We start from the raw sequence: 101,644 nt of genomic DNA, 5'->3' as shown, positions 1-101,644 counted from the left end.
CTTCGTGATTGACGTGTTCGCCCGGCGCATCGTGGGCTGGCGGGTGAGCAGTTCGATGCGAACGGACTTCGTGCTCGGTGCCCTGGAGCAGGCCCTGTACGCCAGGCAGCCTGGCGTGAGGATGCCCTCGTGTGCCATTCGGACCGCGGCTCGCAGTACGTCAGCATTCGCTACACTGAACGCTTGGCCGAGGCCGGCATCGAGCCCTCGGTGGGCAGCAAGGGCGACTTCTACGACAATGCCCTGGCCGAGACGATCAACGGGCTATACAAGGCTGAGTTGATCCATCGCCGCGTACCTTGGAAGACCAAGGAGTCCGTGGAACTGGCAACGCTCGAATGGGTGTCCTGGTTCAACCATCATCGATTGATGGCACCGCTGGGATACGTGCCGCCGGCCGAGCACGAGGCCAACTACTATTGCCAACTTGAGCAGCAGGCCATGTCGGCCTGACTCAAGCCAAGGGGCCTCCACGAAAACCGGGGCGGTTCACCAACACTCACACCCGTCGCCCTAGCGATCTGCCGGTGCGAAAGGCCACACGCCCACTTCAGGCGAAGCACTTCCTTGATCTTGCGCATGGTCATCCGGTTGGCCGGCATCAGCTTGCTTCCTTGCAAAAAGGAAGCAGCGTATCGCCGGCGTTCTAGTCCATGCGCAGTCCCACCCCCAGCCCTTGCCCGGCCTCATTACGGTGCTTGATCACCCGTTTCGGCTGCTTGATCGTCCGTTTCGGCAACGTGATCACTCGTTTCGGGATCATGATCACCGATTTCGGCAGCGTCGCCGAAGTGATCACGTTCCGCCGAAACCAGCGATCAGCTTCCCGCCGAAACAGGTGATCACGTTCCCCCGAAATCGCTGATCACGCGCCCCGAAATACGCAGTGGCGCTATGCCGGACCAGCCGAACACCGAGCGGTAAGGGAGCGGTGCCAGTTCCTGCGAGAGCATCGAGGCGCCGCCAATGCGGTCGCCCAAAGCCGGTGGCTGAAGCGTGCGCGGTTCCCCGGTGTCACACACCATCGGTGTACGGGTCGCGAGCGGTAGTCACGGCATAATGGTTCGAGAAAGTCCGCGCTTGCGCCGCACGGGTACCCTGCTGGTTGCCGGCCGCCTGAAGAATCAGATTTGCGACTTGCTTGGGGCGGGAGATCAGCGAGACATGGCTGGAAGGGATTTCAATCGTTTCGGCACCCATGCGCTTAGCCATGAATCGCTGAAGATCGGGATTGATAGTGCGGTCTTCGGTCGAAACGGCATACCACGTGGGCTTGCTACGCCATGCCGCAACCGTAGTCTTGGCCATCGTGATCGCCTTGCCCATCGGCTGTTGCACCGCGTAGTAGGTCGCGGCCTCCTTCCGTGGAAGGTCACCGGCGAAATCGTTCAAGAAGGCTTGCATGGACAGCTTGCCAAAGCCATCGGCCGACCATAGCAGTCCAGCGGAGGCCGGCGCCGCCGGAAACTTGCGCGTCAGCGCCGGATAATCCTCGCCCGCGTCCGGCGCGCGTGCGGCGATATAGACAAGGCCCGCCACCTTTGGATCGTCACCGGCCTGCGAGATCACCATTCCGCCGTAGGAGTGGGCCACTAGCAGCGTCGGGCCGTCCTCCTGCGCCAAGGCGCGCTTGACCGCATCGACATCGGCATCTAGCGATGTTGTCGGGTTCTGCACGGATGTCACGTGCAACCCCTGCGCCTGCAACAGCGGAATGACTTTCTCCCAGCTAGAGCCATCGGCATAGAGACCGTGAACCAATACGATGTTCTTGATCGGGCCAGCTCGGGTGACAGCGCTTTCCTGCGCCATGGCGGCCTGTGCAAACGTCAGTGCGGCGAAGGAGGCCATGGCGGCCAGCAGCGAGTGGTTCAGTTTCATGTTCGATCCTTTCAGTTTGAGATCACATGCATGGAGCAGTCATGCGTTGTGTTCCAGTCAGACGAACATGCCAGGGTCGTTATTCCGTCGCCATCAACATTTTTCAGATCCTGCCCGGCTCGAGGGCGCGCTGTACCGGCAATGTCGTCGGTGTATCGGTGGCGCTAACCACCGCATAGAAATAGCGGCCGTTACGCCAGTACTGGGCGAGCAGGTTCCCCTCCTTGCGCGCGCCGTTGCTGAAATGCAGCAGATTGCCGGGCGGCCGTACGTAGTAGACGATCGACTCCATCTTCTGGTTCTGGTAGAGGATCATTGCCGCCGTGCCCTGTTCCGATGACATCAGGCGACCACTGACCGGCCGAAATCCGTATGATGAGAAATCGGGCAACGGTGCCGGCTGCACGAAATGCTGGTCCAGCCAGGTCTGCAACTGACGTGGATCACTGGTCTTCACGTCCACCATCTGCGGTGTGTCGCTGACAGCGAACAGCCGGTAGGCCGACATCGCGTCGGCCATTGGCAGATAGTTCTGCTGGAAGGCGATCTCACGCGTTTGCCAGCCACCCATACCACCCACGGTCAAGGCCAGCACCAGGGACGCCGCTACGGCCACCCGGTGCCGCATGCGATCGCGCAACTCGCGACGAATACGGAATGGATCGAGCCGTACTGGCGTATCGGCCGGCGGAGGCTCCATGCTTGCGCGCAATCGCTGTGACTCCTGCCGGATCTGCTCAGCTTGCCGCGCCAATTCGGGCTGGCTGGCTATCAGGCTCTCGATCTGCCGTCTCCGCGTTTCATCCAGCTCGCCATCGACATAGGCATGGAGTTCGGGTTCGGTGGGAATGAGCATCTTCATTTGAGGACCTGCATGGAGGGAGGGACGACCCTGCCTTCGGAAAATTCGCGCAGCGTCTTCCGGGCCCGCGATATGCGCGACATGATGGTGCCGATCGGCACGTCCAGCGCATCGGCGGCCTCCCGGTAACTCAGGCCTTCCACCGTCACCAGGATCAACAGCGCGCGTTGCTCGGCAGACAATTTGTTGAAACTCTCGAGGGCCGATCGTGCCACAACCATGTCTTCGGCCGATGGTGCGCTGTCTTCGTCACTGCCAACGCCAAACAGCGACAACACCAGTGCATACCGCTTGGCGCGACGCTGGCCGTCAAGAAAGAGACGGTAGAGGATTGAAAACAGCCAGGCGCGTAAGTCGCCGGCATCCTGTCGAGAAGTCCGACGCACCAGCGCGCGCTCCAAGCACGCCTGAACCAGATCGTCGGCAGTGGCGTCGTTGCGCGTTAGCGATATCGCAAAGCGGCGCATTCTCGGGATCATTTCGCGCAGCGCATCATCTGTAAAGTCTTTGTCCATGGGGCGGAACAGCCAAGGCAGGGTTCACGGTTACAAGGTAAACGAACGGCGACGCGGCTTATTCCCAAGATTGCAAAACTGCGGTTCCAGTTGATGCGACTTGCCGACCCATGATCCGAAAGCGAAGGGGATCGTCCTTTCTCTGCAGATTGATACGGTTGTAACCGAGTCCCTTGTTGCGGTCGCGTTTCAAGCCATTAGCTTGACCTTTGCGGCCATCCGAGCATTTATCGTACAGTTTTGCCCCTAACGACACTCCGAAAGTGTAGATGTCGGCATTTGCGTATCCCGACGTTGGCAGGGAAGAGTTGTCTGCCCGCCCAACGAAGTCCGACGTTGTACGAGCATCAACAATGGGTCAAGGAGCCCCTTGGCATCAAGCCGTTCGATGTCGCCAGCCAGACCGCTTTGCTGGACACCACCGCTCAGCGATGGCTCTACGATCGCTGCTGCCTCATTCCCGGCCAGCGCCAGCTTACCGACATGGCGCAGCATGCCTTTTCCGCCTACCAGGCGCAAATGCTCGCAGCGGTCAAACACGCCGTGCCGGCGGCCACGCTGCACCACTGTATGGGATCGTCCGCAGTCCACGGGCCGACGGCTCTGCCCCGATGGTCGGCCAAATTCCCCCACCTGTGGTCACCTCAAACTCCCCACCTGAAGGGGCGCTTCAAGTGATGTGAGCGCCAGGCAGGACGTTACCTTGTTCCCCTCGAATAAAGCAGAGGGGTTACCGGAGTGAACGTCTTGAAGCCGCATCTACAGACCACCATCGCTACGCTAATCGCCGCTGGCAAGGGTCAGCGGGAGATCGCCCGGATCACTGGCGTCGACCGCAAGACGATTCGGGGGTATCAAGCGCAATTTGCCGCCGCGCAGCAGGCAAAGTCCCCCACGGTGACCACCGGCTCTGAGCCGCAAATTCCCCCACCCCGACCACCGGCAACTGGCGCACATCAATTGTCGGCGTGCGCGCCATACCAGGAGTTTGTGCGAGCCCAGGTGCAACTACATCGGAACGCCACGGCGATCTACCAAGATCTCGTCGATCAGTACGGACTACTGGCCATGGCGGCCTACTGCGAAGTGAGCCTTCTGAGCGTCTTTCGAGGTGAGCCGCTGCCGTCAAGCACTAGGATGCAGTCTTTTGCCTTGCCCGATCGCGTAGAGCCCTCTTGGAAGCGCGACGACATGCTGGAGGCAAAAATTGAACGCCTTGCAGAAAAATATCGCTCTATCAACATATGCGCCGACTCGGGCGCTACGGTTTGTCGGCAGCTGGGCGTGAACCGACGCTTCCTGGCAACGCATTATCCGCCACTGTGGCCACAAATCGTCACCGCACAAGTATATAGCTGTGTCGCTTGACCAAGCTCTCGAAGCAAAAACAAACCGGCTCCTCAGCGCGATTGAGACCGTGCTCGGAAGCGGGGAAGAATTTACTTACGCCGCGATTATGCGTGCAGCGAAGATCGAAGGCTGGGAGCGCTTGGGGATGACTCGGGTGCTTCAAAGCATACTTTGTATGATGCCGGAAGGTCGGCAAGCGTAATGTGGCTGTTCTTCCCTGCAAGCATAACGTGGCACTTAAGCCATGAATTGGCTAATTTCCCACTCATGGTTGCTCTTCCACATACGTACTTTCACCTAATGCTGCATTGCCACAATTCCTCTGCTACAATCAGGGAAAACCCCATAAGGGTAATCCCGAAAGGAAGGACGCCATGAACACCCAATCCGATATCAAGCTGACTGACCAACTCGAACGCGAACTGATCGACCGTGAACTCGGTACGCAAAGCCTGGGCTTCGCCCACGACGTGAAGCGCGCCATCGCCTTCGTCCAGAGCGCGATCGAGCGCCTGCAGACCCAGGCCCGCAAGGCCCACGTGGTCTACGCCAACGGCTAAAGAGTTGTTTGCAGCAGAGTAGTTGTGGCCCGTTGCGGGCTGCGTTGTAGAACCGGCCATACGTGCGCCCGCCCGGGCAGGCGCGGCCGGTTTTGTTTTGCCCGCGGTTCTTGCGTGCTTTGTGAATAACTTTCGCAAGGCTTGCCAGACCTTTTCGTTTGGCCGGGACGTGGCAGGGGGCTATCGTGGATGCCTTCGCAATACGCCTTCCCGACCATGCCCCCGCTTGTCCTGCTGTGCCTGCTGATCACCTATGTGGTCTGGGGCACGACCTACCTGGCAATCCGCTTCACGCTGGAGAGCTTTCCGCCGCTGTTCATGATGGGCACGCGCTTCCTGTGCGCGGGCCTGCTGCTGGCCGCGTGGCTGGCGTGGCGGGGCACGCCGATGCCGTCGTGGCGGCTGTTGCGCAACTGCGCGGTGCCGGCGCTGTTCCTGCTGGTGGGCGGCATGGGTTTGACCGCGATTGCCGAGCAGACGATTTCTTCCGGTGCCACCACGGTGATGATCGGGTCGATGCCGATCTTCGCGCTGATCTGGAGTGCCTGCTTCGGCAACCGGCCGAAATGGTATGAGTACGTGGCGATCGCAATCGGCAGCCTGGGCATCCTGGTGCTGACCGCGGGCGCGGAATTCCGCGTCAGTACCGGGGGCGTGGTGGCGCTGATGCTGGCTGTGGCGAGCTGGTCGTTCGGCTCGCAGCTGGCGCGCCGGATGGAGCTACCCCAGGGTGCCGCGGCATTTGCCGCGGAGATGCTGATCGGCGGCGTGGTGCTGATGGTGCTGTCGGCGCTGCGGCAGGAGCCGTGGCCGGCATCGGTCAGCGCGCAGGCCGGCTGGGCCTGGGTCTACCTGGTGGTGGCGGGGTCGCTGGTGGCGTTCTCTGCCTACATGTACCTGGTGTCCACTGTCAGCCAGACGTTGTCGGCCAGCTATGTCTATGTAAACCCGCCGGTGGCGCTGGCGATGGGCGCATGGCTGGGCGGCGAGCAGATCGCGCCGCAGACGCTGGGTGCCGTGATGCTGATCCTGGTGGCGCTGGCCGTGCTTAGCCTGGGCACGCTGCGCACGGCGCGGGCCCAGGCGGCCTGATACGGCCGACTGCTGCCGGGCAGATCAACTGCCCGACTGTTCCTGGATCCAGAGCGACAGCCGCACCTTGTAGGCCTGCTGGATATGCCGGCGCGCGATCTGTTCGGCCAGTGCCGGGTCGCGCTTTTCCAGCGCCTCGACCAGCGAGATGTGTTCTTCGTAGGAGCTGCGCGCGCGCCCTGGTACCGCCAGCGTGGTGCGTCCCAGCAGTGCCATCGACTCATGCAGCGAGCGCAGCGTCTTCAGCAGGTAGCGGTTGTGGGCGCAGCGGTGCAGGGTTTCGTGGAACAGCCGGTTGTTCAGCGCGAGCCGGTCGGGGTCGTCGGCGATGGCCAGGTCGCGCTCGACGATATCGCGCAGAAGCGAGATCTCCACGTCGGTGGCATGGCGCGCGGCCAGCGCGGCGGCGGTGCCTTCCAGCACTTCGCGCATGACGTACAGCTCGCTGACCATGCTGGCGTCGAGCTGGGTGACCATCATGCCGCGGTTGGGCTCGTTGACGACCAGCCCTTCGGACTCCAGCCGCGACAGCGCTTCACGCACCGGCGTGCGCGACAGGCCCAGGGATTCGGCCAGTTCCACCTCGCGCAGCCGCGTGCCGGGGGGCAGCTGGCCGGCCTGGATGGCGGCGCGCAGTTGCTGGTAGGCGCGCTCCGAGCGCGGGAGCGATGCGGCCTGGCCACTCTCGGCGGCGCCGGCGAACTCTTGAGAAATCATGTGAGGCTGGCTGATGCAGTTGGACTGTCGTAGCCAGTCATCATACCCGCTCGTGCGCGCCTGACATCACGGCGACGCAATATGGTGTAAAGGGCCAGGCGCGCGGCCGTGGGCACCTCAGCCCGCCGGCGACTGGAACGGATGGTATTGATAGAGCCAGGTCTCCGACAGCGGCTTGCCGTTGAGCCTCAGGAACAGGCGGATATCGACCGGCTGGTTGCCGTCGGCGGTCAGGTCAAATTGTGCACGCCAGTGGCCCGGCACATTGTTGGGCACGGCTTCTGTGAAGACGTAGGAGAAGCTGCCGCGAGATGCGGTCAGTACGGCTTCAGGTTTGACGCCGAAGGGCAGTTTCTCCAGCGGCGCGCCCTTGAACTCGACCATGAACTTGCGCACGCCCTTGGGCCGCGGCTGGCCCGGCTGACCGCCATTGCCCAGGCGCGTGGCCACGCAGCGCGCCAGCGGCGAGGGGAAGGGCTCGTCGGCCTGCCAGTGCAGCCGGTAGCGCAGGCGGTAGGTGCTGCCGGCCTTGGCCGGGGCCTTGGGCACCCACATGGCGACAATGTTGTCGTGGATCTCGTCATCGGTGCGCAGCTCAACCAGCTGCACCGAACCGGCGCCCCAGCCGTCGCGCGGCTCGACCCACAGGCTCGGGCGGCGTTCATAGTTGACGCCGTCCTGGTAGTGGTCGAACAGGCGGTCGCGCTGCAGCAGCCCGAAGCCCTTGGGGTTATCGTCGGAAAACGCCGAGGCCGTGGTCTGCGGCGGGTTGTTCAGCGGGCGCCAGATATGCTCGCCGGCGCCGTTCCACAGCGCCAGGCCGTCGGAGTCATGCACCTCCGGGCGCCAGTCGACGGCGGTGCCTTTGATGCCCTCAGAGAACCAGAACATCGAGGTCAGCGGCGCCAGCCCCAGCCGGCCCACATCCTTGCGCAGGAACAGCGCGCACTCCACATCCATGATCACGGCCTTGCCACGCTGCATGACGAAGCGGTAGGCGCCGGCGATGCTGGGGCCATCCAGCAGCGCATAGACCGTGACGGTATCGCCGTTGCCCTCGGGCGTCTCGAACCAGAAATGGGTGAAGGCCGGGAATTCCTCGGACTTGCCGGCTTCGGCCACGTCGATGGCGATGCCGCGCGCGGACAGCCCGTACTGGTACAGGTCGCCGATGGCGCGGAAATACGACGCGCCGAGGAAGGCAACCCAGTCGTTCTTGCGCCAGTCGCGTGTCTTCTGGTCGCCGAGGCGGCTTTCCTGGAAGCGGAAGCCGGCAAAGCCGCTGCCCGGCGGCAGCTTGTGCGCGGGGCTGTCGGCCGGCATGTCGAAGTAGGCGTCGTCGTAGACGATCTCGCGGGCCTTGCCGGGGCCGCCCTTGGCGCGTTCGATCACGTGCATGCGCACCGGCGTGCGGAAGTACGTGCCGAGGTGGAAGAAGGTGACCGGGAACTGGCCTGGGCCACTGGCAAAGAGCGCGTCGTCGGTGCGGAAGCGGATCTTGCCGTGGGCGTCGTAGTCGATGCGGGACAGCACGTCCGCGGGCGGTGACGGCGGCGGCGCGTAGGGCTTGCCGGCCAGTGCGCGGGCGCGTTCGATCAGGGCGTCGAAACCGAATGGCTGGGCGTCGCCGAGTTTGATCCGGCTGGCTGCCAGCACCGACGGGGTAATGCCCAGTGCGGCGAGCGCGGCGGAGGCAGTGGCGGAGACCAGCAGGGTTCGGCGGTTCATCATGTGGCGAAAGCGTCCTTTTATTGTCCGGGGGGTGTGCAGAACTGTAAGAGACGCCGCCGTCCGCGAAAAGTTCGGACACCCTCTGTTACAGGCGGCCGCCCGCAGCCCGGCTGCAAGCGGCCGCCGCCGCACATCAGGCCTGCCCGCTGGCCCGGCGCCGCTGGCGCCGTTGCCGCGCCAGCATGTTCAGCCCCTCGACCGCGGCCGAGAACGCCATCGCCGTATAGATATAGCCCTTGGGCACATGGGTGCCGAGGCCCTCCGCGATCAGCGTCATGCCGATCATCATCAGGAAGGCCAGCGCCAGCATCACGATGGTCGGGTTGCGGTTGATGAAGTTGGCCAGCGGCGTGGCCGCGAACAGCATCGCCATCACCGCGGCGATCACCGCCACGAACATGATCTGCACATGCTCGGTCATGCCGACCGCGGTGATGATGCTGTCGATCGAGAACACCAGGTCGAGCACCAGGATCTGGCCGATGGCCGCGGCAAAGCTCTGCACCGCCTTGGCCGTGCCGCCTTCCTCGCCTTCTTCGGCGGCGGTGACGTGGTGGTGGATTTCGCGCGTGGCCTTCCAGACCAGGAAGGCGCCGCCCGCGATCAGGATGATGTCGCGCCACGACAGCCCCTGGCCCAGGATGGTGAACACCGGCTCGGTGAGCTTGACGATGAAGGCGATGGTGGCCAGCAGGCCCAGGCGCATCACCAGCGCCAGGCTGATGCCGACCTTGCGCGCCTTCTCGCGCATGGCTTCAGGCAGCTTGTTGGTCAGGATCGAGATGAAGATCAGGTTGTCGATCCCCAGCACGATTTCCATGGCCACCAGGGTGGCCAGTGCCGCCCACGCGGCGGGGTCCTGCAGCAATGCCAACGACGCTTCCATGGGGGGCTCCGGGTGTCAGGTTGCAACTCGGCGCCGGACGGTGGTCCGCCCGGGGCACATGCAGGCGTCATGTTAGCGCAGCGCCGCTTGCCCGCGCCGTGTGATCCGGAAAGATAAAGGTTGTTCTACGCGGTTGCCATGCGCCTCGATGGAATATAGTATGTGATATATCAAAAGATCCAAATCGAGCCATCAAGGAGACAGCAATGAAAGTGTGTATCTACGGCGCAGGCGCGATCGGCGGCTATGTCGGGGCGCAGCTGGCGCGCGCGGGGGCGGAGGTCAGCTTCGTCGCGCGCGGCCCCCATCTCGCGGCAATGCAGGAACATGGTGTCAGGCTGCTGATCGACGGCGAGGAGCGCGTGGCCAAGGTGCGCTGCACCAGCGATCCGCGCGCGCTCGGACACCAGGACTATGTGTTCATCACCCTCAAGGCGCATTCCGTGCCGGGCGTGGTGGACCAGATGCAGCCGCTGCTGGGGCCGGAAACCGCGGTCGTCACCGGCGTCAACGGCATTCCGTACTGGTATTTCTACAAGCATGGCGGCGACTTGGCCGGCAGCACGCTGGAAAGCGTCGATCCCGGCGGGCGCCAGTGGCAGGGCCTGGGGCCGGAGCGGGCGATCGGCTGCGTGGTCTATCCCGCGGCTGAGATCGTTGCGCCGGGCGTGATCAAGCACGTCTACGGCAAGAAGTTTCCGCTGGGCGAGCCGGATGGCAGCCGCTCGGCGCGCGTGACCCGGCTCAGCGAAATGATGATGGCCGCCGACCTGGACGCCCCGGTGCGCGACAATATCCGCGACGAGATCTGGCTCAAGCTGTGGGGCAACCTGTGCTTCAACCCGATCAGCGCGCTCACGCATGCCACGCTCGACGTCATCACCGCCGACCCGGCCACGCGGGCGCTGTCGCGCCAGATGATGGTTGAGGCGCAGGGCATCGCCGAGCGCTTCGGGGTGAAATTCCGCGTCGACGTGGAGCGGCGCATCGACGGCGCCGGTGCCGTGGGCGCGCACAAGACCTCGATGCTGCAGGACCTGGAGGCCGGGCGGGCCATGGAAATCGACCCGCTGCTGACCGTGGTGCAGGAAATGGGACGTCTGGTCGCGCAGCCCACGCCGATGTGCGATGCCGTGCTGGGTCTGATCAAGCAGCGCGACACGATGGCCAAGCTGGCCGCCTGAGCGCGGCTGGGAACAGGGGATACCGCCGGGTCAGGTATCCCCTGGCGCACGCCAGGCGCGCCAAGGTAGCGTTAGCCGGGCTTGCGAAGCGAGAAAGGCAGGCGATAGTGATATACCATATACGACAGACCGCGCACCGCTACTGTGCCGATGCATGACAACAACGCATTGTTTGATGCGTTTTCGTAATGGGTCCGGCGTTTTTGCTAAGCTGTGCGGCAATGCGGGGGGCAGCCATTCCGGCCACCCTGCCGCTGGTCTCACACGAGCTCATTCATGTCTGCGCAAAGCCAATCCATCGTCCAGCCCAACGGGCTGGCCTTGTCCGTGCAACCGATCAATGCCGGCGCGAGCCTGCGCGACCAGGCCTACGCCATGTTGCGCCAGGCCATCGCCGACGCTGACATCTACCAGTCGCGCGACGAGATCCGCCTCGATGAGCGGGTACTGAGCGAGGCCATGGGTGTCAGCCGCACGCCCATCCGCGAAGCCATGACGCTGCTGGAGCAGGAGGGCTTCCTGCGCACCGTGCCCCGGCGCGGCATCTACATCATGCGCAAGACCAAGCGCGAGATCGTGGAGATGATCCAGATGTGGGCCGCGCTGGAAAGCATGGCCGCGCGGCTGGCCACCGAGAACGCCACCGATGCCGAGATCGCGCAGCTGCGCAGCATGTTCGACAGCTTCCGCGATTCCACCCCGGCCGAGCATATCGAAGAGTATTCCGACGCCAATATCGCCTTCCACCAGGCGATCGTGCAGCTGTCCAAGTCGCACATCATCATGGACACGATCCGCAATATCTTTATCCACGTGCGCGCGATCCGGAAGATGACGATCTCGCAGAGCGACCGGGCGGCACGTTCGATCGTGGACCACCTGCGCATCATCGAGGCGCTGGAGAAACGCGATACCGAGCTGGCCGAGCGGCTGGTGCGGCAGCATTCGCTGGATCTGGCTGACTACGTGGAACGGCACTGCGACTTCCTCGACTGAAGGCGGGCGGGGTAGGGCGGCAAAACGGCGGACCTTGGTCCGCCGTTTTGCTTTTGTACGTTCCCGGATGACGCGCGAGCTTTTCGCGTTATGGTATGTAATATATCAATGCGAAAAAGATGCTGGCTGACTGATTCGGGATTTCACTGGGTTTCCCACTTCGGGCAAGCAAAGCAGGCCGATTGCTGCATTGCATCGTCGAAATTTGTGTTGCATCGGGCAAACTCCTCTTGCTCTCTTCTGATATATCACATACCGTATGTCATCAAGAGGGCCGGAACGGACGCGAGCGAGTACGCGCCGAGCACCAGGAACAGACCATATACAAGTGAAACTATCGTCCGAGGAGACATCCGAAATGGAAACCAAGGCACTGCAAGGCGTTCGCATCCTGGACATGACCCACGTCCAGGCGGGCCCCTCGGCCACGCAGCTGATGGCGTGGCTGGGCGCGGACGTGATCAAGGTGGAAATGCCCGGCCGCGGGGACATCACCCGCAGCCAGCTGCGCGACGTGCCCAATGCCGACAGCCTGTACTTCACCATGCTCAACAGCAACAAGCGCAGCCTGACGCTGAACATGAAGACGCCCGAAGGCAAGGCGCTGCTCGAAGACCTGGTCCAGCGCAGCGACGTGCTGATCGAGAACTTCGGGCCGGGCGTGCTCGAGCGCGCGGGCTTTGACTGGGACCACCTGCAGGACCTGAACCCGCGGCTGGTCTATGCCTCGATCAAGGGCTTCGGCCCGGGGCCGTACGCGGACTGCAAGGCGTATGAGAACGTGGCCCAGTGCATGGGCGGTTCGGCCTCCACCACGGGCGATGCCGAGGGCGTGCCCACTGTCACCGGCGCGCAGATCGGTGATTCGGGCACGGGCGTGCATTGCGTGGTCGGCATCCTGGCCGCGCTGCTGCAGCGCGAGCACACCGGCCGCGGCCAGCGCGTGGAAGTGGCGATGCAGGACGCGGTGCTGAACCTGTGCCGCGTCAAGCTGCGCGACCAGCAGCGCCTGGCCAACGGCCCGCTGCGCGAGTACCCGAACGAAGAGTTCGGCGACCACGTGCCGCGCGCCGGCAATGCCTCGGGCGGCGGCCAGCCGGGCGCGGCGCTGCGCTGCGCGCCGGGCGGCCCCAACGACTATGTCTACGTCATCATCCAGCCGCAAGGCTGGGAGCCGCTGATGCGCCTGTGCGGGCGCGAGGACCTGATCACCAATCCGGACTACGCCACGCCAGAAGCACGCCTCAAGCACCTGGCCGACTGCTTCGCCGTGATCGAGAAATGGACCGGTGGCCGCAGCAAGTTCGACGTGATGGCGGCGCTCAACGAGGTCGATGTTCCGTGCGGCCCGATCCTGTCGATGAAGGACCTGATCGAGGACGAGTCGCTGTACCAGCGCGGCTACCTGAAGGAGCTGGAGCACCCGCAGCGCGGCAGCTACGTGCAGCTGGGCTGCCCGATCACGCTCTCGGCATCGCCGGTGGAGATCGAGCGTTCGCCGCTGCTGGGCGAGCATACCGAAGAGATTCTCGAGTGGCTGGGGCGCTCGCCCGCGCAGATCGCCGCGATGAAGCTGGCCGGCGCGGTATGACGCAAGCCTGACGTCATTCCCGCCTGTGCGGGAATGACGAATCCGGGCGCGAGCCGCCCACGATCCCATTTCTTCCAAGATCCTGCAACCGACATCGGAGCAGGCAGGGCCCCGCTTTGCCTGCGCAAGGAGCATGCTGTGCAAACCTGGATACGCTTTCGCCGCGCTGACGGCAGCATCGGCCATGGCCGCATCGACGAAGCCGATGGCAACCGTGTCGTCGAATATGACGGCGACGGTTTCAACGACCCCGCCCCCACCGGCGCCGTGCATGAGCGCGCGTCGCTGACGCTGCTCGCGCCCTGTGCGCCGGGCAAGGTGGTGGCACTGTGGAACAACTTCCACGCACTCGCGCGCAAGCTGGAAAAGCCCGTGCCCACGCACCCGCTGTTCCTGCTCAAGCCGGCCTCGTCGCTGGCCGGGCCGGGCGATGCGGTGCAGCGCCCCAAGAGCTACGACGGCAAGATCGTCTATGAGGGCGAGCTGGGCATCGTGATCGGCAGCAAGGCGCGCAATGTGTCGGTGGCCGAGGCCGGCGCGCATATCTTCGGTTATACCGTCGTCAACGACGTGACCGCGGCCGAGCTGATCACGGTCGACCCCAACTTCCCGCAGTGGACGCGCGCCAAGGGCTTCGACACCTTCGGCTGCATCGGCCCGGCCATTGTCTGCGGCTTCAACTGGAAGGCCGCCAGCGTCATCACGCGGCTCGATGGCGTGGAGCGGCAGAACTACCCGCTGTCGGACATGATCTTCTCGCCCGAGGAACAGGTCAGCCGGATCTCGCAGGACCTGACGCTGATGCCCGGCGACGTGATTGCGTGCGGCACCTCGATCGGCGTGGGATCGATGAAGGACGGTGCGGTGGTCGAGGTGGCGATCGCGGGCATCGGCTCGCTGGTCAACCACGTGCGCGGCTGAGCCGGCGCCCGATTCCTTCCAAAAAACGGTGAATGCCATGCCAATGACGATCGGTGTGCCACGCGAAGTCCACCCGGGCGAGCGGCGCGTTGCCGCCACGCCCGACTCGGTCAGGGAACTGCTCAAGCTCGGCTACCAGGTGGTGGTGGAGAGCGGCGCCGGCCAGGAAGCGTCGTTCTCCGACGCTGACTACAGCGCCGCCGGTGCGGCCATTGTCGACACGGCCAGCCTGTGGGCCTCGGTCGACGTGGTGATCAAGGTGCGCCCGCCGCAGGTCCATCCCAGCCTGGGCGTGGAAGAGGCGGCGCTGCTGAAGAAGCATGCCACGCTGATCGGCTTTGTCTGGCCGGCGCAGCAGATGGCGATGCTGGAGCGGCTGACGCAGCGCGGCGCAACCGTGCTGGCGATGGACTGCGTGCCGCGCATCTCGCGCGCGCAGAAGCTCGATGCGCTCAGCTCGATGGCCAATATGGCGGGCTACCGCGCGGTGATCGAAGCCGCGCATGCGTTCGGGCGGCCCTTTGCCGGACAGATCACGGCCGCGGGCAAGATCCCGCCGGCGCGCGTGCTGGTGATCGGCGCGGGCGTGGCGGGGCTGGCGGCCATCGGCGCGGCGCGCAGCCTGGGTGCGGTGGTGCGCGCCTTCGATACGCGGCCGGTGGTGCGCCAGCAGATCGAAAGCCTGGGCGCCGAGTTCCTGACCGTCGAGATCGAAGAGGACGGCAGCGGCAGCGGCGGCTATGCCAAGGAGATGAGCCCGGCCTTTATCGAAGCCGAGATGCGTCTCTTTGCCGAACAGGCGCGCGAGGTCGACATCATCATCACCACCGCGCTGATCCCGGGCAGGCCCGCTCCCAAGCTGCTCGAGGCCGGCACGGTGGGCCTGATGCGCGCCGGCAGCGTGGTGGTCGACCTGGCTGCTGAGCAGGGCGGCAACTGCGTGCTGACCGTTCCGGGCGAGGCGGTGCGGCAGCACGGCGTCACCATCATCGGCTACACCGACCTGCCCAGCCGCATGGCGGCGCAGGCCAGCCAGCTCTATGGCACCAATATCCGCCACCTGCTGACGGAGCTGACGCCGGGCAAGGACGGCCAGCTCGTGGTCGACATGGACGACGAGATGATCCGCGGTGCCACGGTGCTGCACCAGGGCACGGTGACCTGGCCACCGCCGCCGCTGACGGTGGCGATCCCGCAGCAGCAGGCGCCGGCCGCGCCGCCGCCGGTGCAGGCCGAGGCCGAGCCGCCGCGCAGCCGCACCGGCGCGACGCTGATCGCGCTGGCCATCGCGGCGGCGGCGCTGCTGGGCCTGGGCGCGGTCGCGCCGCCGGCCTTCATGGCGCATTTCACGGTGTTCGTGCTGGCGATCTTTGTCGGCTACCAGGTGGTGTGGAACGTCACCGCCGCGCTGCATACGCCACTGATGAGCGTGACCAATGCCATCAGCGGGATCATCGTGGTGGGCGCGCTGGTGCAGCTGGGCAAGCCGTCGCTGCTGACGGCGGTGATTGCCGGCAGCGCGGTGCTGCTGGCCACCATCAATATCGCCGGCGGCTTCCTGGTGACGCAGCGCATGCTCAAGATGTTCCAGCGGGACTAGAGACGGGGAGACAGGGATGCCATCCGGAATCAGCAATATCGCTTACCTGGGCGCCAGCGCGCTCTTCATCCTCAGCCTGAGCGGGCTGAGCCACCCCGGCACCGCGCGCCGCGGCAACCTGCTGGGCATTGCCGGCATGGTGATCGCGGTGCTGACCACCGTGCTGGCGGGCAGCCCGGACGGCATCGCCATCATCATCGGCGCGATGCTGGTGGGCGGCATCGCCGGTGCCATGCTGGCCAGGCGCGTGGAAATGACGCAGATGCCGCAGTTGGTGGCGGTGCTGCACAGCTTCGTCGGCCTGGCCGCGGTGCTGGTGGGTTATGCCAACTACCTGGATAGCCATGCGCTGACCGGCGCGGAGAAGGCCATCCATGAAGTGGAAACCTACCTTGGCATCCTGATCGGCGCGGTCACGTTCACGGGCTCGATCATCGCCTTCCTGAAGCTGCAGGGCACCATGGGCGGCAAGCCGATGCTGCTGCCCGGGCGGCATGCCTTGAATGCCATCGCGCTGCTGGTTTGCGTGTGGCTGGGCTATGCCTTCCTGAGCGCGCCCGACGCGCAGCAGGGGCTGGTGCCGCTGGCGGCGATGACGGTGATTGCGCTGCTGGTCGGCGCGCACCTGGTGCTGGCCATCGGCGGCGCCGACATGCCGGTGGTGGTGTCGATGCTCAACAGCTACTCCGGCTGGGCCGCGGCGGCCACCGGCTTCATGCTGGGCAACGACCTGCTGATCATCACCGGGGCGCTGGTGGGATCGAGCGGCGCCATCCTCAGCTACATCATGTGCAAGGCGATGAACCGCAAGTTCCTGTCGGTGATCCTGGGCGGCTTCGGCGCGGTGCAGGCACAGGGCGCGGCGACCGAGCAGGGCGAGGTGCTGCCGGTGTCCAGCGAGGAAGTCGGCAACCTGCTCAAGGACGCCAGCGACGTGATCATCGTGCCGGGCTACGGCATGGCGGTGGCGCAGGCGCAGGGCACCATCAGCGAGATCGCGCGGCGGCTGCGGGCGCAGGGCGTCACCGTGCGCTTCGGCATCCACCCGGTCGCAGGCCGCCTGCCCGGGCACATGAACGTGCTGCTGGCCGAGGCGCGCGTGCCGTACGACATCGTGCTGGAGATGGAAGAGATCAACGACGACTTCGAGAAGGCCGACGTGGTGCTGGTGGTGGGCGCCAACGACATCGTCAACCCCGGTGCGCTGGAAGACCCGGGCAGCCCCATTGCCGGCATGCCGGTGCTGGAAGTCTGGAAGGCCCGCACCGTGGTGGTGTCCAAGCGCAGCATGGCGGCGGGCTATGCGGGCGTGGACAACCCGTTGTTCTACAAGGACAACACGCGGATGTGGTTCGGCGACGCCAAGGGCAGTGTCGATGCCCTGCTGAGGCAGCTGGAGGAAGCGCCGGCCTGAGTTGGTCGAGTCGAGGTCTCCAAGCTGAGCAGTTCAGGCGGCCGCGAAGCCACCGCCGCCCCGCGTTTGTCGGGGCGGCGGTGGCTTTTGTTGTCTGGATGGGCCCATAGACAACCTGTTATGGAAGCCCGGCGGGGGATTCATGCCAGCTCCGCGATATATAAACGATCGCAAATAGAAACGATAAAAAACTTTAAGACTAGTCAAATTAAGCTTCAGGTAGCATCAATCCACGACTTCATGTGCCGCAATGCCAGGCGCCGGTCTAGTTGTGAGAAGGGCAACCCACAAAGCCCTGTTGTGCCAGTCGAGGCACAAACAAACAGTACCAGGAGACAAGACAGATGGCGCAATTTGAAGTATCGGCCCCGGCCGGTCACGGCAACGTGAACGGGCGCGGCCTGCAGAACCGTTGGATCCAGCTTGCAATTGGCGTGGTGTGCATGGGGCTGGTGGCGAATTTGCAATACGGCTGGACCCTCTTCGTGTCACCGATGGACGCCAAGCATCACTGGGGCGCGTCCGCCATCCAGGTGGCATTCTCCATTTTCATCGTGACGGAAACCTGGCTGGTGCCGCTGGAGGGCTGGCTGGTGGACAAGTTTGGCCCGCGCCCGGTAGTGGCGGGCGGGGCGATCTGCGCGGGCCTGGCATGGGTGATGAATGCCTATGCGACCACGCTGCCGGAACTGTATGCGGCCGCGGTGATTGCCGGCATCGGCGCGGGCGGTGTCTATGGGACCTGCGTCGGCAACGCGCTGAAGTGGTTCCCGGACAAGCGCGGCCTCGCGGCCGGACTGACGGCGGCGGGTTTCGGCGCGGGCGCGGCCATTACGGTGATCCCCATCGCCAACATGATCCAGAGCTCGGGCTATGAAAAGGCCTTCCTGACCTTCGGCATCCTGCAGGGCGTGTGCATCTTCGTGCTGGCACTGCTGCTGGTGAAGCCCAGGCCGCCCAAGGGCGCGGTGGCGGCCAAGGCGGTACTGACCAACCCGGTCGAGTTCTCGCCGGGGCAGATGGTGAAGACGCCGGTGTTCTGGCTGATCTACGTGAGCTTTGTCGCGGTGGCGGCGGGGGGGATCATGGCGACGGCGCAGCTCGGGCCCATCGCCAAGGACTATGGCTTCGCCTCGATGCCGGTGACGATGCTGGGCATGACGCTGCCGCTGCTGACCATGACCTTGTCGATCGACAACCTGTGCAATGGCTTTACGCGGCCCTTGTGCGGTTTCCTGTCGGACAAGTTCGGGCGCGAGAACACCATGTTCGTGATCTTCGTCGGCGAGGGGCTGGCGCTGCTCGGGCTGATGCAGATGGGGCACAACCCGTACTGGTTCATGTTCTTCGCGGCGCTGACCTTCCTGTTCTGGGGCGAGATCTTCTCGATTTTCCCGGCCTTGTGCGCCGATACCTTCGGCAGCAAATTCGCCGCGGCCAATGCCGGCACCCTGTACACGGCGAAGGGCACGGCGGCGATGGTGGTGCCGCTGGCATCGATCCTGTCGGCGCATGGCGGCTGGGGAGCCGTGTTCTCGGTGGCGGCGGTGGTGACGATTGCGGCAGGGATCTCGGCCAAGGTGTTGCTGGCGCCCGTGCGCAAGCGCTTTATCACCGGGCATGCCGAGGCAGTGCGCGTGTCCGACACCGCGTTCCTGGCTGGCATTTCGCCGCGTCAGGGGGAGTAATCCCGGGCTGAACGGTAGAGGGGGAGCCTGGCGTAGGCTGCCGGGCTTCCGGAGCGGGGGCAGGACATTCCCATTAGTGGGCGCGCTGGTGTTCGCGGAGGACGCCAGTGCGCGGCAATGTGTTCCAGAGAGCCATAAAGCCGCTGGAATTTTTGGTATGTAGTATATCTTCATGCGTAATCCCGGCGAGATTTCCAGGCTTCGACATGGCCCGGAAATCTGTGCCGATTGCGCATGAATCGCGTGCTTTCAGAAATTACGCTGATTTAGCCGTAATTGCCTGCAAAATTGCTGCGCCGCATCGACGAAACTTGAAGGGCTAGGGGAAATTCTTCTTGCTTCGTTCTGATATATCACATACCGTATGTCATCAAGATCGAGTGAAACGATCGGGCGCCGCAAGGCATACGGGTAGCAACAGCGAAGGGCGAGAAGGCGAGAGTGCCCCGCCCCGTAAAGAGTTCAACGAGGAGACCAAGACATGTCCGAAGTCGTCGAAGCCAAGCGGGTCGGGAGCACCACGCGGAAGACACCCTGAATTAGAAGAATTCCAACCCCAGTCAATTTGTATAGAAGGAATCAACCATGGCAGAAGTCGGAAACGAACTGCAGCGTCACGCCACGGAAGAACATCAGGCACAAACCGATGGTTTTCATCTGGTCATCGACGCGCTGAAGCTGAACGGCATCGAGAACATCTACGGTCTGCCCGGCATTCCGGTCACCGATCTGGCCCGTCTGGCACAGGCCAACGGCATGCGCGTCATCAGCTTCCGTCACGAGCAGAACGCAGGCAACGCAGCAGCGATTGCCGGCTTTCTCACCCAAAAGCCGGGCGTTTGCCTGACCGTTTCTGCGCCGGGCTTCCTGAACGGGCTGACGGCGCTGGCGCATGCGACCACCAACTGCTTCCCGATGATCCTGATCAGCGGCTCGAGCGAGCGCGAGATCGTCGATTTGCAGCAGGGTGACTACGAAGAGATGGACCAGCTGGCCATCGCCCGTCCGCACGCCAAGGCTGCCTTCCGCGTGCTGCACGCTGAAGACATTGGTGTCGGGATTGCGCGTGCCATTCGTGCCGCCGTGTCGGGCCGTCCGGGCGGTGTGTACCTGGACCTGCCGGCCAAGCTGCTGGGCCAGTCGATGGAAGCCGAGAAGGGCCGCAAGTCGCTGATCAAGGTGGTGGATCCGGCCCCGCGCCAACTGCCTGCACCGGACTCGATCGACCGTGCCGTCGCGCTGCTGAAGAGCGCCAAGCGCCCGCTGATCCTGCTGGGCAAGGGTGCCGCGTACGCACGCGCCGAAGCGGATATCCGCACACTGGTCGAGAAGACGGGCATTCCGTACCTGCCGATGTCGATGGCCAAGGGCCTGCTGCCCGATACGCATCCGCAATCGGCCTCGGCCGCACGCTCGTATGTGCTGGCTGAAGCTGACGTGGTGTTGCTGGTCGGCGCCCGCCTGAACTGGCTGCTGTCGCATGGCAAGGGCAAGACCTGGGGCAAGCCGAAGCAATTCATCCAGATCGACATCGCGGCGACCGAGATGGACAGCAACGTCGCCATCGCCGCGCCGGTAGTGGGTGACATTGGTTCGTGCGTGTCGGCGATCCTCGACAAGGTCGGCAATGACTTTGCCAAGCCGGGCGCCGAGTGGCTGAACGCGGTGGCCGACCGCAGGGACACGAACCTGGCGAAGATGGCCGAGACCCTGGCCAGGTCCAAGGATGTCTCGCCGATGAACTTCCACGGCGCGCTGAACGTGCTGAAGGATGTGGTCAAGGCCAACCCGGGCATCTCGTTCGTCAACGAAGGCGCCAACACGCTGGACTACGCCCGTGCCGTGATCGACATGTACGAGCCGCGCAAGCGCCTGGACGTAGGCACCTGGGGCGTGATGGGCGTGGGCATGGGCTACGCGGTCGCCGCGGCGGTCGAGACCAGCAAGCCGGTGCTGGCGCTGTGCGGTGACAGTGCGTTCGGTTTCTCGGGCATGGAAGTCGAGACGATCTGCCGTTACAACCTGCCGGTCTGCATCGTCATTTTCAACAACAACGGCGTCTACAAGGGCATCGACGTGAATCCGACCGGCGGCAAGGATCCGGCGGTCACGACGTTCGTCCCGGGCGCGCGCTACGACAAGATGATGGAAGCGTTCGGTGGCGTCGGCCGCAACGTCACCACGCCGGCGGAACTCGAGGCTGCGGTGAACGAAGCCCTGCGCTCGGGCAAGCCCACGCTGGTCAACGCTGTCATCGATCCGGCTGCTGGCACGGAAAGCGGTCGTCTGACCAATCTGAATCCGCAAAGCTCGGCCAAGAAGTAATTCACCCGAATTTCACCCCTCTGATCCAATAGGAGAACGAAAGTGAACCTCCCACTCAACGGCATCAAGATCATCGACTTCACGCACGTCCAGGCCGGTCCCGCCTGCACGCAGCTTCTCGCGTGGTTCGGTGCGGACGTGATCAAGGTCGAGCGCCCCGGTTCCGGCGACGTGACGCGCACCCAGCTGCGCGACATCCCGGATGTCGATGCGCTGTACTTCACCATGCTCAACAGCAACAAGCGCAGCCTGACGCTGGATACCAAGAAGCCGGAAGGCAAGAAGATCCTGGAGCAGCTGATCCGCGAGTCGGACGTGCTGGTCGAGAACTTCGGCCCGGGCGCGCTGGACCGCATGGGGTTCTCGTGGGAACGCATCAACGAACTGAACCCGAAGATGATCGTGGCTTCGGTCAAGGGCTTCAGCGACGGCCACCACTATGAAGACCTGAAGGTCTACGAGAACGTGGCCCAGTGCGCCGGCGGCGCGGCCTCGACCACCGGCTTCTGGGATGGCCCGCCGACGGTGTCCGCCGCGGCGCTGGGCGATTCCAACACCGGCATGCACCTGGCCATCGGCATCCTCACCGCGCTGATCGGCCGCGACAAGACCGGCAAGGGCCAGAAGGTGGCTGTGTCGATGCAGGATGCGGTGCTGAACCTGTGCCGGGTCAAGCTGCGCGACCAGCAGCGCCTGGACCGCCTGGGCTACCTGGAGGAGTACCCGCAGTATCCGCACGGCAGCTTCAGCGACGTGGTGCCGCGCGGCGGCAACGCGGGCGGCGGCGGCCAGCCGGGCTGGGTGCTGAAGTGCAAGGGCTGGGAAACCGACCCCAACGCCTATATCTACTTCACCATCCAGGGCCATGCCTGGGAGCCGATCTGCAAGGCGCTGGGCAAGCCGGAATGGATTTCCGATCCCAACTACGCCACCGCCAAGGCTCGCCAGCCGCATATCTTCGATATCTTCAACACCATCGAGGAATGGCTGGCCGACAAGACCAAGTACGAGGCCGTGGACATCCTGCGCAAGTTCGACATCCCGTGCTCGCCGGTGCTGTCGATGAAGGAAATCGCCGCCGATCCGTCGCTGCGCGCCAGCGGCAGCATCACCGAGGTGCCGCACAAGGAGCGCGGTACCTACCTGACGGTGGGCAGCCCGATCAAGTTCTCCGACCTCAAGCCGGAGATCACCGGGTCGCCACTGCTGGGCGAGCATAGCGAAGAGGTGCTGGCCGGCCTGGGCTACGGCGCGGACGACATCAAGCGCCTGCGCGAGTCCCAGGTGATCTGACGCTGCCCGCCGGCACTTGTGGCCGGAGTGTACGCCGGGGTCTCGCGCATAGCGGGCCCCGGCGTTTTTTCTTGCAGCGTGGCCATGTGGCACGCTACCTTGATGGCCATGACAGGCTGGCGCCGACCGGCCCTGGTAATAACGAGGGAATCCCCATGACAGACCAGATCGATTACGCGCAACTGGTGTCCGCCATCGGCGACGCCATCATCATCTCCGACGCCAAGGGCGCCATCACGCTATGGAATCCCGCCGCCGAGCGCATGTTCGGCTTTACCCAGGCCGAGGCCATGGGCAAGTCGCTCGACCTGATCATCCCTGAGCGCCTGCGCGGGCGGCACTGGGAGGGCTACGGCAAGACCATGGCGACCGGCATCACGCGCTACGGCCACGACCTGCTCAAGGTGCCCGCGGTCGACAAGGACGGCAAGGCCATGTCGATCGCCTTCACCGTGGCGCTGCTCAAGGATGATGCGGGCGCCATCACCGGCATCGTCGCCGTGATCCGCGACGAGACCGTGCGCTTCCAGGAGGAGCGGGCGCTGAAGAAGCGGCTGGTGGAGCTGGAAAACCAGGTCAAGGAACAGGCCTGAGGCGCGTGCCATTTCCGTGATCCCGGACCAGCCGCGCAGGTCTCGATTGTCCCCCGAGTTTTCCCGAATAGGTGGCCGGCATGCACTTCCAGCGCCGCTTTGGCGTAGCCGATCGTGGTCTTTTCGGTACCAAAAGCGTTGACTGAGTACCTAATGCCTCCTACATTGGGAGCCCTGACAAAGACAGATCCGAGGAGACAACATGAGCCGTCAAGCTTCGGCCGCTGCGGTAGTCCATGGCGGCGCTACGGTGGGCCAGCTCTATGCGGCCGCGCTGCGTGCCAGGCCCGGCGTGCCCGCCATCGTCGGCGACGACACCACGCTGAGCTATGAGGCGCTCGCGCGGCAGTGCGCGCGCGTCGCGCGGCTGTTTGCCGCCCGCGGCCTGGCGCGCCAGGATGCCGTGGCCTTCCTGGTGGGCAACCGCGCCGAAGCGGTCGCCGCCATCATCGCCGCGCAGCTGGCCGGGCTGAAGAATGTGTCGCTGCATCCGATGGCATCGGAAGCGGATCACGCCTTCGTGCTGCAGGATGCCGGGGTGCGGGCGCTGGTGGTGGACAACGCCCGCTTCACCGAGCGCGCGCGCGTGCTGGCAGCTGGCGCCGGCCTGCAGGTCCTGCCGCTGGACGATGGCGAGTTCGGGCCTGGCCTGGCCAATGCGGCGGCTGCGTTCGATGACACGCCCGTGGTTCCCGGCGACGACCCCACGGAAATCAGCCGGCTGGCCTATACCGGCGGCACCACTGGCCGTTCCAAGGGCATCCTGCATACGCACCGGACCACGGTGACGGTGCTGCAGTACATGCTGGCCAGCTACGAATGGCCGGCGCAGATCCGCTATCTGGTGACCACGCCGATCTCGCATGCGTCCGGCAGCCTGTTCCTGCCGACGCTGCTGCGCGGCGGCACCATCTACGTGTGCGACAAGTTCAGTCCCGCCGATTTCCTGCGACGCGTGGCCGAACAACGGATCAACCTGACCTTTTTGGTGCCCACGCAGATCTATGGCCTGCTCGATTGCGACGGGCTGGACGCGGCCGACCTGTCCAGCCTGGAGCTGGTGCTCTACGGCGCGGCGCCGATCGCGCCGGTGCGTCTCGCTGACGCGCTGCGCCGCATCGGCCCGGTGTTCGGACAGGTCTATGGCCAGGCTGAAGTGCCGATGTGCATCAGCTACCTGAGCCAGCGCGACCACGATCCGGACAACCCCGAGCGCCTGCGCTCGTGCGGCAAGGTGATCCCGGGCAACCAGGTCAAGCTGCTGGACCCCGACCTGCGTGAAGTCGCGCCGGGCGAGGTGGGCGAGCTGTGCGTGCGCGGTCCGCTGGTGATGGAAGGCTACCTGAACCGGCCCGAGGAAGACGCCAAGGTCTTTGCCGGCGACTGGCTGCATACCGGCGACATGGCCCGTTGCGACAGCGAGGGCTTCCTGTACATCGTCGACCGCGCCAAGGACATGATCATCAGCGGCGGCTTCAACGTGTACCCGAGCGAGGTGGAGCATTGCCTGGCGCTGCACCCGGCCATCGCCATGTCCGCGGTGATCGGCATCCCCGACCCCAAGTGGGGCGAGGCGGTCACCGCCGTGGTCGTGGCACGGCCCGGTGCCGCGCTTACCGAGGCCGACGTGATCGGCCACGTGACGCAGCACAAGGGCGTGGTCAATGCGCCCAAGCAGGTGGTGTTCGTGGATGAGCTGCCGCTGACCGCGCTGGGCAAGATCGACCGCAAGGCCATCCGCGGCCGCTACTGGGGCGGCCAGGAGAGGCAGGTGGCCTGAGCGCGGTTACCTTCCGGCGTGCGGCTGGGACGAGCGCGCGCCGGTGTCCGCGCGGCACAGCAGGCCGTTCAGGATGATCTCGTAGAACTCGCTGAAGGCATCGCCGATCTTCAGGCCGGTTTCCTTCAGGAACTGCTGGTTGCGCAGCCGGTGCGCGGCGCCCAGGATCGCTTCGGAAACCAGCCGCGGATTGTGCGGCGCCATCAGCCCTTGCCGCATGCCTGCCTCGAGCAGGCTCTCAAGCCCGCGCACGCGCGCCAGCTGGTAGTCGTCGAATGCCGCCCGGCCGCTGTCGATCGCATCCAGGTCCGCCAGCGCGGCCTTGCTCAGTCCCGATGTGTTGAGCGCGGCATGCAGGTAGGCGGACACTGCCCGCGCCGCATCGCTTTCGCGGCGCGCCGCGGCAAAGCCCCTTTCCAGGTTGTCAGCGAGCACGTCGCGGCAGATGCCGACGAATAGCGCTTCCTTGGTCGGCGCGATCTCGTACAGGCGCCGCCGTGAGCAGCGCATGCGTCGGGCAATCTCGCCGATGGTCAGCGACGACACGCCTTCGGTGCTCAGCAGCCGGGTCAGTTCGTGGGCAAATTCTTCGTCGGTGCGTCGAGTCGGCATGAAACGGGTGGCAAGCCGGGCAAGTGGCGGGCGCGTGAGTGTTGATGCCGAATCTTACGACGACTGCGCCCGGGCCGGCATGGCAATGGATCCATGCCGGCCGGCACATCGCCAGCTCCCCCAGGCGCGGAATGAGTAATGGCTCAAAAGCAGCCGCCGACTGGTTTCCCAGTGCGCTTCAGGTGATAGAGTCCGTCCCCGGCAACGCAAGCAAGCTTCTAACGCTTGTATAGTGTATCTATACGCTATACATTCTTTGCTACCTGGAAATCGATGATCAAGAGTTTCGCCCATGCGGGCCTCAGGCGTTTCTTCGAGACTGGCTCCAAGGCGGGAATCCAGCCGCATCACGCGCAGAGATTGCGCAATCAGCTCGGTGCGCTGGATCACGCCACGAGACCCCGGGACATGGGGGTGCCAGGTTGGAAGCTGCATCAACTGGGCGGCGACATGTCCGGCCCTGGTCTGTCAGCGTCAATGGCAACTGGCGGCTGACATTCATGTTCGACGGCATCGACGTCATCGTCGTCGATTACCAGGACTACCACTGAAGGACTTCATCATGACGCGCATGCACAACCCGCCGCACCCCGGCGCGGTGCTGGCCGATTGGCTCGCTGGCATGGACGATATGACCATTACGGCGTTCGCCGCGCACATCAGCGTGACGCGCGCAACGCTCTCGCGCATCCTGAATGGTCATGCATCGATCACGCCGGATATTGCCATTCGCCTGGAAGAAGCCCTGGGCGCGAGCCGCGAGATGTGGAGCGGCATGCAGATGGCATACGACCTCTGGGTCGCGGCGCAAAGGCCGCGCAAGCGCATCAAACGGCTGCCCCGCCCCGCAGGCAAGGCTGCGGAGGCCGATCTCGCCTGAGGGACATGCGGGCCACGCAAAAAGGCGAGGCCGCTCGCGCGCCTCGCCGTGAACCGAGCGGCCCTTCAGTTGAGATGACCGACCGCGCGCAGGTATTCGTTCTTCTTCTCGAAGATCAGCGCGCTCAGAAAGGCGGCGTCATAGGCGGCCAGCAAGTGCGCGTGGTGTTCTTCGATATAGCGGGCCACGCGCGCCTTCTCGCATTCGATGCCGCACAGCCATTCATACATCTCGGCGTCCCAGCGGAAGCGCAGGCCCAGCTCGATAAACGCGGCGTTGTAGGCGGCGAGCTGGGTGTCGCGCGGAATGGGTTGGTTATCGGTGCCGACCGTGATGGCAGCCTGGCTGCTTTCCTGCTGGACCTGGTTCATGCTCGTCTCCTCAGATGCGCTGTAGCGGTTGGGTTGAGACAAGCATAGGGACCGCGGATGATTTACGATAATTAAAGTTTCATAGCGAAACCATAATCAATTGTTTATGCATTCTGACTGATCAAACCTTCCACCCCGGTAATCCGCTCGATCAGTCCCGCGCCTTCCTCCATCAGGAACTGCTTGAACGCCAGCGCCACCGGTGGCAGCCGCTTGTTCTTGCGGTGCACCACATACCAGTTGAGCATCACCGGGAAGCCCTCGATGTCCAGCACCGCGAGCTTGCCGGCCTGCAATTCCAGGCCGACCGTGTGCGCCGACAGGAAGGCGATGCCCATATTGGCGATCACGGCCTGCTTGATGGTCTCGGTGCTCTTGATCTCCATCGCGATGCGCATGTTCGACAGACGCCCGGCAAAGCCCTCCTGCATTGAATTCCAGGTATCCGAGCCTTTCTCGCGTGAAACGAAGGCTTCATCAGCCAGCTCGGCCAGCGGGATATTGCGCTGTCCGACCAGCGGGTGGGTGGGCGCAGCCACGATGACATAGGGATGGGGGGCGAAGGCCTCGTTGATGGTGTCCATGCCTTCGGGCGGACGCACCATCACCGCCAGGTCGGTCAGGTTGCCGGCCAGCTGGTGCAGCAATTCCTCGCGGTTATGCACGGCAAGGTTCAGCGTCACGCCTTCATGGCGGTTCATGAACTCGGCCAGCAGGCGCGGAAAGAAATAGTCGCCGGCGCTGATCACCGCCACGTTGAGCCGGCCGCCGGAGATGCCCTTGAGCTGGGACATGGCGTCTTCGGCCTCGCGGAACTGCTGGATGATGCTGCGGCTGTAATGCAGCATCTCGTGGCCCGCCGGGGTCAGGTAGATCTTCTTGCCCAACTGCTCGAACAGGGGCAGCCCCACGTGGTGCTCCAGCTGCCGCACCTGGGTCGATACCGCGGGCTGCGTCAGGTGCAGTTCCTCGGCAGCGCGTGAAAAGCTCATATGGCGGGCAACGGTCTCAAAGACCTTCAACTGCCGCAGTGTGGCGTTCCTCATCCTCGTCCCGTGCAATATATAAACGATTGGCTATATAAACGATAAAAAACTTTATGCAGTGCTGATCTTAGATTCAAGTAGCATCAATCGTCGGATTTGCCTGCCCCGCCCCGAATCCGGCTCTCCGGCTTGCGCCAGGAGCCCGCCAATGGCCACAAGCATGGCCGATAACAACGATGGCTGCCTACAGCCACGACAAAAAATACACAAGGAGACTACCGTGACCGGACTGAATGCAACGGTGCGTGCAACGCGGCACCCCGCCATGCCTGAAGAGACCCGTCGCAGCCACGCCGGTGCGGGGCAGGGGGGCAGGTCGTGAATATCTCGCTCCCCCAACTGAAGGCCTTCGCCGCAGTGGCGCGGCACAAGAGCTTTACGCGTGCCTCGGTTGAGCTGGGCCTGACGCAATCCGCGGTCAGCCGCAGCGTGCGTGAACTGGAAGATGAGATCGACCAGCGCCTGTTCGACCGTACCACGCGCCAGGTGGAACTGACCGATGCCGGCCAGCACCTGTCGCAGCGCATCTGCCACCTGATCGAAGAGGTCGAGCAGACCCTGCGCGACAGCCAGAGCGCCAGCCGTCCGTGCCAGGGCCTGGTGCAGATCGCTTCGGATCCGGTGCTCAGCTCGATGTCGGTGCCGACGTGGCTGGCCGGCTGCCGGCAAGCATGGCCGGCGATTGCCATCCACCTGAAGGACCGCTCGCAGGAGTCGGTGCTGCAAAGCGTGCGCAGCGGCGAGGTGGACTTCGGCATTGCCACCGATCCGAAGCCAACCGACGACCTCTATTGTGAACCGCTGTGCGTCGATGCCTACCACGCCGTCCTGCCCGCCCAGCACCCGCTGGCGATGCGCGACGCGGTAGGGTGGGGCGACCTGAGCGATGCCCGCGTGCTGGCCCTGGACCAGCAGTGCGGCATGCAGCCCGCGGTGGAGAAGGCGCTCAGCAGCTATCACGTGCGCGCGGGCTCGCTGCAGTTGCTCGGCCACTTTGCAGCGGTGTTCGGCATGGTGGCGCTGGGCCTTGGCATCGGCGTGGTGCCGTCGCGTGCCCAGGTGGGCGGCATGAATCCGGCGGCGGTGATGCGGCCGCTGCGTCCGCAAGTGACTTCCACGGTGATGCTGGTTCGGCGCAAGAGCCGCTCGCTCAAGCCCAATGCCGCGGCAATCTGGGATGCCTTGCGTGGCCAGGAATATCAGGAGTCGCCGGTGGTGCATCGAAAAACCACCATGGTGTGAGGCAATCGGCTCATCAGGGGGCATGGGGCGGGCATTCGTTGTATTAGTGCAAAACTTCTATTGATATATTACATACAGGATATTTACACATAGTGCGGTGCAGCATATAATGAAAACTCCTGATCACAACGCTATTGGAGTTTTCAAATGGAAGTCGCTCTTCTCTTCGCTCTTGGCCTGGGCCTGATTGCTGCCGGTGCCGGCGTGACCACGCTGCTGGCCACGCGCCTGCCGATGGACGTGCTGGTGACCGCGCAGGAGCACGGTCGCTTTGCCGGCCTGGGCTCGAACCAGGAAGGCGATGGCGTGGGCCGTGCCAGCCCGTCGCGCATCGTGCCCGCTGCCGGTGAGCTGGCCTACGCGTAATGCGCGCCGGCGCCATGCGCCATCGCGCTGAACCGCGCAACCAGCAAGGGTTGTAGCGGCCGGCACCCCTTGTGGCAGTACCTCGGTTGATACCTGATCTGCGGCATTCGCCGCGAGCCAGGGCAGGGTTCTGCACGAACCTGCGGCCGCCACCATCTTCCTCCCCGATCGCTGCCAGCGATCGCCCTGCACGACCCCTCTTCCTGCGCCCCGGTTCCAGGCCGGCAGGCTCCCTGCTGTGTCTTTAACGCCGCTTCCGGCGTCGTTCCCAAGCCATACGCGCGTCATCAGACATTAATGTATGCATCTAGGGACTTTCCCCAATTCATCGTTTTCCCGATTTTTCCGGGGCGCGATCCCCGGCATTCTTGCGGATGCCATCAGTCGGCCGATTAATGTGCCGATGCATGGCAACTGCTTGATTTCCAACGACTCCGGATGCTGTCGGACCGGCCATTGATGCAGTGTGCGCACCAGTCGCACTGCAGCAACGGCCACCCAGGCGTCACTCACCGCGGTCCCATGCTGCAGAGCCGCGACGAATACGCTTGACTTACCTGATATATCACATACCGTATAGCACTAGAACGGCTCAGCTGTTCTTTGACTGAGAGTCACGCAGAGGCGTCTACAGGCGCCCATCTTCCACCTTGGCGGCACGCCGCTATAAGGAGACATCATGGAATTGCAGCAGAGGGAGTCCACGTCGCGCTTTGCGTCGCCGTGGGTGCAACTGGTATTCGGCGTGATCTGCATGGCGATGATCGCCAACATGCAATACGGCTGGACGCTGTTCGTCAACCCGATCGACGACAAGTACCACTGGGGCCGCACCGCGATCCAGGTGGCCTTCACCATCTTCGTCGTGACGGAAACCTGGCTGGTCCCGATTGAAGGCTATCTGGTCGACAAGTACGGCCCGCGTCCGGTAGTGGTGGGCGGCGGCCTGCTGTGCGCCATTGCCTGGGCCCTGAACTCGGTGGCGTCCTCGCTGCCCATGCTTTACTTCGCGGCGGCGATCGGCGGCCTGGGCGCGGGCGCTGTGTATGGCACCTGCGTGGGCAACGCGCTGAAATGGTTTCCCAATCGCCGGGGCCTGGCAGCGGGGATTACCGCAGCCGGTTTCGGCGCGGGCTCGGCGCTGACCGTGGTGCCCATTGCCAACATGATCAAGACTTCGGGCTATGAGGCTGCGTTCCTGTGGTTCGGTCTTGGCCAGGGCCTGATCGTGTTCATCCTGGGCATGGCCCTGTACCCGCCGTCGGCCAAGATCCTGAGCGAGGTCAAGTCCACGCTGAAGGCTGCCGCAACCTACAACGCTTCGCCGCGCGAGGTGCTGAAGTCGCCGATCTTCTGGGTCATGTACGCGATGTTCGTGATGATGGCCGCCGGCGGCCTGATGGCCACCGCCCAGCTCGGCCCGATCGCCAAGGACTTCGGCCTGCACGACGCCCCGATCTCGATCCTCGGCCTGACCTTGCCGGCGCTGACCTTCGCACTGACCATCGACCGCGTGCTCAATGGCCTGACGCGCCCGTTCTTCGGCTGGATCTCCGATCATATCGGCCGTGAACGCACCATGTTCTTTGCCTTCGGGGTCGAGGCCATCGGCATCCTGCTGCTGTCCAAGTACGGCCACCATCCGGTTGCCTTCGTGGTGCTGACAGGCGTGGTGTTCTTTGCCTGGGGTGAGATCTACAGCCTGTTCCCTGCCACCTGCGGCGACACCTTCGGGCCGAAGTTTGCCGCCACCAACGCGGGCCTGCTGTACACCGCCAAGGGCACGGCCGCGCTGCTGGTGCCGTTCTCCAGCGTGATCACCACTGCCACCGGCAGCTGGCATGCGGTCTTCATGGTGGCCTCCGGCATGGCGGCATTGACCGCGGTGATGGCGCTGTTCGTGCTCAAGCCGATGCGCGAGGCCCATGCCCGCAAGTATGTGCATGCCAATGCCTCGGCACCGATGGGCTACCGTACCGTGCCGGAAGACCTGACCTGATGAAGAAAGCAGTACGGCGCCTCCGGCGCCGGCAGGATCCGGACGTGGCGGCTGCGATGCGTGCACAGGCGCCGCGCCCGGTAGCACAATACGAAAAATAGAAAGAGCGACAGGGAGGCGGCCCGCCGGGCGCCTTCCTGATCGCACATCGGATACCCACAAACAGAATCCAGGCACGCCATGAACCAGGTTGTCATTCCTCTCGAGGCGACGGGGCTCGGCCGGCAGCGCAAGCGCCGCCAGCCCAAGGGCCGGCAGGTAGACGCGGCCGCGCTGGCCGAAGTGCGCGTGGCGCTGGGCGACATGCCCCGCCGGCGCGACTTGCTGATCGAACACCTGCACTGCATCAACGACCGCTACGGCCAGCTGGCGATGCCGCACCTGGTGGCGCTGGCCAGCGAACTGCGGCTGTCGATGACCGAGGTCTATGAAGTCGCCACCTTCTACCACCACTTCGACGTGGTACGCGAGGACGCCGACGGCCAGATCGCACCGCCGCCGGCGTTGACCGTGCGCGTATGCGAAGGCATTGCCTGCGAGCTGGCGGGCGCACAGGCGCTGATCGACAAGCTGCCCGCGCTGCTCGGCACTGAAGTGCGCGTGGTGGCCGCGCCCTGCATCGGCCGCTGCGAGAAGGCGCCCGCGGCGCTGGTCGGGCAGAATCCGGTCGACACCGCCACGGCCGAGGCCATCGACGCCGCCGTGCAGGCAAAGGCCGTGCGCCATGCGCCCGAGCCCTATATCGGCTACGACGCTTACCGGAAGGACGGCGGCTATGCCTTGCTGAAGTCCCTCGCCAGCGGCGACCTGGATCCGGCCGCCGTGCTGTGCACGATGGAGGACTCCGGCCTGCGCGGCCTGGGCGGCGCAGGCTTCCCGACCGGGCGCAAATGGCGCATCGTGCAGAACGAGCCCGCGCCCCGGCTGATGGCCATCAACATCGACGAGGGCGAGCCCGGCACCTTCAAGGACCGCGTCTACCTGGAACGCGGTCCGCACCGTTTCCTGGAAGGCATGCTGATCGCGGCGACGGTGGTCAACGTGTCAGCGATCTATATCTACCTGCGCGACGAATACGCCGGCTGCCGCGAGCTGCTGGCGGAAGAACTGCAGCGGCTGCAGCAAGACCCGCCAATCCCCGGCCTGCCGACGATCGAACTGCGGCGCGGCGCGGGCGCCTATATCTGCGGCGAAGAGTCGGCCATGATCGAGTCGATCGAAGGCAAGCGCGGCATGCCGCGGCTGCGCCCGCCCTATGTGGCGCAGGTGGGCCTGTTCGGACGGCCCACGCTGGAACACAACTTCGAGACCCTGTACTGGGTGCGCGACATCATCGAGAAGGGCGCCGAGTGGTTTGCCTCGCAGGGGCGCAACGGGCGCAAGGGCCTGCGCTCGTTCTCGGTCTCGGGCCGCGTGAAACGCCCCGGCGTGCACCTGGCACCGGCCGGCATTACCGTGCGCGAGCTGATCGATGAATACTGCGGCGGCATGCTCGACGGCCATGCGTTCTACGGCTACCTGCCGGGTGGCGCCTCGGGCGGCATCCTGCCGGCGTCGATGGGCAATATCCCGCTGGACTTCGACACGCTGCAGCCCTACGGCTGCTTTATCGGCTCGGCCGCGGTGGTGATCCTGTCCGACCAGGACAGCGCCACGCAGGCAGCGCGCAACCTGATGCACTTCTTCAAGCACGAGTCCTGCGGGCAATGCACACCGTGCCGCACCGGCACCGCCAAGACGCTCGACCTGATCCGCCAGCCGAAGTGGGACCTGTCGGCGCTGGATGACCTGTCCGCGGTGATGCGCGATGCATCGATCTGCGGGCTGGGGCAGGCCGCGCCCAATCCCGTCGACTGCGTCATCAAGTACTTCCCGCACGAACTGGCCTGAGAGACTGACATGAATGCACTGACCCGCGCCGAACGCGCGCTTGTCGAATCCGCCGAGCCAGCCGTCACCTTCACGCTCAATGGCCGCGAGGTGAGCGCCCAGCCCGGCGAAAGCCTGCTCAAGGTGGCCCAGCGCGAAGGCTTCGACGTGCCGCACCTGTGCTACAAGGACGGCCTGGAGCCCGCCGGCAACTGCCGCGCCTGCATGGTCGAGATCCAGGGCGAGCGCGTGCTGGCCCCGTCCTGCTGCCGCTATCCCGCCGAGGGCATGCAGGTGCAGACCGAATCCGAGCGCGCCCGCCGCGCTCAGCGCACGGTGCTGGAACTGCTGCAGTCGGACATGCCCGAGACCGACTACACCCGCCACAACGAGCTGGACCAGTGGGCCGCGAAGCTGGAGGTCGGCAAGCCGCGCTTTGCCCCGCGCGAACGCGTGGCGGCGGATTTGTCGCATCCGGCCATCGCCGTCAACCTGGATGCCTGCATCCAGTGCACGCGCTGCCTGCGTGCCTGCCGCGACGAGCAGGTCAACGACGTGATCGGCCTGGCCCTGCGCGGCGACGAAGCCCGCATCGTGTTCGACATGGACGACCCCATGGGCGCGTCGACCTGCGTGGCCTGCGGCGAATGCGTGCAGGCCTGCCCGACCGGTGCGCTGATGCCCGCGCGCGACGCCGCGCTGGCGGTGCCGGACAAGCAGGTGGACTCGGTCTGCCCATACTGCGGCGTGGGCTGCCAGCTGACCTACAACATCAAGGACAACCGCATCCTGTTCGTGGAAGGGCGCGATGGCCCGGCCAACCACGAGCGGCTGTGCGTGAAGGGCCGCTACGGTTTTGACTACGTGCAGCATCCGCAGCGCCTGACGGTGCCGCTGGTGCGCCGCGAAGGCGTGCCCAAGCAGGGCGATTTCGTCATGGATCCGGACCACGTCATGGACGTGTTCCGCGAGGCCACCTGGGAAGAGGCGCTGGCGCTGGCTGGCGGCAAGCTCGCGCAGATCCGCGACACCCACGGCAAGCGCGCGCTGGCAGGGTTTGGCTCGGCCAAGGGCAGCAATGAAGAGGCCTACCTGTTCCAGAAGCTGGTGCGCACCGGGTTTGGCAGCAACAACGTCGACCACTGCACGCGGCTGTGCCATGCCTCGTCGGTGGCGGCGCTGCTGGAGGGGATCGGCTCGGGCGCGGTATCGAACCCGGTGATGGATGTCGACAAGGCCGAGGTGGTGATCGTGATCGGCGCCAACCCGACCGTGAACCACCCGGTCGCGGCCAGCTGGATCAAGAATGCGGTGAAGAACGGCACCAAGCTGATCGTGGCAGATCCGCGCCGCTCGGACCTGGCGCGCTTTGCCCATCGCTTCATGCAGTTCAAGCCCGATGCCGACGTGGCGCTGCTCAACGCGATGATGCATGTCATCGTCACCGAGGGACTGGTGGACCAGGACTTCATCGACAGCCGCACCATCGGCTTTGACGAGCTGCAGCGCAATGTCGCGGCGTACAGCCCGGAACTGATGGCGCCGGTGTGCGGCATCGAGGCCGAAGTCATCCGCGAGGTGGCGCGGCTGTATGCCACGTCCAAGGCCTCGATGATCCTGTGGGGCATGGGCGTGTCGCAGCACGTGCACGGCACTGACAACGCGCGCTGCCTGATCGCGCTGGCGCTGATGACCGGCCAGATCGGCCGCCCCGGCACCGGCCTGCATCCGCTGCGCGGCCAGAACAACGTGCAGGGCGCGTCCGATGCCGGCCTGATCCCGATGATGTACCCGGACTACCGCCGCGTGGACGATCCCGTGGCGATCGCCAGCTTCGAGGCGCTGTGGGGCATGCCGCTGGACCGCCAGCCCGGCCTGACCGTGGTCGAGGTGATGCAGGCGATCGAGCGCGGCGAGGTGCGCGGCATGTACATCATGGGTGAGAACCCGGCGATGTCAGACCCCGACGCCGAGCATGCGCGCGAGGCGCTGGCCTCGCTCGACCACCTGGTGGTGCAGGACATCTTCCTGACCGAGACCGCCTACCTGGCCGACGTGGTGCTGCCGGCTTCGGCCTTCCCGGAGAAGACCGGCACCTTCACCAACACCGACCGCACCGTCCAGCTCGGCCGCCAGGCATTGAACCCGCCGGGGCAGGCGCGCCAGGACCTGTGGATCATCCAGCAGATGGCGGCGCAGCTGGGGCTGGACTGGCACTACGACGGCGTGGCCGAGGTCTTCGACGAGATGCGCCAGGCCATGCCCAGCATCGGCGGCGTGACCTGGGAGCGGCTGGAGCGCGAACACGCCGTGACTTATCCGTGCAAGGAAGAGGGCGACCCGGGCGAACCGGTGATCTTTATCGACAGCTTCCCGACCGCCAGCGGCCGGGGGCGCTTCGTGCCGGCCGACATCATCCCGGCAGCCGAGCGGCCCGATATCGACTACCCGATGGTGCTGATCACCGGCCGCCAGCTCGAGCACTGGCACACCGGCAGCATGACGCGGCGCGCCGGCGTGCTGGATGCGATTGAGCCCGATCCGGTGGCGCTGGTGCACCCGCTGGACCTGGACGCGCTGGGCGGCAAGCCGGGCGACGTGGTCACGCTGGCATCGCGCCGCGGCGAAGTCACGCTGTACGCGCGGGCCGACGCCGGCACGCCGCGCGGGGCGGTGTTCGTGCCGTTCTGCTATTACGAGGCGGCGATCAACAAGCTGACCAATGCGGCACTGGACCCCTTCGGCAAGATCCCGGAGTTCAAGTACTGCGCGGTGAAGATGGCACTGGGCGGCGCGCCGCCGGAGCAGTCGAGCTACGGCGGCGGGCAGATCCTGGCGGCGGTGTAGGGCCGACGGCAAGCCCTGTCGGGGCCGTCTGCGCGGGTAGCGCAGGCGGCCCTTTTTGTTGGGTGATTATCCGGAGTTTCGGGAAATTGATTGCTGTAGCTTCCGGCTAATCAAATCAATCGTGACAGGCTACGCTTCGGTTCATTCCCTACACAACCCGGAGCCCGCCATGAAAGCCATCGGCCTGACCCAGTACCTGCCCATCTCCGACCCGCGTTCGCTGCAAGACGTGGAGATCGACATGCCCAGCCCCGGCGGCCGCGACCTGCTGGTGAAGGTTGAGGCCGTCTCGGTCAACCCGGTCGACACCAAGGTGCGCGCGCCCAAGGCGCAGGTAGAGCCCGCGCCGCGCGTGCTGGGCTGGGACGCGGCCGGCACGGTGGCCGCCGTGGGGCCGGAGGTGACCCTGTTCAAGGTCGGCGACCCGGTCTACTACGCGGGCAGCATCACTCGGTCCGGCTCCAACGCCGAGTTCCACCTGGTCGATGAGCGCATCGTCGGCCACAAGCCTGCCTCGCTGGATTTCGCCAACGCGGCGGCGCTGCCGCTGACGGCGATCACCGCCTGGGAGGCTCTGTTCGACCGGCTGGGCATTTCGCCCAATGGGGATCACGCCGGGCGCCCGGTGCTGATCATCGGCGGCGCGGGCGGCGTGGGCTCGATCGGCATCCAGCTGGCCAAGGTGCTGGCCGGGCTGACCGTGATCGCCACCGCGTCGCGGCCCGAGTCGCAGGAATGGTGCCGCCGCCTTGGCGCCGACCATATGGTTGACCATCGTGGCGATCTGCCGGCGCAGCTGAAGGCGCTGGGATTTGCCGAGGTCGACTACATCCTCTGCTTCAACGACATCGACGGGCATTTCCCGGCGATGGCTGAAGTGGTCGCCCCGCAGGGCAAGATCTGCACGATCGTCGCAAATACGCGGCCGTTGCCGGTGGAATTACTCAAGAACAAGAGCGCCACCTTCGTCTGGGAATTCATGTTCACGCGCGCCATGTACAGCACGCCCGACATGGTCGCGCAGCATCGTCTGCTTAACGAGGTCACGCGGCTGGTCGATGCCGGGCGCCTGCAGACCACGCTGGGCGAGAACCTGGGGCGCATCAATGCGGAGAACCTGCGGCGCGCGCACGCCATGCTGGAAGGCGGGCGCACTATCGGCAAGCTGGTGCTGGAAGGGTTCTGAGCCGGCGTGCCGCGCCCGGCAAACGACAACGCCCGCCGGGATGTCCCGGCGGGCGTTGTCGTTCCCGGGGCAGGGGTCAGCCCATCTTGCCGAGGATGCTCTGCATCTCGTCGCTATTGAAGGCGCGCAGGGTTTGGGTGCGCACGTTGCCGGCTGCGCCGATGGTCAGCCCGAAGCTGGTCATGGTCTCGTCGTCGGGCGCTTCGACGGTGAGCACGATGTCGTATTCGCCCAGCGTCCAGTAGATGTCTTTCATCTGCACGCCCAGGCGTGCCCCCATCTCGCGCACGGCGGCCGCGCGCTTGGTGGTGTCCTTGACGGTGCGGATGCCCTGGTCGGTGAAGCTGGCTAGCACGATGTAGCGGGTCATGGCGGGACCTCCGGTTATGGTTGGATCGGTCGCCGTCCCGGCGGCGTGCATGGGGCAAGCGGCCGGGGCAGTGGTTCAGGGCTTCGGGGCGTGGCGAGGCGCGAATGGCATGGCGCCTCGCCGTTGATGCTCGCGATGTCTGAGCAACTTCATGCCAACGCATATTGCGCGCCAGTCGGCGCGGCAGGCCAGGATGCGGATCGCGGACGCGCGCTCGGCTGTTCCAGCCGGCAGGTGTGTGCCGGTGTGTTTCAGTTGCGATACTGCGTGCGACTCAGTCCCCTGGGCTGCCACCGTCTGCGCTGTCGGGCGTGTCGAGCGCACGCATGTTGTCCAGCAACTTGAGCAGGTAATGCAGCGTGTGCGTCAGGTCATTGGTAGAAAACCCCGTCAGCGCCTGCTCGTAATAGGCCCGGATCTTCGGCTGCGCCTGGTGCAGCCAGACCTCCCGGCCCGGTTCGCTCATCCGTATCAGCCGTGAGCGGCGGTCGCGGCCGTCCGGGGCCAGCGTGACGTGGCCGTCGCGTTCCATCCGGCTGACCAGTCCTGACAGGTTTTGCCGGCTCACCATCAGGTAGCGGGCCAGGTCGCCCACGCTCATGCCATCGGCGGCTTCCGGACGCGACAACGCGCCGAGCACGGCCCACTGCTGCGTCGTCAGGCCCTCTGCCTCGACGGCTCGTGATCCCGTTTTATGCAACATATTTGCGCATTGGTATAGCCGGAAGAAAAGCCGGTTGGCCAGTTCCATGCGCGCGTTTGTGGGGAGTTCTACTTCTACGTCCGGGTTAACCATAGTCTTTTTCACAGTGTTGGCGTCTTGCGCAGGCAATGGCTGCCTCCTATTATAGGTAAATATATTTACCTAATTGGCGGTGCGATGTGACGGCGTCATGGCCGGCAAGATAGCACCGGAATCCTGAAAGGAGAACGCTGTGCAAGGACTTGAAGGCAAGACGGTCATCGTGACCGGTGGTGGCGGTGGTATCGGCGGTGCAACGTGTTTGCGCTTTGCGCGCGCCGGGGCGGCGGTGGGCGTACTCGACCTGAACCCGGAAGCGGCCGAGCGCGTCGCCGGCCAGATCTGCGAGGCTGGCGGGCGGGCGCTGGCGATCCGCTGCGACATCACCGAGCGCGCCAGCGTGGATGCCGCGGTGGCGGCAGTGGAGCAGGGCCTGGGCCCGGTGGACGTGCTGGTCAACAACGCCGGTTGGGATGTGTTCAAGCCGTTCATCAAGACCGAGCCCGCGCAATGGGACCGGCTGATCGCCATCAACCTGATCGGCGCGCTGCACATGCACCACGCGGTGCTGCCGGGCATGGTCGCGCGCCGGCGCGGACGCATCGTCAACATTGCCTCGGACGCGGCGCGCGTGGGTTCGTCCGGCGAGGCGGTCTATGCCGCATGCAAGGGTGGGTTGGTGTCGTTCTCCAAGACGATTGCCCGCGAACATGCGCGCCACGGCATCACCGTCAACGTGGTGTGCCCCGGACCGACCGAGACCGCGCTGTTCGAAGACTACAAGCAGGGTGCGGGCAACCCCGAGAAGCTGGTGGAAGCCTTTACCCGCTCGATCCCGCTGGGCCGCATCGGCCAGCCCGACGACCTGCCCGGCGCGGTGCTGTTCTTTGCCAGCGACGACGCCGGCTTTATCACCGGCCAGGTGCTGAGCGTGTCGGGCGGCCTGACCATGAACGGCTGAGCAAGCAAACACCAGAAAACGGAGACCACCATGCAATACGAAGACATCCTGTACGAAGTGCGCAACGGCGCCGCCTGGATCCTCATCAACCGCCCGGAAAAGATGAACGCCTTCCGCGGGCGCACCTGCGACGAACTGATCCACGCCATCAACCGCGCCGGCTATGACCGCGAGATCGGCGCCATCGTGCTGGCCGGTGCCGGCGAAAAGGCCTTCTGCACCGGCGGCGACCAGTCCGCGCACGAGGGCCAGTACGACGGCCGCGGCACCATCGGCCTGCCGATGGAAGAACTGCACAACGCCATCCGCGACGTGCCCAAGCCGGTGATCGCGCGCGTGCAGGGCTATGCCGTGGGCGGCGGCAACGTGCTGTGCACGATCTGCGATTTCACCATCGCGTCGGACAAGGCCGTATTCGGGCAGGTCGGGCCCAAGGTCGGTTCGGTCGACCCGGGCTACGGCACCGCCTTCCTGGCGCGCGTGGTGGGCGAGAAGAAGGCGCGCGAGATCTGGTACCTGTGCCGCCGCTATCCGGCCGCGGAAGCGCTGGCGATGGGGCTGGTCAATGCGGTGGTGCCGCACGAGCAGCTCGATGCCGAGGTACAGAAGTGGTGCGACGAGATCATGGAGACGAGTCCCACCGCGATCGCCATTGCCAAGCGCTCCTTCAATCTCGATACCGCGCACCAGAGCGGCATCGCCGGCATGGGCATGTACGCGCTCAAGCTCTATTACGACACCGAGGAATCGCGCGAAGGCGTGCGCGCTTTCCAGGAAAAGCGCAAGCCCGAGTTCCGCAAGTACGCGAAGTAAGCCGTGCCGTCCGAACCAGCGGAGACCACCATGAATCCCTATCTTGACGAAGACCTGACGGCGCTGGCCGAGCAAGCGCGCCGCTTTGCCGATGCGCGCGTGGCGCCCGGCTACCTGGAGCGCGACCGCACCCGCGTGCTGGACCGCGCGCTGATGCGCGAAATGGGCGAGATGGGCTTTATCGCGCCCGAACTGCCGGAGCAGTATGGCGGGCAGGGCATGGGCTCATTGGCCGCCGGCGTGATCCATGAAGCCGTGGCGCGTGCCGACCTGAGCCTGTCGTACATCAACTTGCTCGCGTCGCTCAATGGCCAGATCCTGGCGCACCATGCGCAGCCGGAAATCGCCGGACCGTGGCTGCAGCGCCTGACGCGCGGCGAGGCGCTGCTGGCAATCGCGCTGACCGAGCCGCGCGGCGGCTCCGACGCGGCCAGCCTGCGCCTGCGCATGGAGCGCGATGGCGACGTCTACGTGCTCAACGGCGAGAAGACCTCGATTTCCGCCGCCGACCAGGCCGATGCCGCGGTGGTCTTTGCCCGCAGCGGCACCGTCGAGTCCGGCGCGCGCGGCGTGTCTGCGCTGCTGGTGCCGATGGACCTGCCGGGCATCACGCGCAACCGCTTCGACTGCCACGGCCAGCGCGCCATCGGGCGCGGCTCGATCTTCTTCGAGAACGTGCGCGTGCCGGCCAGCCACCTGCTCGGCAAGGAGGGGGAGGGGTTCGTGCAGGTGATGCAGGGCTTCGACTTCTCGCGCGCGCTGATCGGCCTGCAGGTGCTGGCGGTGGCGCAGGCCGCGCTGGACGAGACCTGGGCCTACGTGGCCGAGCGCCAGGCCTTCGGCAAGCCGCTGTCGGCCTTCCAGGGCGTGTCGCATCCGCTGGCCGATTTCGAGACCCAGGTGCAGGGTGCGCGCCTGCTGTGCCTGCAGACGCTGTGGCTCAAGGACCGTGGCCTGCCGCATACCGCCGAGGCGGCGATGTGCAAGTGGTGGGCGCCCAGGCTGGCGTACGACGTGGTGCACCAGTGCCTGCTGTCGTTCGGCCACGGTGGTTATGACCGCGGCGTGATGGAGCAGCGCCTGCGCGATGTGCTGGGCTTCCAGATCGGCGACGGCACGGCACAGATCATGAAGACCATCATTGCCCGCACGCGCGCGGGGCGCGAAGCCGTACCGGCCTGAAGCGGCGCCACGACCGCCGAGCCGTCCGATAAAGAGGAGACACCCATGGATTTCGACGCCGTACTGATCGCGCCGCGCCGTGCCGCCAGCATTGCCGCCAGGCATTGGCATGACCGCACCGTCAACGACTACCTGGCCGCCTGCGTGCGCGACCGGCCCGACGCCCCAGCGCTGACGGCGCTGAGCCTCGACAGCGGCAGCATGACACGCTTCACCTGGCGCGAACTGGCCCGGATGGCGGACCGGGTAGCGATGGGTCTCAGCCGCCTCGGCATCGGCGCGCAGGATGTGGTGTCATGCCAGCTCCCGAACGGCTGGCACCTGACTGTGCTGTATCTCGCCTGCTCGCGGCTGGGCGCGGTGCTCAACCCGCTGATGCCGATCTTCCGCGAGCGCGAGCTGTCGTTCATGCTGGCGCATGCGCAATGCAAGGTGGCGGTGGTGCCGCAGCTGTTCCGCGGCTTCGGCCATGCCCAGATGCTGCAGGGTTTGCGCGAGGCATTGCCGGCGCTGCGCCACATCGTTGTTGCCGGCGGTGATGGCGCGGACAGCTTTGAAGCACTGCTTAGCGGTCCCGCCTGGGAATATGAGCCCGATGCCGCCAACATCCTGCTGCGCAGCTGTCCCGGCCCGGACGACGTCACGCAGCTGATCTACACCTCCGGCACCACCGGCGAGCCCAAGGGCGTGATGCATAGCGCCAACACGCTGTTCTCCAACATCGTCGCCTACGCCGAACGGCTGCGCCTGACCAGCGACGATGTGGTGCTGATGGCGTCGCCGATGGCGCACCAGACCGGCTTCATGTATGGACTGCTGATGCCGGTGTTGCTGGGGGCGCATGCTGTGCTGCAAGACATCTGGGACCCGGCGCGCGCGGCCGCGCTGATCCGCGAGGAGGGCGTGACCTTCACCATGGGTTCGACGCCGTTCCTGACCGATCTGGCGCGTGTGGTGGCGGAGTCCGGCACGCCGGTTCCCAGCCTGCGCATCTTCCTGTGCGCCGGTGCGCCGATTCCCGGCGCGCTGGTCGAGCGCGCCCGCGAGGCGCTCGGCGCGAAGATCGTATCGGCCTGGGGCATGACGGAGAACGGTGCGGTTACCACCACGCTGCCGGATGACAGCGACGAGCGCGCCTCGACCACCGACGGCTGCCCGCTGCCAGGCGTCGAAATACGCATCGTGGACGGCACCGACGCCGACGTGCCGCCCGGCGAAACCGGCCGCCTGCTGGTGCGCGCCTGTTCCAACTTCGGTGGCTACCTGAAGCGCCCGCAGCTCAACGGCACCGATGCCGACGGCTGGTTCGACACCGGCGACCTCGCACGGCTGGATGCCAGCGGCTACCTGCGCATCGCCGGGCGCAGCAAGGACGTGATCATCCGCGGCGGCGAGAACATCCCCGTGCTGGAGGTCGAGACCCTGCTGTACCGCCATCCCGCGGTCTCCCAGGTGGCCATCGTCGCCTATCCCGACGAGCGCCTGGGCGAGCGCGCCTGCGCCTTCGTGGTACCGCGCGCCGGCCAGCCGTTCGACCAGGCGGCGATGGTGGACTGGCTCAAGGCGCAGAAAATGGCGCTGCAGTACATCCCCGAGAAGCTCGTGGTGCGGGACGCCTTGCCGGCCACGCCCGCCGGGAAGATCCAGAAATTCCGGCTGCGCGAGATGCTGCGCGGTGACGCGTCCTGAAGCTGGTTCCGCGGTGGCCCCGGCCACCGCGGAACGGCGCGCAAGCGCTCAGCGGCATTGCTTGTGCGCCGCGCTGACTGCGTCGCCAAACAACTCGGCCACCAGGTCGATCTCGGTCTCGCCGATGACCAGCGGTGGCAGGAAGCGCACCGTGGCGCCGTGGCGTCCGCCCAGTTCGACGATCAGCCCGCGCTGCAGGCATTCGCGTTGCACCGTGCGCGCGAAGGTGCCGTCGGCCGGGTAGGCGCCCACCGCATCGGCCTCGGCACGTTCGTCGATCAGTTCCACCCCGATCATCAGGCCGCGCCCGCGCACTTCGCCGATCGCGGGGCACGCGGTATGCAACTGCCGCAGCCGCGTGGCGAGGCGCTGGCCCATGGTCTCGGCATGGGCGACGATGCCTTGCGCGACCAGGGTGCGGATGGTGGCGGAGCCCGCCGCCATCGCCAGCTGGTTGCCGCGGAAGGTGCCGGCGTGCGCGCCCGGTTGCCACGCGTCGAGAGCGCTGTCGTAGATCACCACCGACATCGGCAAGCTGCCGCCGATCGCCTTGGACAGGACCAGCACGTCCGGCACGATGCCGGCATGCTCGAACGCGAACATGCGCCCGGTGCGGCCGAGCCCGGTCTGCACTTCGTCGAGCACCAGCGCGATGCCGTGCTCGCGCGTGATGCGGCGCAGTTCGCGCAGCCAGCGCGCGGGCGCGGGGATCACGCCGCCTTCGCCCTGTACCGCTTCCACCACCACCGCCGCCGGCGGCAGCACGCCGGACTCCGGGTCGGCCAGCATCTGCTCGATATAGCGCAGGCCCGCGTCGATGCCGGCGTCGCCGCGCAGGCCGAACGGGCAGCGGTAGTCATACGGGTAGGGCAGGAACTGCACGCTGCCGCCGAGCGCACCCAGCGGCGCCTTGGGGCCGAGGTTGCCCATCAGCGCCAGCGTGCCGTGCGTCATGCCGTGGTAGCCGCCGGCAAAGCTCAGTACCGTATGGCGTCCGGTGGCGGTCTTGGCCAGCTTGAGCGCTGCCTCGATGCCGTCGGCGCCGGTCGGGCCGCAGAACTGGATACGGGCGCGCGCTGCGAACTCGGGCGGCAGCAGGCCGAACAGGTCGTCGATAAAGCGGTCCTTGACCGGCGTGGCCAGGTCCAGCGTATGCAGCGGCAGGCCGCTGTCGAGCGTGTCGCGCAGCGCGCGCACTACTGCCGGGTGGTTGTGGCCGAGCGCCAGCGTGCCGGCGCCGGCCAGGCAGTCGATGAAGAGCTGGCCGCTGGTATCGCGCAAATACACGCCATAGCCCTGTTCCAGCGCCAGCGGGATGCGGCGCGGATAGGAGCGGGCGTTGGACTCGCGCGCGGACTGGCGCTGCAGGTAGGGGTTGTCGTCGAGCCGGATGGGCGCTTGCCGGACGAAGGCGCCAGCCGAGAACGGCGCGGGTTGGCCGTGGGCATGCGTGGCGAGCGAGGGAGGCGTCATGGTGTCGTTCCTAACGGGGGCGTTGAACAGGGACGTTGACTGCGGGGCCCGGCATCGAGGCTGCCGGACAAGTTGGGTTGGCCGCGCGCGCAGGCAGCTCGCGCGGCGGATACTGCCGGTGCACGACGCGCGCGGCGGCCAGTGGCGTGGCCAGGCTGGCAACGTAGCGGGTATCGTGATCGGGCTGGCCACACGCATCGTGGATATGCCAGACGCGCAGGTCGGCCCCGGCGCGCGCCAGCGGCGGCACGCAGGCAGCGCACGCCGGCAGCGCCACGCGTACCGATTGCGGCGCAGCCGACAGCCCGGTGCCGACGGCCTTGCTGCACGCTTCCTTGGCGGTCCACAGGCGCAGGAAGGCGAGCATGGCGTCCTGCGGCTGGCGCTGCGCCAGCGCGCTCAGCCAGCGAATTTCGTCGGGGGCGCAGGCCACGGCCGCGCTGTCGTGCCAGGCGGGCCACGACATGTCGGCGCGCCAGGCTTCGATGTCGATCCCGACCGGCTCGCATGACAAGGCAATCACGGCGCGCGTGCCGCTGTGGCTGACGTTGAACTGCAGGGCCGTTGTGTCCTTGCCGCCGAGTTCGGGCTTGCCGAAAGCGTTGGCGACCAGCGACACGGCGTCGGGCGCCATGCGCAGGCAGTGCCCCAGGATCGCGCGCAGGGCCGAGCGCGCCGCGGTGAAGCGGGCGCGGTCGGCGGGCTGCCGGAACGCGGCGGCGCGCACGCGTTCATCTGCTGATAACGTGGACAGGTCTGCCGCGGCGTCGACTGCCACGTGCCAGACGTGGATCTCGCCGTGCGCTGGCGCGGCCATGTCAGGCGAGAGCATGGCCGTGGTCTCCGGCGGTGCGGATCGCGCAACCGAGTGCGGCTTCTGTGACCGCGTCCAGCACGTCCTGCGCCGCTTCATGCAGGAAGAAATGCCCGCCCGCGAATAGCCGGTGGCTGCAGTCGTGCAGGGTCTCGTCGCGCCACGCCGCCAGCATCGCGGGCGGGGCGTGGACGTCGTCCCTGCCGCCGAGCACGGTGACCGGACAGCCCAGCCGCGGGCCGGGACGGTAGCGCCAGGCCTCGCACAACGCGATATCCGCGCGCAGCACGGGCAGGAAGAAGGCGAGCGCTTCCGGCGTTTCGCGGATCTCGGCCGGCATGCCGCCCATGGCGGCGATGACGTCGGCAAAGGCGCCGTCCGGCAGGCTGCTGAACGGCGGCCGTGCCGACGGCAGCGCGGGCGCGCCGCGCCCGGACACCACCAGCGCGGCAGGGGAGAGGCCATGCACGGTCTCGAGCACGCGCGCGGTCTCGAACCCCAGCAGCGCACCCATGCTGTGGCCGAACAGCGCAAAGCGCGGCGCTTCGGCTCGGGCCGCGCGCGCGATCGAGGCGGCCAGCGCGCTGGCCAGCGCATGGATCGATGCGCCATGCGGTTCGGCAGTGCGCGTGCCGCGTCCGGGCAGGCATACCGGCGCCAGCTCGATCGCGGCAGGCAGCGCGGCGCGCCAGCCGTGGTACGCGGTATGGCCGGCGCCGGCATAGGGCAGGCAGTACAGGCGCACGCGATCGCCGGCAGCCGGCCCGCTGCGGCCCGGCATCACGGCGTACCAGGGATCGCGCATCGGCTGCGCGGGGCTCATGCGCCGGCCAGCGCGCGCTGCAGGCTCAGCGGACGCATATCGGTCCAGACCGTCTCGATATGCGCCAGGCACTCGTCGCGGCTGCCCTGGAAGCCCACGCTGGCCCATCCTGCCGGTACGGGCTTGTAGTCGGGCCAGATCGAATACTGGCCTTCATCGTTGCGGACGACGTGGAAACGCGTGTCGGGATGATCCCAGCTCATGGCTGTGCTCCTTCAGGTGGTTTGAGTTGCCGTCGCAGTCGGTGCCGCGCCGGCAAGGAAAACGTTGAAGACAACAAAAACGTCGAAGGCTACATCGTAAATGATAATGATTTGTATTTCCATTCGTAAATATTTCCGGTAGACTCGCCTTCCATCCAATGTGCAGACATTGTTCGCGTGGCCGCGCCCCTCCCGCCTCAGGCCCCGCTGCAACGCCTCTTCCGGCGCCGTGCGGCAAGCGCGAACGAACCCAGCGAGGGAACAGGGATATGGATTTGGACACGACCGCTACCATCGCCGACCTCCATGCGGACCATCGCGCCGGCTCCGGCGCGGCTGCCACCGCAGCGACAACCGGGGCGGGCGCGCTGCGCACCGCGCCGATGTTTGCGCACAGCGCGCTGCCGCTGGTGGTCACGCCCGACGGCGATACCGACTGGCGCCGCCAGTTCGGCGCCATGGCCGCGATCGCCACGGAGCAGTTGCCGCGCGTCGGCGGCGTGCTGTTCCGCGGCTTCCGCTTTGACGACGATTCGGATTTCCGCGCCTTCGCCAGCGCCTTCGGCCATCCGCTGCTGAGCTATGAGTTCGGCTCGACGCCGCGCTCGCAGGTGAAGGAGGGCGTCTATACCTCCACCGAATACCCGGCGCACCAGGTCATCCCGCTGCATAACGAGCAGTCGTACACGCTGCAATGGCCGATGAAGATCTGGTTCCATTGCGTGCAGCCGAGCGAGACGGGAGGCGAGACGCCCATCGCCGACAGCCGGCTGGTCTACCAGCGCCTGGACCCGGTCATCCGCGAGCGCTTTGCCGCGCGCCGCCTGATGTACGTGCGCAACTACGGCAACGGCCTCGACCTGAGCTGGCAACGCGCCTTCAACACCGATGACCGCGCGCAGGTGGAGCGCTTCTGCCGCGCCCAGCAGATCGATTTCGCATGGAAGGCCGACGGCGAGCTGCGCACGCGCCAGCTATGCCAGGCCGTCGCGCGGCATCCGGTGACCGGCGAGATGGTGTGGTTCAACCAGGCCCACCTGTTCCATGTCTCGGGGCTCGCGCCCCACGTGCGCGAGGCCCTGCTCGCCGTGGTCGGCAGCGTCGACGAACTGCCGCGCAATGTCGTCTACGGCGACGGCGCGCCGCTGGAGGACGACGCCCTTGCCACCATCCGCGCCACGCTCGACGCCTGCACCGTGCGCTTCCCCTGGCAGCAGGGCGATGTGCTGATGCTCGACAACATGCTGGCCGCCCACGGGCGCGGCACCTTCAGCGGCCCGCGCCGCGTGATCGTCGCCATGGCCGAGCCCGCGCCGCCCGGCCTGGGCTGATCCCGCCGCCGTCCCGATGCCCACTGGCCGCCCTGCGGGCCAGGGCCTTGTCATCTCCAACGTTTTCGCCATGTCGTCTTCCGTAGCTTCCCTGCCGGCAGAAACCGGCGCCCTGATGCGAACTCTGCGCGCCGATGGCGTGCGCCAGCGCCTGCTGGACGGGCGCTGGCGCGTGGCCGATGACTGCGCCGCCAGCGCTGAGGCGCTGGACGCCGCGGCCGCGCTGCTCGCCACGCGCGCCGCCGAGGCCGATGCCTGGCTGGCCGCGCATCCCGGCTATTTCGACCGCTATCCCGCCGGCCCCGGGCAACTGGCGCTGCTGGCCTTCCATCGCCGCCATCCGCACAGCGCCGCGTACAACATGGTGTTCACGATCGAGCTGGCGCCGGGGCTGCGCTTCGACCTGCTGGAGCAGGCCGCGCGCCATGTGGTGGATTGCCACGAGGCGCTGCACAGCGCCTACCTGGACGAGGACGGCGAGATCGTGATGGCACGGCCGGCCGGCTTTGCAGCCGAGGTTTCGCTGACGCGCGTCGACGGCCTTGCCGAGGCCGATCTGATGGCCTGGTTCGAGCGCGAAGCGGACGAGCCGTTCGACCCCGACGCGGGCCAGGTCTGCCGCTTCCGCTTCCTGGTCTCGCGCCAGGCCGACGGCACCGAGCGCATGTGGATGTGTGCCGGCATGCACCATATCGCCGGCGACTATCTCGGCTTCGAGACGGTTTGCGACCAGATCCTTGCGACCTACGAAGCGCTGCGTGCCAAGGACCCGGCCAGTCCGCCGATGGCGTCGCAGGTGGGCCGCTACCGCGACTGGCTGGTGCGCCAGCGCCAGTTGCTGGCGGGGCCGCGTGGTGCATCGCTGCGCGCCTACTGGGACAGCGTACTCGAGGACGCGCCCGCGGCGCCGGCCCTGGCCGGCGAGCGCGCTGTCGAGCCCCGCCTGCGCGGCGCCGAGATTGAATTCCACCTGACGGCGCAACAGACGCAGGGCCTGCGCGACCTGGCCGCGCGGCTCGAGGTCAGCGTCTTCGTGGTGATGCTGGCGCTGTTCAAGACCGTGCTGCACCGGGCCAGCGGCGAGGACGACTTCCTCGTCGGCACGCCCACGGCCGGACGCTCCGGCGCGCAGCATGCCGACCTGATCGGCTATACGCTCAACGCCGTGCCGCTGCGCGCGGATTTCTCCGCCAACCCGGCCTTTGCCACGGTGGTGCGCGACTGCGCCCGCCAGATGCGCGGCGCCTTGCGCCACCAGCAATATCCGCTGGCGCGCATGGGCGGCGCGGATCGCAGCCTGGGGCCCTTGTTCCGGCATATGACGACCTTCGTGCCAGTGGGTCCGCGCAAGGTGCTGGGCCGCTACCTGGTGCGCGAATACCTGGCCACGCAGCGCGGCGCGGCCAACGACATGAACCTGCGCTGGCAGGACGAAGGCGAACGCCTGCGCGGCCAGTGGCGCTACGACGCTGACCGCTTTGCCCCGGAGGCCGTGCTGCGGCTGATCGCGGCGCTGCGGGTTGCGGTGGACGTGGTGCTCGACAACGCCGAAGTGCGTGTCGGTGATCTGTCCTTGTTCGATGCGGCGGTGCTTTCGCATGCGCAGGCCAGTGGTGCCGCAACGCAGGTCCACGCCACCGCGCTGGCGGCCTTCGAGGCCGGCGTGCGCGCGCATCCGGAGCGCCTCGCGGTAGACGCTGCCGATGCGCAGTTGTCCTACGGTGCGCTCGACGCCGGCGCTGACGCGCTTGCCTCGCGATTGCAGCAAGGTGGCGTGCGCCCCGGCGACGTGGTCGGCCTGCTGCTGCCGCGAGGCGCCGGCATGGCCGTGGCCATGCTCGCCTCGTGGAAAGCGGGCGCCGCGTTCCTGTGCCTCGACGCAGCCATGCCCGCCGCGCGGCTGGCACAACTGGCGGCAGATGCGGACCTGAAAGCGGTAGTGGGCGAGGGGGGCCAGCCGCAGTGGCTGGCGGACGTGTTGCCCGATGCCGGCTGGCATGCCGCATCCCTGCAAGTCGATGCCGCAACCCTCCCGGCGACATGGCCCGCTGCCGTGCCCGCCCAGCCGGCCTACCTGATTTACACCTCCGGCTCGACCGGCACGCCCAAGGCAGTGGTGGTGACGCAAGGCAACCTTGCGCACTACGCCGCTGGCGTGCTGCACGCGCTGGCCCTGCCGGCGGGATCGTCGATGGCGTCGCTGTCCTCCGTGACAGCGGACCTGGGCCACACCGCCTGGTTCGGCGCGCTGCTGGGCGGCCACACGCTGCGCGTGCTGGACGATGGGCTGGGCGAAGACCCCGAGGCCCTCGCCAGCGCGCTGGCGGCGCGGCCGGTCGATTGCCTGAAGATCGTGCCCTCGCACCTGCGCGCACTGCTGGCCGTCGCCGATCCGGCGCGGCTGGTGCCGCGGCAATGCCTGGTGTTCGGCGGCGAGGCGCTGGATGCGGCGCTGGTGGCGCGCGTGCAGGCGCTGCATCCGGCCTGCCGCGTGGTCAACCACTACGGGCCCACCGAAACCACGGTTGGCTGCCTGACGCACGCGGTGCCATCGGGCGGAGCGCAGGGTGCGATTCCGGTCGGCCGCCCGCTGCCCGGCGTCAGCGCCTACGTGCTGGATCGGCACCTGAATCCCGTGCCGCGCGGCGCGGCAGGCGAGCTCTACGTCGGCGGGGCCGGCGTCGCGAGCGGCTACCTGCGGCGCCCGGCGCTGAGCGCCGAACGCTTCGTGCCGGATCCCTTCCAGCCCGGCGGCCGCCTGTACCGCACCGGCGACCGCGTGCGCATGACTGATGACGGCGCCATCGTCTTCCTCGGCCGTGCCGATGCCCAGGTCAAGATCCGTGGCTTCCGCGTCGAACCCGGCGAAGTCGAAGCCTGGCTGCGCCAGGCGCCGCACGTGCGTGATGCGGTGGTGCTGGCGCAGCCCTCGCCCGCAGGCGAAGGCCTGCGGCTGGTCGCCTATCTCGTGCCCGCCGACGGATTCGACCTGGCCGCGTTGCGCACCGCCATGGCTGCCGCACTGCCGGCGCCGATGCTGCCGGCGGCCTTCGTGCAGTGCGACGCCTTCGCGCGACTGCGCAACGGCAAGGTCGATCGCAAGGCCTTGCCGCCGGTGCCCGATGAGGTCGCCGCGCCCGTCCGCGCTACACCGCAGGATGACACCGAGGCTACGCTGGCGCGCCTGTGGGCGAGCGTGCTCGGGCGCGATGCCGTCAGCGCCGACGACAACTTCTTCGCCTTCGGCGGCGACTCCATCCTCGGGCTGCAGCTGGTCGCGCAAGCGCGCCAGGCCGGTCTGGCGCTGACCCCCAAGCTGCTGTTCGCCCATCCCACGCCCTCGGCATTGGCCGCCGCACTGCGCGCGGGCGCCGCACCGGCCGACGCAACCGCTGCCATCGAGCAGACGCTGCGCACCCTCTGGCGCGAGATCCTGCAGCGCGACGAGATCGACCGCGACGCCGACTTCTTTGCGCTCGGCGGCGATTCCATCCTGGCGCTGCAGATCGTGGCCAAGGCCCGCGCGCAGCAGCTGATGCTGGCGCCCAGGGACCTGTTCGCGCACCCGACGCTGGCGCGCCTGTCGGCGCATCTCGCCGCGCGCGCACAACCTGCCGCCGCTCCCGCTGCGACGCCGGCCGTGGCACAGCCATTTGCGCTGAGCGGTCGCGACGCGGCAGCACTGGAGCGCCTGCGCGCCGCGCAGGGCGGCATCGAGGATGCCTATCCGCTGTCGCCGCTGCAGGAAGGGCTGCTGTTCCACCACCTGCGCGACGGCGGCAACGGCGCCTATGTCAACCAACTGGTGCTGGAAATCGACGGGCCGCTCGACCCGGCGCGGATGGCCGCCGCGTGGCAGGCGCTGCTCGACGCCCACCCGATCCTGCGCACCACCTTTATCGCGCCGGGCGAAGCCGGTTGCGGCGACCGCGCGCTGCAATGCGTGCATGCCCGCGCCACGCTGCCCGTGGCCGTCGAGGACTGGCGCGGCGAAGACGGCCCGGCGCTGGCCGAGCGTCTGGCAGCCTGGTGCCGCGCCGACCGCGCGCGTGGTTTCGACCCGGCTGCGCTGCCGCTGATGCGGCTGGCACTGCTGCGCACCGGCGAGCAGGGATGGTGGCTGGTCTGGAGCCGGCACCACCTGATCGTCGACGGCTGGGGCTCGGTGCAACTGCTCGACGAGGCGCTGGCCCGCTACGCCGATCCGGCCCACGCGCCGGCGCCGCGCCGGCCGTATCGCGACTATATCGCCTGGCTCGCCGCGCAACCCGCGACGGCGCGGCAGGCCTTCTGGCGCGAGGCCTTCGCCGGCCTGCCCGGTCCCACCGTGCTGCCGGGCATCGCGCCGGCGGCCGCGAACCACAGCGCGGCGCCGCTGTGCCGCGACCTGGTGCTGCCGGCCGGACTCGATTCCAGCCTGCGCGCGCTGGCCGCCGCGCATCGCGTCACCCTCAACACTGTGATGCAGGCGGCGTGGGGCATCGTACTGGCGCGCCATTGCGGCAGCGACGATATCGTCTTCGGCGTGACCTCGGCCGGCCGGCCCCCGGGCCTCGACGGCGCCGAGCGCATGCTGGGCGTGTTTATCAACACACTGCCGCTGCGTCTGCGTCCGCGCGGCCCGCTGGCGGTGACGGACTATCTGCAGGCTACCCAGCAAGCCGGCGTCGCCATGCGCGAGTTCGAACATGCCGCGCTGGCCGAGATCCAGGCGCAGGCCGGTGCCGGTGGCGCGCTGTTCGACACGCTGATGGTGTTCCAGAACCTGCCCGACCTGAACGACCGGGCGCGCGAGGTGGCGTGCCTGCGCCTGCGCCAGCACGACAACATCGAGCAGACCCACTACGGCCTGACGCTGGAAGTGATGCCCGATCGTCGCTTCACCGTCCGCTTCACCTGCGATGCCGGCCGAGTTGAGGCGGGACGCCTCGCGCAATGGATGGACGCGTACGCGGCCGCGCTGGCATCGCTGGCCGAGGGCGCGGCGCATGTCGGTGCCGTCGATCTGCTTGACCCCGCCACGCACACGCGGCTGCAGGCTTGGGGCGCCAGCGATGACACCAGCGTCTCGCAGGCAGCCCTGCACGACGACTACGTACAGCGCGTGGCGTGCCGCGTCGCCGCGCATCCGGAGCGCGTGCTGGCGCGCTGCGGCGATGCCGCACTGACCTATGGCGACTGGTGGCAACGTGCCGGCCGGCTCGCCGGGGGCCTGCGTTCCGCGGGCGTGGCGCAGGATGACGTCGTCGCAGTGCTGCTGCCGCGCGGGCTCGACTGGCTGGTCGCGCTGGCCGGAATACTGCGCGCAGGCGCGGCCTGGGTGCCGCTTGACGTCAGCCATCCCCCGGCACGCTGGCAACAGGTGCTGGCACAGGCGCGCCCCGCGCAGGTGCTGACCGATGCTGCAGGCGCCGCCGCGCTCGCCGAGGCAGGGATCGCAGGCGCCCGGACGCTGGCAGCCGTAGAGGCCTCCGCCGCGGGAACGACGGCACTGCACACATCCTCGCACCCCGCCCAGCTCGCCTACGTGCTGTTCACCTCCGGCTCGACCGGCGTACCCAAGGGCGCGATGGTCACGCGCGCCGGCATGCTCAACAACATGCTGGCCAAGGTGGTGCCGCTCGGGCTGGGCGAGGGCGACGTGATCGCCCAGACCGCGCCGCCGTGCTTCGACATCTCGGTATGGCAGGCGCTCGCCGCGCCGCTGTTCGGCGCCCGCGTGGAGGTCGTCGCCGACGACGTGGTGCGCGATCCGTCCGCGCTGACGGCGCTGCTCGCGCAGCGCGGCGTCACGCTGTTCGAACCGGTGCCGTCGCTGCTGCAAGCTGTGCTGGACTGCCAGGCCGCGGAGGGCCGCGACGCGCCGCTGCCGGCGCTGCGCTGGGTGCTGCCCACCGGCGAGGCGCTGCCGCCCGCGACCGCGCGCGCGTGGTTCGGGCGCTATCCGGCGGTGCCGCTGATGAATGCCTACGGGCCCGCGGAATGCTCGGACGACGTGGCCTTCCACCCCTTGTCTGCCGATAGCCTGGGGCAGGGCAGCGACACCGTGCCGATCGGCCGTCCCACCGCCAATGCCGTGCTGCAGGTGCTCGATGCCGACGGCAACCTGGCCGCACCCGGCGTGATCGGCGAGGTCGCGGTGGCCGGCGCTGGCGTGGGCCGGGGCTACCTGGCCGACCCGCGCCGCACCGCGGCCGCCTTCGTGCCCGATCCGACCGGCGCCCCGGGCAGCCGCCGCTACCTGACCGGCGACCTCGGCCGCTGGCAGGCCGGCGGCGTGCTGGAATACGTGGGCCGCAAGGACTTCCAGGTCAAGCTGCGCGGCTACCGCATCGAGCTGGGCGAGATCGAGGCCGTGCTGGCCGCGCATCCCGCCGTGCGCCAGGCGCTGGTGACGGTGTACCAGGCCGCCGGCAGCGAATGGCTGACGGCCTACTGGCAGCCAGGAGCCGGCCAGGCCGTGCTGGAAGCCGAGCTCGCCGCCAGCGTCGCGGCGCGGCTGCCGGCCTACATGGTGCCGGCCGCGTGGGTGCGCATGCCGGCCTGGCCGCTCAACGCCAACGGCAAGATCGACCGCAAGGCGCTGCCCGCGCCGCAGGTGGCAGCCGCCGGCGAGGAGGGCGATCCCCCGGCCAACCCGGTCGAGCAAGCCGTGGCGGAAATCTGGGAGGCACTGCTGCCCGGCGTGCGCGTTGGCCGCGACAGCCATTTCTTCCGCCTCGGCGGCCATTCGCTGATCGCCACCCGCGTGGTCGCGCGCTTGCGTGCCGCCGGCCACGCACAGGCCGCGCTGCGCGATGTGTTCGAAGCCCCGGTGCTGCGCGACTTTGCCGCGCGCCTGGCCACGGCGGCGCCCGCGGCGGCGATCCCGGCGCTGGTGCCCGTGCCTCGCGTTGCACGCATGCCGGTATCACTGGCGCAGCAACGGCTGTGGCTGGTCGAGCGCCTGCAGGGCAATGCCGGTGCCGCCTACAACATGGCCGGCGCGCTGCGCCTGCGCGGGCCGCTGGATGTCGCTGCGCTGCGCCAGGCCCTGGCCGCCGTGGCCGCTCGCCACGAGGTCCTGCGCACCGCCTATCCCGACGACGACGGCGAACCGTTCGCCAGCATCGGTGCTGCCGCAGGCATCGACCTGCCGGTGGCCGACCTCCAGGCACTCGCGCCCGAGACCCGCGACGCGGCGCTGCGCGAAGCCATGCGTGAACACGCGTCACGGCCCTTCGCGCTCGACCAGGCGCCGCTGTGGCGCGCCACGCTGCTGCGCTGCGCCCCGCAGGAACACGTGCTGCTGGTCGCGATGCACCACCTGGTGTCCGACGGCTGGTCGGTCGGGCTGCTGGTCGACGAGATCACCCATGGCTACCGCCGCGCACTGGCGCCGGACCAGGTCACACCGCTGCCGCCGCTGGCCCTGCAATACGCCGACTACGCCGCCTGGCAACGCGACTGGCTGCGCGGCGCCGCGCTCGACCGGCTGACCGCCTACTGGCGCGGCGCGCTCGCCGGCGCGCCGGCGGCGCTGGCCTTGCCGGCCGACCGCGCCCGCCCGCCGGTGGCGCGCATGGAAGGCGATGCCGTGCCGCTGCATATCGATGCCGCGCGCATGGCACAAGTGCATGCGCTGGCCCGCGCCGAGCAGGTCACGCCCTTCGTCGTGCTGTTGGCCAGCTTCCAGTGCTGGCTGCACCGTGTCACCGGCATGGACGACCTGGTGCTCGGCACCGATGTTGCCGGCCGCCACGAGGCGGCGCTGGAGCCCCTGATCGGCTTCTTCGTCAACGTGCTGCCGCTGCGCTCCCGGCGCGTCGCCGGCGCCAGCTTCCGCGACACGCTGGCCGCCTGCCGGCGCGGCGTGCTGGCCGCGTTCGAGCATGACGGCCTGCCGTTCGACCGCATCGTCGAAGCCGCCGGCGTACCGCGCGACCGCAGCCGCAACCCGCTGGTGCAGGCGCTGTTCGTGCTGCAGAACACGCCGGCCGGGCAGCTCGCCATGCCCGGCGTGCAGGCCGACATGCTGCCGCCAGTGGAGCGCAATTCCAAGTTCGACATGGCGCTGTTCCTCGAGCCCGAGGGCGGGCAGGGAGCCGCAGCGCTGCGCGGCGACTGGGTGTTCGCCACAGCGTTGTTCGAGCGGACCACGGTGGCGCGCTTTGCCAGCGAGTGGCTGGCCACGCTGGACGCGCTGCTGCACGCGCCGGACCAGCCCGTCGACCACGTCACCGAACTTGTCCCGGGCGCCGCGCGCCCGACCCAACCGAAACCCGAGGAGTCCCGAAACATGGAAACCAGCCAACGCATGGCGGCCAAGCTCGACCAGCTCAAATCGCTGGCGCGGCCGCGCCCGGCCACCCTCGCTCCCGCCACTCCGGTTCCGTCCGCCGCCGACCCGGCCAGCCAGGTGCGGCTGCGCCCGCTGCGGGCCGGTGAGGTCTTTCCCATCGTGATCGAGCCGGCGGCGCCCGGCCTGGATCCCGTCGCCTGGGCCGCCCGGGCGCGCGGGCTGATCGCCGACACCCTGCATAAACACGCGGGCATCGTCTTCCGCGGCTTCGACCTCCCCACGCCGCAGGCCTTCGAGGCCTTTGCCGAAGCGATGCATCCCGGCCTGTACGGCAGCTACGGCGACCTGCCCAAGAAGGAGGGCGGCCGCAACACCTACCGCTCCACGCCGTACCCCGAACGCCAGATGATCCTGTACCACAACGAAAGCGCGCACCTGGAGCGCTGGCCGCGCAAGCAGTGGTTCTATTGCGAGCTGCCTTCCGCCATCGGCGGCGCCACCCCCATCGTCGACTGCCGCGAACTGCTGCGCCGCCTGCCGCCCGCGCTGGCCGCCGAGTTCGCCAGCCGGCAGCTCATGTATGTGCGCACCTTCACGCCACGGCTGGACGTGGACTGGCGCGACTTCTACAAGACCGAGGACCGCGCTGAAGTGGAAGCGCGCTGCCGCGCCGCCGGCATCGACTGCCGCTGGCTGGACGGCGACATCCTGCAGACCCGCACGGTGTGCCCGGCCATCGTCAGCCACCCGGTCACCGGCGAGCGCAGCTTCTTCAACCAGGTGCAGCTGCACCACGTGTCGTGCCTGGAGGAAGACGTGCGTGAAGACCTGCTCGAGATGGTGGGGCTGGAACGCATGCCGCGCCATGTGATGTTCGGCGACGGCACGCCGATTCCCGACGAGGCGATGAAGCTGATAGGCGAACTGTACGAGGCCTGCGCCGTGCGCTTCGACTGGCAGCGCGGCGACGTGGTGATGCTCGACAACATGCTGGCCGCGCACGCCCGCGACCCCTATGAAGGCCCGCGCAAGATCGTCGTCGCGATGGGCGATATGTTTGACCGCACCCAGCCCGACGGCAATGCCGCCGCGGTGCCGCAGGAGAACGCCGATGCCTGAGCTGCAGTCCGCCTGGACCCCGACACCCGAACAACAGGCCGCATGGCAGCAATGGTGCGACACGCCGGGGCCGCGCGCGCATGTGGCGCGGATCGCTCTGCACGGGCAGTCCGACCCTGCCGCAGTGGATGCCGCGCTGGGGGCGCTGCGTGTGCGGCACGAATCGCTGCGTACCGCATATATTGACAATGGCAACGAGCTGGTGGCCTGCGTGCCGCAGGCGGGCACCAACGGTGCCGCCACGGCCATCGCCGCGCCCGGCGATGCGCCGTCGCTGCCTGCGCTCGACCCGGCCACCGGCGACGTACTGCGCGCCTGCATCAGCCCTCTGCCCGCGGGCGGCGCCACCCTGTGGCTGCTGGTTAGTCCGCTGGCGGCTGACCGCGGCACCGTGCTGAAGCTTGCCGAAAACATGCGCGATGCATTGGATGCGCCGGCACGGATCGATGGCGATGAGGAATTGCCGCTGCAATACGCGCAATACGCCGACTGGCAGCAAGGCGCGCGCCTGGGCGAAGACGGCACCGGCAGCGCCGGCCGCGCGTACTGGCAGGCGCAGGCCGCCGGCCTGCCGGCCCCGCTGCGCATCCCCGATGCGCTGGCAGGAAGCGCCGCCGCGCAAGGTAGCGACACCTGGCGCCACACGCTGCATGGCGCGCACCGGCAGGCGCTGGCCGCATCGGCACGACAGTTCGGCACCACGCCCGAGCGCGTGGTGCAGGCGGCCTGGTGGACCGTGCTGGCGCGCCTGTGCGCGCAGCCGGTGTTCAGCGGTGCCTGGCTGCATGATTGCCGCCGCGACTACGACGTGATGGCCGATGCCGCCGGCGTATTCGTCAAGGCGCTGCCGGTCAGCGTGGCTTGGGACGCGCAGCGCAGCGTGGCCGAGCACTGGCGCGCCTGGCTGCCCGCGCTCGACAGCCACGCCGCGTGGCAGGAAGCCTGGCAGCCCGGGGAGGCCGCGCCCCGTATCGGGTTTGCGGTAGCACCGCTGCCGCCCGCCGGCGTGGCGATGGCCAGCCCGGCATGGGCCGGCTTCGACCTGGTGTGCGAGGCACTCGATGACGGGCAGGGCATGGCGGCGCTCGCGCTGCATGCGCGCGCAGGCGTCCTGCATCCGCGCGTCGCGCAGTGGGTGCTGGCGCATCTGGCGGCACTGATCGGCACTTTGCCTGCGGCGCTCGACACGCCGCTGGAATCGCTGTCATGGCCTGCCGACGATACCTTGCGCGTGCCGCAGTGCTGGACGGGCGAAACGCCCGTGGATGCGGGGCAGACCCTGCTCGCACGCATCGCGCAGCATGCCCGGCAGACACCGGATGCACCCGCGCTCGATGCCGCGGACCTGGTGCTCGACTACGCCGGCCTGCAGTGCACCGTGCAAGGCGCCGCGCAACGGCTGCGCGCGCTTGGCGTCGGCCCTGGCACGCGCGTGGCGCTGGCGCTGCCGCGCAGCGGCGCGCTGGTGGCGAGCCTGCTGGCGGTATGGGCCGCGGGCGGGGCCTATGTGCCGCTCGACCCGGCGTGGCCGCAGGCGCGCCGCCGCAGCGTGCTGGCGCAGTCGGCGCCGGTGCTGACCATCGCGCAGCAGGCTGCCCACGATAACGCCACGGTGATCCGTGCCGATGCGCTGCTGGCCAAGGCCGCACAGGTTGATGGCGAATTTGCCAGCGCACAGGAAGACGCCGCCTACGTGCTCTTCACCTCCGGCTCCACCGGCGAGCCCAAGGGCGTGGTGGTCGGCCACCGGCAGATCAGCCATTACACCGCGGCGGTGTGCGAGGCGCTGTCGCTGGCGTCGTGCCGGCGGCTCGGCCTGACGTCGTCGGTCGCGGCCGACCTTGGCAACACCACGCTGTTCGCAGCACTGTGGCAGGGCGCGTGCCTGACGGTGGCCAGCGATGACGACATGGCGCATCCCGCCGCCTTCGCTCGTTACCTGCGTGGACGCGAGGTCGACGCTATCAAGATCGTGCCGTCGCATCTGGCGGCGCTGCTGGAAACGGATGCACCGGCCGTGCCCGCCACCGTGATCCTGGGCGGCGAGCCCTTGCCCGCCAGCCTGGTGCAGGGGCTGCGCCGCCACGCGCCGGACTGCCGGATCTTTAACCACTACGGCCCGACCGAAACCACCATCGGCGTCATGGTCCACGCGGTCGGCGCGGAGGATCCGGCGTGGCCCGCCGGCACGGCGCCGCTCAGCCGGGCCCTGGGCGCGACGCGCGTGCGGCTGCTGGACGATGCCTTGCGCCCGGTCCCGGCCGGCGTGGCCGGGCAGCTCTACGTCGGCGGTCCGCAACTGGCGCATGGCTACCTCGGCCGGCCGGACCTGGACGCCGCCGCGTTTGTCGACGACCCGTTCGCGGCAGGGCAGCGCCTCTACCGCACCGGCGACCTGGCGCGCGCCACCCCCGCCGGCCTGCAACTGCTGGGCCGCGCCGACCAGCAGGTCAAGATCCGCGGCATCCGCGTCGAGCCGGCGGAAGTCGAGGCCGCGTTGCTGGCCCAACCGGCGGTGGCGCAGGCTGCGGTCTGTGCCGCGCCCGGCCCCGGCGCCGCAGCCGTGCTGTGCGCGTTCATCGTGCCGGCATCGGCCGGCTCCGCCGACACGGATGCGCTGCGGCGCGCGCTTGCCGCCATGCTGCCCGACGCCATGGTCCCGTCGCGCTTGATCGCGCTGCCTGCGCTGCCGCGGCTGCCGAACGGCAAGACCGACCGCACGGCGCTGCGCACGCTGGCCGCATCGCCGGACGACATTGCCGCAGCGGCGCCGCAAGCTGCCACGGCATCCGCGGATGCCGTGGAGACCCTGGTCTGCGCGCTGATGGCCGAACTGCTGGAGCAGGAGCGGGTCGACCCGCACGCCGACTTCTTCGCGCTCGGCGGCCATTCGCTGCTGGTGATCAAGCTGGTGGCGCGGCTGCGCCGGCGCCTGCAGGTGGAGATCGCGCCGGGCGTGGTGTTCGACCGCCCGACTGCCCACGCGCTGGCCGCGGCCGTGCGTGAACACGGCGAGACGGCGGGCGAACTCGACGCGCGCGCGCTCACCGCGCTGAATGCGGCGCCGCAGGCTGCCGTGGCCGCCTGAGCGCTCCCCGATATCCATTGACCGTGATACCGCTCCCATGTCAGATGCACTGAATACCGCGCACGCGCAGGTCGCCGCGCGCTTTGCCCGGCTGGCGCCAGCGCAGCGCACGGCGTTCCTGGCCGCGCTGCACGACAAAGGCGTGGCCTTCTCCACGCTGCCGATCGTGCCCGCGCCGCGCAGCGAAGCGCTGCCGCTGTCGTACGCGCAGCAACGCCTGTGGTTCCTGCAGCAGCTCGATCCGGCCGGCACCGCCTATCACATGCCGGGCGCATACCGGCTCGAAGGGGCGCTCGACGCCGCAGCACTGCGCCGTGCGTTCGATCGCATCGGTGCGCGCCATGAGGTGCTGCGCACCACCTATCCAACCGACGCTGCCGGCGTGGCGCGCCAGCAGGTGCACGACAGCCTGCCGCCGCCATTCGTCGAGATGGAAGCCGATCCCGCCGGCCTGGACACCACCATCGACGGCATTGCCCACGCGCCGTTCGATCTCGCCGCAGGACCGCTGTGGCGCGTCGCGCTGATCCGCGAGAGCGTCCAGTCCCATGTGCTGGTAGTGGTGCTGCACCATATCGTCGCCGATGGCGCCTCGATCGTGCGCCTGGTCGCCGAGCTGGCCGCCTGCTACGCGGCCGAAGCCGCCGGCACGCAGGCCGAACTGCCGCAGCTGCCGGTGCAGTACGCCGACTTTGCCGCGTGGCAGCGCAACTGGATGGACGCCGGCGAAGCCGAGCGCCAGCTCGGCTACTGGCGCGAACGCCTGGGCGATGCGCCCGGCGCCGCACTCGATCTGCCGGCCGACCGGCCACGCCGCGCGGCGCGTACCGGCGCGGGCGCCGAGCACACCTTCGTCATTCCGGCCGACGTGGCCGCGGCGCTGCGCACGCTTGCCGGCGCGCATCAGGCCACGCTCAACATGGCGCTGCTGGCCACCTATGCGGTCTTGCTGAAGCGCTACACCGGACAGGCCGATATCTGCATCGGCGTGCCGGTGGCCAACCGGCAACGCAGCGAGACCGAGGCGCTGGTCGGCTGCTTCGTCAACATGCAGGTGATGCGCGCCGAGGTGGCGCCAGACGAGCCGTTTGCCGAACTGCTGCCGCGGTTGGCGCGGCAGGCGGCGGCGGACCAGGAGCACCAGGCGCTGCCGTTCGACCTGCTGGTGGAGGCGCTTCAGCCCGGCCGCAGCCTGGCGCAGCCGGCGCTGTTCAACGTCACCTTCGACCATCGCGCCGCTGGCGCTGCGGCGGTGCCGCAGCTGAAGGGGCTGCGCGTTACGTCGCTGGAACTGCCGGTGACGACCGCGCGTTTCGAACTCAGCCTGGCCACCACCGAGCTGCCCGATGGCAGCCTTTTCGGCCGGATCGCCTATGCCGCCGAGCTGTTCGATGCCGCCACCGTGGCGCGCATGGCGGGGCACTATGGGCGCCTGCTGCAGGCGTTCGCTACCGATCCCGCCACGACGTCCGCCGCAGCGGTGCTGCTGGGGGATGCCGAACGCGACGCGCTGGCCCGCTGGAGCGAACCCGGCTGCGCGGCACCGCCGTTTGTGCCGGTGCATGTGCAGGTGGCGGGCCAGGCCCGCCGCGCGCCCGAGGCCCCGGCCGTGCTGTTCGGCGATGCCACGCTCAGCTACGGCGAGTTGAATCGCCAGGCCAACCGGCTCGCGCACTGGCTGGTCGCGCAGGGTATTGGCGCCGAGAGCCGTGTCGGCGTGGCGCTGGGCCGTTCGCCGCGCATGATCGTGGCGCTGCTGGCGGTGCTGAAGGCTGGCGGCTGCTTCGTGCCCTTCGATACAAGCAATCCGGCGCGGCGCCTGCTGGACATGCAGGAGGACGCCGCCCCGCAACTGCTGCTGACCGAGCGCGCGCTGCGCGAGTCCTTCCCGGTGGCAGAAGGCCTGCCGGTGCTGCTGGTCGATGACGACGCCGACGCATCCTCGCCCGAACACGATGCCGAAATTGCCGTGCACCCGGCGCAGCTTGCCTACGTCATCTACACCTCGGGCTCGACCGGCAAGCCCAAGGGCGTCGCGGTGGCGCACGGCCCGCTGGCAATGCATGTGGTCACCACCGCCGAGTGCTACGACATCACGGCCACCAGCCGCGAACTGCATTTCCTGTCGTTCAGCTTCGACGGCGCGCATGAGCGCTGGATGGTGCCGCTGGCCAGCGGCGCCAGCATCGTGCTGCGTGACGACACGCTGTGGAGCGTGGAGCAGACCTACGCCGCGCTGCGCCGCCATGCGGTCACGCACGCGGGCTTTCCGCCGCGCTACCTGCACCAGCTCGCGGCCTGGGCCGAGTCGCAGGGCGATCCGCCGCCGCTGTGGCTGTATTCCTTCGGTGGCGAAGCCATGCCCCGGGCGGGCGTGGCCCGCCTGACGCAGGCACTGCGGCCGCAGCACATCATCAACGGCTATGGCCCGACCGAGACGGTGGTGACGCCGCTGGTGTGGAAGGCAAGGGCCGCTGACGCGGAAGCCCAGGTCACCGGCGCCTATGCGCCGATCGGCCGGCCGGTGGGGGCGCGCAGCGCGTACGTGCTGGACAGCCGGCTGGAACCGGTGCCAGTGGGCGTGCCGGGCGAACTCTATCTAGGCGGCGAAGGGCTGGCGCGTGGCTACCTGGGCCGCGCCGGCATGACGGCAGACCGCTTTATTCCCGATCCGTTTGGCGCGCCCGGTGGACGGCTCTACCGCACCGGCGACCTGGTGCGCTGGCAGCCCGACGGCTGCATCGAATACCTCGGCCGGCAGGACCACCAGGTGAAGATCCGCGGCTTCCGCATCGAACTGGGCGAGATCGAGGCGCGCCTGTTGGCGCAGCCCGGCGTTCGGCAAGTGGTGGTGCTGCCGCACGAGACGTCCGCCGGCACGCGGCTGGTCGGCTACGTCGTGGCGCAGCAGGGCGCGGTATCGTGCGAGGCCCTGCGCGCGGCGCTCGCGGCGGCTTTGCCCGACTACATGGTGCCGGCCGCGATCCTGCAGCTCGACAGCCTCCCGGTCACGCCCAACGGCAAACTGGACCGGCGCGCGCTGCCGGAACCGCAGTGGCAGGCCGAGACCGCCTACACCGCGCCGGTGTCCGCGGCGGAGCGGATGCTGGCGGCCGTGTGGGCAGACGTGCTCGGCATCGCGCAGGTGGGCCTGCATGACAACTTCTTCTCGCTCGGCGGCGATTCCATCCTGAGCCTGCAGATCGTCGCGCGCGCCCGTTTGCAGGGCTGGCGGCTGACGCCGCGCCAGGTATTCGAGCACCAGACGGTGGCCGCGCTGGCGCGGGTGGCGGAGCGCGTGGGTGGCACGGCGCAGGATGCGGCCAACGATGACGCTGGCGCGGCGCCGCTGACGCCGGTGCAGGCGGCCTTTCTCGGGCAGCCGCTGGCCGAGGCCAGCCGCAACCGCTTCAACCAGTCGGTGCTGCTGCGCCCGCAGTCGGCCATCGACGCACCGGCATTGCAGGCCGCGCTGCAGGACGTCACCGGCCACCATGCCGCGTTGCGCTACCGCTTCACTCGCACGGACCAAGGCTGGCGTCAGCAGGCCGTCGCCGAGGCCGGGGCCGCGGTCGCACTGACGACCATCGACGTGCCGGACGCCACGGCAATCACCGCTGCCTGCGATGCGGAGCAGGACCGGCTGGACATCGCCCGCAGCCCGCTGCTGCGCGCGCTGCACCTGCGCGTCGCCGATGGCAGCGAGCGGCTGTTCCTGGTCTGCCATCACCTGGTGGTGGATGGCGTGTCATGGCGCATCGTGCTGGAAGACCTGCAGGCCGCCTACGCCGCCCGGCTGGCGGGACAGGTGCCAGCGCTGGCGCCGGTGGGCGCCAGCTATGCCGCATGGAGCCGCACGCTGGCAGGGCCGGCGCGCGACATGTTCGCGCCCGAGGCCGAATACTGGCGCACCGTCACGCGCGACCAGATGTCATTGCCATGCGATGGTCCGGGCGGTGAACCGGCGCGCCCCCGCACGGCAAGCTTTGCTTTGGACGCGGCCACGACTGACGCCTTGCTGCGGCGTGCCCATGCCGCCTACCGCACCGGCGTCAACGACCTGTTGCTGACGGGCTTCGCGCGCGCGCTGTGCGCCTTTGCTGGCCGCGACGACATCCGCATCCACATGGAAGGCCACGGCCGCGAAGCCGAGGCGGCCGGCAGCGCGCTCGATCTCAGCCGCACGGTGGGCTGGTTCACCAGCGTCTGGCCGGTCCGGCTGGCGAGCGTTGCGGACGTTGGCGACACCGTCGCCGGCGTCAAGGAAGCGCTGCGCGCGGTGCCGCGCCAAGGGCTGGGGTACGGCGTGCTCAGCGCTCTCGCGCCTGCGGCGCTGCCGCCGTGCGTGCCGCAGGTGTTGTTCAACTACCTCGGCCAGTTCGACGGCAGCCTTGGCGAAGGCAGCTGGCAGGCCGCCGCGGAGGATACCGGTCGTGGCGTCTCCGACGATATCCCCTTGCCGGCGCCGCTGGCGTTCGACGGCCGGATCCAGGGCGGCCGCCTGCAGTTCCGCTGCACCTACAGCGGCGCGCAGTTCCGCGAGGTCACCATCGAAGCGCTGATGGCGCGCATCGCGCAGTCGCTGCGCGAGGTGGTCGGGCATTGCGTGGCGCAGGCCGTGACGCGGCTGACGCCCTCCGATGTGCCGGCCAGCGCGCTGTCGCAGCTGCAACTGGATGCGCTCGCGCTGCGTGCCGACGAGATCGAGGACATCTGGCGGCCCACGCCGATGCAGCGCGGCATGATCCGGCACGGCGCGCGGCATCCCGGCTCGCCGGCCTATACCGTGCAGGTGCAGGCCACCATGGACGGGCTCGACGTGGAACGCATGGTCGCGGCGTGGCAGGACGCGGTGCGGCGGCATCCGGTGCTGCGGGCCCGGGTGGCGTGGCTGCAAGCGGGCGCGGGCATGGAGGCCGAGCCGCTGCTGGTGGTGCCCACGCAGGCCACGCTGCCGGTCAGGCACCACGACTGGCGCGAGCGCAGCCATCGCCCGGCCGCAGCCGCCGACGATGCCCAATGGCAGGCGCTGTGCGAGGCCGAGTTCCGCGAGGGCTTCGACCTGGGCCAGGCGCCGCTGATGCGGCTGACGCTGGTGCGCATCGGCGACCACAGCTGGCGCTTCCTCTGGACCTGGCATCACCTGCTGCTGGACGGCTGGAGCATGTCGCGCCTGCTGGGCGAGGTGCTGCGCGGCTACGACGGCGAGCGGCCGGCCCAGCCCGCGGTGTCGCTGCGCCGCTACGTGGCGTGGCAGCAGGCGCAGTTGGGCGCCGATCCTGAACAACGCTGGCGCGAGCGCCTGGCGCCGCTGGCACGCCAACCGGTGCGCATCACGTGCGAGGTCGCGCCGGCACGGCGCGGGCAGCAGATCCGGGCGGTGGAGCACGTGGTGCAGGCCGATGCGCTGCGCACGCTGGCCGCTTTCGCCAGCCGCCAGCACGTCACCGTCAACACGCTGGTGCAGGCAGCATGGATGCTGGCGCTGCGCCAGGCCACCGGTGCGCGCACGGTGGGGATGGCCGTGGTGGGCTCGGGCCGTTCGGCGGAGTTGCCCGGCATCGAAGACATCATGGGCTTGCTCGCGAGTACCTTGCCGCTGGTGCAGGCGCTGCCCGACTCGCTGCGCGTGGCCGACTGGCTGCCGGCGCTGCAGGCCGACAACCTGGCACTGCGCGAGATCGAGCATGCGCCGCCGGCGTGGCTGCAGAGCTGGGCGGCCGGCAGCGACGATGCCGCGCGCACGCCGTTCGACACCATGCTGATCTACGAGAACTACCCAGTCGACAGCACGTTGCGGGAAACCCAGCGCGGCGTGCTGCGCTTCAGCGATGTCGATAACCGCGGACAGATGAGCTATCCGGTAACGGCCATCGTGATTCCGCGTGAAACGCTGACGCTGCGCGTGGAGTACGACACGGCGGCGCTCGACGACAGCGCGGCGGAGGAACTGACCCGGCAGTGCGTGGCGATCCTGCTGGCGCTGCCGGCGCTGGCCGGCGCCACGCTGGGCGAAGTGCCGGTGCGCGTGGAGCACGGCAGCGCCAGCGCGCTGGCGGCCTAGGTGCCGACGGCTTTACCGCAGCAGGCGGCGCGGGCAGTCGCCGCACAGCGTGAAGGCCGGCAAGCGGTAGCGCAGGCAACACAGCCGGCGCAGCCACAGCGTGGTGGTGGTGCCGTCCTGCGTCACGCGGTGCGCGCGCATCGGCGCATGCAGCGGGTTGTCGCGGCCGTCGGGGCGGGTGCGGGTGTCCATCAGCCAGGCCGCGTCGGCCGCCAGCGTGGCGTCCGTGGCCGGCATATCCGGCTGCAGCAGGGCGGGCGCGTGGCGCAATACCTCGGCGACGACAGCGCCGGCATTGGCCCACAGCAGGCGCGGCGACGCGCCGCTGGCCGCTGCCAGCGCTTCGATCAGCGGTGACAGCAGGTCGTCCAGCAGGGCGCCGTAACGCTGCTGCGGCGGCGCGCCGGCAAACCTCTGGCCAGCGTGTGGCAGCAGCAACGTCACGGCGCGGCCGTGCCGATCGGGCCGGATGGCCGTGTCGCGCAAGGGCAGCACGTGGTGCGCCAGCGCCGCGGCGGCCACCGTGCCAGGCAGCAGCGCGGAGAAGCAATGCCGCGCCCAGACCGAGCCGGCCACGCGCGCATCGTCGCCACCGTAGTGGACGGCCATGGCGTGAAGCGCCTGCCGTAGTGGGGCGCGGCCCGCCGGCGCGGACATGAGCGCGGCGGGCATGACGTCATCGGACGTCGTGGGGCCGATGCGTACGGCCTCGGCGTAGTGACGCAGCGGCTCGGGAAACAGTGCAAGCAGGATCGGTAACGGAAACAAGAGGCAGCCCCGTACGGCGTTGCGGATATGCAGTCAACGCCTTTTCTTTGTTGAAAATGAGAATGATTATCAGGTATATTCGCAATTCGCTTTGTAAAGACAATCTCGCACCTGGGCGCCCCCTTGCCAGTCAGTCGCAGCATGGCCGCGGCTGCGGGGCGGTCCTGGCCTTGCCGTTCGCGCGGCAAGGCCATGCGCGCGGTGGCAGCCAGGCCAGCAATGGCTGCCTCGCGGCTCCCGAGGAGACCCAATGACGCAGCCTATGCCCGACCTGACGATCCGTGCGCGCGCCTCGCAAGACCCCGCGCCGCTGTCGTTCGCGCAGCAGCGCCTGTGGTTCCTGCAGCGCTACGCGCCGGACAGCACCGCGTACAACCTGGTGCGCGCCTGGCGCCTGCAGGGCCCGCTGTCGGCTCCGGCGCTGGAGCAGGCGCTGGCGCAGGTGACGGCGCGCCATGCGGTACTGCGTACCCGTTTCTCGACCGGTGACGGCGAGCCCCGGCAGATCGTCGACAACGCGCCGCCGGCCGTGCAATGGATCGACCTGCCCGCAGGCGAGCTCGATGCGCAGCTGCGCCGCGAGTCGGCGCGCGTATTCGACCTGCACGCCGCCGCGCCTTTCCACGTCACCGTCGCCCGGCTGGAGGATGACGCCCACGTGCTGGTGCTGGCCATGCACCACATCGTCTCGGACGGCTGGTCCAACCCGATCCTGGCGCGCGACCTCGCGCGGGCCTATGCCGCGGCCGTCAATGGCAGCGAGCCGGGCTGGACGCCGCTGCCGGTGCAGTACGCCGACTACGCTGCCTGGCAGCGCGAGCGTCTCGATGGCCCTGCGCTCGATGCCGCGGTGGCACGCTGCGCGGACCGCCTGGGCATTGGCATTCCCGCGCTGGAACTGCCGCTCGATGCCCCGCGCCCGGCGCGGCCGGCAGGCAAGGGCGGGCGCGTCCGCTGGACGCTGTCGGACGACGTGGTGGCAGCGCTGCGCAGCTACTGCGCTGGTGGCACGGGTCGGGGTGGCCGGCTCACGCCGTTCGCCGTGTTGCTGGCCGCATGGCAGGCGCTGCTGGCGCGCCACAGCGGCCAGTCCGACTTTGCCGTGGGCGTGCCCAACGCAGCCCGCACGCATGAAGAGCTGGACGAACTGGTCGGCTGCTTCATCAATACCCAGGTCTATCGCGCCCGGCTGACGCCCGGCCTGAGCGGCCACGCGCTGTGTCAGCAGGTCCGCGACGATGCGCGCGCCGCGCTGGACCACGCCGACCTGCCGTTCGAACTGCTGGTCGACAGGCTGGCGCCGTCGCGCGACCCCAGCCGCACGCCGGTGTTCCAGGCGATGTTCAACCTGCAGATGGGCGAGCCCGCCGCCTTCACGCTGCCCGGCCTGCAGGCGAGCGCACTGCCGGTGCCCGACGACAGCGCCAAGTTCGACGTCACGCTCGACCTGCACGCCAGCGCCACGCGCGTGTCGGCCACGCTGGAATACGACGCCACGCTGTTCACCGCGGCCACGGCCCAGCGGATGGCGCGGCACTATGAACACCTGCTCGGCGCGATGCTGGCCGCGCCCGAGACGCCGCTCGAAGCACTGCCGCTGATGGATGAAGGCGAGCAGGCCCGGACGCTGGCCGACGGCAACGACACCGGCCTTGCACTCGACCCGGCCGACGACGTGGTCGCACGGATCGCGCGCGCCGCCGCGGCCACGCCCGATGCCATTGCGGTGACGGACGGCGCCTCGAGCCTGACCTATGCCGGGCTGGAAGCGACCGCCAACCGCATCGCGAACTGGCTGGCCGCGCAGGAACTCGGCGCCGAGGCGCTGGTCGGCGTGTGCCTGCCGCGCACGCCCGCGCTGGTGGCAGTGCTGCTCGGCATCCTGAAGGCGGGCGCCGCCTACCTGCCGGTCGACGCTCACCATCCGGCCGCGCGCAATGCCCACATCCTCGGCCATGCCCGTGCGCGCCTGATCCTGGCGAGCGCCGCTACACGCGCCGCGCTCGGCGACAGCGGCGCGGTGGTGCTGGTCGACGGCGACACGCCGCCCTGGAGCACGGCCCCCGATACGCCGCCGGCTGCGCCATGCCATCCGGCACAACTGGCCTACACGCTCTACACCTCCGGCTCGACCGGCACGCCCAAGGGCGTGCAGATTTCGCGCGGCGCGTTTGCCAACTTCTTGCGGGCGATGACGCCGGTGGTGCCGATGGACGGCAGCGACCGGCTGCTGGCGGTGACCACGCTCGGCTTTGATATCGCGGGGCTGGAGCTGTTCCTGCCGCTGGCCAGCGGCGCCCGCGTGGTGATCGCCACGCGCGACGATGCGCGCGACCCGGCGCGGCTGGCGGCGCTGATGTCCGCGCACGGCATCACCGTGATGCAGGCCACGCCCGCGACCTGGCAGATGCTGGTGACGCAAGCCTCGCCGCCATGGGAGGGGCTGCGCGTGCTGTGCGGCGGCGAGGCGCTGGGGCGCGAGCTGGCCACGGCACTGCTGGCCAGGGGCGCGCAGGTCTGCAACGTCTATGGCCCCACCGAGACCACGGTCTGGTCCGCGGCGCATGCGCTGGCGGCCGAGGGCGCTCCCGCGTGGGCGGTCGCGCCGGTCGGCCGGCCCATCGCCAACAACCAGCTCTACGTGCTGGACGCGCGGCTCGAACCGGTGCCCCCGGGCGTGGCCGGCGAGCTCTACATCGGCGGCGCCGGGCTGGCGCGCGGCTATGCCGAGGATCCGGCCCGAACCGCCGCGGCCTTCGTGCCCAACCCGTTCGCGCCCGGCACGCCGGGCGCCATGGCGGGCGACCGGCTGTACCGGACCGGCGACCTGGCGCGCAAGCGTGTCGACGGCATTGTCGAGTTCCTCGGCCGGCGCGACCACCAGGTCAAGGTGCGCGGCTTCCGCGTCGAACCGGGCGAGGTCGAGGCGGCGCTGAGCGCGTGCCCGCAGGTGAGCCAGGCAGTCTGTGTGGCCCGGCAGGGTCCCGACGGGATGGCGCGGCTGTGCGCGTACTACGTGGCCGCCACGGCTGGCGATGACTCGGACGACGCCATCCTCGCGCGCCTGCGCGAGCAGTTGCCCGGCTACATGGTGCCGTCCAGCCTGACGCGGCTCGATGCGCTGCCGCTCAACGCCAACGGCAAGGTCGACCGCCAGGCGCTGCCCGAGCCGGCCGCGCCGCGCGCGGCGGCGGCACCATCGACGCCGACCGAGCATGAACTGGCGGCGCTGTGGTGCGCGGTGCTGGACGTGGCCCAGGCCGGAGCCGACGACGATTTCTTCCTGCTGGGTGGCCATTCGCTGCTGCTGGTGCGGCTGCAGACCCGCATCCGCGAGCAGATGGCCTGCGAACTGGCGCTGCCGGCGCTGTTCGCTGCGCCCGTGCTGCGCGACATGGCCGCGGCGATCGACCAGGCCGGCCGGCGCGATGCCGACGCCGACCTGGCCTTCATGAACGACCTGCTGGAGGCCCTGTGAATCTGTTCCTCTCATTGCGCCGCCGCTTCGGCGGCCTCCTGCTGTTGGCGCTGGCCGCGGGCACCTGCAGCGCGCTCGCCGGCATCGCGCTGATTGCCGAGATCAACCGCATGATCGCCGCGCCGGCGGCGCTGGAAGCGGGGCGCATCGGCGTGCTGCTGGGCCTGCTGGCGGTGCTGTTCGGCTGCGGCTTCGGCTCGCAGGCGCTGCTGACCGCGCTGGGCCACCGCGTGGTGTACGACATGCGGCTGCGCATGCTCAAGCGCGTGCTCGATACCGACGTGGAGCGCCTGGAAGCGATCGGCGGCCCGACCGTCTATGCCACGCTGACCAAGGACATCGCCTCGATCGGCATGGCCTTCAACCGCGTGCCGTTCGTGTTCTACAACGGCGTGCTGGTGCTGGGCGGGCTGCTGTACCTGGGCTGGCTGTCGTGGCAGCTGTTCGTGCTCGGTGCCGCGGTGCTGGGCGCAGGCGTGCTGCTGGCGCAGCGCTGGGTGCTGCGCATGCGCACCCTGATGAAGGCGGTGCGCGATACCGACGACCGGCTCTACGCCGGCTACCAGGGCGCGATTGATGGCCGCTACGAACTGGCGCTCAATGCCTGGCGCAAGCAGAGCTTCTACCAGCGCGACTTCGAGCCCGCCGCGGAGTTTGCGCGCGCACATGAGGTGCGCGCCGACCGCTACTGGGTGCTGAGCCTGTCGTTCACCGCGACGCTGATCCTGGGGGTGGCGTGCGCGATCTTTATCGCCGGCGATGCGCTGGGTATTGGGCGCGAGCGCATCACCGCCTTCGTGCTGGTGCTGATGTTCCTGCGCATGCCGCTGAACGACCTGGTCGGCACGCTGCCGATCCTGATGACCGGCAACGTCGCGCTGCGCAAGATCGAGACGCTGCGGCTGGCGCCGTACACGGAGGATTTCGCGCTGCATTCGACCAATACCGCCGCTGCACCGCCCGCGCCGGGCACGCCGCTGATCACGCTGCAGGACGTGCGCTACGACTATCCCGGCCAGGGCGACGAGCGCGGCTTCCGCCTCGGCCCCGTGTCGCTGACGCTGTCCGCCGGCGAGACGGTCTTTATCGTCGGCGGCAACGGCAGCGGCAAGTCCACGCTGATGAAGCTGCTGGCGGGCCTGTACCAGCCGAGCGCCGGCAGCATAGCGCTCGGCGACCGGCCGGTGGGCACCGCCGAGCTGCCCTGGTATCGCAGCCATTTCGCCACGGTGTTCTCCAACGCCCATCTGTTCGCGCGGCTGGTCGGCCCGGACGGGCGCTTCGACGCCGCGGTGGCCAATGCTTTCCTGAAGCGGCTGCACATGGACCACAAGGTCGCCATCCGCGATGACCTGCTGTCGACCACGCAGCTGTCGCAGGGGCAACGCAAGCGGCTGGCGCTGCTGGCGGCTTATGTCGAGGCGCGCCCGGTGCTGCTGCTCGACGAATGGGCAGCCGACCAGGATCCCGTGTTCCGCGCCTATTTCTATGAATCGCTGCTGCCGGAGCTCAAGCGCAGCGGCAAGACCATTGTCGCGGTCAGCCATGACGACCGCTATTTCCACGTGGCCGACCGCGTGATCGGCGCCGACAGCGGCGTGATCCGCGCCGACAGCGCCACCGACAGCGCCGCCGCCCCCGCCGCGGCCGGCCAGACCGACCATCAGGCCGCCGCATGACGCGCGCCAACACAGACAGGGAGTCAGTTCACATGCAAAGCAATGCCGCGCCTTTGATGACCCACGCGATCGCGAGCCAGCCCTGGTTGTCCGCGACGAGCCTCACCCTGCAGAGCCGCTGGGATGGCTGCGCGCTGCAGCTAAGCCTCGACGGCACGCCGCTGCAGGCCTGGCAGTTTACGCCCGGCACCCAGCCGCGGCTGGCACTTGCCGATACCGACCCGGTCCATCCGCTGGCGCGCGCGGCGACCTTTGCCGCCTGCGAGGCGGTGCTGGCGCGCACCCCCGCGACGCAGGCAATCGCGCTGGACCTGCCCGATGCCATCGCCAACGCAATGCTGCGCGAGGGCAGCGCCACGCGCGCGGCCGGCGGCGAGCTGGTGACGCGCGTCGAGCAGCTCTGGCAACTGCCGGCGCTGTGGCACACCGGCACCTCGGGCCGCGACTATCCGCTGCAATACGCGATGACCCAGGGCCGGCGCCATCCGCTGCGCGCGCCCAAGCCGTCGGGCCAGGTCTATGCACGCCATATCCCGTGGCTCGGCCAGGTGTTCTCGATGCGGGTGGCCGATCTCGATGCCGACCTGGCGTGCTTCCACGGCTGGATGAACGATCCGCGCGTGGCGGCGTTCTGGGAGGAAGAAGGCGATCTGGAAAAGCATCGCGATTACCTGTCGGCGCAGCTGGCCGACCCGCACACCATCCCGCTGATCGGCTGCCTGGACGGCAAGCCGTTCGCGTACTTCGAGGTGTACTGGGCCAAGGAGAACCGCATCGGCCCCTACTACGACGTCGACGACTTCGACCGCGGCTGGCACGTGCTGATCGGCGACGGCGAGATCCGTGGCAAGGCGTATATCAGCGCCTGGCTGCCGTCGCTGATGCACTACATGTTCCTGGACGACCCGCGCACGCAGCGCATCGTCGGCGAGCCCCGCATCGATCATGTGCAGCAGATCCGCAACCTGGACCGTTCCGGGTTTGCCAAGGTCAAGGCCTTCGACTTCCCGCACAAGCGCGCCATGCTGGTGATGCTGCTGCGCGAACGCTTCTTCGGCGAGCGCCTGTGGGTGCCGCAGGACGACGGGCAGGCGCAGCTGTCCGGTGCAGAACCGACCGCGCTGGCGGCCTGAGCCAGCCGCGCAAGGAGAGACCATGCTCTATTCCGCTTCCACCTTCGCCGCCCACGGCACCGATGCCGGTGCAGGGCCCGTGCTCGACCTGCTGGGCATCGGCTTCGGGCCTTCCAACCTCGCGCTGGCAGTGGCCCTGCGCGAAATGCTGCCGCAGCAGGCACCGTTCCGCTTCGGCTTTGTCGAGAAGAAACCGGGCTTCGTCTGGCACGGCAATATGCTGCTCGACAACAGCCGCATGCAGATCTCGTTCCTGAAGGACCTGGTCACGATGCGCAATCCGGCCAGCCGCTATACCTTCATCAACTACCTGCACGAGCGCGAGCGGCTGCTGGACTTCATCAACACCCGCACCTTCTATCCCAGCCGCTACGAGTTCAACGACTACCTGTCCTGGGTGGCGGGTGATTTTGCCGACGCCTGTCACTACGGCGAGGAAGTGGTTTCGGTCGCGCCCGAGCCCGCCGGCGGCAATGGCGATCTGGCCTGCCTGCGCGTGACCTCGCGCACGGCGGAAGGGGCGCTGACCGAGCGCCGCGCGCGCAACGTGGTGGTCAGCGTCGGCGGCGCGCCCAGCATTCCGGGCGCCTTCGTGCCGCTGCGGGGCCACCCGCGGGTGTTCCATTCGTCGTCGTACCTCGAGTCGCTGGAGCGGCTGGAGCGCACAGCGCCCGTGCGGCGCGTGGCAGTAATTGGTTCGGGCCAGAGCGCCGCCGAGATTTTCCTGGACCTGCATGGCCGCGAAGGCGGCATTGCGGTCGACCTGGTCAGCCGTGCGCCGGCGCTCAAGCCGGCCGACGACAGCCCCTTCGTCAACGAGATCTTCAACCCGCGCTATATCGACTACCTGTTCTCGCGCGAGGCGACTGAGCGCGAGCAACTGCTGCGCGAGTTCGGTAATACCAACTACGCGGTGGTCGATACCGACCTGATCGAAGCCATTTACGAGGTGCTGTACCAGCAGAAGGTCACCGGCAAGGTGCGCCACCGCCTGCTGGCCGGCAGCGAGGCCCGCCATGCCGAGGCCGATGCCGACGGCGTGCGGCTGGACATTGCGCGGCGTGACGATGGCGCGCATCAGTTGCAGCGCTATGACGCGGTCATCCTCGCCACGGGCTACCGGCGCGAGCTGCACCAGTCGCTGCTGGCGCCGCTGGCGTCCTACCTGGACGACGCCAAGGGCTTCCAGGCCGACCGCGACTACCGGCTGCAGATGGCGCCGGGCTGCCAGGCGGGCGTATTCCTGCAGGGCTGCTGCGAAGCGACGCACGGCTTGTCGGACACGCTGCTGTCGGTGCTGGCGGTGCGCGCGCAGGAGATTGCGGCCGCCGTGCTGGGCAACCGGGCGGGTGCGGCATGCGCCATGGAGGCCGAGCCGCCTCGCAGCCGCCCCGCGCGCGTCGCGCACGCCGGCACGCACTGAGGTATCGCCCATACAAAGCAATATGAGGACCGGCGGCCGCGACCAGGCGGCCAGCCGGGTCCCACGGCCTGGATTTTCACAACCGAGCAGGGGAGTAAGAAGGAAATGAAACACAGCAACAGACGCGCGACCGAACGCGCGCGGGCGACACGGCATGGGTCCGTGCAGTGCCGCGCCGCCATGCGCTGGATCCCGGCCGCCGTTGGCCTGATGGTCAGCGCGTCGGCTTTCGGACAGGAAAACGTGACAGGTTCGGCATCGTCGGCAACGCAGGCGGAGCAGCCGGCCCCCGCGGGCAGACCCGCCCGGCAACCGGAGCCATCGCTGCCGGCGGTGACAGTCAACGGCGCCCGCGAAAACCCCGTCAACCCGCCTACTACCGCTGGCAGCAAGGTGCCGCTGACCGCGCGCGAGGTGCCGCAATCGGTCACCGTGGTCAACGCCGAGCGCATCCGCGAGCAGAACCTGACCACGCTGGAAGACGCGATGATGCAGGCTACCGGCGTGTTCGTCGAAAAGCGTGACCAGGAGCGTTCGATCTATTATTCGCGCGGGCTGGAGATCGACACCTTCATGCTGGACGGCGTGCCGACCAAGTATGACTGGCGCAACACCGTGCAGCCGGACCTGTCGATGATCGAGCGGGTGGAAGTGCTCAAGGGGCCGTCGGGCCTGCTCGCCGGGGCGGGCAAGACCGGCGGCGCGATCAACCTGGTGCGCAAGCGCCCGACGCGAGATACCCAGATCGGCGGCGCGCTGTCGGTGGGATCGTGGAACAACTACCGCGCCGAGGTGGATGCCGGCGGCGCGCTCAATGCCGACGGCACGCTGCGCGCGCGCATCACCGGCGCGTTCCAGGACAAGGACTCGTTCATCGACAAGACCAATATGCGCACCAATGCGCTCTATGGCGTGATCGAGTACGACATCACGCCCAGCACGCTGGTGACGGTCGGCGCGAGCTACCAGGATTCGGAAGGCCGCCAGCCGTGGACGCTGCCGGCCTACTTCAACCCGGTCACGCGCCAGGCCAGCCTGCTCGACGTGCCGCGCTCGACTTACCTGGGCGCGGACTGGAACCGCGACCACTTCTATACCACCTCGGCCTTCGCCGAGCTGGAGCACAAGTTCGACAGCGGCTGGCAGGTCAAGGGTGCGCTGCGCTACCTGAACAACCGCCTGAACCGCGAGCAGGCCTATGCCTATACGCCGGTGATCCCGGGCGTGAACACGACCACGCTGTTCGCGGCCAAGCAGACCTACACGCAGGAGCAGACCAGCTTCGACCTCTACGCCAACGGGCCGTTCTCGCTGTTCGGGCGCCGGCACAAGGCGCTGGTCGGCTTCAATTTTTCCGATTCGGAACGGCGCGACCCCCGGTATGCCATTTCGCCGTTCTCGCAGGTCGTGAACATCTTCAACCCGCGCAGCGACTTCGCCAAGCCAACCTTCACCCCCAATGGCACAGGCATCACCACCACGACCAGGCAGTACGGCGTCTACGGCGACGCGCGCTTCTCGCTGGCGGATCCGGTGACGCTGGTGCTGGGCGGGCGGCTGAGCTGGTGGGACATCAGCGCGCGCCAGTACACGTCGACCACCAGCGTGACCCGGGGCGACGACATCAACGCCAAGTTCACGCCGTTCGCCGGGCTGATCTACGACTTCACCGAACACTGGTCGGCCTATGCCAGCTATGCCGAGATCTTCCAGCCGCAGGATGAGTACCTGACCGCCAGCGGCAACCTGGTCGATCCAATCAAGGGCAAGCAGTACGAGGTCGGCGTCAAGAGCGAATTTTTCGAGGGCGCGCTGAACACCTCGCTGGCACTGTTCGAGGTACGCGAGACCGGTCGCGCCACGCTCGACAATATCAACACGACCAATCCGAGCAATCCGTTCTTCGTGTCGCAGGGCGAGACCAAGAGCCAGGGCTTCGAGCTGGAAGCCAGCGGCCGCATCACGCCGAGCTGGACCATCTACGCCGGCTATACGTTCAACGTCACGCAGGACCTGCAGAACCGCACCGGCCAGGTCAACACGCCGTTCTCGGCGATTGCCCCCAAGCACCTGTTCAAGCTGTGGACGATGTACCGCCTGCCCGGCGATTTCAACCGCTGGCGCATCGGTGGCGGCATGACCGCGGTCAGCCATGTGCAGAACACCGCGCTGTTCCCCGCGCCGATTGGTGCGGTCACGCTGCGCCGCGGCGGCTATGCGACGTTCGATGCCGCGATCGGCTACGACTTCAACAAGCACGTGTCGGCGGACCTGAACCTGACCAACCTGTTCGACCGCAGCTACTACTCACGGATCAACAACCCGCGCGAAGGCAACATCTGGGGCCAGCCGCGCGCGGCCATGTTCACCGTGCGCATGAAGATGTAAACGCAGCGGCCTTCGTGGTGGTGCGATGCCATTGCACCACCACGAAGGCCGCGCGTTGCGAAGAATTCCAATGAACGACAGTCCCTCATCCCTGCCATCGCGCCGCGCCTTCCCGCGCGCGCTGGCCATGACCGCCCGCGCGCTGGCCGCGCTGGCGGGCAGCTATGCCTTTGTCTGGGGCATCACCGCCGGCGGCGCCGCGCTCGGTTGGCGCCTGGGCCTGGCCCGCAGCGAGGCCGTGCTCTGGTTTTCGATGCTGGCCTTCCTCCTGTTTCCGATGATGTCACTGTGGGCACTGGTGACGCGGCACTTGCTGCGCGTGTGGCTGGTGCTGGCGGCCGGCGCGGCCATCGGCGCCGGCGTGGCGTGGTGGCTGGGGGAGAAGCTGGCGTGACGCGACCCGCACGAAATAACAAGGCCCGCGCACAGAAGGCCGATGCACATGCCGGCGGCCTGCGCCAGGCCATGACCTGGGCGCACACCTGGATTGGCGTACTGCTCGGCGGTGTGCTGATGGTGGCGTTCTTCATGGGCTCGGTGGCGGTGTTCGACCGCGAGGTCGACCGCTGGATGATGCCGGCCACGCGCCTGGACGCAGCGCCGCCCACGATCGACATCGACACCGTGGTGCCGCGCGCCGTGGCGGCGCTGGCGAGCGGCAAGCCGCTGCGCGAATGGGCGGTCACGCTGCCCGAGCAGCGCACCCCGGTGATGATCGCGCGCGTGCGCTATGCCGCCGCGGGCGGGCAGATCCGCCTGGCCGATCCGCGCAGCGGCGAGCTGCTGCCTGACGTGGGCACCTTGGGCGCGTCGTCGTTCTTCTATCCGCTGCACTACAACCTGCACCTGCGCGCCTGGAACATCGGCTACTGGCTGGTGGGCCTGGCGGCGATGGCGATGCTGGCGGCGATCGTGTCGGGGGTGATCATCCACGTCCGCATCTTCCGCGACTTCTTTACGTTCCGGCCGCGCAAGCAGCTGCAGCGCAGCCTGCTGGACCTGCACAACCTGACCGGCGTGCTGGCGCTGCCGTTCCATGCGGTGATTACGTTCTCCGGGGTCTGCATTGTCTACATGATCCTGATGCCGGCCGGCATCAGCGCGTTGTACCAGCAGCCGAACACCTTCTACGACCAGGCCTTGTCCGGCTACTCGCGCCCGCCCGCCGGGGTGGCGGCACCGATGGCCGCGCTGGGGCCGATGGTCGAGACCGCGCGCGCGCGCTGGGGCGGGGCGGCGCCGGCCGCGATCCGGGTGTGGAACCCCGGCGATGCCAACGCCGTGGTCAAGGTGAGCCGCTCGGTGGGCGACCGCGTCAGCCTGGCCGACGACGCCGCCTACTTCGACGGCGCCACCGGTGCGTTGCTGCATCACGTGCCGTTGCAGCCCGCTGCGACCACGCAGCGCTTCCTGACCGGCATGCACTTCATCGCGTTCGATCACTGGCCGCTGCGCTGGCTGTATTTCCTGGCCGGGCTGGCGGGGTGCGTGCTGATCGCTACCGGGCAGTTGTACTGGCTCGACAAGCGCCATGCGCGCCACGGCGAAAAGGGCGTGCGGCTGGCGGCCGCGGTCACCGCGGGTACCACCACGGGCCTGGTCATCGCCACGCTGGCGATGATGGTGGCCAACCGGCTGCTGCCGATGACGCTGCCGTCGCGCGAGTTTATCGAGGCCGGGCTGTTCTTCCTGGTCTGGCTGACCACCGCGATCCATGCGCGGGTGGCGATGCGTCCGGGCAGCCGCACGCTGGTGCCATGGCGCCAGCAATGCCTGGCGATTGCCGCGCTGGCGCTGGCGGCGCCGGTGCTCAACGGCCTGAGCACCGGCGACTGGTTGCCGCTGGCGCTGACGCGCGGCCACCTTGCCCTGGCCGGCGTCGACATCGTGCTGCTGCTGACAGGTGGGCTGGCGCTGGCGTCGGCGCGACGGCTGCGGCGCGTCGACGCGGCACGCCAGGCCCGGACCGCTGCTGCCAGCAGCCAGGCGCTAGAGGAGATGGACCGTGCCAATCACGCTTGAACACTTGCTGCTGCTGGGCCTGGCGCTGTGCGCGTACAGCGCTTTCGTGCTGTTTGCCTGCGCCACGGAGCGGCACTGGACCGAGTTGTCGGGGCAGGGCGCGGACCTGCCCGCCAGTGGCCGGCGGCGGCTGCGCTGCGCGGCCTGGGCGCTGGTGGCGCTTGGCGCCGTGGCCGCGCAGGCGGGCAACCGCACCGGCTTTGGCGTGCTGCTGTGGGCGCTGGCGATGATGGCGGGAGCGTTGGCGGTGTCGTTCACGCTGACCTGGCGGCGTGGCTGGCTGCAGGCGATCGCACGCGGGCTGATGGCTGTCTTGCGTATCTGAGACACGTGCCCCGCAAGGGACGCGCTTTTTATAGAAAAACGCAATTAACCGCCATAAGTTGCACCCGACCACGACCACGCATCCGCGTCAGGGCTGGCAGAGCCAGGGGGCGCCCCCAGCCCCGCGCATCATCGGCCTGCGCCGGTAAAGCCGCGCCCAGGCGGCGCCAGCAAGCGCCGCAGCCATTGCCGCCAGGCGCTCGCCGCCGGCCCGGCGCCTTGCCGGCAGCGCGTTACGTGCAGCGATGCCGTGGTGACGGCATACAGCTCGATATGGCCGCTGTCGGACAACGTAAAGCTCTCGCTCGCCGTCAGCGCCGTATCCTTCGGGTCTCCGTCGCGGATCAGCCAGAGTTCGCCTTCCGTGCAGCGCACGGCGACGTGTTCGCCGGGGCCCGCCGCCAGCCGCAGCGAACTGCGTGCGGGCAGGGTGGCGGTCATGTCATTGCTCACCAGGAACATGATGGTCTCCAGGCTCAGTCGACGGCCAGCCCGTGCAACGCTGGCGGGATTGCCGCGCGCGCGGGGGCTGTGCCGGGCCGGATGAAATCGGCGATGTGCCGGATCACGCCGGGATCCTGCAGGATGCGGCGATGCCCCAGGCCGCTGGTCGTGACCAGTTGCGCGCCGGGCCAGGCGCCGGCGATGGCGGCACCGTCTTCCCAGCGCACTTCCTTGTCGTCGCGGTCATGGATCACCAGCGTTGGCGGGACCGGCCGGGTGCGGCCGACGTCGGGCACGTTGAAGGCCGACCATGGCAGTCCCAGCCAGCGCTCGCTCTGGCGCTGCATGCGTGCCAGCACGCCGGGCGTGAAGCCCATTTGCCAGGCCAGCGACGCACACGCGGCGTGCATGTCGGCCGGCGATCCGACCAGTACGGCGGCGCGGGCGGGCAGGCCCTCACGCAGCGCCAGCGCGGTGGCCGCGCCGCCGAGCGAGTGCGCCACCACGGCGTGCACCGGCCCCGCGTGCCAGGCCGCGGCGAGCAGCGAGCGCGACATTTCCAGCACCGAGGTCTGCGCCGCGCCGCGTGCGCCGGCATCGGAGGCGCCGTGCGAGAGCGCATCGAAGGCCACCACGCGCATGCCGGCGGCCAGCAGGCCATCGACAACCGCATGCCACTGGCCGGCATGTCCGCCCCAGCCGTGCGCGAGCAGTACCACGGGGCCGGACCTGCCCCAGCGATAGACGCGCACGCGCCGGCTCGGGCCCTGGCCCGTCACCAGCGCCCAGTCGGCGCGCGCACTGTCCAGCAGGCGCCGTGCTGCCGATGTGGCGGCGGCGCGCGGCGGCTTGAACCAGATGTGCTCCAGCGCCCGCGCTGTCGCGCCGGGCCTGACCACGCTGCCCGCCAGCCAGCGCAACCGCTGCCAGCCCTGCAAGGCCCGCTCCACCGCGCCGGACTTGCCGGGGCGCAGCGGCGCATCGCCGGCGCGCGCGGGCAAGGGCGCGGCGGTGCGGGATGAGGAAACCGGGGAAGGAGAAGAGACTGCTTGCGTCACGACCTGCACCTCCAATGGATTCTGGATGGCACGGCATCATCGGCACCGGCCCCGCCGGCGGCTTTCCGTGCTGTTGTTACGACCGACCAGTCGTGCTTTTTTCGGTACAAAAAAAGTCCGCCGGAGCGGTTGCTGCCTGCCGGCGGGATTGCGCCGGCGCCAATGTGTGGATCAGTGGCCGCGAGCACCCTCGGCGGCACGGGCCACCAGGGCCGCAAATGCGCGCCGCGCCATGGTCTCGGCATCGTCGCGGCCGAGCAGCTTGAACGATTGCTGGAAGGCCATGCCGATACCCGAGAGTTCGAAAGCAAATTGCCGTGGGTCGGTATCCGGCCCGAAATGGCCCTCATCGATGGCGTCGCCCACCACGCGCGCAACCGTGCTGTGCCAATCCTTCAGCGACTGCACCACCAGGTCGCGGATCGAGCCCGGCCGGTCGCGGTATTCCTGGCCCAGCGCCGTGAACAGGCAACGTCCCTGCGTCACCGTGCCGCCCAGCCATTCCAGGTAGCCTTCGAACAGCCCCTGCAGTCGTGGCATGCCGCGCGGCTGGCGCATCGCCGGCCGGATCACGATCTCGCCGAAGCGCTCAACGGCCAGGTCCAGCACTGCCTGCTGCAACACCTCCTTGGACTTGAAGTGCGCATACAGGCCGCTCTTCGACATATTGGTGTCCGCGGCCAGCGTGGCCAGCGACAATTGTTCGAAGCCGACCTTGGCAGCGGTGTCCAGTGCCTGTTCGACGATGGCGTTGCGGGTGAGTTGTCCTTTCTGCATGGTGTGGAGAATAGCACGACCGGTCGGTTTGTCAACGAAACCAGATGCATGGTATTTGCCCCGACTTGCGCACTTGTGTCCGGGAGGCCATAACGTCATATGGATATGCATGTGACGTCAACGCAAACCGCCAAGGCCCGTTAGAGACTGGGCGGTGCAGCGTTGTTGTGCACGATCCGGCTCTTTGATGTTCGCCAACCGGCCGATGTCAGGGCGGGATTGCGGACTTCTAAGAAATCTGCACAAAGTGTTTCTGCGGTTACATACGGAACGCTTTGCGTGCTCTATACTCGAATGCACGTCCGCGCACTTTTTTTCACTGGTGACTGGAGACCGACATGAACAGTACAGCCGTGCCAAGAGGCGCTAGCGAACCGTTCCGGCAACTGCGGGCGTTGCGTCGCGCGCGCAAGCTCAAGCAGGAGGACGTCGCCCGTAAAGCGGGGATTTCCCGGGAAGCCTACCTGCGGGCGGAGTCGGGTCAGGCCGATCCCCGCATGTCGACGTTCCTGGCCGCCTGCGAGGCGCTGGGCCTGGAAGTCGTGCTGGCCCCGCAGCATCTTGCTGCAGACGTCAACGCATTTATTGCCAGCCGCAATGGCGGCGTGACGGCAGCTTCCATGGCAGGCCAGCCGGCCGCCGGAAGCACGGCCGCGCCGGCTGCGGCACCGGCTTCCGGAGGCGGTTTCGGCTCCGGGACCGGAGAGGGCCACAAGCCGGTCTGACTGGCCGCTGCCTGGCCGGCCGCGTTCGCAACGCGCCGGCACTGGAAGCTGGCCTCCAGGCCACCCATGACAACCGGCGCGGGGCTTTCCGCACTGCGCCGGTTGCTACCGTCCTGAGCGCCGTTCGCGACGCCTGGCGTGGATGACGCCGCAGGCCTGGCTGCCTGCTTCGGCGCTTTCCCGCATTTCCTGGTTTTTCCCGCTGCGTGAGCAACTGCCGCCGCGCAGGCGTCGACGCGCGCATCCCGGCGCTTCCTGCTTTTTCCCGCTGTTCCCGTTTCCCACCTACAACTGCAATGCAAGCGGCGTTCGACGCATGCGTCAGCGGTGCCGTTTGACACGTCCGAAGTTGGCTATTACGATATGGTAAATTCATTACGCATTACGTAATTCATGCTCCGTGCACCGCGCACAGACTGAATACGGACCGGCAGGCACTCCCAGCAGAGGCCGCCAGGCGCCAGCGCAGCGCCAGATGGACTGAGACCCAGGAACGCTGACGACACCATGACACTCACGCACACCCAGCTCGCCGAGCACGGCTATATGTCCGGCTTCGCCAATGAATTCGCCACCGAGGCGCTGCCCGGTGCGCTGCCTGTAGGAAGGAACTCGCCGCAGTGCGCGCCCTACGGCCTGTACGCCGAGCAGCTGTCCGGCACGGCCTTCACCGCGCCGCGCGCGCACAACCGGCGCTCGTGGCTGTACCGCATTCGCCCGGCCGCGATGCATACGCCGTTCACGCAGATCGAGCAGTCGCGTTTCCTGAGCCGTTTCGACCAGGTGCCGCCGTCGCCCAACCAGATGCGCTGGAGCCCGCCGGCAATGCCGTCGGTGCCGACCGACTTTGTCGACGGCATCGTCACCATGGCCGGCAATGGCGGCCCCGAGGCCATGACCGGCTGCGGCATCCACCTGTACCTGGCCAACCAGTCGATGCAGGACCGGTTCTTCTACAACGCCGACGGCGAGATGCTGATCGTGCCGCAGCAGGGCCGCCTGCTGATGGTGACCGAGCTTGGCCGGCTGGAAGTGGAGCCGCAGGAGATCGTGGTGATCCCGCGCGGCGTGCGCTTCCGCGTGGAGCTGCCCGACGGCGAGGCGCGCGGCTATATCTGCGAGAACTACGGCGCCTTGTTCCAGCTGCCCGACCTGGGCGTGATCGGCTCCAACGGCCTGGCCAACCCGCGCGACTTCCTGTCGCCGGTTGCCAGCTATGAAGACCGCGAGGGTGATTTCGAGCTGGTGGCCAAGTTCCAGGGCAACCTGTGGCGCGCCGGGATCGGCCACTCGCCGCTGGACGTGGTGGCCTGGCATGGCAACTACACCCCGTACAAGTACGACCTGCGCCGCTTCAATACCATCGGTTCGATCAGCTTCGACCACCCGGATCCGTCGATCTTCCTGGTGCTGCAGTCGCCGTCGGCCACGCCGGGCGTGGACACCATCGACTTCGTCATCTTCGGGCCGCGCTGGCTGGCGATGCAGGACTCGTTCCGCCCGCCCTGGTTCCACCGCAATATCGCCAGCGAGTTCATGGGCCTGATCACCGGCGTCTACGACGCCAAGGCCGAAGGCTTTGCCCCGGGCGGCGCCAGCCTGCACAACTGCATGAGCGGCCACGGCCCGGATGCGGAAACCTTCGAGAAGGCCAGCGCCGCCGATACCTCGAAGCCGCACCGCATCGAGGACACCATGGCCTTCATGTTCGAGACCCCGGGCGTGATCCGCCCGACGCCGTATGCCGCGCAGTCGGCCTCGCTGCAGCAGGACTACTACACGTGCTGGCAGGGCCTGAAGAAACACTTCAACCCGAACACCCGCTGATCTCGCGCGCCTGGCCGCCCGCCCGGCTTTCTCCCCTCGCGCAAGCGGGAGAGGGGCCGGGCGGAGAGAGCCGGCGCTCGTCGAGCATGATGCGTCACCGCACGCGACAAGTGCCACCAAATTTTCGGAGTATCCCAATGACCGCCCCCAAGACCAGCTGGATCGCTTCCGCCAACGACGGCCAGTCCCACTTCCCGCTGCAGAACCTGCCGTATGGCGTGTTTTCGACCAAGGGCCAGGCCCCGCGCGTCGGCGTTGCCATCGGCGACCAGGTGCTGGACCTCGCCGCGCTGGATGAGGCCGGCCTGCTGCCGGCCGCTGCCAAAGGCACGTTTGCCGCAAGCAGCCTGAACCGCTTTATCGCTTTGGGCAAGCCGGTGTGGAGCGAAACCCGCAAGCGCCTGGGCGCGCTGCTGTCTGGTGATGACGCCGCGCTGCGCGACAACGCCGCCCTGCGCGACCAGGCACTGGTGCCGATGTCGGCCGCGACGCTGCACCTGCCGGTGGAGATCCCGGGCTACACGGACTTCTATTCGTCCAGGGAGCACGCCACCAACGTCGGCCGCATGTTCCGCGACCCGGACAATGCGCTGCTGCCGAACTGGCTGGAAATCCCGATCGGCTACAACGGCCGTGCCAGCTCGGTGGTGGTGAGCGGCACGCCGCTGCATCGTCCCAACGGCCAGATCAAGCTGCCGAACGAGGCACGCCCGATCTTCAGCGCCTGCCGCAAGCTGGACTTTGAACTGGAGATGGGCTTTATCGTCGGCAAGGAATCGGCGCTGGGCGAGCCCGTCAGCACCGCCGATGCGCCGGCGCATATGTTCGGCATGGTGCTGCTCAATGACTGGAGCGCGCGCGATATCCAGCAGTGGGAATACGTGCCGCTGGGGCCGTTCAACAGCAAGGGCTTCGGCACCTCGATCTCGCCGTGGGTGGTGACGATGGAAGCGCTCGAGCCGTTCCGCCGCGACAACCCCGAGCAATCGCCGCAGCCGCTGCCGTACCTGCAGCAGCAGGACAAGAATGCCTACGACATCGCGCTGGAAGTCGCGCTGCAGCCGCAGGGCGCAGCGGCACCCAGCACCATCTGCCGCACCAACTTCAAGGCGATGTACTGGACCATGGCACAGCAGCTGGCCCACCACACGGTGTCGGGCTGCAATGTGCGCGTGGGCGACCTGATGGGCTCGGGCACGATCAGCGGCACCACGCCGGACTCCTACGGCAGCCTGCTGGAAATGACCCGCAACGGCGCCGAGCCGGTGACGCTGGCCGACGGCAGCCGCCGAGCCTTCCTGGAGGATGGCGACGACGTGATCATGACCGGCTACTGCCAGGGCGAAGGCTATCGCGTCGGCTTCGGCGCGGTGTCGGGCAAGATCCTGCCGGCGCGCTGAAGCGCTTCAGCCGGCGCCGCGGTCGGCGCTTTGGCCGACTGCGGCGGCATCCAGGATGACCGCCGCGCGGCCTGACAGCAGTGCCTGGCCCTTGGCGCTGACGGTGAAGGCATACAGCACGCTGCTGCCTTCACCGCTGATGCGCTGTGCCTCGACCTGCAGCGGCGCGTCGATATCGTCGAGCCGCTCCACATGGAGCACCAGCTTGCGCACGCTGGCCAGGTAGCCCGAGCGCGGGCGCTGTGCGCCCATTCCTGATTCCGCTTCCGCCAGCAATGCGCCGTGCACGGCCATGGCCTGTGCCGCGTATTCAATGCCGCTGAGCGCGGCCAGCCGGCCGTGCGCGCGCAGCGGGTTGTCCGCGCGCGTATGCGTGGCTGACGTGCAGCGAACCGATGCCGGATCCCAGGCCAGCACGCCGTCGAGCAGGCACATCGTGCCCTGGTGCGGAATGCGTGCCGCGATCCAGTCGCGGTCTTTCAGCAGCTCAGCCATCCGCCTGGCCGCCGAGGCTTTCCACCTCGGCCGCAAGCTGCAGCGTATCCAGATAATCGAGCACCACGGTGGTGGCCTCGCCGCGGGCGATGGCCGCCAGCAGCGGCAGCATGCGTGCGGCCGGTGCCGACGTGCGCAGTGCTTCCAGCGCGGCGTCCGGCATCACCGTGGCTGGCGCCTGCTTCAGCGCCACGCCGACGCGCGCGAGCGAACGCGCGCTCTGCCGCGGCGTGACCAGCAGGGCCACGCCGAAGGGATCGGGGATCGGGCGGTGGCTATGCAGCGGCTCGGGGTAGCCGGTGTCATAGGCGATCAGCAGGCAGGGTTCGGCATCGGCGGCGGCCTGCAGCACGCATTCGAGCAAGCCCGCGCTGCCACTGCCATCCATGGCGCACAGCACATTGGAGGTGCGCATCGCGCCCGCGGCGATCGACCAGTAGCCGGCGGTGGCGTTGTGCACGGAGTTGTGGAAGCGCGTGGGCGACATCAGCGGCTCGGGCTCGGCCAGCGCTTCGCAGATCGCATGGAAGTTGAAGCCGTCGCTGCTGGACGAGGCAAAGATCGTCGGCAGCTGCGCGGCTTCGCAGTCGCTGGCGGCGACGGCCTGCTGGCCGACACCAAGCGCCAGCCGTACGGTCGGGCCGGTGCGGCGACGCTCGGCCGGCGGCAGGCCCGCGGGTGGCGGCAGTTCGGTGGGCGCGTGCGCGTATGGCACGCGGCCGGCAAGGACTTCGGCGGCCTGCTGCCAGCCGGTCAGGCCGGGGCCGAGCAGGCCGATGCTTTCGATATACACGTGCTGCGGCATGGCGATGCTCAGTGGGAAGCCGCGTCCGCGCGGGCGAACAGCAGGCTGCAGTTGGATCCGCCGAAGCCGAAGGCATTGGTCATCGCATAGCGCAGCGGTGCCTCGCGGTTGGCGAGCTGGTAGTTCACGTCCAGCGCCGGATCCACCTGCGTGGTGTTGATGCCGCCGGGCATCAGGCCGTGGCGCAGCGCCAGCGCGCAAATGACGGCTTCGAGCGCGCCGGCGGCACCCAGCGCATGCCCGGTGGCGCCCTTGGTTGAGCTGCACGGCGTGCCGGGCAGCACCGAGGCCATGGCCATGGCCTCGGCCGCGTCGTTGCTGCGCGTGGCGGTGCCATGCAGGTTGACGTAGCCGACCTGCGCCGGCGCGACCCCCGCGCTGGCCAGTGCCTGCTCTAGTGCCAGGCGCGCGCCCAGCCCGTCGGGGTGCGGGGTCGACATATGGTGCGCATCGCTGGATTCGCCGATCCCGGCCAGCAGGATGGCATCGCCTTGCGCGCTGCCGGCCACGCGCTCGAGCAGGCCGAATGCCGCGCCCTCGCCGATCGAGATGCCGTTGCGCGCCACGTCATAGGGCCGGCACGGCTGGTCGGACAACAGCTCCAGCGAATTGAAGCCGTACAGCGTGGTGTGGCACAGCGAATCGACGCCGCCGACCACAGCCACATCGATCAGCCCTGCCTCCAGCATGCGCCGTGCCGAACTGAACACCTTGGCGCCGGATGAACAGGCCGAGGACACCGCAGCCGCGGGACCGGTCAGTCCCAGGTATTGGCGCAGGAAGGCGGGCAGCGAGTAGGGGTTGTGGGTGGTGGCGTAATGGAAGCCCGGCGGCAGCGCGCCGCTGGCAGGATCGCGCTGGCGATAGGCCAGTTCCGTCTGCAGCACGCCCGCGGTGCTGGTGCCCAGGAAGACGCCGACCCGGTGGGCGCCGTAGCGCGCCGCCGCTTCGCGCACGCGCGCGGCAAAGCCGTCCTGCTCCAGCGCCAGTTGCGCCAGCCGGTTGTTGCGGCAGTCGAATTCGGCCAGTGCGGGCGGCAGTGCCACGGTGTCCAGGCCGGGGACTTCGCCGACGAAGGTATCGAGCTCGACACCGCCGAAGCGGCAGGGCGCCAGGCCGCCGCGCTGCGCACGCAGTGCCGACAGGGTGGCGTCTACACCGGCGCCAAGGCAGCTGGTGGCCGTGAAATGCGAGAACAGGAGCGGGGACACGGCTTAGGGGGAACGAATGGAAGGAATCTCGGAAGGCTGTGCCAATTGTAACAAGCCGCCGCTCACTCAGGCTGTCGGCACGGCCGCGCGCAGCGTGACGCAGCGCAGGCCGGCGCGTTCAATGGCAGCGAGCAGGCCCGGCAGCACGGTGGTGCAATGTGCATTGCCGGCGGCATCGGTGCCGGGATTGCCGTCGTGCAGCAGCAGGATGTCGCGCCCGGCGAGCTTGCCGGTGAGGCGCTGCGCCACGCGCCCCGCGTGGTCGCCGCAGCGGGTATCGAAGCCGCGCCGGGTCCAGGCCGCAAGCTGAAGCCCGAGCCGGCACAGCACCGGCTCAAGGAAGGGATTGCGCAGCCCCGCGGGCGCGCGGAAGAAGCGCGGCGCCTGGCCGGTGAGGTCGGTCAGCACCTGCTGCGCGGCACCGATGTCGCGCAGCATGCGCCCGGGACCGAACACCGAGAAGTGCAGCCGGTGGTACATGCTGTGGTTCTCCACGGTGTGGCCGCGGCCGACGATCTCGCGCACCAGTTCCGGATGCGCCGCGGCGCGCGCGCCGACGCAGAAGAAGGTCGCGCGCGCGCCGTGCTGGTCCAGCATGTCGAGCACGCGCGGCGTCAACGCCGGGTTGGGGCCGTCGTCGAATGTCAGTGCCACGCAATCATCGGCAGAGGGCGGCAGGCGCAGCACGTTGGGGCCAAGCCAGTGGCTGCGCGGCCACAGGCCGGCGGCGCACATTGCCGCATGGGCGGCACCAACGCCGGCCAGCGCCATGCCGATGGCCTCAGGGTGCGCCAGCATTGCGCCGGCGGCACCCAGGTGCACGGCGGCGGCGCCGTAAAGCAGCGGGGTGGGGCGCCAGGGGCGGCTGTAAGAGGTGCCGCGCAAGGCTACGCGCGGTGCGGGATACGAATTCATGTTGCACTCTTGGCTGTGTCTGGCGCCGCGGGGCGCGCCAGGATCGCCGAAAACCACAGGGCCAGCACGGCCCCTGGACCTACTGTCAGGCCGAAGGCCTTGAGCAGCGGCAGGCTCGACAGCGCCAGCAGGCCGAAGGCGGCCACCGTGGTCAGGTTGGCCAGCAGCAGCGACACCAGCGTATGCGGTGAAGCGCCCGCCACCTGGCTGCCTGCAGCGGGGCCGTTGAAGAATAGCGCGTAATTGGAGCCCACGGCCATCAGCAGCAGCAGGCCCACCAGGTGCAGCAGCGTCAGCGGCTGGCCGAGCGCTGCCAGCCCGCCCAGCACCACCAGCGCCGCCGCGGCCAGCGGCAGCACCGTGGCCACGACGCGCCGTGCCGAGCGCAGCGCCACGGCCAGCAGCACGATGATCGCCAGCAGGCCGGCCAGCGACAGCAGCAAGGCCTCGCGCAGGTAGCCGGTGTAGAGGCGGTCGGATTCGCCCTTGAGGTCGACGAACAGCGTGTCGGGAACGCCGGCCCGCGCCACCGCGGCCCGCACCGCGCCGGTGTCGACGCCGTCGGCCGCGCCGGTGCTTTGTTGGGCCGGTGCGCGCAGCGGCAGCGTGGCGCTCCAGCGCCCGTCGCGCTGCGCCAGCAACGCATCGACAGCCAGCGCCATGGAGGTGCCGCGCAAGTCCTCGCGCCGCAGCAGCGCACCGGTGCGCGCGGCCTCGGCCTGCGCCAGGAAAGGCGCGAACAGTGACGCGCGCACCGGCTGCGTGGCGATGGCGGCGCCCAGGCGCTGCGCCAGCTCGTCGGGCGGCGGCAGGCTGGCCTGGCGCTCGCGCTGGGTCGCCGCGCTGGGCAGGTAGCGCGCCGGGCTCTCGTAGCCGCCGATGAAATTCTGTGCCACCAGCGGGTCCAGTTCACGGGCCACGCGCTCCGCGCCCTGCAGCACGGATTCCTGGTCCGGCCCGGACAGCACCACCAGGTAGCGCACGTCGGGCGCGCCAAGATCCTCGCGCAACCTGGTATCGAGGGCCTGGTCGCTGGCCGACACCGGGCTCAGCGCCTGCAGCTCGCGGCCCCACAGCGTGCCGCGGTGCATGGCCAGCACCGTGGCGGCTGCCACCACCAGCACGAGCACCAGCCAGCGCAGCCGGTGCGCGCGCGCCGCCAGCCACTGCAGCCGGCGGCCCAGCGGCGCCACGTCGCGCAGGTGCAGCGTGGCCGGCACCAGCTGCGGCAGCACGAAGCGCGTCACCAGCGCCGCGGTCGCCAGCCCGGCAATCGAATACAGCCCCAGCTGCGCCAGCCCCGGAAAGCCCGACAGCAGCAGCGAGGCAAAGCCGCAGACCGAGGTCAGCACGCCCAGGCGCACCGTCGGCCAGAAGCCGCCCAGCCAGGCGCGCTCGTCGCGCCGGCCGTCGCGCGTGTACTGCGCGGACTGCACGAACAGGTAGATCGAATAGTCGACCGCCTCGCCGATCAGCGTGGTGCCGAAGCCCAGCGTCAGTCCGTGCACCGAGCCGCCGAAGCCCAGGCTGACCGCGGCAATGCCCGCCAGCGCGCCGCTCAGTACCGGCACCAGCCCCAGCACCAGCAGCGGCACCGAGCGGTAGACCAGCAGCAGCAGCGTGACGATGATGGCCACGCCGATGGTCGACAGGCGCTCCACATCATGGCGGATGGTGTCGCGTGCATTGACGGAGAACACGCCCGGCCCGGTCATCGCCAGCTGGTACTTGCCAGCGATCGCAGCCTTGGCAAACGCCTCGCGCACGGCCCCGATGGCTTGTGCCTGCGCATCCGTGTCAGACCCCGCGGCGGCGGTCTGCGCCAGCAGCACCGCGCGCTTGCCGTCGCGCGACGCCCAGGCGCCGGCGTGCATGGGCACGCGCTGCCCGGCATCCAGCTGTGCCAGCATCGCGGCCACTTCGCCGGTGGGATCGCGCGGCAGCAGCGACTTGGTGAAGAGCCCGGCGGACGAGGCCAGCAGCTCGAACGATTCATTCAGCGCCTGCGCCAGGCCGCGTTCACTGAAGCGCTCGGGCGTGACCGCGGGGCTGAGCAGGTAGCGGTGCGCAAACACGTATTGGCGGTCTGCATCCTGGTTGACCGGCTCGCCGTTCTGGATCGCCGTGAAGCGGGGGTCGCCGCGCAGCTGTGCCGCCATGGCACGCGACACCGCGGCGCGGCCATCGGCATCGCCGCCTTCGATCCCGACCAGGACCAGGCGCGATACCAGCCCGTCGCGCAGCTGGTTCACCAGCAATTGCTGCTCGGCGCTGGGCAGGCGCGGCAGGAAGGCCGAGAGGTCGGCCGTGAAGGTGGTGCGGCTGATCACAGCCGCGCAGGCGAGCATGGCGAAGATCCACAGTGCCAGCGCGAGCCGGCGCATCGCTGGGCGCATCGTTGCGGGCGGCGCTGCGCTCATGGGCGGCCGGCAGGTCGGATCTTCATCACCGAGCGGTCGCCGTCGGCCTGCCGGATCTCGACGCGGTCAAGCGCATCCTGGCTGCCGTCGATGCGCACCTGGCTGACCACCGCGGCCATGCGCGAGTCCGCCGGAGTCAGTGTCAGCGTCCAGCGGCTGGCACGGCCTTCCAGGCCGAGCTTGTAGTAGCGCTCAAGCGTCTGGCGGTTGCCTGCCAGCGTGCCGCGGATGCTTTCGATAAAGGCAGCCAGCTCGGGGTAGTTCTGCAGCGGCATGGTGTAGCGCTTGCCGTCGCGCTCGACCGTCAGCATGTCGCCGTCGAGCACCATGTTCTCGGCCTTGGGCGACAGTGTGCGCTTCTCCAGGTGGTCGGGCGCCGTGAACAGCAGCTCGCCGGACGACTGCACCGGCTTGTCGACTATCGCCAGGTACTTGGTCTCGGTGAACAGCACGCGCCCAGACTTGCGCTGCGCCAGGGTGGACATCAGCTGGTCGACGCCAAATGTGGCGGCGCCGGACGGCGTGGCCAGCGCAAGCATGGCGCCGGCCAGCAGCATCGACAGCAGGAAGCGGAAAGGGCGTCTGGAAAGGGGCATCAGGGGCTGCTCAGGGCTCGCGGGTCATGGCTCGTTGCCCGGCGGCGGCTGTTCAGACAGCGGCGGGCCGGCGTGCCAGAAATCGTAGAAGTTGAACCAGTTGTACGGGGCGCTGCGGCAGAATTGTTCCAGCAGGCGCACGTATTCGGCCAGCGCGGTTTGCACGGCTGCCTCGCGCTGGCCGCGTGCGGTTTCGGTGAAGTCGGCCAGCGGCACGAAGTGCACATCGTAGCGGTTGCCGCCGCGGTACAGGCCGGTGATGAAGAACACCGGCCGGCGCAGCATCGCCGCCATGCGTAGCGGGCCGGTCGGAAGGCCGGTCGGCGTGCCGAGGAAGCTGCACTGCTGCACCGGGTCGGTGGCGCGTTGCGACAGCGTGCGGTCGGCCAGCATGCCGATCATGTAGCCGCGGTCAAGGTAGTCGCGCACCCGCAGCATGGTGTCGAAGCGGCCCAGCGCGATCACGTCCTGGCGCATCGCCGGGTTGATCGACGTCAGCACGTCATTGAGCTTGTGCGCGTTTTCCTCGTACATGGTGATCGCGACTTCCATGTCCGGGTGCCGCCGCCCGAGCGCGCGCACCACCTCGAAGCTGCCCAGGTGCGCACCCAGCAGGATTGCGCCGCGGCCGCGCGCCATCGCGGCTTCCAGCTGTTCCTCTCCGTGCAGGCGGATATCGAACAGGTCGAAGCGGCCGTTGAGCAGGTAGATGCGGTCATGGATGGTCGAGGCGAAGGTGAACACATGCCGGTAGCCATCGATCCAGTTGGCATCGCGCCCGAGGGCGCGGCCCATGTAGGCGCGCGAGGCATGGCGTGCCGCCGGCGCGAACAGCATGAAGTACGCCGCAATTCCCCGCAGCACCACGCGCCCGACGGGGCGGCCGAGTGCCAGCGAGATCCACGTCATGACGCGCAGCAGCGTGATGCTGCCGCGCTCCTGGCGGCGCGACCATTCGGATTCCAGCGGCGGCTGCCGCCTCCACAGCCAGCTCAGCATGCCGATGCCCCCGCGTGCGTCGCGGCACCGCGCACCTGCAGCGTGCCGCTGGCGACGTCGCGTCCGGCGCTGCGCAGCGTGAAGCGGATACTCACGCCGCCATCGGCCGCTGCGTCGGCCTGGTGGAGGATCTCAACGCGCTCGCCCGGGGTCACCGGGCTCAGGAACTTGATGGTGCCGGCCTCGGTGACGGCAAGGCGGCGGCCCATTGCAATGCCGAGTGCCAGCACCGCGTGGTCCAGCAGTACCACCCCCGGCACGATCGGATGGCCGGGAAAGTGGCCGGCGATGGCCGGGTGATCGGCGTCGATGACAAAGCCGGGCCTTGCCGCGCTATCGCCGTGGTGCGCCCCGGCAAGCCTTGCGACCAGCGCCGCCAGGGCCTCGCGCGGCAGCTTGCCGGCCGCATTGCGCGGCAGGCTGTCGGCAAAGAGCAGCGGGCGTGGCAGGAAGGCCGGGTCGATGCGCGCGCGCAGCGCCTGCTGCAGCTGCGCCGGGGCGACGCCTGGCGCCACTGCCACGGCCACCAGCCGCACCACGTGGCCATGCGTGTCGCCTTCGTGCGCATCATCGGGCATGAAGAACGCGCCGTCGCGCACGCCGTCGATGGCCGTGAGCTGGTGGTTCAGGTAAGCCAGCGAGGTGCGCTTGCCGGCGATATTCAGCATGTCGGCCTTGCGGCCATGGAGCAGGAAGTGGCCGGCATCCAGCGGCGCGATGGCGTCGCCCAGCGGCACCGGCTGCTCGATATGGCCGCCTTCGGCCCAGGTCTCGGCGCCGCCGGCGCCCTGGCGTGCCTGCAGCCGCACGCCCGGCACCAGTGTCCAGGCATCAGCCTGCGCGGTGCGGCGCGTGGCGATCTGGCCGGTCTCGGTGCTACCGTAGATCTCGCATAGCGGAGCGCCGAACAGGGTCTCGGTCTCGCCCGCCAGCTGGCGGCCAAGCGGGGCGGTCGCGCACAGCACCAGGTCTGCCGGCGGCATTGCCATGCCCGACTGCACCAGCGTGCGCAGGTGCACGGGCGAGCTGACCAGCGCACGCGGGGCCGGCACCGAGGCGAGGGCATCGTGCACGTCGGCAGGATAGAAGGCCGGGGCCGACACCAGGGCCGCGCGGCCCTGCAGCACCAGCATGACCGTGGCCTCCAGCCCGAACATATGCTGCGGCGGCACCGTGCCCACCACGGTCCAGGCACGCCCGTCCAGCAGGCCGAGCCGCTGTGCCGCGGCCTGCGCGCACCGGGCCATCGCGCCCCAGGTCTTGCGGTGCGGCACCGGCGTGCCGGTCGAGCCTGACGTGAACACGTACGCCATGACCTGGGTCGCGGCAATCCGCGGGATCTCGACCGGCCCGTCCGTGGCCGCGCCGCGCAGGCCGTCGTGATAGTGGAACGCCGGCATGGCGAATGCCGCGTCAGGCTGGTCGTGCAGGCAGAAGGCGTCCGGGGCAAAGTCGGCCAGCTGGCGCACCATCTCCGGCGTATGCGATGGCGGCAGCAGGGTGGCCTTGCCCGCCAGCAGCGCGGCGCACAGGCCGACGGTGAAGCGGTAGCGGTCGGTGCAGGCGTTGAATACGTGCCCGCCTGCGGGCAGCGCATCGGCCAGGCTGGACGCATCTGCCAGGAACTGGCGCACGCTGACAGGCCGTCCGTGCGCCCAGGCGATGATGTCTTCGGGCGAGGCATGCGCGACGATCGGGAGCATGGTCATGGGGCTGAGCCTGTGCCTGTTGCCAGTGTAGGGGCCGGTTTGCGGCGCGTCAGCGCGGCAAACCGGGCCGGTCCGCACGGGCAGCCATGACTGCGCGATAGCCATGCACCGCGTCCAGCAGGCCGCCGTGGGCCATGCCCGGGAAGGCAACGCGGCGGCACACGGCTTCGCCCACGAACATCAGCGCGATCAGCAGCGGCGTGGCCAGGTTGGCGAAGCTGGACCAGGTCGCCACCGGCGCGAGCACGAACAGCAGCGTCGATACACCTACCATCGCGGCAAAGAACAGCGTCCAGGCCTGGGTCACGCGCAGCGTGTAGCGCAGGTGCGCGGGGGGCAGCTGGCCATGGATTGCCGTCGCGATCTGCGTGCACAGTGGCGTGCGGCCGGGACGCAGGCTCAGCGCGAACATCACGCCCAGCGCGGCATTGATGCCGGCGTGCTGCAGGAAATAGGTCCAGCCGAAATGCGCGGCCAACGGCATGCGCCAGATCCACAGGGCGGCGCAGGCGGCCAGCAAGGCGGCCATTGCGGGCAGGCGCCCCCAAGTGCGGAGGCAGGCAAGGAAGCCGATCAGCAGGAACGGCGCCGCCCCGAGCCACAGCGCGGCGACTTCGGCACCTGGCTGGTGTGCCGCATGGTGCAGGGCGGATTCGTAGGCGACAAAGGCGGCCACCGCTGCAATCCAGCCATGGCGCCGGCCTGCCGGCACGGCATCCTGCCGTACAGGCGTGGCTGGCGCGGCGGGCGTGGAGGGGCGGTCGAATTGCTGGCTCGATGGCATCTGCGAGGGTATATTGTGTGTAGCGTAAGTCGCTTGGTGCACGGCGTTGCCGGAAATGGCGCCGCGTGGTGCGCGAAGCGAACGCTTTATACCCCAAAAGACCGGCCCGACGTGGTGATGATTCCCAAAAGGCCTGCCTTTGTTGTTACTAAACTTCTCTCAACTGGCTGGGATTTGCCCCTTTTGATAGCATCGGTTGCCCTGCCATGCGGCCTGGACAACCTTTCCCGGACCCATGCCGCAGCGGCATTCCAGCCACCTAGCGACATGACCGAACTCGAAACCGAACTTGCCCGCCTGATCATCGACGAACTCGAAATTGCCGAGCTACGGCTGGAGGATATCAACGCCGCCACGCCGCTCTATGGCGAAGGCTTCGGGCTGGATTCCATCGATATCCTCGAGATCGCACTGCTGGTGTCGCGCAAGTACGGGGTCGAACTGCGTTCGGACAACCCCGACAACAAGACCATCTTCGCCTCGCTGGGCAGCCTGGCCAACTATCTGGCGGAACACCGTACGCGCTAGTTCGGCAGCCGCACCCAACCTTCCCCCCTTTCCAAAGCCAGGACCGGAGCACGACATGCCGCAGCAAGCCATGCCCGGGCCCGCACTGGTAGCCGGCGGCAGCGCCTGCCCGATGGGTGACGCCGAGCCGTCCGCCACGCACCTGGTGCTGATCCCCAGCTATAACCCCGGCGTGCGCCTGCATGAGGTGCTGCGCGCGGCGCGCGCCGCCTGGACACCGGTCTGGGTGGTCGTGGACGGCAGCACCGATGGCAGCGACCAGTGGCTGCTGGCGCAGGCAGCCACCGATCCCGGGCTGCGCGTCCTGGTGCTGCCGCACAACCAGGGCAAGGGCACCGCGGTGCTGCATGGCATCGATTCCGCCGCCGCGGCCGGTTTCACGCATGTGCTGGTGATGGATTCGGACGGGCAGCACCCCGCGCACCTGATTGCGCAATTCATGGCGATATCACAGCGCAACCCGGGCGCCATGGTGCTGGGCCGGCCCGTCTTCGACGCCAGCGCGCCGCGCGAGCGGGTCTACTGGCGGCGCATGTCCAACTTCTGGGCGGATGTCGAGACGCTATGGGCGGGCATCGGGGATTCCCTGTACGGCTTTCGCGTCTACCCGATCGCGCCGCTGCGCGCCGTCATGCGCGAGAGCCGCTGGATGCGCCGCTTCGACTTCGACCCGGAAGTGGCGGTGCGGCTGTGCTGGCGCGGCGTGCGCCCCATCAATGCCGACGCCCCGGTGCGCTACTTCGGCCAGCGCGAGGGTGGGGTGTCGCACTTCCGCTATCTGCGCGACAACCTGCTGCTGACCGGCATGCACCTGCGGCTGCTGGCCGGCTTAATGCTGCGGCTGCCTGTCCTGGTGTGGCAGCGGCTGCGGCGGGCGGCCGGCGACGCGTCGTGCCGGCCGAAAGCCTGAACCCGCAAAAGAAGCAGAAAGGCCGCGCGAAGCGGCCTTTCTGCTTGTTGGGCCCAGGGGCCAGGGTTTGCTTACTTGCCCAGTTCGTGACCAATCACGCCGCCCACCACGGCACCGCCGATGGTCCCGGCGGCGCTGCCGTCAGTCAGCTCGTGTCCGGCCACGCCGCCGGCCACCGCGCCCGCCGCCGTACAGCCGGCCAGCGCCATGCTTGCGCTTACCAGTAGTGCACCTGCGAGTTTCCACATGATGGTCTCCTGCATCGTTGGCGGGCCAGTTGCAGGCAACCGGCCCCATGTGTCCAGCTTAGGCCCATGCCGGGCAGGGGCCTCTCCGAGACACGCCGATTGCGCTGTAGGAATCGGACGACGCAGGTGGCGCAGCGGTGGCGTCAGGCGTCGCCGGCGTGCTGGCGCAGGCGCTTGATCAGCGAAGAAGTGTCGGCGCGGCCGCAGCCCATCTGCTGCAGGTCGGCATAGAATTGGTCGACCAGCGCCGTCACCGGCAGGCCGGCGCCGTTGCGGCGCGCCTCGTCCAGGCACAGGCCCAGGTCCTTGCGCATCCAGTCCACCGCGAAGCCGAAGTCGAACTTGTTGTCGATCATGGTGGGGCCGCGGTTCTCGAGCTGCCATGAGCCGGCCGCGCCCTTGCTGATGACGTCCAGCACCAGGCGCATGTCCAGCCCGGCGCGCTCGCCAAAGGCGATGGCCTCGGACAGGCCCTGGATCAGCCCGGCGATGCTGATCTGGTTGACCATCTTGGCCAGTTGCCCGGCGCCGGATTCGCCGATGCGCGTGACGGCGCGTGCGTAGGCGGCAATGACCGGTTCGGCGCGCGCATAGGCGTCGGCATCGCCACCGCACATGATGGTCAGGATGCCTTTCTCCGCGCCGACTTCGCCGCCGGAGACCGGGCCGTCGACAAAGTGCAGGCCGTGCTCGCGCGCGGCGGCGTGGAGTTCGCGCGCCACGTTGGCGCTGGCGGTGGTGTGGTCCACGAAAATGCAGCCGCTGGGCGCGCTGAAGAAGGCGCCGTCATGCCCGGTCAGCACCGCGCGCAGGTCGTCGTCATTGCCCACGCAGGAGCAGACCACCTGCGCATCGCGCACGGCCTGTGCCGGCGTGGGAGCCGCTTTGCCGCCGAACTTCCCGACCCAGGCCTGCGCCTTGGCGGCGGTGCGGTTGTACACGGTGACCTCGTGCCCCTTGGTGGCGAGGTGGCCGGCCATGTGGAAACCCATGACGCCCAGTCCGAGAAATGCGACACGCATGCTGCTGCTCCGTTGCTTGTATGTTTGGGATCGGTGAGGCGCGGCCCCGTTTGCGTGATGCCACGCCAGGGTCCTCCGCCGGCGGGACGGCTGGGCCGCCTCCGGCCCCAGAGTATACGGGGGCGCGGGGGCGGGGGACAGATACAGAGCCCGGCACGATGCTGCGCTACAGAATGCGGCTTCGGGCACATATAGTCATGACATCGTTAAATAAAAAATACCTATGAGATAGGTATTTGAAAAATACCCATGTTGTCGCTAAAATAGAAATACCTATCATATTGGTATTCCATCGGCGCGATGAAGCAAATCGTCTCCACTCCCTGGCAGCTTGGCCAGATCCTGCAGGCAGCGCGCAAGGCGGCCGGCCTGAACCAGACCGAGGCCGCCGCGCGGCTGAATATCAGCCAGAGCCGGATGTCGCACATGGAGCTGAACCCCGACACCATCAGCGTCGACCAGTTGCTGGCGCTGGTCGGCGCGCTCGGGCTGGAATTGGTGGTTCAGGACCGGGCCACGGGGGCCGCCGAGGTGTCCGACGTGGCGTGGTAATCATGGCGGCACGCAGGTCACGTACGCCGGCGCTGTCGGTCTGGGCCAACGGGCAGCGCGTGGGCACCTGGCGCCAGCCGTCCGGTACCGGGATGGAACTGGAATACGACGAGGACTGGATCCGCTCTGAAGCCGGGCGGCCCCTGTCTCTGTCGCTCGGGTATGGCCTGGGCAACCGGCGCGTGGTGCGTGGGGATGCCGTGCGCAACTACTTCGACAACCTGTTGCCGGACAGCGAGGCCATCCGGCGCCGGTTGGCGCTGCGCTTCCAGACCGGCTCGGTGGAAGCCTTCGAGCTGCTCGCCGCCATCGGCCGCGATTGCGTGGGCGCGGTGCAGATCCTGGGCGAAGACGAAGCGCCTGCGGGCATCGACCGGATCGAAGGCGAACCGCTATCGGACGAGCAGATCGAGCGCTGGCTGGAGGATATCGTCGCCACCCCCGCGCTTGGGCGGCATGAGCACGACGACGACTTCCGCATCTCCATCGCCGGCGCGCAGGAGAAGACTGCGCTGCTGCGCCATGACGGCCAATGGCTGCGGCCGCATGGTGCCACCCCGACCACACATATTTTCAAGCTGCCACTGGGCCTGGTGGGAAACCGCAGGGCCGACCTGAGCACGTCGGTGGAAAACGAATGGCTGTGCCTGAAGATCCTTGCCGCCTATGGCTTGCCGGTGGCCGATTGCGAGATGCTGACGTTCGGCCGCCGCAAGGTGCTGAGCGTCACGCGTTTCGACCGCCAGCCTCATCCGTCAGGCAATTGGCTGCTGCGGCTGCTGCAGGAAGATTTCTGCCAGGTGTTCGGCCACAGCCCGCTGCAGAAATACGAGGCCGATGGCGGGCCCGGCATGATCGAGATCGCCACGGTGCTGCGCAACTCAGTGGCCCAGGCCGATGATCTGCAGACGCTGCTGGCCGCGCAGTTGCTGTTCTGGCTGCTGGCGGCACCGGACGGGCACGCCAAGAACTTCAGCATCCGCCTGCTGGCCGGCGGGCGCTACCGCATGACGCCGCTGTACGACGTGATGTCGATCTGGCCGGTGGTGGGCCAGGGCGCCAACCAGTTCTCCTGGCACAAGGCCAAGCTGGCCATGGCGGTCGCCGGCCGCAGCCGGCACTACGGCCTGCGCGATATCCAGCGCCGCCATTTCAATGCGATGGCACCGCGCTGTTTCCTGGGTGCCGATGCCGAGGCGCTGATCGGGCGCATCATCGCGCGGACCCCGGCGGTGATCGCCGAGGTCGGCGCAGCACTGCCCGCGGGTTTTCCGCAGAAGGTGGCGGACACGATACTGGAGGGTCTGCGGGCATCGGTGCAGCGGCTGGCAGAGATGCCGGCGCAGGTGGAGGGGTGAGCCCTGGAGAGGCTTTGCCGCCGGAGCTGACCGCCGCGCACAACACCACAAGGTCAGAACCCGCCTACGCCAGCTTCCGCCCTTGTCCTATCCCTTGCGCCTCGCGCCCTGCCTACATTGAAGCCAGGTTGCACCACCGCAAGGAGCCGACTCATGTCATTCGCGCTATACATTATCGGCCTGTTGGTCCTGGTTGCCGGCGTTGCCTGGGGCATGGAAACCGCTGGCCTCGCGCCCGTGTATATCGGTATTGCCTGCCTGATCGTGCTTGGCATCGGCATCATGGCGGCGGTCTCGCGTACCCGTACCAAGGATCCCTCCTGAGGGTTGCGGGCCTGGCGCCGTGCCGGGCCCGCCCTTGTTTTTCGTGACGCCGCGCAGCGGCGGGCGCACCAGGTTGGCTTGGAACCAGGCCGGCGTCGCCTGCGCGCCATGGCCAGCCAGCATCTACTAGTTCACCGGGCCGTCGTGTCCACCGTATCCTGGACGGGCGGACTCGCCAGCTGCGCGCGCACCGCCGCCGCCAGTTCGGCAGCCGCCGGCGACAGGCTGCGGTTGCGCGAGGTCACCAGCCCGATCGAGCGCTCGGTCACCGGCGCCGTCAGCAGGCGCTCGACAATGCCGGGCTGGCGCACCGTGCCGGCCGCGATCTCTGGCAGCGCGGCCACGCCGAAGCCGCATTCGACCATGGCCGCGATGGTGGCCAGGCGCTCGGCCTCGAATACCGGCTGGAAGCGGATGCGGTTCTGCAGGAAGGCCCATTCCGCGTACTGGCGCACGCTGCTCGGGTGCGTCATCGACACATGGGGCGCGCTGGCGGTATCGGCCCAGCGCAGCGGCCCGGGGCTGCGCGCGAGCGGGTGCGCCGACGGGATCAGCAGCACGAAGCGGTCCGACAGCAGCGGCTCATACTGCAGGTCAGCCTGTTGCGGATCGGCCGCGGTCAGCGCGAAATCCACGTCGCCGGCGCGCACCAGGTCGAAGGCCGGGCCGGAGAGGGTATCGAATACCTTCAGCGCCACTTCCGGGCGCGCCTGGTGGTAGGCCATCAGCACGCGCGGCAGCATGCGCGCCGCCAGCGAGGGCAGCGCCGCCACCGCCACCTGGCCGCGCTCGGCGCTGGCAATGCCGGTCACGGCGTCGATGGCGCCGCGGAACGCCGCCTGCAGCAGCGCGGCCTGCTGCATGAAGACCTGGCCGGCCGCGGTCAGGCGCACGTTCCGGGTGGTGCGGTCGAACAGGCGCACGCCGAGGGATTCCTCGATGCGCAGGATCTGCGTGGACAGGGCGGATTGC

At 68.3% G+C, this 101,644-nt stretch carries 76 protein-coding genes and 3 pseudogenes (1 of these 79 only partly in view); 48 read left to right on the top strand and 31 right to left on the bottom strand.

Annotated features, from left to right (window positions below; genetic code table 11):
- Positions 1 to 453: pseudogene (locus tag AC3WRI_RS03400) on the top strand (DDE-type integrase/transposase/recombinase); the annotation flags it as partial.
- Positions 454 to 1,014: 561 nt separating this feature from the next.
- On the opposite strand, the gene AC3WRI_RS03395 reads toward AC3WRI_RS03400, so the two are convergent.
- The 3 genes from AC3WRI_RS03395 to AC3WRI_RS03385 form a co-directional block, all read right to left on the bottom strand.
- Positions 1,015 to 1,881, bottom strand: coding sequence for an alpha/beta hydrolase (locus tag AC3WRI_RS03395; RefSeq protein ID WP_011617433.1), 867 nt, complete (start codon positions 1,879 to 1,881; stop codon positions 1,015 to 1,017).
- 103 nt (positions 1,882 to 1,984) lie between these two features.
- Positions 1,985 to 2,743, bottom strand: coding sequence for an anti-sigma factor family protein (locus AC3WRI_RS03390; protein ID WP_011617432.1), 759 nt, complete (start codon positions 2,741 to 2,743; stop codon positions 1,985 to 1,987).
- Positions 2,740 to 3,258, bottom strand: a complete 519-nt coding sequence (locus AC3WRI_RS03385) for a sigma-70 family RNA polymerase sigma factor (protein WP_011617431.1) — start codon at positions 3,256 to 3,258, stop codon at positions 2,740 to 2,742. Before AC3WRI_RS03385 ends, AC3WRI_RS03390 begins: the two co-directional genes overlap by 4 nt.
- A 270-nt stretch (positions 3,259 to 3,528) precedes the next feature.
- Between AC3WRI_RS03385 and AC3WRI_RS03380 the strand changes: the two are divergent.
- From AC3WRI_RS03380 to yedA, 4 genes and pseudogenes are all read left to right on the top strand, one after another.
- Positions 3,529 to 3,893 (top strand): annotated as a pseudogene (locus tag AC3WRI_RS03380) (Tn3 family transposase); the annotation flags it as partial.
- Positions 3,894 to 4,005: 112 nt separating this feature from the next.
- Entirely contained in the window at positions 4,006 to 4,626 is a 621-nt protein-coding gene (locus tag AC3WRI_RS03375) for a hypothetical protein (RefSeq protein WP_492292581.1), read from the top strand.
- 356 nt (positions 4,627 to 4,982) lie between these two features.
- Positions 4,983 to 5,168 carry a hypothetical protein gene (locus AC3WRI_RS03370; protein ID WP_010810228.1) on the top strand — a complete coding sequence of 62 codons (186 nt, stop codon included), beginning with the start codon at positions 4,983 to 4,985 and terminating at the stop codon, positions 5,166 to 5,168.
- Between the two features lie 216 nt (positions 5,169 to 5,384).
- Positions 5,385 to 6,260, top strand: a complete 876-nt coding sequence (gene yedA, locus AC3WRI_RS03365) for a drug/metabolite exporter YedA (RefSeq protein WP_037023418.1) — start codon at positions 5,385 to 5,387, stop codon at positions 6,258 to 6,260.
- 24 nt (positions 6,261 to 6,284) lie between these two features.
- On the opposite strand, the gene AC3WRI_RS03360 is transcribed toward yedA, so the two are convergent.
- The 3 genes from AC3WRI_RS03360 to AC3WRI_RS03350 form a co-directional block, all read right to left on the bottom strand.
- Positions 6,285 to 6,977 (bottom strand): GntR family transcriptional regulator, encoded by a 693-nt coding sequence (locus tag AC3WRI_RS03360; protein ID WP_010810226.1) that lies wholly within the window; start codon positions 6,975 to 6,977, stop codon positions 6,285 to 6,287.
- Positions 6,978 to 7,094: 117 nt separating this feature from the next.
- Entirely contained in the window at positions 7,095 to 8,708 is a 1,614-nt protein-coding gene (locus AC3WRI_RS03355; protein ID WP_011617429.1) for an OpgD/OpgG family glucan biosynthesis protein, read from the bottom strand.
- A gap of 133 nt (positions 8,709 to 8,841) precedes the next feature.
- Positions 8,842 to 9,594 carry a TerC family protein gene (locus AC3WRI_RS03350; RefSeq protein ID WP_010810224.1) on the bottom strand — a complete coding sequence of 251 codons (753 nt, stop codon included), beginning with the start codon at positions 9,592 to 9,594 and terminating at the stop codon, positions 8,842 to 8,844.
- Between the two features lie 206 nt (positions 9,595 to 9,800).
- On the opposite strand from AC3WRI_RS03350, the gene AC3WRI_RS03345 reads away from it, so the two are divergent.
- The 11 genes from AC3WRI_RS03345 to AC3WRI_RS03295 all read left to right on the top strand — a co-directional run bounded on the left by AC3WRI_RS03345 (position 9,801) and on the right by AC3WRI_RS03295 (position 24,979).
- The gene (locus AC3WRI_RS03345; protein WP_492292580.1) at positions 9,801 to 10,778 is read left to right on the top strand and encodes a 2-dehydropantoate 2-reductase; all 978 of its coding nucleotides are present in this window, start codon (positions 9,801 to 9,803) and stop codon (positions 10,776 to 10,778) included.
- 276 nt (positions 10,779 to 11,054) lie between these two features.
- The gene (locus AC3WRI_RS03340) at positions 11,055 to 11,774 is read left to right on the top strand and encodes a GntR family transcriptional regulator (RefSeq protein ID WP_011617427.1); all 720 of its coding nucleotides are present in this window, start codon (positions 11,055 to 11,057) and stop codon (positions 11,772 to 11,774) included.
- Positions 11,775 to 12,132: 358 nt separating this feature from the next.
- On the top strand, positions 12,133 to 13,365 hold the full coding sequence (gene frc / locus AC3WRI_RS03335) for a formyl-CoA transferase (RefSeq protein ID WP_010810221.1): 1,233 nt from the start codon (positions 12,133 to 12,135) through the stop codon (positions 13,363 to 13,365).
- A 138-nt stretch (positions 13,366 to 13,503) separates the two neighbouring features.
- Complete coding sequence (locus AC3WRI_RS03330) at positions 13,504 to 14,286, top strand: fumarylacetoacetate hydrolase family protein (protein WP_492292579.1); 783 nt, start codon at positions 13,504 to 13,506, stop codon at positions 14,284 to 14,286.
- Positions 14,287 to 14,323: 37 nt separating this feature from the next.
- Positions 14,324 to 15,886 (top strand): Re/Si-specific NAD(P)(+) transhydrogenase subunit alpha, encoded by a 1,563-nt coding sequence (locus AC3WRI_RS03325; protein ID WP_492292578.1) that lies wholly within the window; start codon positions 14,324 to 14,326, stop codon positions 15,884 to 15,886.
- Positions 15,887 to 15,902: 16 nt separating this feature from the next.
- Positions 15,903 to 17,300 (top strand): Re/Si-specific NAD(P)(+) transhydrogenase subunit beta, encoded by a 1,398-nt coding sequence (pntB, locus tag AC3WRI_RS03320; RefSeq protein ID WP_010810218.1) that lies wholly within the window; start codon positions 15,903 to 15,905, stop codon positions 17,298 to 17,300.
- 344 nt (positions 17,301 to 17,644) lie between these two features.
- On the top strand, positions 17,645 to 18,988 hold the full coding sequence (gene oxlT, locus AC3WRI_RS03315) for an oxalate/formate MFS antiporter (RefSeq protein ID WP_011617423.1): 1,344 nt from the start codon (positions 17,645 to 17,647) through the stop codon (positions 18,986 to 18,988).
- 585 nt (positions 18,989 to 19,573) lie between these two features.
- Positions 19,574 to 21,313, top strand: coding sequence for an oxalyl-CoA decarboxylase (oxc, locus tag AC3WRI_RS03310; protein ID WP_010810216.1), 1,740 nt, complete (start codon positions 19,574 to 19,576; stop codon positions 21,311 to 21,313).
- 42 nt (positions 21,314 to 21,355) lie between these two features.
- Positions 21,356 to 22,606 (top strand): formyl-CoA transferase, encoded by a 1,251-nt coding sequence (gene frc / locus AC3WRI_RS03305; RefSeq protein WP_010810215.1) that lies wholly within the window; start codon positions 21,356 to 21,358, stop codon positions 22,604 to 22,606.
- 155 nt (positions 22,607 to 22,761) lie between these two features.
- On the top strand, positions 22,762 to 23,199 hold the full coding sequence (locus tag AC3WRI_RS03300) for a PAS domain-containing protein (RefSeq protein ID WP_011617422.1): 438 nt from the start codon (positions 22,762 to 22,764) through the stop codon (positions 23,197 to 23,199).
- Between the two features lie 202 nt (positions 23,200 to 23,401).
- Positions 23,402 to 24,979 carry an AMP-binding protein gene (locus AC3WRI_RS03295; protein ID WP_011617421.1) on the top strand — a complete coding sequence of 526 codons (1,578 nt, stop codon included), beginning with the start codon at positions 23,402 to 23,404 and terminating at the stop codon, positions 24,977 to 24,979.
- 6 nt (positions 24,980 to 24,985) lie between these two features.
- On the opposite strand, the gene AC3WRI_RS03290 is transcribed toward AC3WRI_RS03295, so the two are convergent.
- Positions 24,986 to 25,591 (bottom strand): TetR/AcrR family transcriptional regulator, encoded by a 606-nt coding sequence (locus AC3WRI_RS03290; RefSeq protein WP_010810212.1) that lies wholly within the window; start codon positions 25,589 to 25,591, stop codon positions 24,986 to 24,988.
- 273 nt (positions 25,592 to 25,864) lie between these two features.
- Here AC3WRI_RS03290 and AC3WRI_RS03285 point away from each other — a divergent pair.
- Both AC3WRI_RS03285 and AC3WRI_RS03280 read left to right on the top strand, forming a co-directional pair.
- Positions 25,865 to 26,142, top strand: a pseudogene (locus AC3WRI_RS03285) (type II toxin-antitoxin system RelE/ParE family toxin).
- A gap of 11 nt (positions 26,143 to 26,153) precedes the next feature.
- Positions 26,154 to 26,471 (top strand): HigA family addiction module antitoxin, encoded by a 318-nt coding sequence (locus tag AC3WRI_RS03280; protein ID WP_010810210.1) that lies wholly within the window; start codon positions 26,154 to 26,156, stop codon positions 26,469 to 26,471.
- Positions 26,472 to 26,536: 65 nt separating this feature from the next.
- Here AC3WRI_RS03280 and AC3WRI_RS03275 read toward each other — a convergent pair whose 3' ends face one another.
- Both AC3WRI_RS03275 and AC3WRI_RS03270 read right to left on the bottom strand, forming a co-directional pair.
- A complete protein-coding gene (locus AC3WRI_RS03275) occupies positions 26,537 to 26,842 on the bottom strand; it encodes an HAD family hydrolase (RefSeq protein ID WP_010810209.1) in 306 nt (101 codons plus the stop codon).
- 104 nt (positions 26,843 to 26,946) lie between these two features.
- Positions 26,947 to 27,888 (bottom strand): LysR family transcriptional regulator, encoded by a 942-nt coding sequence (locus tag AC3WRI_RS03270; RefSeq protein ID WP_010810208.1) that lies wholly within the window; start codon positions 27,886 to 27,888, stop codon positions 26,947 to 26,949.
- Positions 27,889 to 28,206: 318 nt separating this feature from the next.
- Between AC3WRI_RS03270 and AC3WRI_RS03265 the strand changes: the two genes are divergently transcribed.
- From AC3WRI_RS03265 to AC3WRI_RS03240, 6 genes are all read left to right on the top strand, one after another.
- Positions 28,207 to 29,130 (top strand): LysR family transcriptional regulator, encoded by a 924-nt coding sequence (locus tag AC3WRI_RS03265; protein WP_010810207.1) that lies wholly within the window; start codon positions 28,207 to 28,209, stop codon positions 29,128 to 29,130.
- Positions 29,131 to 29,277: 147 nt separating this feature from the next.
- The gene (locus AC3WRI_RS03260) at positions 29,278 to 29,496 is read left to right on the top strand and encodes a hypothetical protein (RefSeq protein ID WP_010810206.1); all 219 of its coding nucleotides are present in this window, start codon (positions 29,278 to 29,280) and stop codon (positions 29,494 to 29,496) included.
- A 679-nt stretch (positions 29,497 to 30,175) separates the two neighbouring features.
- Entirely contained in the window at positions 30,176 to 31,495 is a 1,320-nt protein-coding gene (gene oxlT, locus AC3WRI_RS03255) for an oxalate/formate MFS antiporter (protein ID WP_010810205.1), read from the top strand.
- Positions 31,496 to 31,675: 180 nt separating this feature from the next.
- Positions 31,676 to 33,385: an NADH-ubiquinone oxidoreductase-F iron-sulfur binding region domain-containing protein gene (locus tag AC3WRI_RS03250; protein WP_492292576.1), complete on the top strand. Its 1,710-nt coding sequence runs from the start codon at positions 31,676 to 31,678 to the stop codon at positions 33,383 to 33,385.
- Between the two features lie 9 nt (positions 33,386 to 33,394).
- Entirely contained in the window at positions 33,395 to 36,211 is a 2,817-nt protein-coding gene (gene fdhF, locus AC3WRI_RS03245) for a formate dehydrogenase subunit alpha (RefSeq protein ID WP_010810203.1), read from the top strand.
- A gap of 169 nt (positions 36,212 to 36,380) precedes the next feature.
- On the top strand, positions 36,381 to 37,397 hold the full coding sequence (locus AC3WRI_RS03240) for a zinc-binding alcohol dehydrogenase family protein (protein ID WP_492292574.1): 1,017 nt from the start codon (positions 36,381 to 36,383) through the stop codon (positions 37,395 to 37,397).
- 76 nt (positions 37,398 to 37,473) lie between these two features.
- Here the strand turns inward: AC3WRI_RS03240 and AC3WRI_RS03235 are convergent, their stop codons facing one another.
- Together AC3WRI_RS03235 and AC3WRI_RS03230 are read right to left on the bottom strand one after the other, a co-directional pair.
- A complete protein-coding gene (locus tag AC3WRI_RS03235) occupies positions 37,474 to 37,767 on the bottom strand; it encodes a GYD domain-containing protein (protein ID WP_010810201.1) in 294 nt (97 codons plus the stop codon).
- A gap of 274 nt (positions 37,768 to 38,041) precedes the next feature.
- On the bottom strand, positions 38,042 to 38,563 hold the full coding sequence (locus AC3WRI_RS03230) for a MarR family winged helix-turn-helix transcriptional regulator (protein WP_041688483.1): 522 nt from the start codon (positions 38,561 to 38,563) through the stop codon (positions 38,042 to 38,044).
- 139 nt (positions 38,564 to 38,702) lie between these two features.
- Here AC3WRI_RS03230 and badH point away from each other — a divergent pair, with 139 nt between their 5' ends.
- The 4 genes from badH to aliA are packed head-to-tail and all read left to right on the top strand — an operon-like array spanning position 38,703 to position 43,154.
- Positions 38,703 to 39,470 carry a 2-hydroxycyclohexanecarboxyl-CoA dehydrogenase gene (gene badH / locus AC3WRI_RS03225; protein WP_492292572.1) on the top strand — a complete coding sequence of 256 codons (768 nt, stop codon included), beginning with the start codon at positions 38,703 to 38,705 and terminating at the stop codon, positions 39,468 to 39,470.
- A 30-nt stretch (positions 39,471 to 39,500) separates the two neighbouring features.
- Positions 39,501 to 40,283, top strand: coding sequence for a 2-ketocyclohexanecarboxyl-CoA hydrolase (gene badI / locus AC3WRI_RS03220; RefSeq protein ID WP_492292571.1), 783 nt, complete (start codon positions 39,501 to 39,503; stop codon positions 40,281 to 40,283).
- Positions 40,284 to 40,313: 30 nt separating this feature from the next.
- On the top strand, positions 40,314 to 41,465 hold the full coding sequence (aliB, locus tag AC3WRI_RS03215; protein WP_492292569.1) for a cyclohexanecarboxyl-CoA dehydrogenase: 1,152 nt from the start codon (positions 40,314 to 40,316) through the stop codon (positions 41,463 to 41,465).
- A 45-nt stretch (positions 41,466 to 41,510) separates the two neighbouring features.
- Positions 41,511 to 43,154: a cyclohexanecarboxylate-CoA ligase gene (gene aliA, locus AC3WRI_RS03210; protein WP_011617413.1), complete on the top strand. Its 1,644-nt coding sequence runs from the start codon at positions 41,511 to 41,513 to the stop codon at positions 43,152 to 43,154.
- A 48-nt stretch (positions 43,155 to 43,202) separates the two neighbouring features.
- Here aliA and AC3WRI_RS03205 read toward each other — a convergent pair whose 3' ends face one another.
- From AC3WRI_RS03205 to AC3WRI_RS03190, 4 genes are read right to left on the bottom strand one after another with little or no spacing between them, the layout of a single operon-like run.
- Positions 43,203 to 44,627, bottom strand: a complete 1,425-nt coding sequence (locus tag AC3WRI_RS03205; protein ID WP_454750922.1) for a diaminobutyrate--2-oxoglutarate transaminase — start codon at positions 44,625 to 44,627, stop codon at positions 43,203 to 43,205.
- Between the two features lie 10 nt (positions 44,628 to 44,637).
- The gene (locus AC3WRI_RS03200; RefSeq protein ID WP_492292568.1) at positions 44,638 to 45,459 is read right to left on the bottom strand and encodes a 4'-phosphopantetheinyl transferase family protein; all 822 of its coding nucleotides are present in this window, start codon (positions 45,457 to 45,459) and stop codon (positions 44,638 to 44,640) included.
- Positions 45,446 to 46,264 (bottom strand): thioesterase II family protein, encoded by an 819-nt coding sequence (locus AC3WRI_RS03195; RefSeq protein ID WP_492292566.1) that lies wholly within the window; start codon positions 46,262 to 46,264, stop codon positions 45,446 to 45,448. Before AC3WRI_RS03195 ends, AC3WRI_RS03200 begins: the two co-directional genes overlap by 14 nt.
- A complete protein-coding gene (locus tag AC3WRI_RS03190; RefSeq protein ID WP_010810192.1) occupies positions 46,261 to 46,467 on the bottom strand; it encodes an MbtH family protein in 207 nt (68 codons plus the stop codon). The genes AC3WRI_RS03195 and AC3WRI_RS03190 overlap by 4 nt, the downstream gene beginning before the upstream one ends.
- Positions 46,468 to 46,850: 383 nt before the next feature.
- Between AC3WRI_RS03190 and AC3WRI_RS03185 the strand changes: the two genes are divergently transcribed.
- The 4 genes from AC3WRI_RS03185 to AC3WRI_RS03170 all read left to right on the top strand — a co-directional run bounded on the left by AC3WRI_RS03185 (position 46,851) and on the right by AC3WRI_RS03170 (position 66,350).
- Positions 46,851 to 47,798 carry a TauD/TfdA family dioxygenase gene (locus AC3WRI_RS03185; protein ID WP_492292583.1) on the top strand — a complete coding sequence of 316 codons (948 nt, stop codon included), beginning with the start codon at positions 46,851 to 46,853 and terminating at the stop codon, positions 47,796 to 47,798.
- A 115-nt stretch (positions 47,799 to 47,913) separates the two neighbouring features.
- Entirely contained in the window at positions 47,914 to 57,198 is a 9,285-nt protein-coding gene (locus AC3WRI_RS03180) for an amino acid adenylation domain-containing protein (RefSeq protein ID WP_492292565.1), read from the top strand.
- Positions 57,191 to 60,286, top strand: coding sequence for a non-ribosomal peptide synthetase (locus AC3WRI_RS03175; RefSeq protein WP_492292563.1), 3,096 nt, complete (start codon positions 57,191 to 57,193; stop codon positions 60,284 to 60,286). Before AC3WRI_RS03180 ends, AC3WRI_RS03175 begins: the two co-directional genes overlap by 8 nt.
- 37 nt (positions 60,287 to 60,323) lie before the next feature.
- Positions 60,324 to 66,350: an amino acid adenylation domain-containing protein gene (locus tag AC3WRI_RS03170; protein ID WP_492292562.1), complete on the top strand. Its 6,027-nt coding sequence runs from the start codon at positions 60,324 to 60,326 to the stop codon at positions 66,348 to 66,350.
- A 12-nt stretch (positions 66,351 to 66,362) separates the two neighbouring features.
- Here the strand turns inward: AC3WRI_RS03170 and fhuF are convergent, their stop codons facing one another.
- The gene (gene fhuF, locus AC3WRI_RS03165) at positions 66,363 to 67,118 is read right to left on the bottom strand and encodes a siderophore-iron reductase FhuF (RefSeq protein WP_011617405.1); all 756 of its coding nucleotides are present in this window, start codon (positions 67,116 to 67,118) and stop codon (positions 66,363 to 66,365) included.
- 250 nt (positions 67,119 to 67,368) lie between these two features.
- Between fhuF and AC3WRI_RS03160 the strand changes: the two genes are divergently transcribed.
- The 8 genes from AC3WRI_RS03160 to AC3WRI_RS03125 all read left to right on the top strand — a co-directional run bounded on the left by AC3WRI_RS03160 (position 67,369) and on the right by AC3WRI_RS03125 (position 79,566).
- A complete protein-coding gene (locus AC3WRI_RS03160) occupies positions 67,369 to 70,596 on the top strand; it encodes a non-ribosomal peptide synthetase (RefSeq protein ID WP_011617404.1) in 3,228 nt (1,075 codons plus the stop codon).
- Positions 70,593 to 72,275 (top strand): cyclic peptide export ABC transporter, encoded by a 1,683-nt coding sequence (locus tag AC3WRI_RS03155; RefSeq protein WP_011617403.1) that lies wholly within the window; start codon positions 70,593 to 70,595, stop codon positions 72,273 to 72,275. The genes AC3WRI_RS03160 and AC3WRI_RS03155 overlap by 4 nt, the downstream gene beginning before the upstream one ends.
- Positions 72,276 to 72,307: 32 nt before the next feature.
- A complete protein-coding gene (locus AC3WRI_RS03150; protein ID WP_011617402.1) occupies positions 72,308 to 73,408 on the top strand; it encodes a GNAT family N-acetyltransferase in 1,101 nt (366 codons plus the stop codon).
- A gap of 22 nt (positions 73,409 to 73,430) precedes the next feature.
- Positions 73,431 to 74,831 (top strand): lysine N(6)-hydroxylase/L-ornithine N(5)-oxygenase family protein, encoded by a 1,401-nt coding sequence (locus AC3WRI_RS03145; protein ID WP_492292560.1) that lies wholly within the window; start codon positions 73,431 to 73,433, stop codon positions 74,829 to 74,831.
- Positions 74,832 to 75,011: 180 nt separating this feature from the next.
- A complete protein-coding gene (locus tag AC3WRI_RS03140; protein WP_492292558.1) occupies positions 75,012 to 77,219 on the top strand; it encodes a TonB-dependent siderophore receptor in 2,208 nt (735 codons plus the stop codon).
- Positions 77,220 to 77,289: 70 nt separating this feature from the next.
- A complete protein-coding gene (locus AC3WRI_RS03135) occupies positions 77,290 to 77,613 on the top strand; it encodes a hypothetical protein (RefSeq protein WP_010810181.1) in 324 nt (107 codons plus the stop codon).
- Entirely contained in the window at positions 77,610 to 79,241 is a 1,632-nt protein-coding gene (locus AC3WRI_RS03130) for a PepSY-associated TM helix domain-containing protein (RefSeq protein ID WP_011617398.1), read from the top strand. The genes AC3WRI_RS03135 and AC3WRI_RS03130 overlap by 4 nt, the downstream gene beginning before the upstream one ends.
- Positions 79,225 to 79,566, top strand: coding sequence for a DUF3325 domain-containing protein (locus AC3WRI_RS03125; protein ID WP_011617397.1), 342 nt, complete (start codon positions 79,225 to 79,227; stop codon positions 79,564 to 79,566). Before AC3WRI_RS03130 ends, AC3WRI_RS03125 begins: the two co-directional genes overlap by 17 nt.
- A 128-nt stretch (positions 79,567 to 79,694) precedes the next feature.
- Here the strand turns inward: AC3WRI_RS03125 and AC3WRI_RS03120 are convergent, their stop codons facing one another.
- The 3 genes from AC3WRI_RS03120 to AC3WRI_RS03110 form a co-directional block, all read right to left on the bottom strand.
- Positions 79,695 to 80,027: a DUF2917 domain-containing protein gene (locus AC3WRI_RS03120; protein ID WP_011617396.1), complete on the bottom strand. Its 333-nt coding sequence runs from the start codon at positions 80,025 to 80,027 to the stop codon at positions 79,695 to 79,697.
- A 14-nt stretch (positions 80,028 to 80,041) separates the two neighbouring features.
- Positions 80,042 to 81,067, bottom strand: a complete 1,026-nt coding sequence (locus AC3WRI_RS03115; protein ID WP_011617395.1) for an alpha/beta fold hydrolase — start codon at positions 81,065 to 81,067, stop codon at positions 80,042 to 80,044.
- 171 nt (positions 81,068 to 81,238) lie between these two features.
- On the bottom strand, positions 81,239 to 81,844 hold the full coding sequence (locus tag AC3WRI_RS03110) for a TetR/AcrR family transcriptional regulator (protein WP_041688140.1): 606 nt from the start codon (positions 81,842 to 81,844) through the stop codon (positions 81,239 to 81,241).
- A 338-nt stretch (positions 81,845 to 82,182) separates the two neighbouring features.
- On the opposite strand from AC3WRI_RS03110, the gene AC3WRI_RS03105 reads away from it, so the two are divergent.
- From AC3WRI_RS03105 to fahA, 3 genes are all read left to right on the top strand, one after another.
- Positions 82,183 to 82,569 (top strand): helix-turn-helix domain-containing protein, encoded by a 387-nt coding sequence (locus tag AC3WRI_RS03105; RefSeq protein WP_011617393.1) that lies wholly within the window; start codon positions 82,183 to 82,185, stop codon positions 82,567 to 82,569.
- A 507-nt stretch (positions 82,570 to 83,076) separates the two neighbouring features.
- The gene (gene hmgA / locus AC3WRI_RS03100) at positions 83,077 to 84,396 is read left to right on the top strand and encodes a homogentisate 1,2-dioxygenase (protein ID WP_011617392.1); all 1,320 of its coding nucleotides are present in this window, start codon (positions 83,077 to 83,079) and stop codon (positions 84,394 to 84,396) included.
- Positions 84,397 to 84,533: 137 nt separating this feature from the next.
- Positions 84,534 to 85,796 carry a fumarylacetoacetase gene (fahA, locus tag AC3WRI_RS03095; RefSeq protein ID WP_010810173.1) on the top strand — a complete coding sequence of 421 codons (1,263 nt, stop codon included), beginning with the start codon at positions 84,534 to 84,536 and terminating at the stop codon, positions 85,794 to 85,796.
- 6 nt (positions 85,797 to 85,802) lie between these two features.
- Here the strand turns inward: fahA and AC3WRI_RS03090 are convergent, their stop codons facing one another.
- The 9 genes from AC3WRI_RS03090 to AC3WRI_RS03050 all read right to left on the bottom strand — a co-directional run bounded on the left by AC3WRI_RS03090 (position 85,803) and on the right by AC3WRI_RS03050 (position 95,730).
- On the bottom strand, positions 85,803 to 86,291 hold the full coding sequence (locus AC3WRI_RS03090; protein ID WP_010810172.1) for a hotdog family protein: 489 nt from the start codon (positions 86,289 to 86,291) through the stop codon (positions 85,803 to 85,805).
- Positions 86,284 to 87,096, bottom strand: a complete 813-nt coding sequence (locus tag AC3WRI_RS03085; protein ID WP_011617391.1) for a beta-ketoacyl synthase chain length factor — start codon at positions 87,094 to 87,096, stop codon at positions 86,284 to 86,286. The genes AC3WRI_RS03090 and AC3WRI_RS03085 overlap by 8 nt, the downstream gene beginning before the upstream one ends.
- A gap of 8 nt (positions 87,097 to 87,104) precedes the next feature.
- Positions 87,105 to 88,307, bottom strand: coding sequence for a beta-ketoacyl-[acyl-carrier-protein] synthase family protein (locus AC3WRI_RS03080; protein ID WP_492292557.1), 1,203 nt, complete (start codon positions 88,305 to 88,307; stop codon positions 87,105 to 87,107).
- Positions 88,308 to 88,373: 66 nt separating this feature from the next.
- A complete protein-coding gene (locus tag AC3WRI_RS03075; RefSeq protein ID WP_492292556.1) occupies positions 88,374 to 89,222 on the bottom strand; it encodes a polysaccharide deacetylase family protein in 849 nt (282 codons plus the stop codon).
- Complete coding sequence (locus AC3WRI_RS03070) at positions 89,219 to 91,618, bottom strand: MMPL family transporter (RefSeq protein ID WP_136227915.1); 2,400 nt, start codon at positions 91,616 to 91,618, stop codon at positions 89,219 to 89,221. Before AC3WRI_RS03070 ends, AC3WRI_RS03075 begins: the two co-directional genes overlap by 4 nt.
- A 20-nt stretch (positions 91,619 to 91,638) precedes the next feature.
- Complete coding sequence (locus AC3WRI_RS03065; protein ID WP_011617387.1) at positions 91,639 to 92,238, bottom strand: LolA-related protein; 600 nt, start codon at positions 92,236 to 92,238, stop codon at positions 91,639 to 91,641.
- 24 nt (positions 92,239 to 92,262) lie between these two features.
- Positions 92,263 to 93,237, bottom strand: coding sequence for a lysophospholipid acyltransferase family protein (locus AC3WRI_RS03060; protein ID WP_011617386.1), 975 nt, complete (start codon positions 93,235 to 93,237; stop codon positions 92,263 to 92,265).
- A complete protein-coding gene (locus AC3WRI_RS03055; RefSeq protein ID WP_439671924.1) occupies positions 93,231 to 94,946 on the bottom strand; it encodes an AMP-binding protein in 1,716 nt (571 codons plus the stop codon). Before AC3WRI_RS03055 ends, AC3WRI_RS03060 begins: the two co-directional genes overlap by 7 nt.
- Positions 94,947 to 94,995: 49 nt before the next feature.
- Positions 94,996 to 95,730 (bottom strand): COG4648 family protein, encoded by a 735-nt coding sequence (locus tag AC3WRI_RS03050; protein ID WP_041688134.1) that lies wholly within the window; start codon positions 95,728 to 95,730, stop codon positions 94,996 to 94,998.
- Between the two features lie 267 nt (positions 95,731 to 95,997).
- Between AC3WRI_RS03050 and AC3WRI_RS03045 the strand changes: the two genes are divergently transcribed.
- Positions 95,998 to 96,258, top strand: coding sequence for a phosphopantetheine-binding protein (locus AC3WRI_RS03045; RefSeq protein ID WP_010810163.1), 261 nt, complete (start codon positions 95,998 to 96,000; stop codon positions 96,256 to 96,258).
- Positions 96,259 to 96,313: 55 nt separating this feature from the next.
- Entirely contained in the window at positions 96,314 to 97,168 is an 855-nt protein-coding gene (locus tag AC3WRI_RS03040; RefSeq protein WP_439671923.1) for a glycosyltransferase family 2 protein, read from the top strand.
- 71 nt (positions 97,169 to 97,239) lie between these two features.
- Here the strand turns inward: AC3WRI_RS03040 and AC3WRI_RS03035 are convergent, their stop codons facing one another.
- Both AC3WRI_RS03035 and AC3WRI_RS03030 read right to left on the bottom strand, forming a co-directional pair.
- A complete protein-coding gene (locus AC3WRI_RS03035) occupies positions 97,240 to 97,416 on the bottom strand; it encodes a glycine zipper 2TM domain-containing protein (protein ID WP_010810161.1) in 177 nt (58 codons plus the stop codon).
- A gap of 143 nt (positions 97,417 to 97,559) precedes the next feature.
- On the bottom strand, positions 97,560 to 98,507 hold the full coding sequence (locus AC3WRI_RS03030) for an NAD(P)-dependent oxidoreductase (protein ID WP_256333578.1): 948 nt from the start codon (positions 98,505 to 98,507) through the stop codon (positions 97,560 to 97,562).
- 231 nt (positions 98,508 to 98,738) lie between these two features.
- Between AC3WRI_RS03030 and AC3WRI_RS03025 the strand changes: the two genes are divergently transcribed.
- The 3 genes from AC3WRI_RS03025 (at position 98,739) to AC3WRI_RS03015 (ending at position 100,672) form a co-directional block, all read left to right on the top strand.
- Positions 98,739 to 98,990: a helix-turn-helix domain-containing protein gene (locus tag AC3WRI_RS03025; protein ID WP_011617379.1), complete on the top strand. Its 252-nt coding sequence runs from the start codon at positions 98,739 to 98,741 to the stop codon at positions 98,988 to 98,990.
- 2 nt (positions 98,991 to 98,992) lie between these two features.
- Positions 98,993 to 100,348 (top strand): type II toxin-antitoxin system HipA family toxin, encoded by a 1,356-nt coding sequence (locus AC3WRI_RS03020; protein WP_058696457.1) that lies wholly within the window; start codon positions 98,993 to 98,995, stop codon positions 100,346 to 100,348.
- A gap of 153 nt (positions 100,349 to 100,501) precedes the next feature.
- On the top strand, positions 100,502 to 100,672 hold the full coding sequence (locus tag AC3WRI_RS03015) for a hypothetical protein (protein WP_010810157.1): 171 nt from the start codon (positions 100,502 to 100,504) through the stop codon (positions 100,670 to 100,672).
- 131 nt (positions 100,673 to 100,803) lie between these two features.
- Here AC3WRI_RS03015 and AC3WRI_RS03010 read toward each other — a convergent pair whose 3' ends face one another.
- Positions 100,804 to 101,644 carry the 3' portion of a LysR family transcriptional regulator gene (locus AC3WRI_RS03010; protein ID WP_011617376.1) on the bottom strand. The gene runs 95 nt beyond the window's last position, so 841 of the gene's 936 nt are visible here — the last part of the coding sequence; its start codon lies beyond the right edge, outside the window; it ends in the stop codon at positions 100,804 to 100,806.

This window comes from Cupriavidus sp. FW305-27 (assembly GCF_058787995.1).
Note: the sequence above shows the minus strand (reverse complement) of the source record. Positions and strands in the feature narration are given on the sequence as shown.

Coding starts and splice junctions, on each gene's coding strand:
- AC3WRI_RS03055 (WP_439671924.1), bottom strand. CDS start 94,946: ATGACCATGCTCCCGATCGTCGCGCATGCCTCGCCCGAAGACATCATC.
- AC3WRI_RS03090 (WP_010810172.1), bottom strand. CDS start 86,291: ATGGCTGAGCTGCTGAAAGACCGCGACTGGATCGCGGCACGCATTCCG.
- badI (WP_492292571.1), top strand. CDS start 39,501: ATGCAATACGAAGACATCCTGTACGAAGTGCGCAACGGCGCCGCCTGG.
- AC3WRI_RS03290 (WP_010810212.1), bottom strand. CDS start 25,591: ATGCCGACTCGACGCACCGACGAAGAATTTGCCCACGAACTGACCCGG.
- AC3WRI_RS03025 (WP_011617379.1), top strand. CDS start 98,739: ATGAAGCAAATCGTCTCCACTCCCTGGCAGCTTGGCCAGATCCTGCAG.
- AC3WRI_RS03120 (WP_011617396.1), bottom strand. CDS start 80,027: ATGTTCCTGGTGAGCAATGACATGACCGCCACCCTGCCCGCACGCAGT.
- AC3WRI_RS03360 (WP_010810226.1), bottom strand. CDS start 6,977: ATGATTTCTCAAGAGTTCGCCGGCGCCGCCGAGAGTGGCCAGGCCGCA.
- pntB (WP_010810218.1), top strand. CDS start 15,903: ATGCCATCCGGAATCAGCAATATCGCTTACCTGGGCGCCAGCGCGCTC.
- oxlT (WP_010810205.1), top strand. CDS start 30,176: ATGGAATTGCAGCAGAGGGAGTCCACGTCGCGCTTTGCGTCGCCGTGG.
- AC3WRI_RS03140 (WP_492292558.1), top strand. CDS start 75,012: ATGCGCTGGATCCCGGCCGCCGTTGGCCTGATGGTCAGCGCGTCGGCT.
- AC3WRI_RS03300 (WP_011617422.1), top strand. CDS start 22,762: ATGACAGACCAGATCGATTACGCGCAACTGGTGTCCGCCATCGGCGAC.
- AC3WRI_RS03280 (WP_010810210.1), top strand. CDS start 26,154: ATGACGCGCATGCACAACCCGCCGCACCCCGGCGCGGTGCTGGCCGAT.
- AC3WRI_RS03355 (WP_011617429.1), bottom strand. CDS start 8,708: ATGATGAACCGCCGAACCCTGCTGGTCTCCGCCACTGCCTCCGCCGCG.
- fdhF (WP_010810203.1), top strand. CDS start 33,395: ATGAATGCACTGACCCGCGCCGAACGCGCGCTTGTCGAATCCGCCGAG.
- AC3WRI_RS03240 (WP_492292574.1), top strand. CDS start 36,381: ATGAAAGCCATCGGCCTGACCCAGTACCTGCCCATCTCCGACCCGCGT.
- AC3WRI_RS03250 (WP_492292576.1), top strand. CDS start 31,676: ATGAACCAGGTTGTCATTCCTCTCGAGGCGACGGGGCTCGGCCGGCAG.
- AC3WRI_RS03160 (WP_011617404.1), top strand. CDS start 67,369: ATGACGCAGCCTATGCCCGACCTGACGATCCGTGCGCGCGCCTCGCAA.
- aliB (WP_492292569.1), top strand. CDS start 40,314: ATGAATCCCTATCTTGACGAAGACCTGACGGCGCTGGCCGAGCAAGCG.
- AC3WRI_RS03235 (WP_010810201.1), bottom strand. CDS start 37,767: ATGACCCGCTACATCGTGCTAGCCAGCTTCACCGACCAGGGCATCCGC.
- AC3WRI_RS03390 (WP_011617432.1), bottom strand. CDS start 2,743: ATGAAGATGCTCATTCCCACCGAACCCGAACTCCATGCCTATGTCGAT.
- AC3WRI_RS03175 (WP_492292563.1), top strand. CDS start 57,191: ATGCCTGAGCTGCAGTCCGCCTGGACCCCGACACCCGAACAACAGGCC.
- AC3WRI_RS03085 (WP_011617391.1), bottom strand. CDS start 87,096: ATGCCGCAGCACGTGTATATCGAAAGCATCGGCCTGCTCGGCCCCGGC.
- AC3WRI_RS03200 (WP_492292568.1), bottom strand. CDS start 45,459: ATGCTCTCGCCTGACATGGCCGCGCCAGCGCACGGCGAGATCCACGTC.
- AC3WRI_RS03050 (WP_041688134.1), bottom strand. CDS start 95,730: ATGCCATCGAGCCAGCAATTCGACCGCCCCTCCACGCCCGCCGCGCCA.
- AC3WRI_RS03045 (WP_010810163.1), top strand. CDS start 95,998: ATGACCGAACTCGAAACCGAACTTGCCCGCCTGATCATCGACGAACTC.
- AC3WRI_RS03015 (WP_010810157.1), top strand. CDS start 100,502: ATGTCATTCGCGCTATACATTATCGGCCTGTTGGTCCTGGTTGCCGGC.
- AC3WRI_RS03270 (WP_010810208.1), bottom strand. CDS start 27,888: ATGAGGAACGCCACACTGCGGCAGTTGAAGGTCTTTGAGACCGTTGCC.
- yedA (WP_037023418.1), top strand. CDS start 5,385: ATGCCCCCGCTTGTCCTGCTGTGCCTGCTGATCACCTATGTGGTCTGG.
- AC3WRI_RS03325 (WP_492292578.1), top strand. CDS start 14,324: ATGCCAATGACGATCGGTGTGCCACGCGAAGTCCACCCGGGCGAGCGG.
- hmgA (WP_011617392.1), top strand. CDS start 83,077: ATGACACTCACGCACACCCAGCTCGCCGAGCACGGCTATATGTCCGGC.
- AC3WRI_RS03340 (WP_011617427.1), top strand. CDS start 11,055: ATGTCTGCGCAAAGCCAATCCATCGTCCAGCCCAACGGGCTGGCCTTG.
- frc (WP_010810221.1), top strand. CDS start 12,133: ATGGAAACCAAGGCACTGCAAGGCGTTCGCATCCTGGACATGACCCAC.
- oxc (WP_010810216.1), top strand. CDS start 19,574: ATGGCAGAAGTCGGAAACGAACTGCAGCGTCACGCCACGGAAGAACAT.
- AC3WRI_RS03105 (WP_011617393.1), top strand. CDS start 82,183: ATGAACAGTACAGCCGTGCCAAGAGGCGCTAGCGAACCGTTCCGGCAA.
- AC3WRI_RS03070 (WP_136227915.1), bottom strand. CDS start 91,618: ATGCGCCCAGCGATGCGCCGGCTCGCGCTGGCACTGTGGATCTTCGCC.
- AC3WRI_RS03065 (WP_011617387.1), bottom strand. CDS start 92,238: ATGCCCCTTTCCAGACGCCCTTTCCGCTTCCTGCTGTCGATGCTGCTG.
- AC3WRI_RS03350 (WP_010810224.1), bottom strand. CDS start 9,594: ATGGAAGCGTCGTTGGCATTGCTGCAGGACCCCGCCGCGTGGGCGGCA.
- AC3WRI_RS03275 (WP_010810209.1), bottom strand. CDS start 26,842: ATGAACCAGGTCCAGCAGGAAAGCAGCCAGGCTGCCATCACGGTCGGC.
- aliA (WP_011617413.1), top strand. CDS start 41,511: ATGGATTTCGACGCCGTACTGATCGCGCCGCGCCGTGCCGCCAGCATT.
- AC3WRI_RS03020 (WP_058696457.1), top strand. CDS start 98,993: ATGGCGGCACGCAGGTCACGTACGCCGGCGCTGTCGGTCTGGGCCAAC.
- AC3WRI_RS03395 (WP_011617433.1), bottom strand. CDS start 1,881: ATGAAACTGAACCACTCGCTGCTGGCCGCCATGGCCTCCTTCGCCGCA.
- AC3WRI_RS03075 (WP_492292556.1), bottom strand. CDS start 89,222: ATGAATTCGTATCCCGCACCGCGCGTAGCCTTGCGCGGCACCTCTTAC.
- AC3WRI_RS03145 (WP_492292560.1), top strand. CDS start 73,431: ATGCTCTATTCCGCTTCCACCTTCGCCGCCCACGGCACCGATGCCGGT.
- AC3WRI_RS03295 (WP_011617421.1), top strand. CDS start 23,402: ATGAGCCGTCAAGCTTCGGCCGCTGCGGTAGTCCATGGCGGCGCTACG.
- AC3WRI_RS03170 (WP_492292562.1), top strand. CDS start 60,324: ATGTCAGATGCACTGAATACCGCGCACGCGCAGGTCGCCGCGCGCTTT.
- AC3WRI_RS03345 (WP_492292580.1), top strand. CDS start 9,801: ATGAAAGTGTGTATCTACGGCGCAGGCGCGATCGGCGGCTATGTCGGG.
- AC3WRI_RS03370 (WP_010810228.1), top strand. CDS start 4,983: ATGAACACCCAATCCGATATCAAGCTGACTGACCAACTCGAACGCGAA.
- AC3WRI_RS03135 (WP_010810181.1), top strand. CDS start 77,290: ATGAACGACAGTCCCTCATCCCTGCCATCGCGCCGCGCCTTCCCGCGC.
- fahA (WP_010810173.1), top strand. CDS start 84,534: ATGACCGCCCCCAAGACCAGCTGGATCGCTTCCGCCAACGACGGCCAG.
- AC3WRI_RS03260 (WP_010810206.1), top strand. CDS start 29,278: ATGGAAGTCGCTCTTCTCTTCGCTCTTGGCCTGGGCCTGATTGCTGCC.
- oxlT (WP_011617423.1), top strand. CDS start 17,645: ATGGCGCAATTTGAAGTATCGGCCCCGGCCGGTCACGGCAACGTGAAC.
- AC3WRI_RS03385 (WP_011617431.1), bottom strand. CDS start 3,258: ATGGACAAAGACTTTACAGATGATGCGCTGCGCGAAATGATCCCGAGA.
- AC3WRI_RS03180 (WP_492292565.1), top strand. CDS start 47,914: ATGCGAACTCTGCGCGCCGATGGCGTGCGCCAGCGCCTGCTGGACGGG.
- AC3WRI_RS03230 (WP_041688483.1), bottom strand. CDS start 38,563: ATGGTTAACCCGGACGTAGAAGTAGAACTCCCCACAAACGCGCGCATG.
- AC3WRI_RS03195 (WP_492292566.1), bottom strand. CDS start 46,264: ATGAGCCCCGCGCAGCCGATGCGCGATCCCTGGTACGCCGTGATGCCG.
- AC3WRI_RS03150 (WP_011617402.1), top strand. CDS start 72,308: ATGCAAAGCAATGCCGCGCCTTTGATGACCCACGCGATCGCGAGCCAG.
- AC3WRI_RS03110 (WP_041688140.1), bottom strand. CDS start 81,844: ATGCAGAAAGGACAACTCACCCGCAACGCCATCGTCGAACAGGCACTG.
- AC3WRI_RS03040 (WP_439671923.1), top strand. CDS start 96,314: ATGCCGCAGCAAGCCATGCCCGGGCCCGCACTGGTAGCCGGCGGCAGC.
- AC3WRI_RS03185 (WP_492292583.1), top strand. CDS start 46,851: ATGTTTGCGCACAGCGCGCTGCCGCTGGTGGTCACGCCCGACGGCGAT.
- AC3WRI_RS03060 (WP_011617386.1), bottom strand. CDS start 93,237: ATGCTGAGCTGGCTGTGGAGGCGGCAGCCGCCGCTGGAATCCGAATGG.
- AC3WRI_RS03035 (WP_010810161.1), bottom strand. CDS start 97,416: ATGTGGAAACTCGCAGGTGCACTACTGGTAAGCGCAAGCATGGCGCTG.
- AC3WRI_RS03205 (WP_454750922.1), bottom strand. CDS start 44,627: ATGACGCCTCCCTCGCTCGCCACGCATGCCCACGGCCAACCCGCGCCG.
- AC3WRI_RS03190 (WP_010810192.1), bottom strand. CDS start 46,467: ATGAGCTGGGATCATCCCGACACGCGTTTCCACGTCGTCCGCAACGAT.